This window comes from Roseomonas gilardii subsp. gilardii (assembly GCF_023078375.1).
Lineage (GTDB): Bacteria > Pseudomonadota > Alphaproteobacteria > Acetobacterales > Acetobacteraceae > Roseomonas > Roseomonas gilardii.
Window position 1 is genome coordinate 57,672 of the sequence record NZ_CP095555.1, and the last position, 115,343, is coordinate 173,014.

A 115,343-nucleotide genomic window follows, 5' to 3' on the forward strand; every position below is an offset into this window, starting at 1 on the left:
GCGCTTTTCCCGCACATGACGGTGATGGAGAATGTCTGCTACGGCCTGCGTGCCTCCGGCATGCGCCGTGCCGAAGCCGAGGCGCAGGCGGCGGACAAGCTGCTGGCCGTCGGCCTCTCGGGGTTCGAGAACCGGCTGCCTTCCGAACTGTCCGGCGGGCAGCAGCAGCGGGTGGCGGTGGCCCGCGCCATTGTCCTGAAGCCGAAGGTGCTGCTCTTCGACGAACCCCTGTCCAACCTCGACGCCAAGCTGCGCCGGCGCGTGCGGGCCGATATCCGGGACCTGCAGCAATCGCTGGGCCTGACCGTCGTCTATGTGACCCACGATCAGGAGGAGGCCCTGGCCGTCTCCGACCGGATCATCGTCATGCGCGGTGGTGTCATCGTCCAGGATGGCGATCCGCGCGACCTGTATGAGCGCCCGAACAGCCGCTTTATCGCCGACTTCATCGGCAATGCGAACCTCCTTCCGGTGACGGTTCTGCGTCGTGACGAGGCGCTGGCGGAGGTCAGCCTGGGTTCGCTGGCGCTTGCCTTGCCGCATCGGAATTTGCCGGATGGCGGCGCCTTGCTGGCCGTCCGTCCGCAGAGCGTGGCCCTGCGCCCCGGCACGGCCGGAAGCGGCGAGTTGCCGGGACATCTGCGCAAGGCGGCCTATCTGGGGGAGCATATGGAATACGAGGTGGTGCTGGATGGCTCTGGGGCGGAGCTTCTGGTCAAGACATCGGATTGCGCCGCGGTGATCCCGGAGGGTTCCAGTGTGGCGGTTCGGATCGACCCCGCCGGTGCGGTGGTGGTGCCGGCATGACGGACGGAATCGCCCGCCGCCTGGAAGCGGCCATGGAACTCGCGCGCGAGGCCGGCGCGATCGCGCAGGACATGCGGGCGAAACTGGGGCCGGTCGAGACGAAGAATCCGATCGATTTCTGCACTGCCGCAGATCATGCGGTGGAGGAGATGCTGCGCGCCCGCCTCACTGCGGCCTTCGGCGACAGCATGATCGGCGAGGAGGATGGCGGGGAGGCTTCCGACAGCGTCTGGGTGGTGGACCCGATCGACGGCACAGCCAACTACATCCATGGCGGTCCGCGCTGGTGCATCTCGCTTGCCTATCTCCGCGCGGGGCAGGTCGAACTGGGCGTGATTCACCAGCCGGGGGAGGACCGCCTTTTCACAGCGCGGCGCGGGCATGGTGCTTTCCTCAACGGGAAACGTCTGAGTGTCAGCCATCTGTCTCATGGCGCCGCGCCGCTGGTGGAGGTCGGGTGGTCGGCGCGGAGGAGCCTCGCCTCCTATGGTGGTTTCCTCGCCCAGTTGACCGAGGCGAATTATGAGTTCCGGCGTCACGGCTCGGGAGCGCTCGGCATGGCGGATGTCGCCGCTGGGCTGAACGATGCCTATGCGGAACTTCATATCAATGCCTGGGACGTGCTCGCCGGCCTTCTCCTGGTGCAGGAGGCCGGGGGCGTGACCAACGATTTCCTGGCTGGGAGCGGTTTGACCCAGGGGAATCTGGTGCTGGCCGCCACGCCGGAGATCGGCGCGTCCCTGGCCCGGATGCTGGGGACCAGTCTCCTGCCGCAGCAGGGGAGTTGAGATCAGGCAGCCTGCCATCCTGCCTGAGACGGATCGCAAGAAACGGGAGGGAAACATGTGGGGAAAACGAGGCTTCGTCGCCGCGGCCTTGTGGGCCGGACTCGCGGCCATGCCGCAAATGGCCAAGGCCGAGGAAATGGTCATGGAGAAGGCCGTGACCCTGATGCGGCATGGGGTCCGCCCGCCGACCGAATCCGAGGAACTGAAGCATTACACACAGAAGGCCTGGCCGAGTTGGCCGGTCGCCGATGGGCAGCTCACGCCACACGGGGCTGAGGCCATTGCGCGGCTCGGGCAGTGGGAACGAGGCTATTACGCGGAGGCCGGGCTGCTTCCGGCGCAGGGTTGTCCGGACAAGGCCAGCGTCTTCGCCTGGGCCAATCGCGGGTATCAGCGCACCATCGACACGGGCAAGGCCATGCTGGCCGCCATGTTCCCGGGCTGTGACCTGACGGTCGGGGTGGCGCCGGGCAAGGGCCATGATCCCCTCTTCACGGCCCGGCAGACCGAGACCGGCCGCATGAATCCGGCCACCGCACGCGCTACGATCATGGAGAAGATGGGCGGCAGTTTCGACCGGCCGCGTGCCGAACTCGCTGCGCTTCTGCCGCCGCTCCAGGCGGTTCTGGATTGCTGCTCCGCCACGCTCTGCCCGGACAAGGCCAAGCCATGCCAGTTCGGCGATCTGCCCTGGAGCATCGCGACGTCGAGCAATGACGGGAATGTCGATTTCAAGGGCCCGCTGAATGTCGGCTCCACCATCGCGCAGGTCATGCTGCTGGAATATCTCGAGGGAATGCCGGCGGACCAACTGGGCTGGGGACAGGTCGCGACACGGGAGGATGTGATCCGCCTTTCCGCCATCCGGCTGCTGAAGTACCGCTACATGGAGGGCGTGCCCTACATCGCACGACATGGCGCCTCGAACATTGCCCGCCAGATCGCCCTTGCGCTGGAACAGGGGGGCGGCATCAAGCGGGATGACAGCGATATGGGGCCGCCGCCGGCGAAGCTGGTCCTGTTCGTGGGCAGCGATACGCAGATTGCCGAACTTGGCACACTGCTCGGTGCGCATTGGAGCGTCGATGGCTATCTGGAGGATGAGACGCCGCCCGGGGGTGGTCTGAGCTTCGAGCTCCTGCGCGGGAAGGATGGCAAGCATTATGTGCGCAGCCTGTTCCTGGCGCAGACGCCGGACCAGATCCGCGGTGCCCAGGTGCTGGATGGCAAGAACCAGCCGTCGCGCCATGTTGCGGTGCCGGATTTCTGCCGGGACAGCCTGAAGGAAGACGCCTGCCCCGTCGAGGTGTTCAGCAAAGGGCTCCGCGACAGGATCGATGTCACCGCTGTTTCCGTCCCGGCCTGGCGGCAGCAGTGACGCACTCTGAAGTGGAAGGGTAGAGGGCCCGGCCCGCTGGTGCTGCTGTCCGGAATGGACAGCAGCACGGATGATCGGTGGCCGGCTTACCCGGCCACCGGCCTTGGGCGGGATGCCGCCGCGACGGCCAGGGCACCGACGGCCACGGCGAGGGGCGCGAAGGACAGCCAGAGAACCGTGTTCCAGCCATAATTCGCCAAGAGGCTGCCGGACAGGAAGGACCCGAAGGTCATGGTCCCGAACACCAGGAAATCATTGAGCGACTGCACCCGTGCCCTTTCCTCCGGGCGGTGGCACTCGAGCACCATGGCCGACGCGCCCACGAAGCCGAAATTCCAGCCGAGGCCGAGCAGGATCAGGGTGAGCCAGAAATGCGTGATGTCCACGCCCAGGAGCCCCACTATGGCGGAGGCGGCGGTCAACGCCAGCCCCGTCATCACGACGCGGGATGCCCCGAAGCGGGTGATCAGGCGCCCGGTGAAGAAGCTCGGACCGTACATCGCGATCACATGCCATTGCAGGCCGAGATTCGCCGCCTCCTGCGACAGGCCACACAGCCGCATGGCCAGGGGGGCCGCGGTCATGAGGAAGTTCATGAGCAGATAGGACACGACGCCGCAGATCACGGCAGTGATGAAGCGCGGCTGGCGCGCGATCACTCCGAGAGGGCGGCCACGGCCGGTTTCCGCCACGCTGGGCATGGGGAGCCGGATGCCGAGCAGGACGAGGGCGGACACGGCCGCCACCGCCGCCTGGGCGACGAAGCTGGCCGCGAACATGTAGGGCAGCCACAGATCCATGGTGTAGGTGACGAGTTGCGGGCCGATGACCCCGGCGAAGACCCCGCCCGCCATGACGGCTGACAAGGCGCGCGGGCGCCGTTCCGGCGGCGCGCAGTCCGCGGCCGCGAAGCGGAAGGACAGCACCACGGCGGCATAGGCACCGGCGAGAAAGGTTGCCACGCAGAACAGCCAGAAGGACGCCAGGACGACGGCCAGGGCAGCGAGCAGGCCCGCGAGCATGCCGCATCCCGTTCCCGCCAGGAAGGCGGCGCGGCGCCCGTGACGCTGGGCGACGAGGCCGGCAGGCAGGGTACAGGCGGCCATCCCCACCACGAAGACGGAAATGGGCAGGGTCGCCAGCGTCTTGTCCGGCGCGAGCATGTTGCCGACGATGGCGCCCGTTGCGTACACGACCGTCGCGTTCGCCCCGGCGAGCGCCTGGGCGATGGCCAGCCGCAGGACGTTGCCGCGCTCGTGCCTGTAGGTCGGGTCGGAAGACTGTTTCACCAGAGTGCCGGCGTTGGCGTGCGTCATGATGTCTCTCAGGCCGTGAGAAGGCTTTTCCAGCGCGTCACGCGGCGACGGGCGGCGATGCAGGCGGCGGTCGAGGAGCCGACGAGCCTTTTCGGCCTCTCCACTGCGCATCAGGGACAGGAGGAGCATGTCTTCCACGATCTCGCGCTGGGCGCCACTGCCCCCGACACGCACGACCTCGGCCGCGACAGGTTCCAGGAGGCGGGCACAGGCCGCGTAATCTTCCTCCGCGAAGGCGAGAGCGGCACGGCAGATCGCGGGCACCACCGGCCCGGCGGCCAAGGCTCCGGCCTCGATCAGCGTCATCAGTGCCGTGACGCGCTGTTCGACCGCGGTCCTGTCGCCGGTGCCTGCTGCAAGAAGTGCCATGTGGATATCGGCGAAGGCGAATCCAGCCCTGGGAAAGGCTGGAGCGGCATAGGAGGTGGCCGCCTGCCACAGCCCCGCCGGCACCTCATGGCCATAGGCCTGCAGCCGCCACAGGAAGGAGGCGGTGTCGCTGACCACGTTGATCGGCATGCCGGCCGAGACCGACGGCTGGACATGCTCGCCATAGATCGCGAGTGCCCGGTCCGTGTCCCCATGTTCCAGGGCGGCGAGGGCCGCGTGCCAGGCGATATGGCCGTGCAGGATGCCGGAGCGTTCGTAGCCCGGCAGCCAGTCGGCGATCAGCCTGTCCGCTTCCTCTCCGGCACCGCCCTCGAACATGGCGTGCGAAAGCGCGTGGACCGCGTTGGCATTGTTGCTGCGGAGGCCATAGGCGCGCTGGGTCAGGTCGCGGCCATGCTCGACCGCGCCGTTCTCGGCATGGGACCAGCCGCGATAGGTGAGGAACCACCAGTCATCGGCCGCGAAATGGGCGGCATGGTGCTCGCACAGATCCACCCGCGCCTGATCGTGGTCGGCCCTGCCGGAGAAGGCGAGGAGCCCGAAGGCACCCAGGAGCAGGGAGAAGATCAGGACGTCCCGAGGCCAGGCATCGACATGCGCGATCGCCCGCTCCAGTGCCCTGGCGGAGTGGCCGTGGATCGCCAGGGCGAGGATCTCGACATGGTTCCGCTCACGCTCGGTGCCATGCCGGTTGACGATCTCCGCCGCCTTCGCGATCCGGGCCTTGGCCTGCACAGGCTCGGCGCGTATCGCGTGCAGGCGGGCGCGAGCCGCATGGGCGAGGGCGAAGTCGGGATCGGCCGCGGCCGCCTCCTCCAGGACCTCCGCCGCGCCCGGCCAAGCCGAGAGAAGGAGGTCGACCCCCTCCCGGTAGCGCCCGGCCGCGCGGTCTGAAGTGGTCGAGAGCGGCAGGCCGCGGTGGTCGAGGCGGGCTATGGCGAGGCTCCTCCCATCTGGAAACAGGTCAAGGCATGGGCGGCGGCCCAGAGGGCACCATCCCTCGCCGGATACTAGCCCGCCTCGCCTTGTCTGTATTTCGATGTTCAGCCATTTCATGTATATTAACAGCCAAATCCGGAGGAGGATCATGATCTGGGGGACGGTCACCGCACCGCCCGGCCTGCCCGCCCCGAAGCCGATGACGGTGCGTGCTCAGTCCATTCCGGCGCGTCACTTCTTCCCGGAACACGCCCATGGCTGGAACCAACTGGTCTATGCCATCTCCGGGGTGCTGACCGTGGCCGTGGAGGGGCGATCCTTCGCGATCTCGCCTGAGCAGGCGGTCTGGCTCCCGACCGGCCTGCCGCACCGGGTGGGTTCGTTGCTCGGAGCGGAATTCCGCAGCCTCTGGATCGCCGACGAGGCCGGCGCTGGTCTGCCGGAGACTCCCACTGTCATCGCCGTCAAGCCGCTTCTGAAGGCATTGATCGTCGAGGCGGCCGAGATCGAGGGATCTGATGACCGTGACGGCTATGCGGGCCGCGTCGCGGGCCTGATCCTCGATCAGCTCCGACGCGCACCATCCCTCTTCGGCGCCCTCCCATGGCCGCGCGAGGGGCCCCTGGCGATCGTGTGCGAGGCTCTCTACGCCGATCCGTCCGATCCCCGTGGCCCGGAGGAGTGGGGGCGGGCAACCGGGATCTCGGCGCGGACCCTGGCGCGGCGTTTCGAGGCGGAGCTGGGTATGAGTCTGCGGTCGTGGCGGCGGCGCCTGCGGGTCTTCAAGGCGATCGAACTGCTGGGCGGCGGAATGGGCGTGACACAGACCGCCATGGAACTCGGCTATGGCTCGGCCGCAGCCTTCGTCTATGCTTTCCGCACCGATATGGGATGCAGCCCCCAGGCCCATATGCGCGGGCGAGTGGCGGGCCGGGGCATTCTCGCGGCCTCCGAGGGCAGGACACATCACACCCTCCGGTCTCTATGAACTGGACCTGGTCCGGTCCATGAAGGAAGGAACGTTGCCGGAGCCCCCATGCGGATCGCCAACATCCACACCGCCCAGAGCCGTCTCTCGCGACCCATCAGCGAATGACCCCATCCGGCAGGACAGAGAACATGGAACGGCGGGTCGCGCTCTTTGTCGATTTCGACAATGTCTTCAGCGCCTTGTGCCTGCAGGCACCCGAAGCCGCCGAGATCTTCGTCGCAGAACCCGGGCACTGGCTCGACTGGATCGCGCAGCGCGACGCACCGCAGCCGGGGCGTGGCGGGACGGATCGCGCCGTGCAGCGCCGAATCCTGGTGCGGCGCTGCTACCTCAACCCGGTCGGCTCCCTGGTCCTGCCCGATGGCGAGCGCGTGTTCTTCGGCAGTTTCCGCGACAAGCTCGTGCGCGCGGGTTTCCAGATCACCGACTGCCCTCCGCTGACCCGTGGCGGCAAGACCAGCGCCGATATCGTGCTGGTCATGGACGTGCTGGACGCCCTCAGCCATGCGACGCGCTTCGACGAGTTCGTGCTGGTGTCGAGCGATGCCGACTTCACACCGGTGCTGCAACGCCTGCGCGCGCATGACCGGCGGACCACCGTGGTCGCGGTCGGCAATGCCGCCGAGGCCTACCGCGCCGCCGCCGACGAGGTGGTCGGCAGCGAGGTCTTTATCGGGCAGGCCCTGGGCTGGGCGCCGGAGCGGCGCGATCCCCCTGCCCCGCAGGCCGGTCCCCCGATGCCCGGAGGGAAAGTGCCAGCGCCGATACGGGACATGCCGGATGCGGCCTCGGACCCTGCCGCGGCGCGAGAGGCCATCCTTTCGCTGGTGCTGGAGGAGCTTTCCCAGTCCCCTGCCCCGCTTCACCTGCCGGCCCTGGGCAAGCGCCTGCAGGCGCGCCTGGGATCGCTGCTACGGAGTTCGGCCTATGGCGGCGCCGGCAGTCTGGCCCGCCTCATCGCCACCGCCGGCGATCCGCGCCTCAAGCTGATTCCCGGCCCGGGCGGCGGCTGGCTGCGCGATCCCTTCCGGCATCCATCCGCGCCTGAGGGAGAATGAGGCGGGCTGCCTGTTGAAGCACGGCAGCGCAGGCGGATGGGGGCTGTGACTGCCGCGCCCCTCGACCCGTTCAGCGCATAGCGCCTGGGGTATCGGCCTCGCCATCGGGCAGGCGCTGGTAGATCTGCCGCCTGTGCCGGCCCACGGGAACCTCCAGCACTTTCCGATAGTGCCGGGCCAGTTCATCCTCCACGGCCGCCAGGCTTTCCGCATTGCTGCGGGGCTGCATCCCTTCCCAGGTCACCACCATGCCCGGATGTGTCGCGAAGATCCGATGGATCTCGGTGACCTGATCGACCCCGATGGCGCCTGCCTCCTTCCGGTCGCTGAGGTGGCTCGGGAAGGCGTAGCGGGTCGGGATGCAACTGCCCGTCAGGTGGTACAGCACCGGCTCCCCATCGAAGACGTAGAGGCAACCCTTCAGCCGGGGCTGGATGAAGGGCACGATCCTTTGGATCTCGGTACCGTCGCCGCGTTGCCGGATGTGCTTCGTGACGAGGACGAAGCTCGCGACCAGTCCGAACAGGATCACGGGCAGGGCCGCTGGCAGGCGCGGCGTCCAGGCCGCGCGGCCCAGCTTCAGGCCGGTCCTCCAGCACGTGCCGAACGCCGGAGCGGCCATGGCCGAGAGCGGGACGAGCAGTGGCAGCGCGTAGTGTGAGTAGTAGGTCCCGAAGGCCAGAAAGCCGGCGAGGGCCGCCAGCGACCACGCCGTCACGAAATCCTGTGCCGCCACGGCATCCCGGCCACTCCCGGGCCGGATCAGTCGCCTGGGATAGCGGCTCAGAGCCGCGGCCAGCAGCAGCGGCGCGAGCAGGAGGAGGATCGACCCCAGACGCAACAGGCTTGAGCCCTCGCCGAAGGTGCTGCGCTCGAAGACCGACAGGAAATTCGCGTGGAGGAAGGCCTCACCCTGGCCTCGCAGCAGGTAGAAGGCCAGGGCCGCCACGGTGGGCAGCAGGCCGCATGCGATCCAGGCGGCTCCATGGAGCATGAGCACGGTGGGGCGGATCCCGGCGCGCCAGCCCTGCCAGAGCAGGACGCAGCCGAGAAACATCCCCTCGAACACTGCCGTGTACTTCGTCTGGATGGCCACGCCCGCGAGCAGCATGGCGGTACAGCCCAGGGTGAGCCGCGCGGCTGGGGAACGGCGACCCGCGCGCAGCGTCAGCCACGCCGCCAGAACGACGAACAGGTTGTAGAAGACCGGGGACTGACCGCCCACACCCTCAAAGGCGCCGAGGAAGGCCAGGTAGACCAGTCCGGAACAGAGTGCCCCGGCGCGCGTCGCGAAACTCGCCGCCACCGCAGCGATCATGCCGGCCGTCGCCGCGGCGAAGAGCGTCGCGACCACCTGATACTGGTAGACGCCCTCTCCCCCGAGCAGGCGGATGGCAGCATAGATCAGGAAGAGCCCGACAGGCTTGCGATCCCACAAATCGACGAACGGCAACGCGCCGTGCAACAGACGGTCGCCGACCAGGAGGTAGAAGGTCTCGTCCACACCCAGGGCGGGATTGCCGAAGACCGGAGCACGGATCACGAAGGCGAACAGCAGCAGGATCGCCGCGCAGAGGGTGAGCGGCATCTCGCGGGCGACATCCTCCTGCCCGGCGGCCGTGGAAAGCGGCTGGAGGGCAGGAGGATCGGGCACTGGCTGGCGCGCGGGGTCGGGCATCGACCGTTCTCCCCTGGGAAGCACGAAGCTTCTCCCAGCCCGCCTGGGCAAGGGCAACCCCGGCGGCACCGCTATCCGTGGTGGTGAGCAGGCCTGTTCCGGGAAGGGCATCATGCCGCCCGCAACTCATTGCCTGTCTTTCAGCCGGGACAACCGGGGTCGGGTCTCTTCCCCACGCCTGCCTCCGGTGCTGCGAGCAGGGGAAAATCCTTGCTCTCGGTGACCTGATGGTGGGCTTCGCTGCCGGCCGCGTCAGCCGGCAACAGGTCGAGGGCGAACTGGATGCGCCGGTGCTTCATCTTCAGCGCATGGGCCAGTGACTTCATCATCTACATCCTGGCAAGGCCAGCAAGGCTCTCAGTGTTGCGGAGCAATGACCCTGGTCGTCTGTAGGATGCGTGCCGGGGGCGGGTAGATGTAAGGCCCAAGCACCAGGAGCAGCGCGGAGGCGATAACCAGCAGCACCTCAAGGCCGATAAAGGCCGTCTCGTAGGAGCCCAGCGCCTGGAAGGTCCAGCCCAGCGCCCCCGCCCCGGCTGCCTGCCCCAGCATGACGAAGGAGAACATCGTGCCGTGGAGCGCCCCGAAGGCGCGCGTGCCGAAGTAGCGGCCGATGAGGAAGGACATCAGGTCGATCTCGGCGCCGATACCGAGGCCCAGCAGCACCGTCCCCACCAGGGGCCAGGGATAGGCGGCCTCGCTGCCCAGAAGCAGCAACCCCGCCAGAGGGCAGATCAGGAAGAAGACGCCGATATAGGGGGCGAAGACGCGGTCCATCAGCCAGCCCGCGAAGAGCCGCCCAACGATCAGCGCCAGCCCCGCCCCGGTCATGGCGGTCACGGCGAGTGCCGGCGGGATGCCGCGATCGGTCAGCATCGGCACCACATGCACCAGTGTGCCGTTGATGACAAAGGCAGCGATGCAGAAGGCCGCGACCATGGCCCAGTAGCGCCACATCCGCGCCGCCTCGGCGAAGCTGGCGCCGGAACTGCCCGCGCCATGCATGTGCGGAGCCTCCACCGCGGTCGGTTCCCGGACCACCAGCAAGGCCGGCAGGAAAGCCAGGATCATGATTCCGAGGCCGAGGCCGACATAGCCCAGCCGCCAGCCTATGCTGCGGATCATGAATTCGGAGGCCATGGGCACCAGCGCCGTGCCCATTCCCACGCCAGCCAGTGTGACACCGAGGGCAAGGCCGCGCTGCCGGTCGAACCAACGCGTAACGACCTTGGAATAGGAGGTCGGATTCTGGCCGACGCTGCACAGTCCGGCCAGGGCATAGAGGAAGAACACCATGGCCGGCGAGGCGTTGAGGAAGCACATGGCCGCCGTGGCGGCGGCGAAGAGCACGATGGAGACCAGCAACGGCCGCCGCACGCCATAAAGATCGAGCAAGCGGCCGAAGAAGGGCGTCGCCAGTGCCGCCATGAGGTTGGAGATGCCGATGGCCGCCGCCATGGTGCCGCGCCCGAAGCCCAGCTCCTGCGAGACAGGCTTGAGGAACACGCCGGCGGCAAAGACGTTGATGGAGCCCTGGCCGACGATCAAAGCCAGCGCCGAAGCCAGCGCGATGCTCCATCCGCGCCGGTTGCTGCCTTCCTTGAACATGTCCGTTCCCTTTGGTTCTTTTTGCGGGTGACCGCGCCCGCTCCGCTCTGCGGCGGATGACGGGCGCGGCTGTCGTCGTCAGACCTCGACCTTGCCCATGCGCTCCTTGGCCGCGTCGAAGAACATCATGTCGTCCACATTGGCGATGCGCGGGCGCCCCTTGGCCAAGCCGCGATAGAAGTCGCCCTTCGATACGGGCGCGACCTCGGCGATCATGCACCAGCTCTCGCCGCCATCGCGGCTGGCGAAGACCTGGCCATCCGTATCGGCGGCATAGAGGGCATATCCATCGGACCATGCCTCCAGCGTCAGCCCGCCCCACATGGCGCGCTGACCATTCGGCAGCCCACCCAGCAATGTCGTCCAGCTCTTCCCGCCATCGATGCTGCGGGCGATGCGGCCCCGGGCACGGCCCAGCCGGTACCAGTGCGGCGGCCAGCCCACCGCGCCGCCGACGAAGATCAGGTCCGGCTGGTCAGGATGCGCGACCATCGGCTCTGGATAGTCGAGTTCCGCGGCAAAAGCGTTGCGCTGCCAACTGGCGCCGTCGTCATGGCTTTCCATCATGCCGACCAGGCCGTTGGAGACGATGATCCGGCCGGGCCGGTCGGGATGCACGGCGATGCGGTGCATATCGACCTCGGCCGGGTCTGGGTCCACCGGCAGAGCGCGGAAGCTGTTGCCGCCATCTTCCGAAACCAGCAGCGCGCCCACCTCGATGCCGACATAGAGGCGGTCGCCCTGGATGACGATCTCCTTCACATGGCCCTGGTGCGGCGGCGGCGGAAAGAACCAGCGATGTGCATCCGGCACCTCGCGCAGCGCCGTCAGCTCCGCCCAGCTTTCACCGCCGTCGCGACTGATGAAGAGCGCGGCGGGCATGGTGCCGGCGATCAGCACCTCCTCACCCCGCAGGCGCCCGCTGCGGATGGCCCAGGCGTCGAACTGCGTGATGCCGTTGTTGACGAAGCGCCAGCTCTGCCCCGCATCATCGCTCCGCGCAACGCCACAGCCATGGGTGGCGGCGAAGAGCGCGCCATTCTCCAGTTGTGTCAGCCCGCTGACGAAGATCCCCTCCAGCGCACGGCCGCGCAGGAACCAGTTCTGCGCGCTCCGGCTTTCCAGCAGGAAGACGCCATCGACCGTGCCGATGGCCATGCTGCCACCGGGGGAGGCGACGCGATGCGCGTTCTCGCCCCCATTGGAGATCAGGATCATCCTTGCGTTCCTCTCGTTCTTCCTACAGGCGGCATTCATGTCACGGCCTCTCCGGTCAGGGCGCGGCGGCGCACGAAGCCCAGCAGCGAGCGTCCCAGCGTCTCCGCGTCCAGCCAGGCCGTCATCGGCACGATGTCCACGTCCTGGTGGCGGGTCTCCAGCTCGTCCAGCTCCGCATCCGGCATGATGCCGGCGAGCAGCAGGCCCGTGGCACGAGAGTGGGTGTTGTCGTTGCCGGGTACGATGCAGGTGGGCAGATCGAGCTGCCGCAACTCCGCCTCCGTCGCGCCGAGGATGGGCGTATGCAGGCCCTGCTCCAGGCTGTCGCGCCACTGGCGCATGATGCGGATGAAGCGCTCGGGCGGAACCGCGAGCAGGGTATCGGCGCGGGTGGGTTCCGCTTCGACCAGGTCACGGAAATGATCGGTGCGGATGACCTCGGCCATGCCACCGCGCTCGGCGGCCTCGATGAAGATCGTGTAGTAGCGCCGGGCCAAGCGTCGGACGGCGAACTCTCCGCCGGTCGGGCGCATCAGGAACAGGGCGCGGGCGATGCCCGGATGGCGCAGCGCCATCAGGATCGACATGCGGCAACCGGAGGATGAGCCGGCGAGGATGGCCTGCTCCGCACCCAGCCCCCGCATCAGGGCCACGGCGTCGTCAGCCCAGACCTCGAACTCGCTGGCCGTGTCCTCGATGGAGACACCGGAGCGGCCGGTGTTGCGGCGGTCATGCAGCAGGACGCGGCAGCCGCCGTCGGCAATGACGCCGGCAATGTCCCGCATCTCGTCCAGGCTGCGCCGGCCGCCCGGGGACAGCATCACCCAGGGACCGTCTTCGCCCAGAACCTCATGGTAGAGACTGGTGCCGCGGATGGAGGCGAAGGGCATGTCAGTACTGCCCCTTCGGCTCAAGGCCCAGGGCGAACTGGCCGGCCATGCTGCCCACCGCATCCCAGTTCAGGCTGATATGGCGGCCGACCGCGTTCACGTCGCGCCAGGCCCGCTGCACCGGATTGGCGAGGTCCAGTCCCTGGCCGCCGGTGGAGGCATTCAGCGCTTCCGCCGCACGCAGGGCGAGGCCGGTGGCGAAGGATTGCCCCCGGCGGCTCGCGATGCGGTCCTCCACCGAGATCTCCTCGCCCGCCCGGGCGGTCTCGGCGCGGGCACGGAGGTCTCGCAGCAGGATTTCCCGCGCGGCATCGACGGAAGCGGCTGCCTCGGCGACGCGCAACTGGATGGTGGGGAATTCCGCCATGCGATTGCCACCGCCGGCCACCGCACCGCGCGTGATGCGATGGCTCGTCATGTCGAGATAGCTTTCCAACGCACCGGCGGCCGCCCCCACCGCCGTGGCGGCAAGGCAGGAGGGAATGTTGCAGAGCATCGGCATCGCGTAGAGCGGCACGCCATGGAAGTCGCGGCCCGGAGTCCTGCCGGTGCCGGTATCCCGCACCTGCAACACACGGTGGACGGGCACGAAGGCGTCCTCTACCACCACGGTGCGGGAGCCGGTGCCGGCGAGGCCCACCGCGTGCCAGGTATCGTCGATCGTGAAGTCGGCCTTCGGCACCAGCAGAAAGGAAAGGACGGGTGGCACTCCCTCCTCGCCGGCCGGGATGAGCACGGAGCAGATGGCCCAGTCGGCGGCATCGCAACCGCTGGCGAAGGCCCAGCGGCCATCAAGGCGGAAGCCGCCCTCCACAGGCCGCACCTTGCCGGTGGGCGCGTAGGAGGCGCAGGCGGTGGCATCGGGATTGCCCCCCCACACGTCGCGCTGTGCTGCCTCGGGGAAGCTCGCGATCAGCCACTGGTGCGCGGCCAACAAGCCACAGGCCCACCCGGTCGAAGGACAGGCGCCCGCCACATCCATGATGAGATCGGCGAGGATGGCGAAGTCCTGCTCAAGGCCACCGAAGGCACGTGGCTGCACGGTGCGGAACAGCCCGGCCTCGCGCAGGGCGACGACGTTCTCGTCTGGCACCTGGCGCCGGCGCTCGGCCTCCGCGGCACGGGAGCGGATCTCCGGCAGGAGATGGCGGATGGCGGCCTTCAGCACGGCGGAAATGTCCCCGGCCTGCTCGTGCGGGAGACGGGGTGTAAGGGAGATCTGGTTCATTGGGGGTCTTCTCCGGTCGCTAGGCGGCGGGCGCGGCGACGCAATAGCCCGCGTCGTGGTAAAGCAGAGGCGAGCTGCTTTCATGCAGTTCTGCCTTCTCCACTTCGCCGACGAGGATGAGATGGGTGCCATAAGGAATGGCGGCGGCCTTGCGACAGAACAGGTTGGCCTGCGCGCCAAGCAGGAAGGGCACGCCTTCCTCGCTGTCCTGCCACTCATCCCCATCGAAACGGCGCTCAGGCGGCACGCCGCCGCTGAAGGCCGCGGAGACATGGCCCTGGGCACTGTGCAGCACATTGACGCAGAAACGGGGGGCCCGCAGCAGGATGTCGTGCAACAGGGTTTGCCGGTGGATGCAGACCAGCAGCGATGGAGGCTCCATGGAGAGCGAGGTGACAGCGGTGGCCGTCATGCCATGCCGGCGTGCATGGTCGCAGGCCGTGACAACGGTCACCGTGGATGCGAAGCGCCGCATGGCGGCACGAAAGGCAGCGGGCACGCCGGGGGGCGTGGCAGCAGGGGACGTCATATCTTCCTCCGGAATGCTTGCTTGGCGCAGGTCTTTCCGGCACGCAGCCTAACCACCGCACCTTGATATTTGCAAATGCAAATTTTGCTTATGCATGTTTTTTAATACCGAGGGGACCGCATGTACCGGCTGACCGAATCCTTCCCCTATCTCGTCAACCGCGTGGGCGTCCGGATGGGAGAGGTCTTCTCCCGCCGGCTGGAAGCCTATGGGGTGACCCTGCCGATGTACCGGGTGATGGCCGCGCTCCGGATGCAGGGTGACCAGCGGCTGGGAGATTTGGCCGAAGTGACATCGGTGGAAATGTCCACCCTCTCGCGGCTGATCAGCACCATGGTGGCGAGGAAGCTCGTTTCCCGCCAGCGGCCGGAGGATAACGGCCGCGCGGTGGAGATCAATCTCACGGCGCAAGGCAGTAGCCTGGTGGAGGAACTGATGCCGCTGGCCGTGCAGCACGAGGCCCTGGCCCTGCGCGGCTTCACCCGGGAAGAATCAGAGCGGCTGAAGCGGGATCTCGTGCGTGTCTTCGAAAATCTCGTCGCCTTCGAGTCCGAGATCGGTGAATCCCACGATGAGCGACCGCCCCCGGGCGACGTGGGGCAGAAGGCATGAACTCGCCGCCCGGTGCTTGCGCAGGAAGTGGCAACACGACCCCGGTCCGGCGAGGCTAGCGCGCGGGAGATGGCTGTTCGCTCAACCCTTCGCGCAAGGCCTGGACCAGCAGGAGGATGAGGGAGTCACGGGGCCCCCGGGGAGCGACCAGTCCAACCGAGCGATAGTACCGGCCTTCATCGACAGGGATCTTCCGGACACCGGAAGCGGCGTGGCCTCTGACACCCCAGTCCGGCAGCAGCGTGACGCCCAGGCCCTGCCCCACCAGGATGATGATGGCCTCCAGCGCATCCATCTCGAAGATTTCCGGCAGGGAAAGGTTCCGGTCCTTGAGATAGGATGTCACGATATGGCCGGTCCAGGCGTCCCGATCCATCCTGATCAACGGGGCTGACCGAAGCGCTTCATCGACCTTCCTCAGCCGGTTGCCGGAGGGCACGAAGAGCGTAAGAGGCTCGCGGCGGATCTCGTGCCAGGTCATTCCCTTCGGTAGGCCGAACGGTGGTTGCACCATGAGAACGCAATCCAGTTCGCCATGCTCCAATCTCCGGTAGAGATGTGCCGAAGTGCCTGGAACCACCTTGATCTCGACGGAAGGATGTCGCTCCGTGATGATCTTCAGCGCCTGAGGCACGACATTGGTCAGGGCGGTCGAGATCGAGCCCACACGCAACTGGCCGCGCAGTTTCCCAAGCTGAACGATGTGCTTCAGATCATCCACCTTCGAAAGGATGTCCCGAACCTGATCGAGCACGGCCTGACCGGCTTCTGTCAGCACAAGGGCGCGGCCTCGCCGCACCAGAAGTGGTACCGCCAGATCCCTTTCCAGGGACTGGATCTGTTCCCTCACTGACGCATTTGCCAGATTGAGGTGACGCGCGGCACCCGCCAGCGACCCCGTTTCGGCGATGGCAACCAGGGTCGCGAGGAAGCGCGTGTTCATGCGTACCGCACCTGTGGTCGGCGTGTCAGGGGTCCGCCGCATAGCTATGCCCAGAACGCCGGATTTTCCATCATTTGATGGTGCCTTATTGGGGTTTTTCCGACACCATCCTTGGTCTAGCCTTCAGGCACGAGAAACCTGGACAGGCACATGGCACTGAACCACACGGCCCGGGGCGTGTTCCCGATCGCTCCCACACCGTTCCACGCGGATGGGCGTATCGATTTCACCTCCATCGACAGCATGACGGACTTCTACCGGTCTGTCGGGGCAACCGGGCTGACGGTCCTCGGCGTGATGGGAGAAGCCCCGAAGCTGGACGGAGCCGAGGCGCTGGAGGTCGCGATCCGCTTCATCCGGAAGGCCCAGGACCTCCCGGTGATCGTCGGTGTCTCGGCTCCTGGCTTCGCCGCCATGCGGAGCCTGGCGCGGGCCTCCATGGATGCCGGCGCGGCAGGGGTGATGATCGCCCCTCCGAACACCCTTCGCACCGACGACCAGATCGTCGGATACTACCGCCAGGCCATCGAGGCGATCGGGGATGATATTCCCTGGGTGATCCAGGACTATCCGCTGAACTTCTCCGTTGTGATGACACCAGGGGTCATTCGCCGCATCGTCACCGAACTGCCGTCCTGCGTCATGCTCAAGCACGAGGACTGGCCAGGGCTGGAGAAGATCAGTGCCCTGCGCGGCTGGCAGGCGGACGGATCGATGCGCCCCGTCTCCATCCTGTGCGGCAATGGCGGCCTGTTCCTCGACTTCGAGGTAGAGCGAGGGGCCGATGGGGCGATGACGGGATATGCCTTCCCGGACATGCTGGTGGATGTCGTCCGCCTGCAGAGCGAAGGGCGCCGGGACGAGGCGCACGACCTGTTCGATGCTCATCTTCCCCTGCTCCGCTACGAGCAGCAGCCTGGCGTCGGGCTCGCCATCCGAAAATACGTTATGGCGCGGCGCGGGATCATCGCCTCGGACGCGCAGCGCAAGCCTGCCCAGGCCATGACCGCCAAGGCGAAAAGCGAAGTCGAGTATCTGCTTGCCCGTCTCGCACGCCAGGACCAACGCGCCGCGAAGCTGGTGGCCTGAGAAAGGACGCGCACATGGATCTCGGGATTGAGGGCCGCTCCGCTCTGGTGCTGGGCGGCGGCCTCGGCTGGGCGATCGCGGTCGCCCTGGCCCGCGAGGGTGCGAAGGTCACGGCGGCCGATATCAGCGCCGAAGCCCTGGAAGGGACGCGGCAGGCCGTGTCCGCTGTCAGCGGCACGATCCACACGCTGGTGTGAGACCTGGCCGATCTGGCTGCCATCGACAGCCAGATCCGCTCCATCGAGGAGCAGCGTGGCCCGGTGGGTATCCTCGTCAACGACACCGGCGGTCCGCCGCCGACGCCGGTGTCAGGACAGGACCCCGCCATCTGGGCGAAGCACTTCAACGCCATGGTCCTCTCCGTCGTCGCTATTACCGACCGGGTGCTGCCGGGTATGCGGGCGGCAGGCTGGGGGCGGATCATCACCAGCACCTCGTCCGGCATGATCACTCCGATCCCGAATCTCGGCCTGTCGAATGCCCTGCGCTCGACACTGCTCGGCTGGTCAAAGACCCTCGCGCGCGAGGTGGGCCGGGACGGCATCACCGCGAACATCATCCTGCCCGGCCGCATCGCGACCGACCGTATCCGCTTCCTGGATGAGCAGAAGGCAAAGCGCGAGAACCGGACGGTGGAGGAGGTGTCCGGCGAGAGCACCGGGTCCATTCCCATCGGCCGCTACGGTAAGCCTGAGGAATACGCGGATGCTGTCGCGTTCCTGGCCAGTGCCAGGGCTTCCTACATCACCGGCTCCGTCATCCGCGTGGATGGCGGCCTCGGTGCAGCCCGAAGCGCTACGGCCGGGCATACCCGTCGCCGTGCTGGCGCGGCGCGGGCGGATCAACGGCCGCCTGAGCACCACCGAGGTGCTGGAGCGCGGTGCGTCGTAGGTGCCCGCCTCCTAATGGCGGTTGCCGTTCAGGCTTTCCACGCACGCTCCCCATCGTCCGGCACTGTCTTCACCACCTCCCCATGCCAGCCCAGGGAGCGGCTGATCTCAGCAGCGGCGGCACGCACCTCGCCAGACAGCACTTCCATCCGCTCTGGCTGCATGTAGGGCAGCAGACTGGACACGCTGACCGCTGCGACGATTTCGCCGCTCGCGTCACGGATGGGGGCGGCAACGCAGAACAGCTCCGGCTCGTTCTCCCCGAGGTCGAAGGCCACCCCCCGGGCTGCGTAGAGCCGCATGCGCTCCAACCACTCGCGCCGCGCCTTGCCGCTGACCGGCACCGGGCCGGCGCGACCGCGGCCGACGAACTCTTCCCACTGCGCTTCCGGCAGGTCGAGGATCAGCGCCTTGCCCAAGCCCGTACTCCAGACGGGATGCCGGTCGCCGGCTGCCGAGCGGATCTCAAACGGCCGGCCACCGGGCACCTTGTCGAGATAGAGCACACTGCCTTCGTCCAGGATGCCGAGTTGCACCGTGTCCAGCGTCTGTGCCGCGAGCCTGCTGAGGAACGGCTGCGCCGCCTGGTGCAGCGGCAGGGTGCGGCGGAAGCGTAGCCCGAGTTCGCCGAGCTTGGGGCCGAGGCAGTAGCCACTACCTGGTGAGAAGCCGAGGTAGCGCCGGGCCACGAGGGCGGAGGCGAGCCGGTGGGTGGTAGTCCGGGTGGTGCCCAGCGCTTCCGCAAGTGCAGGAAGATCCGTTGCCCCCGCCGCCACGGCCTCCATGACGTCGAGGCCGCGGAGCAGCGTCTGCGCCCCTTCTGTCGCAGGTGTGGTCCGTGGCCTGCCGGGATGCCGTTTCTTGCTGTCCATGATTCCTTCGCCCAACGCGTGCCTGCTTGACACCTGCGTGCACGGGCCGTCAGATATACCACATAATAGATTAATATACCATATTATGGTATAAAAGAAATGGGAGTGACTATCCGATGCGTTTCCGCGCATGTCCTCTATCCGCCATACATACGCAGTCCGCCTCTGGCCCCGATCGGGAGACAGTGTGATGGCGGATGACACCCGTTTCGCCGGCCGCGTTGCGGTCGTCACCGGCGGCGCGGCCGGCATCGGCCTCGCGGTCGCCCGGCGCATCGTCGCCGAGGGCGGCAGGGTGGCGGCCTGGGACCGTGATTCCGCCGCGATCGAGGTGGCGCGTGCGGCGCTCGGCCCGGAAGCGGTCGGGATCGCCCTGGACGTTTCCAACTGGCCGGAGGTGGAAGCAGCGGCTCATGCGACGGCCGAGCGGCTTGGGAGCATCGACGTGCTGGTGGCAAGCGCCGGCATCACCGGGCCCAATACCACCACCTGGACCTACCCGGTTGATGAGTGGCGGCGGGTGATGGCGGTCAACCTCGATGGCGTCTTCCACTGCGACAAGGCGGTGGTGCCGTTCATGCTGAAGAAGGGCTACGGCCGCATCGTCAACATCGCCTCCATCGCCGGCAAGGAGGGCAACCCCAACGCTCCTGCCTACAGCGCATCCAAGGCCGGCGTCATCGGGCTGACCAAGTCGCTGGGCAAGGAACTCGCGAAGTCGGGGGTCACGGTGAACTGCGTCACCCCGGCTGCGGTGCGCACCGCGATCTTCGAGCAGATGAGCCAGGCGCATATCGACTTCATGCTGTCCAAGATCCCGATGGGCCGGTTCGGCGCCATCGAAGAGGTGGCCGCCCTGATCTGCTGGCTGGCCTCGGAGGAATGCTCCTTCACGACAGGGGGCGTGTTCGACGTCTCGGGCGGGCGGGCGACCTACTGATCCCGCCCGGACGGGCGACCCAACAGAACAAAAAGGGGGAAACCAGATGTCGTCCTTCGCCACCGTGGCGACTGAGGGCAGCAGCGAGGACATCCGCGGCCGGGTGATGGGCAAGCTGCGCTGGCGGATCGTGTTCTACTGCTTCGTCCTGTTCATCATAAACTATCTGGACCGCGTGAATGTCGGCTTCGCCGCCATACACATGAACCGCGACCTTGGGTTGTCAGCGACGGCCTACGGCTTTGGTGCCGGCGTGTTCTTCCTCGGCTACATCGCCTTCGAGATCCCCAGCAACATGGTCATGCACCGGGTCGGTGCGCGCATCTGGATCGCACGGATCATGGTGAGCTGGGGTCTCCTGTCTTGTGGCATGGCCTTCATCGGCGGCGAGACCTCGTTCTACATCCTGCGCTTCCTGCTGGGTGCCGCCGAGGCCGGGTTTGTGCCGGGCATCCTGCTCTACATGACCTACTGGTTTCCGGCGCGAGACCGCGCCCGGGCGACCGCGGGCTTCATGACGGCGACCGTTCTGTCCACGGTGATCGGAGCGCCCATCTCCGGCTGGATCCTGGCCAGCGTGCCGAACTGGCATGGGCTCGCCAGCTGGCAGTGGCTGTTCATCCTGGAGGGACTGCCGGCCGTCATCCTCGGCGTGGTCACCTACTTCTACCTGGTGGACCGGCCACAGGACGGGCGCTGGCTCGACGCTGCCGAGCGGGGCTGGCTGGTGGCTGAGCTGGAGCGCGAGAACCGGGAGATCGCGGCCGTCGGCACGCATGAGTACCGGGCGATCTTCCGCGATTGGCGGGTCTGGCTGCTGACACTGATCTACATGTTCAACGCCATGGCGGTGTATGGCGTGGTGCTCTGGCTGCCGCAGATCGTGCGTTCCATCGGCGGGCTGTCGGACCTGCAGACTGGCTTCGTGACCGCAATCCCTTTCGTGTTCGCGACAATCGGCCTCCTGCTGGTCGCGCGCAGCTCCGACCGCACGGGGGAGCGCAAATGGCATACTGCCCTGTCCGCCCTTGGGGGTGGGTTGTTCCTTGCGGCGAGCGGGCTCGCGCCGTCCCCGATGACCGGGCTGCTGCTCCTCTGTGCCGCGGCCTTCGGGGTATGGGCCGTGCTGGGCGTGTTTTGGTCACTGCCGACACAGTTTCTGACGGGGGCGGCTGCGGCAGCCGGTCTTGCGGCGATCAACGGCTTCGCGCAGATCGGCGGCTTCGCGGGTCCGTACCTGGTTGGCTGGATCCGCGACACGACGCAGAGCTTCACCCCCGCGCTGCTTACGCTCGCCGCGGGGCCGATCCTCGCGGCGCTGCTCTGCCTGCTGATCCAGGTGCCGGCGACGCGCAGCTAGAGTCTGTCAGGTTCAAATAGAAGCATAGCCGGCATGGCGGAGGTATGCGGCGCATTCGTCGGCGGTGAAGGTCAAGAGCAAGTCGCCGATCTTGCGCCAGGTGGCATCGATGGAGCGTTCATCGGCCTTTCGCAGGAGGGTCTTGAGCTTGGCGAAGACCATCTCGATCGGGTTGAGGTCGGGGCTGTAGGGCGGCAGGAAGAGCAGCCTGGCACCGACGCTCCGGATCGCATCGCGGGCTGGTTTTCCCTTATGACTGCCAAGGTTGTCGGCGATGACGATGTCTCGCGGCCCGAGGGTCGGCAGCAGGAACTGTCGCACCCATGCTGTGAAGGACAAGCCGTTGATCGGTCCGTCGATGACGCAGGGGGCGACGATGCGATCGTGCCGCAATCCGGCCAGGAACGTCAGCGTCTTCCAGTGCCCGTGCGGCACCTTGGCCAGGAGCGGCGCCCCGCGCAGGCTCCAGCCTCGTGTGCGGGTCATGTTGGTCTTCACCCATGTCTCGTCAATGAAGACCAGGCGGGCCGGATCAAACCGATGTTGACGGGTCCGCCAACGGGCCCTCAGACGCGCCAGGCTCGGCCGTTCCGTCTCGCTTGCCAGCAAAGTTTTTTTTGAAGGTGAGGCCTTGGCGGCGCATAAAACGCCAGACCGTGTCATGCGACACGTCGATGCCGCCGGCCTTCAGGTCGGCGGCAAGTGCCCGCACGGTCCAATCCGACTTCGCCGCAAGGCGGCTGGTCAATGCTTCGGTCGCATCCAGCAGTCTCGGCCGACGATTGCCCCCCACCTTGCGGGCCGCCAGACCATGCCCGGATCGGGCAAGTTGACCAATCCGTACCGCACTGGCGACCGAGACGCCAAAGCGTTTCGCCGCTTCTCGAACCGTCGACCCACCAGCCAACGCAGCTGCCACACGGATCCGCAAATCCAGGGAAAGGGCTCGAGCCATCGCCGCTGGCCTCCCATCCAGCAGCCATCTTGAATCACGGCCGCCCCGCGTCGCAGAAGTCAATTCTCGATTCAGAAACAATCTGACAGACTCTAGGCCGGATGTCAGTCTGAGGTGGGGTGGCTCTGCCTCAGACTTGATGTGGCGGGCGGCCCTGAGCGGCATCTGTGCACCAAGCTCAGGGTTGCCGATGGAGCGGGCGGTCTGGATGATGCTGGAAGCGGTCATGCTTCGCAGTAGCAGTGATCGGCTTGATCACGCCGGACAACGCCGCATTGTCACCGTGGCACCAAGTCACCGGACGAAGTTTCGGTAAGCCTGAGATCGTCCAGTGATAGCTTGAGACGTGGGATTTTGGGCCAGAGAGCGAAAGTCCTCAGCTCTGCGGCAATCGCGGCTGACGATCGTGCATTCAGGGATCGCTGCTCGTGCCAGATCTCCACAATGCTGCCATTGTGGCTTAGACCGAGGCCGTGTTCCCAATACGAGATGTATGTGATGCCTTCATCAGCGGCGTAAGCCTGCCCTATGCCGGCAGATTGATCACGGGCGTACTCCCAGTTGTTCGGCCGCATAGCGACAGAACCGTCCAGGGAGGGCCGGATGGCCATGCCGGTCAGCAGGCTCAGGGCACGTTGGTCCAGCGGACGGTACGACGCTACTCCCAGACCGCCATCTTCCTGAGGTGTGATGGCGGCGATCAGGTGCTCGCCTCGCTGTAGCGTGACGATCTCCTGACTCAGATCCACCGTGCGTAGAGACAAACACCAGTCCTCTGTGCCAATATCCAACACCGCCTTATCCGACATGCCCCGACCCAACTCTTCTGCCAGACGTGACCAAGCTGGTTCGAAGGTTTGCCAGGTCGGCGATGAAGCTGCGTGCTCCTGGAGCAGGCGCAGCAACACTTCGGGTGGCAGATCGGCTGCCATCGGCATTGGTACAGGCAGATATGCGTCCGGGATGCCGTACTGCTCGCGGTAGTCTCTCTCGAGACGGAGCAGAACAAATTCATCGTTGTTCAAGCAACCTCCTGTTCGGCGTATTGCGGCGCGTAAAGAATAATCGCTTCTCACTAGCTAGGCTGGACATCGCGCCAGAACGCCAACAAACGTGGGTCACTGGCATGCGCGACGTTGATCCGAAAGGCGGCGGTACCTGCCTGGCGATCTGGTCGGAATACAGTGCTGGGTGCGAGAAAGATGCTGCGCTCGGCTGCCATCCGGCATAGTCGCGCCTCATCAGTGCCTGGTGGCATTTCAAGCCAAAGGTAGAAGCCGCGATCCACAGGCGCAGCCACCGGCAGACCAAGGGCGTGCAGTTCGTCCAGAGCCTGCGCCGTCGCCGCCTCCACGCGAGTTTGCAGCCGGCGTAGGTGCCGTCGATAGTGGCCGCCGGCAATCAGGCCAAAGACTTGCCGCTCGACATGGTCGGAGGTCGCAACCGCGGTCAGTAGTTTGATATCCGCCAGCGCATCCGCCAGCGCCGGTTGAGCGGCGACATATCCGACTCTCAATGAGGCAGAAAGCGTTTTGGAGAAGGTTCCGACGTAAAGCACGCGGTTCAACTGGTCGAATCCTGCCAGGCGGGGCCTGGTTGCCGGCAGGATATCGGCGAAGGGGTCGTCCTCCACGATATGGAAGCCGTGGCGCTCAGCCGTCAGTAGTAATCCGTAGGCAGTGGGCAATGACAGCGTTCCAGCCGTGGGATTATGTGCCAGCGACTGGGTGAAGAAGACCTTGGGTCGTTCGGTAGCGAGTTTTTCCTCCAGATCCATCAGGTCGGGACCGTCAGCCAAGCGCCGGATACCGACCACCCTCACCTTGCTCAGCCGAAGCTTGCCGAAAAGCGGGTAATAGCCCGGATCATCAACGAAGGCGGTGTCGCCCGGCTCCAGCAGGTGCCGCATGATCAGGTCGAGAGCGTGGTTGGCGCCGTGCGTCATCAGCACCTGCTTCGGAGCACAACGGATGCCGCGCTCGGTCAGCGACAAGGCGATGTGCTCGCGCAGTGGCCCGAATCCCCAGGAACTGCCATAGCCGTGTTCGACCGCCTTGCCACGTAACAGGTTGGCGCGTCCGAACTGCACACCGATTTCCGAACCTTCCATCCAGCAGGCCGGTGGACGGCCGTCGCCTGGCCTCAGTTCATAGTGCTGGTCGAGTTGCTCGCGTAGCAGGGAGACGAGGTCCAACGCCTCCACAACATGTTTTCGGGGCTGGGCGGCCTGGGCCGACGGCTTGCTCCGGACGTAGTAGCCAGAGCCCGGCCGTGCCTCGATCCGTCCCAAGGCCACCAGGCTATCGTAGGCCTCCGCCATGGTGTTCTTGGATACGCGATGCTCGAGGGCCGCTTTGCGGATCGAGGCCAGGCGGTCGCCAGACTGCAGGGCACCCTCGTCGATGCGAAGAGACACTGCCCGGACGATAGCCTCGACACGGGATATGGGGTGATCGTTCCCCCGAAATTGACCCAGTGATTCTACCATGACAGTCCTGACATGATGGTCGCCAACCGTCCCTTGTTCCAGAAATCGTCCTGGGACAGCTTTATAACCATACCGCCAGCAGAATGGCGGCGAAAGAACCATGGGGGAGGTCCGAGGCGCGTTGACGCACCCTTGCCCATGGCCGTGTTCAAGGCCTGCCGGCCATCACGCCGGCGACAGATGCTAGGGTGATCATGTCGAGCCAGCTTCCCAACGCACCGCGCAACGCCCGCATCAGCGGGTTCCACAAGATGTCGGCTGAAGAGCGATTGGCTCAGGTCGCGGCCTTCGCCGGGCTCGATGCCGCCATGACGGGGCAGCTTGGCAAAGCCGGCAACATCGACCCGCATCTGGCCGACCACATGATCGAGAACGTCATCTCGACAATCAGCATCCCCGTTGGCATCGCCACGAACGTGAAAGTCGATGGTCGCGACGTGCTGGTCCCGATGGCGACCGAAGAGTCCTCGGTGGTCGCGGCGGTCTGCAACTCGGCCCGCCAGTGCTATGACGCCGGCGGCTTCATCACGTCCATGTCCGGTATGGACATGATCGCGCAGATCCAGATGGTCGGCGTTCCCAACCCCGAGGACGCCCGCATCCGCATCCTGGAGCGCAAGGATGAGATCGCCGCGATCTGTAACGATTGCGACCCCATGCTGCTCAAGCTGGGTGGTGGCTTCCGCGACGTCGAGGTCCGCCTGATCGACAGCAAGAGCGGCCCAATGGTGGTCACCCATATCGTCGTCGACACACGTGATGCCATGGGCGCCAATGCGGTCAATACGATGGCCGAGCGGCTGGCTCCGAGAATCGAGGCCTGGGGTGGCGGCAAGGTCTATCTCCGGATCCTGTCCAACCTTGCCGACCGCCGCCTGGCACGAGCACGCGCCGTCTGGCCAGTTGAGGCGATCGGTGGCTCTGCCGTGCGAGACGGCATGATCTCCGCCTACCACTTCGCCGAAGCGGACCCCTACCGTGCCTCGACCCACAACAAAGGCATCATGAATGGCATCTCCGCCGTGGTGCTGGCCACGGGCAACGATACCCGGGCCGTAGAGGCCGGCGCCCACACCTATGCCGCCCGAAAGGGACGCTACACCAGCCTGACCAGCTGGGAATCCGACCAAGATGGCAATCTCGTCGGCACGATCGAGCTACCGCTGGCCGTGGGCCTCATCGGCGGCGCAACCAAGATCCATCCTACCGCCCAGGCCTGCCTCAAAATTCTGGGTGTGACGTCAGCCGAGGAGCTTGCGCGCATCATGGCCGCCATCGGCTTGGCCCAGAACTTCGGTGCGATGAAGGCGCTGGCCACCGTCGGCATCCAGCAGGGTCATATGTCGCTGCATGCCAACAACGTGGCCATTGCGGTTGGTGCGGTCGGAGAGGAAGTGGCGAGGCTGGCGAGGATCCTGATCGAGAAGAAACAAGTCCGCCAGGACGTTGCCCTGGCCGAACTGGCCAAGCTACGTGGGGAGAAATGAGACCATGGATGCACACCCCCTCCGTGCCACCGCTCCGTCCGGTGCCAGGCCGGACGGTGCCGCATGGCCCTACGCGGAGGTCTGGGGCGACACCGTTGTTCTGAAGGATCTGGGGAAGTCGGTGGTGATCGGTGCGCTCATCGCGCTGGCGTGCTACTTCGGCGCTCGTTGGATCCTGTCGGGCTTCGTTGCCACGCCGCAAATCGCCAAGACCTATGCGATGCTCTTCGGGCTGATCGGCTGCATCATTGCCGGCGCGGTGTGTGCCCGGCTGTTCGTGCCCAAGCGTGATCTCAGCGAACAGGCGCATGACGACGCCTGGCGGGAGGCGACATTGGAAAAACTGGCGATGGAAGCGCAAGGACTTGGCCGCATCGCCGATCTGCCTGCTAGCGTGCAGGCAGAGATGCATGAACTCGGTCTCTACGACAGCTTCGTGCGGTACGAGGCGAAGCTTACGACCCAGGCAGAAGGGGCCCGGGTATGACCGGCGACCTGGTTATGGAGATCGTGACCGCGGTTGCCATGGGTCTGGCTGGAGCGGTGCTGTTCAGTGCTATCGGCTTGATCTCAGGCACGGACGAGACGACAACCCTCGCGCCCATCACCCTGCTCATCGTGCTGCTGGGCGTCCCTCCGGTCGGTGTCTTCACGTTCTGGCTTGCCGCCGCCGTGTCCAAGCACATGACCCATGCGGTGCCGACGGCCTTGCTGGGCATTCCCGGTGACACGCTGGCGGTACCATTGATGCAGCAGGCCACCAGTCTGAGGAACCTTGGTGTTCCACACATAGCGCTACGCAAGATGATATCGGGTGCCATCATTGCCGCCTTCGTGGCAGTACCACTGGCTGTGCTCTTTGCCGTGCTGCTGGCACCTTTCGGTGCAGCTATTACAAGTGCTGCGCCCTGGATCTTCCTCGCTGCGGCGATTCTTGTCGCATACTTCTCGCCTGGCCGTTGGTCGGCTGTTGCCGCACTCGTTCCCTTCGTGCTGATGATCGTCGCGTTGCAGACACTGACCCGTGGCTACGGGATTAGCCTGTCGGTTAGCTACTTCCTTGGCATCGCCATCGGACCCCTGGTCGCCGACCTATTTTCGGTGCTGTCGCCCATCGATCGGCCACGCATGCTGCGGGAGAAGCCGCGGAGTTTCGTTCTGGCACCGGACGTGAAGTCCTGGGGTGGCTACTTCCCCAACCCGTTCCGCGTGCTCGATCCCTCGCAGACTGCCTGGACGGTCGCCACCGCTGCTATCTCCTCAGCCACTTTCGTCTTCTCGCCGGTGGCAATGACGGTGATGATGGGCGAGGTTGTAGGATCGCGCGTCAAACACGCCTATCACCGATTGACTTCGGTACTGGCGGCCCGCAACGGAGTGACCGAGGCAACCTATATCGCCGAAGCGCTCATCCCGTTGATTGCCTTCGGCCTGCCGTTATCGCCGGTTGCCGCAGGGCCAGCTGCACCACTGTTCAACGCTCCGCCGGTCTTTACCATCAACAGTGCCACGGGAGAGATCCATAACCTGCACACCATGATGTCACCCTGGCAGTTCCTCGGCTATGGCATCATCGCCGTCATTCTGGCGGCCCTGATCGCCTATCCCTTCGCAATGAACTACGCGCGAAGCGCGGCTGCCTTCGTGTCCTACAGGTTGAGCCACGAGGCCATCATCGCCACTTTCGTGGGCTTGGTACTGGTGATCGGCGTCTGGGAAGGCGGGCTTCTGGCACTGATGGTCATCCTCGCAGTGGGCTTGGTCGGCGGCACGCTGTATCGCGTGCTGGGACTGAACACCGGCGTACAGTTCATGTGCTACTACGCCGCGGTTCTTACCGTACCCGGTATCGTCAAGCTGATCGCAGGCTGAGAGCATGAAAGTTCCTCCGACAGTCCGCATTGTGGAGATGGGTCCGCGCGACGGCTTGCAGAACGAGGCGCGGCCGGTTTCCGTCGCCACGCGGATCGCATTGATCGAGGCGCTGGCCGATGCCGGGCTGCGCAGCATCGAGGCGGGCAGCTTCGTCTCGCCGAAATGGGTGCCGCAGATGGCCGGCACGGCGGAAGTCCTGGCCGGGATCGCGCCGCGCCCGGGCGTCGGCCACCCCGTGCTGGTGCCGAACCTGAAGGGGCTGGAAGCGGCGCTGGCCGCCGGGGCGCGGGAGATCGCGGTCTTCGGCGCGGCCTCGGAAAGCTTCTCGCGCGCCAACATCAACTGCTCCATCGCCGAGAGCCTGGAGCGCTTCGCCCCGGTGGTGGAACAGGCGCTCGCCGCCGGGCTGCGGGTGCGCGGCTATGTCTCCTGCGTGCTCGGCTGCCCCTACGAAGGCCGGGTGGCGCCGGAGGCGGTGGCGCGCGTCGCGGCGGCGCTGCACCGCATGGGCTGCTACGAGATCTCGCTCGGCGACACGATCGGCACGGGCACGCCGCTCGCCGCGCGGCGGATGCTGGAGATCGTGGCGGAGCAGGTGCCGCTGGAACAGCTGGCGCTGCACTTCCACGACACCTACGGCCAGGCACTGGCGAATATCCTGGCCTGCCTGGAACTCGGTGTCTCGGTGGTGGACAGCGCCGTGGCCGGGCTGGGCGGCTGCCCCTATGCCAAGGGCGCCTCGGGCAATGTCGCGACCGAGGATGTCGTCTACATGCTCGACGGCATGGGCATCGCGACCGGTGTGGACCTCGCCCGCCTCGCCGCGGCCGGGCGCATGATCTGCGCCGCGCTGGAACGCGAGCCAGCCTCCAGGGTGGCTCGCGCCCTCGCCGCGCGCGCTTCGGGATAAGGTTGTACCGTTTGGTTTGATCAATCTGTACATTGACGGGGAAAAACGAATTCCTCAACGTGATGTAGAAAGCATTATTAATATTATGGTCTATTAGTGTCCCGAATCTGAAGTTCACGCCGTTTCGGTAGATGGTGGAGTGTTTCGGACGCAGCATCGTTCGATGCTGGCCAGGATGTCGTCGGCGGACTTGGTCCAGCGGAAGGGCTTCGGGTCGGCATTGTGGTGGTCAATAAACCGACTGATGGCGTCCTACAGGGCGGCGACGCTGCGGTGGATGCCTCGCCTGATCTGCCGCTCCATGAGGAGTGCGAAGAAGCGCTCAACCTGGTTCAACCAGGAGGAACTGGTGGGCGTCAGGTGGACGTGCCAGCGCAGCCGCCTGGCCAGCCAACTCCGGACCAGTGGTGCCTTGTGGGTGGCGTAGTTGTCCATGACGAGGTGCACGTCGAGGCCGGACGGCACGGCGGCCTTGATCTCGTCGAGAAAGCGGCGGAACTCGCTCGCGCGATGGCGCGGGTAGCATTTGCCGTTCACATGGCCGGTGGCGATGTCGAGGGCGGCGAATAGCGATGTGGTGCCATGGCGGGTGTAGTCGTGACTGCGCCGTGCGGGCTGACCCGGACGCAGCGGCAGCATCGGCTGGCTGCGATCAAGCGCCTGGATCTGGCTCTTCTCATCCACGCAGAGCACCAAGGCATGCGCGGGTGGCGAGACGTAGAGGCCGACAACGTCGCGTACCTTGGCCACGAAGTCTGGATCGGTCGAGAGCTTGAAGGTTTCCAGCCGGTGCGGCTGCAGGCCGAAGGCGCGCCAGATGCGCTGGACGGTGGAGACGGACATGCCGGACGCGCGCGCCATGCCGCGTGAGCTCCAGTGTGTCGCATCCGGTGGCTGGCTCTCCAGCGTGCGCACGATCACCGCCTCGATCCGCTCATCTTCGACCGTCCGTGGTGCACCGGAGCGGGGCTCGTCCCGCAAACCGTCCAGGCGCTGCCCGGCAAAGCGACGCCGCCACTTGGCAACGGTCGCTGCATCCAAGCCCAGCCGGGCTGCCACCGCCTTGTTCTGCTCGCCCTCGGCGCAGGCCAGCACGATGCGGGCGCGCGCAGCCAGCGCCTGAGCGGTGCGGCGACGGCTCGCCAGTGCCGAAAGCTCAGCCCGCTCCACTTCACTTAGCTCCAGAGCAACCGCGCGACGTCCCATCCCGGCCTCCTGGACTGGCCGGAAACTCTCCCACCTTCCAATAACTGGATACAAGCGCGAACTTCTGGTTCAGCACAATAGCATCCGGTGCGATTGAGGGCCAGGATGGACCGGCCCTAGCACACAAGTCCACCTATGGCAACAAAGCCCATGTCCTCTTGAACAAGAAATCGGCCTGAATCCACAGTGAAATTGGTCTCCTCGTTGACCGGAAGCAACCATCACGGCGCAGGCCGGGCCGAGCGACGCGAGAGCCTTCGGATGGCCATCTTCTCTGTCTCAACCAGGAAAAAGAACACCATTCCCGCGAACAGGAGGCCAAGCCATGTGCCGGGGCCCATGCCTTGGGTCTCGAACAGCAATTGCAACGGCGGCGCGTAGGTGAAGAGCAGTTGCAGGATCACCACTGCCCCGATGCCCAGAGGCAGGGCACGGTTGTCGAGATGAACCTTCAGATCCAGTGAAGATTCGACCTTGAAGCGACTGTTAAGAAGGTAGAAGACCTGCCCCAGCACCAGGGCATTGACAGCCGCGGTGCGCGCGAGTGCGTCGGAGGCGTCATCTCTCCTCATCCAGGCGAAGGCCCACAGCGTTAGCACCAGCAGCGCTACGCCAACGAAGGCTACGCGCCACAGGCCGAAGGCGTCGAGGATGGGGCGGGAGACTTCACGTGGCGGGCGGCGCATCACATCCTTCTCATGCGGCTCGAAAGAGATGACGAGGCCAAGAGCGACGGAAGTCACCATGTTCACCCACAGGATCTGGGGCGCGGTAATCGGCGGTGCGAAGCCTAGCAGGATGGCAACCATGATCACGAGCCCCTGCGCGACATTCGTCGGCAGCATGAACAGGATGGCCTTCTCGATATTGTTGTAGACGGTACGCCCTTCCTTCACAGCAAGGCTGATGGAGGCGAAGTTGTCATCGGCCAACACCATCTCGGCCGCTTCCTTGGTCACCTCGGTACCTTTGATGCCCATGGCGATGCCGACATCCGCCTTCTTCAGGGCTGGCGCATCATTGACGCCGTCGCCGGTCATGGCCACGATCTGCCCATTGGCCTGAATAGCCTTGACCAAGCGTAGCTTGTGCTCGGGAGTGGCTCGCGCGAAGACGTCTACGTCGCGCACGCAGTCCTGCAGCTCAGCCTCGTTCATCCGCTCGATCTCGACCCCGGCCACAGCGGTCTTGCCATCTCCGATACCGAGCATTGCAGCAATCGCGGCGGCGGTGATCTTGTGGTCGCCCGTGATCATGGTGACCCGTATGCCGCCCCCATGACATTCTCGCACGGCAGAGACAGCTTCGGCTCGCGGCGGATCGAGCAGGCCGACAAGGCCGAGCAGCATGAGGTCATGGGGCAGGTCCGCCGCTTTCAGCTCCCCGCCCGGGAGTCCAGGCTGCAGCTTCCAGGCCAGGGCAAGAACCCGCTCGCCCTTTGCTGCCAACTTATCCGCCGCCGCCAGCCAGGTGTTAAGGAAGAGTGGCGCGGATTGCCCGGCGCCCAGCAACTCCCGGTCACAGTGGCGCAGGATGACCTCCGGTGCTCCCTTCACCAGCAGCATTTCTACCCCTTGATCATCGCGGTGTAGGGTGGCCATGAACTTGTGCTCGGACTCGAAGGGAATGATGTCAACGCGCTGGTGCGCCGCCAGCACCGCTTCCCGCCCCAGCCCTACCTTGGTCGCGAAGGGATACAGCGCCGCCTCGGTGGGGTCGCCCTCTACCTTCCAGGTGCCCTCCTTCTCGAGCAGTTCCGCGTCATTACAGAGGATGGAGACGCGCCCCATCCCCTCCAGGGCCGCGTCATCCCCCGCAGGCACGCCCTCCTTCAGGATTTGACCCTGCATGGCATAGCCCTGCCCCGTCACGGTGTAGCTGCCGCCGGCGGTGACGGCCGAGGTAACCATCATTTCCATCAGTGTCAGCGTCCCGGTCTTATCGGAGCAGATCCGGGAGACCGAGCCCAGAGTCTCGACGGCCGGCAGGCGCCGGATAATGGCATGGCGCTGTGCCATCCGCTGCACGCCGATCGCCAGCGTTACCGTGATGAGTGCGGGCAGGCCCTCCGGAATCACCGAGACGGCGATGCTGACCACGGCCTGGAAGATATCGATGAAAGGCATGCCGCGAATGAAACGGCCGAAGAGGAAGACCAGGACGCTGACGATGCCGATGGCGGTTGTGATGACATAGCCGAACTTCTTGATTTGCCGCAGCAGCGGCGTGTCCAAGGCACTGACACCGGACATCAGCTGGTTGATGCGGCCAAGTTCGGTCGCGGCGCCAGTCGCCACCACCACACCTATCCCGCGCCCGGAGGCGACCAGTGTCCCGGAGAAGGCCATGTTTGTCCGATCCCCCACGGTTGCCCGCCGTGGCAAGATCTCGGTAGTCTTGTCGATCGGCACCGACTCGCCGGTAAGAGCGGCCTCCTCCGTCCGCAGGCTCTTCACCTCGACCAGACGCAGGTCAGCTGGGATCTTGTCCCCTGATTCGAGCAACACGATGTCGCCCGGCACCAGTTCCTCGGCTGGGATGATCCGCAACTTGCCAGCGCGGCGAACGCGAGCCTCAGCCGAAAGCATGTTGCGGATGGAATCGAGAGCTTTCTCCGCCTTGCCCTCCTGAATGAAGCCCAGCAGGGCATTGAGGAGCACCACGGCCAGAATGATCCCAGCATCCAGCCAGAGACCGATCAGGAGCTTCACGAAGCCGGCCGCGAGCAGGACATAGACGAGTATGCTGTTAAGCTGCTGGAGGAACTTCCGCAGCGGCCCTGTCTTCTGGCCTTCCGGAAGGCGGTTGGGGCCATGCCGCTGCAAGCGCTTCCCCGCTTCCTCGACGGAAAGTCCGGTTTCCGCCGTGGTGTTCAGGTCCTTTATGACCGCCTCAGCGGTGGCAGCGTGCCAGTCAGCGACCGGGCCGTCGCTCGCAATCTTGTCAGCCTTTCGGGCTGCGGTGTCCATGAGCACACTCCGTCCTTCCGCCAGCTCAGCGTGACATGCACGTCGCGGCCAGCTTACCATAACAAAAGTGTTGCAATCCCTTTGCCAGCAGGCAAGTTGATGCTTGCCTTCCTCTGTTGTTGGCGGTCGACTTCGCTGTTGAATTCCTGGTACCACTGATGTGCCGACGGCCGTCACGCCGGAGGCTGTTGTGGTTGGATCACGCGGCCAAAGCTGGTGCCGCTCGTTTGGCCGCGAGCCGCTTTCGGGCGATGCCGACACGCTCGCCCTCTACGCCTGCGCCGGCCGCGGCCTCAGCCCCGCCTCGCTGCGCGTCCACCTCGCCGCCATCCAGGCCGCCCACCGCCTGGCCGGGGTGGCGCTGGACCCGCGCGAGCCGCGGCTGGCCATGGTGCTCGAAGGCATCGCCCGCAGCCATGGCACCCAGCCCCGGCGCAGAGCCGCCGCGGCCGGCCCGGACGCGCTGCGGCTGATGCTGGCCGCCCGCCCGCCCGGCACCGCAATCCCGGAGGTCGCGGCCTGGCGGCGAGGCTGGCTGCGGGCGGGAGAGGGGGTGCCGGCCCTCCTCGCCGCGGAAGCCGTGGCCCGCTGGATGCGCGAGGCCGGGGAAGGCGACCTCGCCCGACCGGAGCCGCAACAGGCGCTGTTCCTGGCCGCCGTGCTGCTGAAGCGCCGGTGGCGGCTGGGTCACGTGCCTCTGGTCTTCTGGGCAGGGGCCGGGCCGGGGGAGCGGCTGCCGCGACCCACCGGGGATCCGGCCGCGTGGCCGGGGCTGTTCCTCACCCGCTTGGCCGCCGCCGCGCGAAAGGGGCTGGAGGTGCTGGATCGCCTGGAGGCGGCACAGCAGCGACTTGCCGCGCTGGCCGAAGGCGCGCGGCGCTCCTCCTCGCTGCCGACCGCGGCGGAACTGGTGCTGCGCCGGCCACTCGTTACCGCGCCGCAACTGGCCAGGGACCTCGGCCTGACCCATCAGGGCGCGCTGCTGATCCTGGCCAGGCTGCAGAAGGCCCGGATCGCTCAGGAGGTGACGGGCAGGGGGAGCTTCAGGGCTTACGCGGTTAATGTCACTTCCCACACGGGATGGAGCAGCACGTGAAACTGGGGAAGTTCGTGGTTGGCGGGACCTTCTGGTGCGGCGACCATCCCCTTCAAAATACCCAGGTAGTCTAGATACGGTAATCGGGTCGGCGTGGTAGCGGAGGTTGCTGCGGCTGGATGTTCTTCCATGTGACCCTCGGGAATCATGAGTTGAGGGAGGCACCGAGATGACCCACTGCGCCGGGATCGACGTCTCGCTGGAGACGAGCAGCATCTGCATCGTGGACGCCCAGGGACTGATCCAGCGCGAATTCAAGATGGAGAGCGAGCCGGAGGCCATCCCAGAACCGCGAACTCGCCCTCCGCGTTCTCACCCACAACCCCGTGCTCCTCGCTGAAGCCGCATGAGCGTTTCAACAGAGCAAGCACGGTGAAGACCACCGGAGCCGATAAACGACCACTCACAGCCTCATCAAGAAGATTTTCGGTTATTCGCCTGTCTTCACAGAAGGAAACCAGCGAAGGTCGGACAACTTCGATCAGTCTATTTCATCGACAGGATCTTCCGGTCCGGCGATCTTGTCGCTCCATGGTACTGGAGTTCGGACCCATGCAGATCCTCGTCATACGAAAGGCTTTCTGTTGTTGAGCTGTGATGACGTCACCCTGCTATCGCAGATCAAGAACCAAGCCCTGGAAAACTCCGAATGTCCTGCCTGCCCCTTGTAGCCCTACAGCACACAGCATCCGTCCAGATCACGAGAGGCCCTCGGGAGCCGCTCAACCCACTTCATACCTCGCAGCCCATCAGCTTCCGTGGGCATTTCGTCGGCGTCCTGCTGCAACGGAAATCGGACTCACTTGTCCTCGCCAGGCATTCCGCCGTGAAACCGCTGGAGGGACGGGTCTTCGCCGGATCCGCGGAAGCGATCCGCGCGGTGCGCCAAGCCATGATTGCGGGCCAGCAGTCCGGGGCGAGCACCTGACACCGTCCGTCGGTGCCTGAGCATGGCGCTGCCCGCGCATGTCTCCGCCAAGGGCAGAGTCCGCCGCGCGCCCTCCGATGCGACGCCGGGGCAATCCGATTTCACCGACATCGCACTGCCAAGTCGAAGTGCCATCATCGCGAAGGATGCAGCATGGGTAGGATCTATGACAGTCTCTCCGATCTGGTCGGCGACACGCCGATGTTGGAACTGCACCGCATCCGGCAGAGGTGGAATCTCGATAGCCGCCTGATCGGCAAGATCGAGTACCTGAATCCCGCCGGCAGCATCAAGGACAGGACAGCCTGGGGCATCATCCGGGAGGCCGAAAACAGCGGCCGTCTGAAGCCGGGCGACCTGCTGGTGGATGTCACCAGCGGCAATACGGGCATCGGGCTGGCGGCGGTGGCGGCATCGCGGGGATACCGAACGAAATTCTACCTTCGGAACATCATCAGCCAGGAGAAGATCAATGTGCTGCGCCAGTATGGCGCCGAGGTCGTCCTGATCGACAATCACGAGTTCCTCGAACCGGGTGCGATCGACGCGATCCTGACGCGGATCCAGAATGAGAATCCGGACGCGTACTTCACGGACCAGCGCGGCAACCAAGCCAACTGGCGCATCCACGAGGAGACCACCGGCCCCGAGATCTGGCGGGACACGGACGGCACGGTGGATGTCCTCGTAGGGGCTGTCGGCACGGGGGGGACGATCTCCGGCACCGCCCGCTTCCTGAAGGCGCAGAAGCCTGGCGTCAGGATCGTCGTCGCGGAACCGAGTCCGGACTCCATTCCTTCGAAGGAGCATCCCTATGCGGAGACCATCGAGGGCGTGCACAAGGTCACGGATGTCGAGAAGACTCTGCTTCCTGGTAACTTCGACGCGGAAGTGGTTGACGAGACCCTTGCCGTGAGCGTGGCCGAAGCACGACGGGTGGCGCAGCTCCTGGCCCGAGAGGAAGGACTCCTCGTTGGAACGTCTGGTGGCGCGGTGCTGTCCGTCGCACTGGCCGTCGCCGCCCGACCGGAACATGCCGGCCAGACCATCGTCGTCATCTTTCCCGATAGCGGGGAGCGTTACCTCTCCACGCAAACTACGCCCGCCTGAGGCGTCCGCCGCCGGCGGCGGGGGCGTTGTGACCGCCGCTTCACCCAACCGGCGTGAACTGTGCGAGGCGTCCGAGAATGCGCGCTTCCTGCTCGGATTTGATAGCGTTGACCTCCACTGTCGCCTCTTCGAAGGAGCGGGCGGGCCGGCGCAGGGGCGAGCAACCGGGCTGGCCCGCCTTGACACCGATATGCTTTTCAAACGGCAGCGAGCGGTAGAGCGCGGGGGCGGCATCCAGGTCGAACAACGGGCGGAAGCCCAGCTTCAGGTACAGGGCGACCGCCTCCGGCTGGCGGAAGCCGGTGGTCAGATAGGCGCGGGTATAGCCGAGATCGCCGGCGCGCTTCTCCAGCGCCGCCATGATCCGGTGTGCCAAGCCCTGACGGCGCATCGCCGGATGCGTCCAGACGCGCTTGATTTCGACCGTCTCGTCGTCATGGCTCATGAAGGCCCCGCCCGCGACGACATGGCCATCCTGCAGCAGGACCAGGAAATCGCCCAGCGGCGGCACAAAGGCGGCGGGCGGATAGCGGTCCACCTCGGCACGCGCACCGCCGGGACGATCAGTGCCATAGCGATCGGCGAATTCGGCGACGAGCCCGTCCAGCACGACCTGGGCCTCAGCCGCGAGTAAAGAGGAATGGATGATGGTTTCGCTCATCTCTGATCTCTTCTCGGACAGCGCGTAGCCGCACACGTCGCCCAGCGTGGCGAAGGCTGTGTGGCAGCATGGCCAATGGCAGCGTTGCTGTCATAGCGACGGGACATGCTGGACAAGGGGAGCATCATCCGTGCTGGCCAGTATGGTTCCTTGCCGGCGACGTCCGTCTGGGTTGACTTCATGGCAATAACTTATTGTCGCCTTTGAAGTAAATCTGCTGAAGAACAAGATCAACAGAATGATTTTCCATAGTTTTGCGAACCGAGAGGGTTTTGTTGTCCAAACTTCGTCACGGATCGAATGGCCGTCCCATGGCGCGCGATCTTCTGCTTGTTCCAGGGTCAGATACCCGGGGGAACATAGCCGGGTCCGCCGCTCATCATCCATCCTCCGAACGTCTCACCGAACCACGATCACCACGGCGTCCGGAATACACGGTAGAGGACGGGATCGAGAGAGAATGACGTCCTCATAACGGCTGGCCTGATGCTACCCGCCCACCAGAACCCCGGACATGCCATGCAATGCCGGCGTGAGGGCTGTCGCAGCGTGCGTCGTTCACGCCGATGCAAACAAACTCGTTGAAGACGGCAGCGGAGAATATGTCTGTTGCCGCGCGCGGAACTACACAATCCGGTTCTCTTGTCTCCGGGGTCCGCTCCCGTCAATTTGTCCTTACCGGAAACAGAGACAAGAAGCCGCTGGCCGTCATGTCCTATCTGCTCAGCATTCTCGACAAGAGCCCTGTCGTTGCCGGCGAAACAGCCAGTTCGGCCCTGCGCCGCACGATCGATCTGGCGAAGCGCGCGGAGAAGCTTGGCTATCATCGTTTCTGGCTGGCGGAACATCATGGCGCCCCCGGCCTCGCTGGCGTGGCGCCGGAGATCCTGGCCTCGCATCTCTTGGCCCACACCGACCGCATCCGCATCGGTTCCGGCGGCGCGATGCTGCAGCACTACAGCCCCTACAAGGTCGCGGAGAGCTTCCAGCTTCTGGCGGCGCTGGCGCCGCACCGCGTGGACCTGGGCATCGGCAAGGCGCCCGGCGGCCTGCCCTTCACGACGCGCGCCCTCCAGTGGGAACGCCGGGATGATGCGGCGGGCTTCGACGAGAAGCTGCAACTGCTCGACGGCTTCCTGCGGAACAGCCTGCCGGCGGATCATGCCCTCGCCGGCGCGGTGGCCAACCCGCGCCCCGAGGTGGCGGCGGAACGCTTCCTGCTGGGGGCGAGCCCGGAAAGCGCGATCCTGGCGGCCCGGCTCGGATGGTCCTTCGTCTATGCGGGCCATTTCAACGGTGACCCCGCCCAGCTCGCGCAAACGCTTGGGACATTCACGGCGCGGGCACCGGGCCAGTCGCCCATGCTGGCCCTGGCCGTCCTGGTCACCCGCACGGAGGAGGAGGCCAGGCAGCGCCTCGCCGCGCACCGCATCTACCGCGTCACCCTGGAAACAGGGCAGTCGGTGAATGTGGGCAGCGCCGAGCAGGCCGCGGAGTTCGCCCGCCAGGCCGGTGTCACGCGCTACACCACCGAGGAACGCAGGCCGGCGGTGCTGGCGGGAACGGCGGAGCAGGTTCGGACGGAGCTGTCCCATCTGGCCTCACGCCACGGGATCAGGGAATTCGTCCTGGACCTGCCTGTGCCTGACGAAGAAGCGCGCATCGCGACGATCGAGCTGCTGGCCCAGGACCGCGTCCTGGCCGCGGCCTGATCTCAGCACAAGGATAATCCACCGCTATGAGCACTCGCCCCATCACCTTCGGAATCATGCTTCAGGGCCCCGGCGGCCACATGAATTCCTGGAAGCATCCGAGCGTCCCGCCGGATGCCAGCGTCAACCTGGGCTTCTTCGTCGATACCATCCGCAAGGCCGAATCCGCGGGGATCGCCTTCGCCTTTGTGGCCGACGGGCTCTACATCAACGAGAAGTCGATCCCGCATTTCCTGAACCGGTTCGAGCCGCTCACCATCCTGTCCGCGCTCGCCGCGGTGACCTCGCGCATCGGACTCGTCGGCACCGTCTCCACCTCCTATAGCGATCCCTTCACCGTGGCGCGGCAGTTCGCCTCGCTCGACCTGATCAGCGGGGGCCGGGCCGGGTGGAATGCCGTGACCTCGCCGCTCGAAGGGTCCGCGAAGAACTACGGCCGCCCCCATCCCGAGCATGCCCTCCGCTACGAGATCGCGGCGGAATACATCGACGTGCTGAAGGGCCTGTGGGATTCCTGGGACGATGACGCCTTCGTCCGCGACCGGGAAAGCGGCACCTTCTTCGATCCGGCGAAGCTGCACCGGCTGAATCACAAGGGGCGCTTCTTTTCCGTCGAGGGTCCGCTCAACATCGGACGTTCCGCGCAGGGACAGCCGGTCATTTTCCAGGCCGGTTCCTCCCCCGCCGGCATCGCCCTGGCCGGCCGGCATGCTGACGCGGTCTTCAGCAATGCGCGCTCGATAGAGGAAAGCCAGGCCTTCTACCGCAAGATCCGGCAAAGTGCCGAAGCGCATGGACGCCGCCCGGACGCCATCAAGTCCTTCCCCGGCATCGGTCCCATCGTCGGCGCCACGCAACAGGAAGCGGAGGAGAAGCTCCGGGTCATCCGTGACCTGGTGACCCTGCCGGAAGCGCTCAACTACCTGGGCCGCTTCTTCGACCACCACGATTTCACGCAGTACGATGTGGACGCGCCCTTCCCCGATCTGGGCGATATCGGGCGCAACAGCTTCCAGTCCACCACCGATGCCATCAAGCGCAATGCACGGGAACGGAAGCTGAGCCTGCGCGAGGCGGCGCTGGAAGCCGCCACGCCCAAGACGAATTTCGTCGGCACCCCGGAGGCGGTGGCCGAGGAAATCATCCGCTGGGTGGATGCCGAGGCCGCGGATGGCTTCATCCTCGGCTTCCCCGTCATCGGCGAGGGCTTCGACGACTTCTCGCGCCTCGTCCTGCCCATCCTCCAGGAACGCGGCCGCTACAACCCCGTGCAGGAGGGCCGCACGCTCCGCGATCATCTCGGCCTGCCCTTCCGCGAGAGCGTCCATGCGGCCGAGCCCCCGCTGCTGCGGCGGAGCGCCTGATGATGGCGTCCGGGACGGTGCTGGACATCCTCCATACGACGCCGTTGGACCCGAAGGCCCGGCCGCTGCTCGACGCGTTGCTGGCCGAGTATGACCGGCGCTACGGGACCTTTTTCGATCCGCGTGGCGCCTCGGCCGAGCTGGAACGCTACCCGGCGGCGCTCTTCGCCCCGCCGGACGGGGCCTTCCTGCTGCTGCTGCGCGACGGCGAAACGGTCGGCGGCGGCGCCTTCATGCGCCATGACGAGAGCACCGCGGAACTCAAGCGCGTCTGGGTGCGCGAGGATCTGCGTCGGCAGGGGCTCGCACGCCGCATCCTGACTGTGCTCGAGGTGCAGGCGGCGCGCCAGGGTTATTCCCGCCTCTATCTCACGACCGGCTTCCGCCAGCCGGAAGCCGCGGGCCTCTATCTCAGCAGCGGCTACCGGGCGCTGTTCGACCTGGAGGTGGACCCGGAGGTCCATCGCAAGCTGCCCTTCGAGAAGCCTATCGGTCAGCCGTATCCCCGCCGGATGGCAGAGGCCTGTTGTCCGCGACAGGCCCACTGACCCGAGGTCGGTTCCGCCCGCCGGCGAACAGGATGACGCCGCGCCGCTGAAGCTCTCCGAGAGACCCATCATGTCCGCCACGACCGCCCTGAGGGAAACGGCCACGCAGCCGCCCGCCCCTGCCCTTCCCATTTCCGGCCATTACCGGATCGTGCCGGCACGTTATCCGTGGCGTGTCGCCGGAACCGTCTTCTCCGCGCTCGTCATCGCCCTGGTGCTGCAATCGGTGTTCACCAACCCGCGCTGGGGCTGGGATGTCTTCGCGGAATGGTTCTTCTCCGCGCCTGTGCTGGAGGGGCTGGGGCGCACACTCCTGCTCACGGTGCTCGGCTCGGCGCTGGGCTTCCTCTTCGGAACGCTTCTCGCCCTGGCACGGATCTCGGGCTCGCCCCTGCTGGCGGGCCTGTCCTGGTCCTATGTCTGGCTGCTTCGTTCGATCCCGCTCATCGTGCTGCTGCTGGTGCTGAACAACCTCGGCTATCTGTACGAGACCATCTGGCTGGGCATTCCCTTCACCGACATCACCTTCGCACGCTACCAGACCACGCAGCTGATGGGCCCCTTCATGGCCGCGGTCCTGGGGCTCATGCTGAACCAGGCGGCCTTCTGCTCGGAGATCATACGGGGCGGCATCCTCTCGGTGGACCAGGGGCAGCTCGAGGCGGCGGCGGCGCTCGGCCTTCCCCGGCGGCGGCAGGCCACCCGCATCGTGCTGCCGCAGGCGATGCGCTCGATCCTTCCCACCGGCTTCAACGAGATCATCGGCCTCGCGAAGGGCACGTCGGTCGTCTACATCCTGGCCCTGCCGGAGCTGTTCTACACGATCCAGGTGATCTACCGGCGGAACCTGGAGGTCATCCCGCTCCTGATGGTCGCGACCGTCTGGTACTTGGTGATCCTGAGCGTCCTCTCCTTCGCCCAGTACCATATCGAGCGGCATTTCGCGCGCGGTGCCCTGCGCCAGCTCCCACCCGGCCTGTTCGACCGGTTCCGCGGGCGCAGGCAGGCGCCCACCGGCCTGGCGCCAGAACTGCCTGTCGCGGAGGCCGCCCCCGCCGCCGGAAGCGGATGGGCGGAGGAGGCGCGCGCCCCCGCCGGTGAGGTGGTGGTGAGCGGCGTCTCGAAGTCCTTCGGCGATGTGAAGGTGCTGGACGATGTCAGCCTGCGGGTGCCGGCCGGCAGCGTCACGGTGATCCTGGGGCCTTCCGGCTCGGGCAAGTCCACGCTGCTGCGAAGCATCAACCATCTGGAACGGGTCGATGACGGCATCATCGCCATCGACGGGCAACTCATCGGCTATCGCGTCCAGGGCGACACACTCCACGAGCTGAAGGAGCACGACATCCTGCGGCGGCGGGTCGATGTCGGCATGGTGTTCCAGAATTTCAACCTGTTCCCGCATCTCACGGTTCTGGAGAACATCATCGAGGCGCCGGTGACGGTGCGTGGCGAGAGCCGCGCGAAGGCTACCGCGCGAGCGCGCGAGCTGCTGGCCAGGGTGGGGCTGGCGGACAAGGCTGCGGCCTATCCGCGCCAGCTTTCGGGCGGGCAGCAGCAGCGCGTGGCGATCGCCCGCGCGCTGGCGCTGCGGCCCAAGGTGCTGCTCTTCGACGAGCCCACCTCCGCGCTCGACCCGGAGCTGGTGGGGGAGGTCCTCGATGTCATCAAGGAACTCTCGCATCTCGGCACCACCCTCGTGATCGTCACCCACGAGATCGGCTTCGCGCGGGAGGTGGCGGACCAGATCGTCTTCATGGATGGCGGCCGGATCATCGAGACCGGCCCACCCGGTCGCGTCCTGTCCGCACCCGAACACCCACGCACCTGGGAATTCCTGAGCAAGGTCCTCTGAAACGGCCCTCCCTCGCCGCGGCACGGAAACATCCCGCGCGGAACCGGGGGGGACGCCCGCACGAGCATCGTAGGAGAACAAGGCAGTGCCACAGATCCGGCGTCGACTCATCCTGACAGGCCTGTCACTGGCCGGCCTGTGCTCCCTCGCGCGGGCCCAGGTCGTCGATCTCGCGGCCGAGACGGCGCCGCCCATCCGCGGCGAGCGCGACGAGGCGGCGATCGCCCTGCTGAAGGATGTGCGCCTCCTCCGGGACGACACCCTGACCGTCGCTATCAATGTCGGACGCCTGCCGCTCGCGGGCTTCGCGGCGGACGGCAAGACGCCGGTGGGTTCCGAGCCGGGGATCGCCCAGCTTCTCGCCGACGGGCTCGGCAGGAAGCTCGAGATCGTGCCGGTGGCCTGGGCGGACTGGCCGCTCGGGCTGGCCTCCGGCAAGTACGATGCGGTCATCTCCAACGTGACCGTCACCGAGGCACGGAAGGAGAAGTTCGATTTCTCCACCTACCGCAAGGACCAGCTCGGCGCCTATGTGAAGACCACCGGGCCGATCACCGCCATCAAGGGTCCGGAGGATATCGCGGGGCTGCGGATCATCGTCGGCGCCGGCACGAACCAGGAGCAGATCCTCCTGCGCTGGAACCAGCAGAATGCCGCGAAGGGGCTGAAGCCCGCGGAGCTGCAATACTACTACGACGACGCGGTGCGCGCGCTCGCCATCCAGTCGGGGCGCGCGGATGTCTATTTCGGCCCCAATGCCATCGCTGCCTACGAAGCCCGGCGCGACGGCAAGACCCGGCTGGTCGGCAGCTTCAGCGGCGGCTGGCCGGTGACGGCGGAGATCGCCGTCGCCACGCGCAAGGGCAGCGGCCTGGCGGAGGCGGCGACGAAAGCCCTCAACACCCAGATCGCCCATGGCGCCTATGCCAAGGTGCTGGCGCGCTGGAGCCTTTCGGAGGAGGCGATCGAGCAGTCCCGCACCAATCCGCCGGGCTTGCCGAAGAGCTGACGGACCAACCGCGCCAGCATGCGTCCCCCGGGTCTGCCGGCTCCCAGCCTCGCCGGAGCGGGGCAGCGCCATTCGAGACAGGATATCAAGGAATGACCGACCACCCCGAGGAGACCGGTCCACGCCGCAGCCGGCGGCATCTCGGCTCCCTCGCAGCCAGCTTCGCCCTGCTGCTCGCCTCGCCCGCGCTGATGTCGCCGGCGCGGGCCATCGACCTGAGCCCGGGGCAGCCGGACCGGCCGCGCGGGCGGCGCAACGAGCAGGCGTTGGCGGCGATCCCCGCCAGCTTCCGCTTCGTGCGGGAGGAGGTCTTCACCGTGGCCATCGCGCCCGGTGGTCCGCCGATCGCCACCTATGCCACGGATGCCAGCACAGTGGTCGGCGCCGATCCCGACATCGCCTCCCTGATCGCGGATGCGCTGGGGCGCCGGCTTGAACTCGTGCCGGTGGCCTGGGCCGACTGGCCGCTGGGCCTGGTATCGGGGCGCTTCGACGCGGCCATCTCCAACATCGGCGTCACCGAGCAGCGCAAGGAGAAGTTCGACTTCTCCACTTACCGCCAGGGCCTGCACGGTTTCTTCGTCCGCAGCGACAGCCCGATCACCGCGATCCGCGAGCCGAAGGACGTGGCCGGTCTCCGGCTCGCCCTGGGCGCGGGAACGAACCAGGAGCGCATCCTGCTGCAATGGAGCAGGCAGAATGTCGCGAACGGCCTGAAGCCGACCGAGTTCCTGTATTTCGACGACGACACCGCCCGCAACCTGGCGCTGCTGTCCGGACGCATCGACGTGAATATCGGCCCGAATCCCAACCTGACCTATCAGGCCGTGAAGGATGGCCGCTCGCGCTCGGTCGGCACAGTCAGCGCCGGCTGGCCGGAGCGTTCAGACGTCGCCATCACGACGCGCAAGGGCAGCGGGCTGGCCGAGGCGCTGACCATAGCGGTCAACGGGCTGATGGAGGATGGCTCCTACGCGAAGGTCCTGGCGCGTTGGGGGCTGGAAGCGGAGGCGCTCGACCGCTCGCAGACCAATCCTCCCGGCCTGCCGAGGTTCTGAGGTGCAGCGATGACGGTTCCGGCCATCCGCCATATCGGCTTCCTGACCCCCGGCAACTACCGGGACGAGGACCCCCTCGCCGGGCTGGAGGATACGCTGCGCCTCTTCGCCCTCGGCGAGGAACTGGGTTTCGATAGCGCCTGGGTCAGGCAGCGACATCTCGAACCCGGCATCTCCTCCGGCGCCGTCTTCCTGGCCGCGGCGGCGCAGCGGACCTCGCGAATCGCGCTGGGCACCGCAGTCATCCAGATGGGCTACGAGAACCCGTTCCGACTGGCCGAGGATCTCTCGATGGCCGATGTGCTGTCCCGCGGCCGGCTCAACATCGGCGTGAGCGCCAGCACGCCCCTGTACCTGGATCTCCTCGGGCCGCGCATCCTCGGCACCGGCTGGGAAAGCCGCGCCTTCACCCACGCGCCGGTCGCGCAGCTCGTCGAGCATCTGCGCGGCGCCTTCCTGGGCGAGGCCGGGCGTCGGATCGCCTCGGCGGCGGGCAGCCACCGGCCGAGGCTCCGCCCGCATGCGGCGGGCCTGGCCGATCGCGTCTGGTACGGCGCCGGGTCGCTCGGCTCGGCCCGCTGGGCCGGGGAAAACGGCCTGAACCTGCTTCTGGGCAGCCTGACCTCCGGCGAGGGCACGGACTCTCTGTTCGAGGCGCAGCTCGCCCAGGTCAGGGTCTTCCGCGATGCGGCCGGACCGGCGTTGCGGCCCGGGATCGCGCTATCCAGGATCGCCCTGGGACGCGTGATCCTTCCCCTCGACAGCGCCTCGGCCGGGACCAGGCGGAAGTACCAGGACTACGCGGCATCCCGCCATGCCCGCACCCTGGTGCCACAGGGGGAACGGCACACCCTTTTTGGGCGCGACATCGTGGGAACGGGGGTGGAGATCCTGGAGGCCCTGCGGGACGATCCCGTCATGCGGGAGGTCGGCGAGTTCCGCCTGGAACTGCCCTATGGCTTCGAGTGGCACGAATACGCGCAGATCCTGGGCGATTTCGTCACGCATATCGCACCTGGCCTGGGATGGGGGGCGCCCACGGCAGGACCGTCGTCTCGCATGGCGGAGGCCAGCCCCTGACGCCATCGCTAGCCGTCCAGCCTGTTTCCCTGTCCGGTCCGACCCGGCCATGGTACTGGCCTTTCGCCACCGCGCCCGCGATCCCGCGAAGCGCGGCCCCCGGGGCAGGACAAGGCAGGAAGACAACTCTCCCGCACGCTTCAGCCTGCATCGATGGAACTTGATATTACATCATAAACGAGAATGGTGCTGAAACCGGCGTTGCCATTGCGGACATCGCTGATCAGACGCTGTAGCTCACTACGCCCGGCGATGCTGAGACCGCTCTTGCCATGATGGGCATAAGTCTGCACGATCTCGATACCGCGTGCACCGGATGGCCTTCGATTGGTTCTCCGTGGAATAGCGCTGATCATCCGTGGACATGCGGACGTACTCGGCAGCCTGCACCGGGCCAGCCTGCCGTTTTCCTGTTCTACTTGCCGGGCGCGGTCCCACATGCTCGTCCTTTCTCCGCAAGGCCAAGCTCCGAGCCCCTGAGTCCTTGGGATGCGGCCGTCGTGCCAGCCGTACCCTCCAGCGCCTCGGCGATGCTCAGGCGGCCGCTGATCCGCCCGCGCCGCGCCAGCACGGCGACGGCCGTGCCCGGCCGCAGCGCTTCGTAGCGTCCAGGCCGCACCAGGGCACACGGGGCCTGATCCCCGATGCGCAGGCACACGGTATAGCGGCTCGGGTTCCTGTTGCGGCACGGAGGCGGCGCTGACCCGGCCGGTGGCCGAGATCACCGGCGCCACCGCTATGCCGGTGGAGGCCGGCTGCCAGTTCCGCCCCAGCACCACCGCCTCCAGCCGCTCCACCGGCCGCCAGGCGAAGTCCGCCAGCCGGCGATGCAGCGCCTCGGTGGCGGCCATCCGGGCGGCGTCGCCCTGGGCATCCACCACCGCTGCCCGCAGCCGTTCCGCCTCCGCATCGCAGGGCCAGCCGACCCAGCCGCGGGCACAGCCCATGTTGGTGCCGATGTTGGTCATCGGGCTCTGCATCGTCGGGCCGGAGGCGAAGGTGATGAACATGTCCCATCCGCCCTTGTCGTTGGTTTCGCGGTTCTGCAGGCGCGCTGACACGGCGCCCCAATCGGTGAACTGCAGATCCACGTTGATGCCGCCCCGGGCCAGGGCCTGCGCCGCCACCTCCGCCATGCGGCCCATATACGGGATCTCATGGGTGGAGATCAGGACCACCTTCTCCCCGCGATACCCTGCTTCCGCCAGCAGCCGCTTCGCCGCCTCCACATCCGTCCGGCCGAAACGTTCGGCGCCGGCTTCCGTGCCGTTGGGACTGCCGCACACGAAATAGGAGTTGCAGCGCTTCCAGAAGCGCTCGTCGCCCGTGCATGCGGGTGATGACGATCGACGCCGAGACCGGATCGAGGTTGCGCAGATCGGCATGCGGCGCGACGCGCAGCACGCGATCGGCCGCCGGCTGCGCCGCTGCCGGCACGGCAAGGGCCAGGGGCGCGCACAAGGCGAGCCAGGGGACGATCTTCTGCCGCATGGATGTCGCGCTTTCCTGGTTTGCCGAAATTGCAGCATCCGCGCAGGATACAGAGGGCGGCGGCGTGGCATGAGCCGGCGTGGTTGTAGCTCTTCTCCGCCACGGCCGGCGTGTTGCCCACCAGGGCCGCCGCCAGGACCGGCGGCGCGCCCAGCCGCAGTGCCACGGTGGTGACGATGCTGTGCCGGATGCGGTGTGGCCCGAAGGATATTCCGAAACGCTCGCGCGACAGCCGCTGGATGCGGCTGCTGATGCCATGCGTGGTCAGCGGCCCGCCCTGCGCGCTGATCCACAGCGCCTCCTGCCGCCGCCCCGCCAGCAGCGCCGGGCGGATCACGTCGAGGTAGTGCCGCATCCACGGCGTGAAGCCCACGTGCAACCCAAAGCGGTCCCGCCGCTTCGTCTTGGTCTGCGCCGGCGAGAACTCCACCCGGAAGCCCCCGACCTGCAGCAGGCTCACCGAGCGCAACCGCCGGCCGCACAGCGCAAAGAAGACGATCAGCAGCCCGTCGCGATAGGCGACCAGCGCGTTAGGATCGCTCCCCCGCTCCAGCCGCGCCATGGCTTGCCGCATCAGGCCGATGCCCTAGTCGGCGATCACCTGCCCGTCCGGCACCACCAGGGGCCGCGCGGTCCTGGGCAGCAGCGCGTGTACCGACACGCCGTCGGGCCGGCGGATCCAGCCGGTGTCCGCCCCCGGCACGATCACCGCCAGCGCCATGGCCAAGTGGCTGAAGCGTCCGATCACCGTGTGGTCGGCATTGCCCGTCCGCCGCAGCTCATGAAAGAGCGCCCACAGCCGCGCGCGCGTGACGCGCTCCAGTGGCGGCTCATCCGGGTCAAGCCAGTCGCGGCTGGCCAGGAAGGCAGGCCGCCTCCGCTTCAGTGGCGGTCTGTGATACGGGCATGCGTAGCCATAGCCGGCTGATCCCTTCAGCAGCTGTGGTCGGGCTGACCAGGGTACTGGGACACCCTGGCTGGCCGATCTGACTTCTGTTCGTTTTTCCGAACACTGCTAGGATTATAACCAAGGCCTCACTGGCGCAAGAAAAATCGTTTCATGGTAACGAAATGCTAGCAGTGCAATGCAGAATGGCTAGAGCTGCCCTGGGCTTGGGAGTTCGAGAGGTCGCTGAGGCAGCCAAGGTTTCGCCGGACACAGTTGTGCGTCTCGAAAGAGGCGAAACTCTCAAAGAGAGAACCATCGATGCCATTCGCGGCGCTCTCGAAGTGGCAGGCGTGGAGTTCATTCCAGAGAATGGTGGAGGTGCCGGAGTGCGGCTGCGCAAGAGACCGTCGTGAAGATCCTGCCTTTCATGTCTGCCCTCGTCAGCAACTCCATCCTCCATCACATTGCGAGGCTCGGATGGCAGTAGCCGATGAAACGGGCGTTCTGGCCGGCGCCGTCTATGACGGCGATGGCAGGCTGGTCCTGGGCAGTGGTCCCACCTTCTCGCTCGGCCTGGTCACGGATTGCGCCTTCCAGGCGGTGCTGCACAACCTGGACGAGCCGGGGAACACGATCGAGCCGGGGGATCGCCTCTGGCTCCTGCCCGAAGGTCTGGTACCGGGCGCTGACCTTCCAGAGCACGTCCTGGCCAGCCTCGCCGCGGTGGTGCGGGCCGGTGGCAAGATCGTCGTGATGGCGGACGACGCGGAGGTTGGGAACTGGGCCTGCGAGGCCATCGAGCGGGCGCTCGTCGCGCGCCAGGGCAGCGCCTGAGCGCGGCCCCCTGGCAGCGGCCCTCCCTTCAGCGCCCGGGATAGGCCTCCCGGCAGACCGTCACCACCGTCTCGCGCAGCCAGCGATGCGTCGGATCGGCGTCCAGGCGGGGATGCCACATCGCTGAGATCAGGAACTCCGGCACCGGCACCGGAAGACCGAACTTCTCCAGGCCGGACGTCACGGCTGGATCGCCCAGCAACCCGTTGCCGAGGCAGGAGCACGGCACCATCGCCACCAGATCCGACTGGCGCGCAATGCGCATGGCATCCGGATAGCCCGGCACGGCGACACTGATCCTCCGCTCGAGGCCAAGCCGCCGCAGGGCGGCATGGACTGCTTCGCCTGTCTCCCCTTCCCGCGATGCTGCAACGTGGCGACAGGCGGCGTAGCGTTCCGGCGTCACCTCCCCGGCCGCCAGGAGCGAATGCCCCGTCCGGACCACGCCGACGAAGCGGTCGCGGAACAGGAGGCGGGTGCGGATCTCCGGCGCAGAGGTGCCGCGCAGGCCGATCTCTAGGTCGATCAGCCCCTCGCGGAGCGGGCCCGCCTCTTTGTCCGGCTTCGGAACGAAGCGGAGTTGGACCTGCGGCGCCGCCCGTGCGACGGCCGCGACGACCGGGGCGGAGAGGACCTCCAGGAAGCCCTCGCTCGCCCGGATGGTGAAGCTCCGCTCCAGCGAGGCGATGTCCACCTGGGCAGGCTGCGGCCGCAGGACCGCCCGTGCTTCCCGGGCCAGCTCGTGGACACGGTCCCGCAGCTCGGCCGCGCGCGGCGTCGGCACCAAGCCGCGCCCGGCGCGCACCAGCAGCGGATCGCCCGTTGCCGTGCGCAGCCGTGTCAGCGTGCGGCTCATGGCCGATGGGCTCAGTCCGAGGCGGCGGGCTGCCCCCGTCACACTGGCTTCCGCGAGCAGCACGTCCAGCGCGGCGAGGAGGTTCAGGTCCACATCGTCCATCGGGGCAGCCTACCCGCCCTGCGCGGCCATCCCTAGCGTCCTATGCAACAACAGTTTGCATGGGATGCGCGTGGCGCCCGGACCGGACGCTGCCCAACATCCTGGCCCGATCCGTCAGCCAAGGATGATCCATCCATGACAACCTCCGACCAACCCACGTCCTCGATCCTCCTCGTCGGCGCCTCGCGCGGCCTCGGCCACGCCATGGCCGCCGAGTTCCTGCGGAAAGGCTGGAACGTCACCGGTACCGTCCGGGACGGGAGCACTCGGACCCTGCTGCACGACCTGGCGGAGGAGGCCGAGGGCCGCGTCGGCATCGAGACCCTCGACATCCGCATGCCGGAGCAGATCGAGGCACTGCGGGAACGCCTGGCGGGCCGGGTGTTCGACATGCTGTTCGTCAATGCCGGGACCACCAACCGCGATCCGGCGCAGACGATCGGCGAGGTATCGACCGAGGAGTTCGTGGAGGTCATGTTCACCAACGCGCTCGGCCCGATGCGGGTCATCGAGCGCCTGGAGGCCTGTGTCGCCCCGGCTGGCCTGATCGGTGCGATGTCCTCCGGCCAGGGCAGCGTCGCCAACAACGAGCGCGGCCAGCGGGAACTCTACCGCGGCAGCAAGGCCGCGCTGAACATGTTCATGCGCAGCTACGCGGCCCGCCAGGGCGCGACGCCGCGTCCGATGGCGTTGATGGCACCCGGCTGGATCCGCACCGCCCTGGGCGGTGCGGAGGCCCCTTTGAGCATCGGGGACAGCATCCCGAGCCTCGTGGAGGTGCTTCTGGCCAAACGGGAGCGGCCAGGGCTGGAATACCTCGACTACCGCGGTCGCACCGTGCCGTGGTGAGGATCGGACCTCCGGTTCAGCCTGGATTCATGGCGGCGAAGACCGTTTCGTACTACCGGTCCCGCCCCGGCATCAGCCGCGCCGGCTGACCCGTAGCCACGCCGCGAAGATCACTTCGTCCAGCCTGCCTTCGAGCAGCCGCAGCATCTGCTCCACGGCCTGTGGCGCGGCGATGTCGAGTTCGATACCGTTGGCCTTGAGGAAGAGCACGCAACAGCCCCAGGCGGTCCGCTTGTTGCCATCGTTGAAAGGATGGTTGGCCGCGAGACCGTAAGCATAAGCCGCGGCCAGATCGAACAGGTCCGGGATGCCGGTAGCGGCAAGCTTGTTGCCGGGACGGCCTAGCTGTCTGGTTGTGAGACGTCCTTGGCATGTTCGGCGATGAGGCGTGCGCGAGCGATGTCCTCTGGTCCGGCACGTCCTTCAGGTGTCTCGGGTTTGGGGCGGGCGAGCTTTCGTCGCGCCCGGAGGCGTTCCTTGACGACCTGGTCGGGTGTCTTGCCGTCGAGAACGCGCTGGCGGCGGGCATTGTAGGCGGCGTTGAAGCCCTGGAGCAGCTGCTCGAGTTGGGCGTGGGACCAGATGGTGATACCCAGCACCTCGCTGCCGACCCGTCCGTTGAACCGCTCCACCATGCCATTCGTCTGCGGCGAGTAGGGCCGCGTGTGACGATACTCGGCGCCGAGTTCGGCGCAGACGCGGGCGAAGGCTGGTGTAAAGCAGCTGCCGTTGTCGGTCAGCACGTGGGTGAGGCGGAACGGGAAGGCCTTGGCTGCCTCGCGCAAGAAGGCGATGGCGCTGCGCTCGGTCTCGTCATCCTTGACGGCCAGGTGGACGGAGCGGGACCGGCGGTCGATGGCGACGTAGAGGTAGCGCTTGCGGCGCTCGCCGTTGGCGGTCTGCAGCTTGGGCAGGTGCTTGATATCGATGTGGACAAAGCCGAGGTCGTAATCCCCGAAGGTGCCCTTGCCCCGGACAGGCCGCCCCGACGCGGGAGGGCGTCTGCGGCTGAGCCCATCGGCCTTCAGGATGCGCCAGACGCTGTCGCGGTTGAGATGCGGCAGGAAGTGGGTCACCACGAAGGTGAGGTCATCGAGGGAAAAGTTGGTGGCCCGACGCACGGCGCACACCACGGCGCGCTCCTCATCAGTCGCTTTCCAGGGCAGCTTGTGAGGTCGGGCCGAGTGGTCCAGGCAATCTTCAGGACCTCGCTTGCGCCACTTGCGGACGGTCTCGCTGCTCACCCCGAAGCGGCGGGCCAGCACGCCCGAGGGCTCGGTGGAGCGGGCGATCTCAGCCCGGACGGCGGGGGTAGTGCGGGCATTGGGGTGGATCTGGAGCATGGCTCATCTCCTTCCCGGCACGGCGCCCTTCAGGCGCTCGAAGCAGTAGGCATAGTCTACGATGGCTAAGCACACCGGGTCCCAACAATGTTCTGCGACCAGACACCTAGCACTACCTGGGTACTTTAGGTTTGATGGGCGGCAAGAATCGTCGTCTGCAATGTGGACATCGCATGGGTGATGCGAGGTGAGCAAACAGCCGTGCGGTGATGGCCTGTCGCACGGCAGGCAGGCTCGGGTGCGGCGGCGGTCCCGGAACGGTGGGCAGCATTTTCCCCCCGGCTCACCTGGCGGTGCTGGGCGAGGCGCAGGTGCTGCAGGTAGGCGAAAGCGATGCAGGTCATCAGCGCGTGTCGGTGCAGGCCCGTCCACGAGCGGCCCTCAAAGTGGCCCAATCCCAGTTCCTGCTTGAGCTGCTGGTGTGCCTGCTCGCACACCCAGCGCGCCTTGATGGCCGCCGCCAACCCGCGCAGCGGCGTGCGTGGTCCAAGATTGCTCAGGTAGTACTTGCGTTCGCCCGAGGAGCGCCACTCGCCCACCAGCCAGGCCTCGTCGCCGGGCAGATGGCGGTTGTTGCCCCAGGCTGGTCCGTCGCCGACGCGAACACGGATGGCGGCAAACCGGGCAGCGAGCGCTCCCCTGGTACCCTGGCGCCAGGTGACCCGCCGCCAGGGCTGCGCAGCCAGTACTGCCTCGGCCTCGCGGGGCTCCTCGCTGGGCACAGCGCGCCGCCTGCGCCCGGCAGGAACGGTGAGTTGCACGACCGCGCCGTAGACCTTTTGGTTACGCGCGATGCCCACGGCCCAGAGCAGGCCGCGTTCCGACAGCCCCTGGCGGAACACAGCACTGGCGCCGTAGCCTGCGTCGGCCAGCACGGTGCCGAACCGCACGCCGGCGGATCCAAGCCGGTCCAGCTCAGCCAAGGCGATCTCGCCTTTGGTTCGGGGCACCACCTCCGCCTCCGGCACGCCGGCCCGGGCACAGCGATCCGCATCGCCGGTCCAGGTGTCGGGCAGAAACAGGCGCAGGGCCACTGGCACCGGCACCTCACGCCTGGCCAGGGCCAGCGAGACCAGCGACTGGCAGTTCGCCTTCTTGCCCAACTGGCCGCAGTACTGTCGCGCCACGCCCACCGACAGCGTGCCCTGCTTGGGCAGCGCCGTGTCGTCGACCACGAGATACGCGTCAGGCCCGCCCACCAGTCGGTCCGCCTCGCGCGCCAGCACCGCCCACAACGGCGCATCATCCCAGGCCGGACTGGCAATGAAGTGCTGCAGCTGGTCATGGCCTGAAAGCCCCAGCCTTGCTGCCATCGGCTGCAGGCTCTTGCGCTCGCCGGGACCGAGTAGCCCGCGCAGGTAGAGCGGAGCCCAGATCCGGCGCGTCTTGCGCCCCATTACCTCAAGAAAGGGCGTGAGCCAGTTGTCCAGGTCACTGCCACCACCGCGGATACCCATCGCCCCGCCTCCTGCCGCATCACCCAACAGATAGGCAACAGCACTACCGTCAAAGTAGCCCAGGTAGTGCTAGAGCGGTTTCCGATCAGTCTGGGTCATACCCGGCGGCGGCGAAGTAGTTGGCGCACTCGGCGGGCATGAAGGTGCCGATGATGCGGCCGATGGTGTTCCAGAGGCCCTCGACGGTGCGGGCCGCGGCCGTGCGCAGCATGGCTTTCAGCTTGGCGAAGGCGTTCTCGATCGGGTTGAACTCGGGGCTGTAGGGCGGGAGGTAGAGCAGGCTCGCGCCCGCAGCCTCGATTGCGGCACGGACGCCCGCACCCTTGTGGCTGCCGAGGTCGTCCATCACGACAATGTCGCCCAGGCAGAGCTCGGGCACCAGCACCTGCTCGACATAATCCTGGAAGAGGGAGCCGTTGATCGATTCGTCGAACATCATGGGCGTGAGCATGGCCGGGGAGCGCGCCGCCTTGCCACAGCGAAGGTACCGGAGGGGCCGCAATACGCGCAGCCGGTCGTGCTGGGCGGGGCCGAGACCGGGATGCTGCTGGCACAGGAGGAAACCTTCGGCCCTGTGGCCCCGCTGTTCCGCTTCGGCGCGGAGGAGGAGGCGATCCGGATCGCCAACGACACGCCCTTCGGCCTCGCCGCCTATTTCTTTACGCAGAGCCTCCGCCGTGCCTGGCATGTCGGTGAGGCACTGGAATTCGGCATCGTCGGCCTCAACACCGGCGCCATTTCCACCGAGGTCGCGCCCTTCGGTGGGGTGAAGCTATCCGGCCTGGGACGCGAAGGGGCCGAACTGGGAATCGAGGAGTATCTGGAAACCAAGGCCTTCCACGTCGGCGGCCTGGGGTAGCCCGGCAGTTCGGGCGGCGCTGCCTTCGGGGAGGAGGGGCCATTCTTCCTTCTCCTGCTCTTCCTCTCTTCGGAGGCCGCCGCAGAAACGTGGCAGGGGCTGGGCGCAGCCCCGGCGCGACCGGCTTTCGCCGGCGCGCGGCAGTATCACCGGCAAAAGGCGATGGAGTTACCGGACGCGATCGAGCGCCTTGTAGTAGAGACCCACGAGCGGCAGGAACCAGGGCTTGCCGAAATGCCCCGGCACCGCTGGCCAGGCGAGGCCCTTGACCGGGTTGCGATCCGCCCGGCCGAGAATGGCGTCAGCCATCACCGTGCCCATATGTGTGGACATCTGCGCGCCGTGGCCGGAGTAGCCCATGGCATACCAGACCCCGTCCTCTCGTCCGGCGCGGGGATAGCGGTCCTTGGTCATGTCCACCAGCCCGCCCCAGCAGTAGTCGATCTCCACGCCGCCCAACTGCGGGAACATCCCCGCGAGCGATGCACGCAGGATCGCGCCGCTCTTCGCATCGGATCGCTGGTCGGAGGTCGCGGAGAAGCGGGCGCGGCCGCCGAAGATCAGCCGGTTGTCGGGCGCCAGGCGGAAGTAGTTGCCGATGTTGAGCGAGGTCACGTAGGTCCGGTTGCCCGGCACCGAGGCCGAGATCTCGCCCGCGGTGAGCGGCCGCGTCGCGACGAGGAAGCTCCCGACCGCCACGATCCGGCGGCGGAACCATGGGAAGGAGGGTCCGGTATAGGCCCCGGTCGCAAGCAGCACCTCGTCCGCCGTCACTTCGCCCTTGTCCGTCCGCAGGACGTGGCGGCCGTCCGCCTTGCTAAGCGCCGTCACCGCCGCGTTCTCATGGATGACAGCGCCGTGCCGAACCGCAGCCTCTGCAAGGCCGGTGACGAAGCGGCCCATATGCATCATGGCGCTCTTGCGCGAGAGCATTCCGCCGTAGGCCCGCTCCGTCACGATCTCCCCTGGGAGGTCCGCGCGGCTCAGCATGGCGGTGTCCGGATCGACCTCGCGGTGCAACGCCTCGAAGTTACGCGCCATCGCCGGCAGATGCTCGGGCTTCGACGCGAGCTTCAGCTTACCGGAGCGCCTGAAGGCGCAATCGATGCCCTCTTCGGCTACGATGCGCTCTACCGTGTCCACCGCATCGTCGAAGGCATGGTAGAGGGCGATCGCGCGCTCGGTGCCCAGCGATGCCTTGGCGGCCAGGAAGCTGTGCGCCAGCCCATTGTTCAGATGCCCGCCGTTCCGGCCCGATACACCGGACCCCACCGTGCCGCCTTCCAGCACCAGCACGCTGGCACCCCCTTGGGCGAGGGTACGCGCGGCCGAGAGGCCGGTGAAGCCGCCGCCCACCACCGCGACATCGTAGTGCCCCGACACCGGTCCAGTCGCGGCACCGGTGAAGCGAGGTGCCGTATCATGCCAGTAGGAGGTGAACTTCACGGCGGCCGGTCCTACAGGCCGACCACGCCGGGCAGGCCAGAGATGTCCTTGATCTCGGTGTAGCCGTAATACGGGTTCGCCGGCTCGTGCCCCCGGTTCACCCAGACTTTGTGCTTGATGCCGAGATCATGCGCCGACATCAGGTCGTAGCGGAAGGAGGAGGAACAGTGCAGGATGTCCTCCGGCCCGCAGCCCAGCATGTCCAGCATGTACTCGAAGGCGCGGAAGCGCGGCTTGTAGGCATTGGCCTGCTCGGCCGTGTAGACGGCGTGGAAGGGCGCGCCCAGCTTCGCGACGTTCTCGTGGATCTGCGAGTTCATGGCGTTGGAGATGATCACCAGCGGGATCTCCCTAGCCACACGGGCCAGGCCCTCCGGCACGTCGGGGTGCGGGCCCCAGGTCGGAACCTGCTCATAGACCCACTGCGCGCTTTCGGGCCGGAAAGCGACGCCATTGGCGCGGCAGGTCCGTTCGATCGCGTTGTGCACCACCTCGGCATAGGGCTTCCAGTCCCCCATGATCTCGTCCAGGCGATAGGCGGAGAAGTTCCGGATGAACTTCTGCATCCGGGGTTCGTCCAACTGCTCGCCATAGAGCGCGCGGGCCGCTTCCGCCATCTGGTAGTTGATCAGCGTGCCGTGGCAATCGAAGGTGACGTATTTGGGCCTGAAAGCGGTCATGCGTGCGGGTCCTCGTGGGATGGCGGCTGATCCGAACGGCAGGCATCATAGCCGCGGGGCGTCGCACCGCACATCGCATTGCCGGCACCGGAAAGCAGATTGTTCCGTATCGCCGGAGGGCTTCGGCAGAGAGTTGTGCTGGGCCGGCGAAGCCCCTTTCCCGGCATGAGATGCGGTCGCCGCCCGGTCATACGGCGGAAGATACCACGGCGCCACGATCCTTGAGGCCCAACTGCGGCCCCACTGTGCCTATTCATGCTGTTGTCGCAACACGCGCGGCGGAGGGTTCCATGACACCGGACGCGATCGAACTCACCGATTTCGGCGAGGCCCATCTCGACGGCGCGCTGGCGCTGTCGCGCGAAGCCCGGTGGCCACACCGGCGGGAGGACTGGGCGATGGTGCTGTCGCTCAGCCAGGGGATCGTGGCGCTGCGCGACGGCGCGGTGGTCGGCACGGCCATGATGACGCCCTTTGGCACTTCCGCGACGATCAACCTGGTGATCGTGGCCACCGCGCTGCGCGGGCACGGATTGGGCCGGCGCCTGATGGATACGGCGATCGGCGCCTGCGGAGCGCGCGTGGCACGGTTGATCGCCACCCCGGACGGACTGCCGCTTTACCGGAAGCTCGGATTCCGTGAAACGCATGAGATCCGCCAGCACCAGGGCATCGTGCTTGCCGCGGCAGAGGCGTCCGCCACCGGTGCGGACAGGCATGGGCCGCTCTGGGCCGAGGAGGCCGATCTCGCGGAGATCCGCACCATGGACGCGACGGCACTGGGCATGGACCGGAGTGCCCTGCTGTCCCGGATCGCCCGGGATGGGCGCTTCGCGATCCTGCGCCGCGACGGAAAGGCGGCCGGCTACGGCGCGATCCGCCCCTTCGGCCGGGGCGAGGTGGCCGGGCCGGTTGTCGCGGATTCCGAAGCCTCGGCGCGGGCGATCCTGCGCTTCCTTCTCGACGCACGACCGGGGGCCTTCCTGCGGGTGGACACCCCGGCCTATCCCAGCCTCGGCCCCTGGCTGGCGGATCGCGGCCTCGTCGAGGTCGATGGCGGCATCGCCATGCGGCGCGGGCCGGAGCAGCCGCCGCCCCCCGCCCTCCCCTTCCAGACCTTCGCCCTGGCCAGCCAGGCTCTGGGCTAGCTCAGGAGATCATCATGTTGAGCAATTCACTGGTCGAACTCGACCGGGCCCATCTGGTTCACCCCGTCGCCTCCTATCGCGGCCATGAGAAAGCCGGGGTGCGCGTCCTGCGCTCTGCCAAGGGTGCCACGGTGACGGACAGCACCGGTCACACGATGATCGACGGCTTTGCCGGCCTGTGGTGCGTCAATGCCGGCTACGGGCACGAGAGCATCGTGGAGGCGGCCGCCGAGCAAATGCGTATCCTCCCCTATGCCACCGGCTATTTCGGCCTCGGCTCGGAGCCCGCGATCCGCCTGGCCGCCGCGCTGGCGGAGCATGCGCCGGGGGACCTTAATCACGTCTTCTTCACGCTGGGCGGCTCTGACGCGGTGGACAGTACGGTGCGCTTCATCCGCTACTATCAGCACGCGCGCGGCAAGCCGGAAAAGGACCAGTTCATCTCGGTCGAGCAGGGCTACCACGGCTCCTCCACCGTGGGAGCCGGCCTGACCGCCCTGCCCGCATTCCATGCCGGCTTCGGCGTGCCCTTCGACTGGCAGCACAAGATTCCGTCACACTATTCCTACCGCAATCCGGCCGGCAGCGATCCGGCGGCGATCATCGCGGCCTCCACCGCCAGCCTGCGCGGCAAGGTCGCGGAGCTGGGCGGGCCGGATCGCGTGGCCGCGTTCTATTGTGAGCCGATCCAGGGCTCCGGTGGCGTGCTGGTGCCACCGCCAGGATGGATGAAGGCGATGCGGGAACTGTGCCACGAGCTTGATATCCTCTTCGTGGCCGATGAGGTCATCACCGGCTTCGGCCGCACCGGCCCCCTCTTCGCCTGCGAGGAGGAGGGGATCGTTCCGGATCTGATGACCACCGCCAAGGGGCTGACCTCCGGCTACGTGCCGATGGGTGCGGTGTTTCTGTCGGAACACGTCTACAACACCATCGCCGACGGCGCGGGCGCGGCCGCGATCGGCCATGGATACACGTATTCCGCGCATCCGGTGAGCGCGGCTGTCGGACTGGCGGTGCTACGCCTCTATGAGAGCGGGCTGCTGGAGAACGGCCGGCGTGCCGGCGCCCGGTTGATGGAAGGGCTCGGGAGGCTGCGCGACCACCCGCTGGTGGGCGAAGTGCGCGGCCGGGGCCTGCTCGCGGCGGTGGAACTCGTCACTGACAAGGCGCGCAAGACGCCCTTGCCGGCCGAAGCCGATCCGGCACGCCGCATCTTCGATCGCGCCTGGGACAACGGGCTGGTGATCCGCGCCTTCGGTAACGGCATCCTGGGCTATGCCCCGCCGCTCTGCTGCACCGACAGGGAGATCGACGCCATCGTGGATCGCACCCGCCGGACATTGGACCAGACCCTGGCCGATCCCGCCATCCGCGCGGCGATGCGCTGAAGCAGCGCCTGCCAGGGCGGCACCCCGCCCGGCCCGCACCAGGTCTCGGGTGGGCAGTTGCAGCGCCTGTCCGCCGCCATGGCGCTGATCGGCGATCCGAAACTCGTGGTGTTCGACGAGCCCACCACCGCCCTCGATGTCACAACGCAGATCGAGGTGCTGCGCGCCTTCAAGTCGGTGATGCGGGGGGGCGGGATTGCCGGCGTCTACGTCTCCCATGACCTTGCCGTGGTGGCGCAGGTCGCTGACCGCATCGTCGTTCTGCGCGGCGGCGAGGTGCAGGAGGTCGGCACCACGGCGCAGATCCTCTCATCTCCGCAGCACCCCTATGCGCAAGAGCTTCTGGCCGCTTTCCGCCCCACGCTGCATGCGGCCGCTGCCCCCGCCGCGGCGGAGGAGCGAAAGCCCGCTCTGGAGGTCCGCGGCGTCAGCGCCGGCTATGGCCGGGCGCGGCGGGCGAGATCCTGCTGGACGGCAAGCCGCTCGCCCCACTCGCGCAGAAGCGCAGCCGCGAGGAGCTTCGCCGGTTGCAAATCGTCTTCCAGTCGGCGGATACGGCTCTCAATCCCGCAAAACCGGTGGGCGAGATCCTCGGCCGCCCTCTCACCTTCTACCACGGCCTGCGCGGGGCGGCCCGTGAAGCCCGCGTTGACCGGTTGCTCGACATGGTGCACCTGCCCCTCGCCCTCAGGCACCGCCATCCGCCCGAGTTGTCAGGCGGGCAGAAGCAGCGCGTCAACCTGGCCCACGCCCTGGCGGCGGAGCCGGAGGTTGTGCTTTGCGACGAGATCACCTCGGCGCTGGATACTGTGGTCGCCGCCGCGATCATCGACCTGCTGAAGGAGCTGCAGCGCGAGCTCGGTCTGTCCTATCTCTTCATCAGCCATGACATCCCGACCGTACAGGCGATCTGCGACGAGGTCGCCGTGATGTACAAGGGTCAGAAGGTCGAGCAGCGCCCCGCCCCCGAGATCGGGGCCGCGGAGAGCCATGCCTATTCCCGCTTGCTGACGGCCTCGGTTCCCCGACTCGATCCCGGCTGGCTGGACGGGCTCGAACGCGATCCGGAGCTGGTGGCCGCGTTCTCCCAGCGCTGAGGCGGGCGGCGCGCCTACTGTCCGGCGGCGAAGAGCCTCGACAGCGGCATGTTCGGCTTGCTGATCGGCGACTTCAGCACCACGAAGCTGAAGTACTTGTCGATCCCAATGTCGAGTTCGATCAGGCGTTCCATCAGCGCCTGGTACTCGCTGATGCCGCTGGTCACGAACTTCACGAGGTAGTCATAGCCGCCGGACACCAGATGGCATTCGACCACCTGTTCGAGCTTCTCGATGGCGGCCAGGAAGCGCGCGAAGTCGGAGGGGCGATGATTCTTCAGAGTCACCTCGGTGAAGACCGTGAGCGCCTGTCCGAGCTTGGCGGTGTTGATCCGCGCCGAGTAGCCGATGATATAGCCTTCCTGTTGCAGCTTCTTGACGCGATCAGGCAGGGGCTCGGTGACAGGTTCACGAGCTCGGCCAGTTCGACATTCGTGATCCGCCCGTTCTTCTGGAGCTCGTGGAGGATCTTGATATCGATCTGGTCAAGCTTCATGGCAGCCATCGTTCCGGGTGCTTCCTCGTCCCGCGCGTCGCTCCGGCGGTCCACCCGGTCATCATGGCGAAAGCCCGCAGGTCCGACAATCAGGGGCCAGGGGCAGCCGGGCAGCGCAGAATGACCTGTACCACCCTCATCCCACGCAACAATCTGCCGCCAATGGCGGGACACCAGCCTTCGTCCCACGGCAGGAGTGGCTAGAATGGCACTGGATGGGAGGACTGCATGCCGGCGCCGCTGTTGCACATCGAGACCACGCCCAACCTCCCGCGGCAGGCGGAGGTCGTCGTCATCGGCGGCGGCATCGTGGGTGTTTCCACAGCCTACTACCTGGCGCGTCGCGGCGTCTCGGTCGCATTGGTCGAGAAAGGCCGGATCGGTGCCGAGCAGTCGAGTCGCAACTGGGGCTGGTGCCGGCAGCAGAATCGCGATGCGCGGGAGCTTCCGCTGGCCACGGCCAGCCTCGCGCTGTGGGATCGCCTCGCGGAGGAGATCGGGGTGGACCTTGGATTCCGCCGCTGCGGCCTCCTCTATCTGAGCGACGACGAGGCTCAGATTGCCGGATGGGCGAAGTGGCATGACTTCGCCCGTGGCGCCGGCGTCCACACGCAGATGCTTTCGGCCGCCGAGGCAACGGCGCGGGGTGCCGCCACGGGCAAGAGCTGGAAGGGCGGCGTTTTCTCGCCGACCGACGGCGTCGCCGATCCGGAGCGAGCAGCGCCAGTCATGGCGCTGGGTGTGATGCGCGCGGGCGGAACGGTTCATCAGTTCTGCGCGGCCCGTGGACTGGAGCGCGCGGGCGGCCGGGTCAGCGGCGTTGTGACCGAGGCCGGGGTGACCCGCACCGGCACCGTGGTGCTCGCGGGCGGGGCCTGGGCCTCCTCCTTCCTGAACCAGTACGCGATCCGCTTTCCGCAGGCCTCGGTGCGGGCCTCGATCCTGGCGGTGGCGTCGCGTGCCGGCCTGCCGGAGGCACTGCACACCACGGGCGTCTCGGTCACGCGACGCAGCGAGGGGAGCTATGCCCTGGCCATCAGCGGCGGTGCCCGCGTCGATCCGACGCCGCAACAACTCCGCTTTGCGCGGCAGTTCGTCCCCATGTTCCTCAGCCGGCGTGGCAGCCTCTCGCTCGGCGGCCGGCAGGCCTGGGCGGCGGGGCATGAGACTCTGCGGCGCTGGCGCCTCGATGCACCGACCGCGATGGAAGCCTGCCGTATCCTCGACCCCAGCCCGGATCCCCGGCAGATCGAGGAGACCCTGGCGCGCGCCCGGCGCCTCCTGCCCGCGCTGGCGGATGCGCCCGTGACTGCGCGCTGGGCGGGCTATATCGACAGCACCCCTGATGGCGTGCCAGCGATCGGCGAGGTTGCCGGGCTGCCAGGGCTGATCCTGGCAGCCGGCTTCAGCGGTCACGGCTTCGGGATCGGCACCGGCGCCGGTCACATGGTCGCCGATCTGCTGACCGGGGCGCCGCCGATCGTGGACCCCGCCCCATACGCCCCGGAGCGTCTGGCTGACTCGGCCCGGGGGAAGGTCGCGGCATTCTGATGGGTTTTGCTGGGGTTCCTGGGAGGATGGCGCAGAGTGGAGAGCCGTGCCCATCCGATCGCCCTCGCCGAGACACGTCATACAGACATCGTAATCATAAGGCTTGCGGGAACGTTAATGCCGTTGATGCACAGTATGGCCCACCAAGTGTTCAGTCCCGGCATTTGATGGAGCGAATTGAACCTGAACCGCTCTGGCTCAGCTGTCCACTGCTTGCAGATGAACTCATAGGGCGTCAGGGCCTTCAAACGATGGCCAAAGTTGTAGACATCAAGGAAGTCGGCGAGTTGGCGCCGCAACCAAGAGTGATCATCGTAGTGGAAGCGCTTGACGGCCGCGTCCTTGATGGTCCGGTTCATGCGCTCGACCTGACCATTGGTCCAAAGGTGCTTCACCTTGGTCAGCCGAATTCACCGAATTCGTCAGGCGCGAGACCGCCCGCTGGAGCAGGCTCAGCGAGGAGCGGAAGATCCAGCACGCCTGACGTTTCCGGGCGGGCGCGCGGTTCCCGCCTGCCGCACTGCCAAGCGGAACTCCCTGATCCCGCAGCGAAGAGCCGCCCCAAGATCCTCGCAGTTGGACAGGTTCTTTGCTGCGCCGGGGCGTAGCGTCGCTCGCCACGCGCCGGAGCCGCCCTGCCAGGATCCCGAACAGGCTGCCGCGGGACGATCAGGCCATGACGGCCTGCTGTCGGCGCGGGGCGAGGTCCGCAGCCTGCCGAAGCGCTTCGACGAGGCTGCCGTCATCGGCGATGCCCCGGCCCGCGATGTCGAAGGCGGTGCCATGATCGACCGAGGTGCGGATCACCGGCAGGCCGATGGTGATGTTCACCCCTGCTTCCAGCCCCATCACCTTCACCGGCCCGTGGCCCTGATCATGGTACATCGCCACGACCAGGTCGAAGTCGCCACGCGCGGCACGGAAGAAGAGTGTGTCGGCGGGCAGCGGGCCCTCGACCTGCCATCCCTTGGCGCGGCACGCCTGCACGGCGGGGATGATCTTCTCCTCCTCCTCGCCCTGGCCGAAGAGTCCGTTCTCCCCGGCATGCGGGTTGATGCCGCAGACGCCGATGCGGGGCTCCGCGATGCCGGCCTTGACCAGCGTGGCACGGCCGCGGGCGATGACGCGTTCGACCAGGCCAGGCTCGATCCGCCGGATCGCGTCCATCAACCCGATATGCGTGGTGACGTGGATCACGCGCAGCTTCGGTGCGACCAGCATCATCGAAACCTCCGGCGTGCCGGTCAGATGCGCGAGCAGCTCGGTATGGCCGGGGTACTTGTGGCCGGCCGCGTGCAGCGCCTCCTTGCTCAGCGGCGCGGTGCAGATGGCGTCCGCTTCGCCCGCCTCGACCAGCCGTGTGGCGCGTTCGATGTAGCGGTAGGCGCCCTCCCCCGAGAGTGGCAGGACCTGCCCGAAGGGATGGCCAGCCGGGATGATCCCGAGATCGATCACATCCACCGTGCCGGGTTCGTAGCGCGCTCCGGAGGGTTCGGCGAGCGGCCGCACGGTGAGGCTGGACCCGATGATGGCGCCGGCCTCACGCAGCCGCACCGCCTCGCCCACCACCAGCGGGCGACACAGGGCGTGGACCTCCGGCCGGGCCAGGGCCTTCATGATGATCTCCGGCCCGATGCCCGAGGCGTCGCCCATGGTGATGGCGATGATGGGGCGGTCCTGGGCAAGGTTGTCCTGGTTCTGGGTCATGTCCGTTTTCCGAGAAGGTCGTGCAGGCGGGCAAGGCTGTTCAGCAGGCTACGCTCATGGCCGAAGGCACCGGCCTTGGTCATCACCGGCACGCGCAGCGCACCCTGGGTGATGCCGAGCGGCACGCCGGGTTCCACCTCCTCCAGCAGGCGGATGCCGTGTACGCCGAGGGTGGTGAGCAGGGCACAGGCGGTCTCGCCGCCGGTGGCGAAAAGGCCGGCCATGCGGGTGCCCGCCTGGGCGAGGAGCAAGGCCAGGGCCTCGGCCAGGGCTGCCCCCTGGCGCAGGTTGGCGCTGGGATCGGGCGCAATCTGCACCAGCGTGTCGTGCCCCTGGTCCAGGGAGGCGGCGATCTCCGCCGACAAAGGCGCCCAGCCTGAGCCGGCTGGGCCGGCCAGCAGCAGCGACGGCGCGACAGTGAAGGGGATGGCGCCGCCTTCCGTGACCAGTCGAGCGGCGGCGTTGCGGGAGGCCTCGGCCACGCTGCCGACCACCAGCAGTATGCCGGCATCGTTGCGCGGCAAGGCAGGCATGGGGGTGTCCGTCCTGTCGCCGGCAGGGCCTCGGCCAAGGCGGCGGCGATGCCGCCCGACCCGACCCAGAACAGCCGTCCGGCCAGGGGCAGGCTGGCACGGGCCAGGAGACCGAGATCGTCAGCTGTCTCGGCATCACAGACCACCGCGTCCAGCCTCCCGGCCAGGGCCTCATCCAGAGCATGGCGCAGCGCTGCGGCCAGGGCGGCCTCATCCCGCAGCACGGTCAGTGGCAGGACGGCGTTGCGCAGCCCCTCGGTCCGGAGCGCCTCCGGCAGATGCGCGCTGGCATAGGTGTGATCGCGTGCCCAGAGCGGGGTCTGCTCCAGCGGTATGCCGTCGAGATGGATGCGCCCCTCCATGGTCGTGCGGCCCGTTCCAGGGAAGGCCGGGGCGACGAGGGCCAGGGAAGGGCCGGAGGCGGCACGCAGGGTTCTGAGCGTGGCCGCAAGCTCCGCCATCGGCTCGCCACGCAGGGTGGAGTCGATCTTCTTGATCAACCCCTGCCCGGACCGGTGCAAACGGGCCAGCAGGGCCGCGTGCCGGGCGGCGGCGGCCCCGGGCGAAAGGCGGCGGCTGTCGGCATCCACCGCCAGGACCGTGCCGTCCGCCCGCTCCGCCACACCGCCCTGCCCCAGGCCCGCATGCCAGCCGACCCCGGCCTCCAGCCCGCGCCGCGCGAAGGCGATCGCGCAGTCCGCGGCACCCGTCAGGTCGTCCGCCAGGATCAGCCAGCGCTCCATGGGGCCTCAGTGCTCTGGCAAGGCAGGCGTGGCGGAGCGTACCGGGAAGAGACCGCTCAGCACGCGTTCGGCCACCAGAACCGCCGCAGGCACCACCGCCGCGATATAGATGTTGTCGATGCCATAGGGGTTATCCAGTACGTACCAGATCGTCGTGGCCACGGCAGCAGCAAGCAGCCCCAGCGTGGCGCCGCGATTGCTCCTGAAGAAGGGGAGATAGAAGCCCATCACGGCGACGATGGAAATGGAGAGGCGCAGGGCACGCGTGAAGAAGGAGAGCTTCAGGATCTCCGGCACGAAGAACACGAAGATCAGCGGTGCGAAACCGATGGCCAGGGAAATCCACCGGGTCATCCGGAACTCGTGCTCAGGCGTCGGCTTCGCATAAGGCACATAGAAGTCCTTCACGATCAGCGATGCCATGGCAAGGGCAACGGTGCTGACGCTGACGAAGACCGAGGCCACGAGCGAGGTGGTCACGAGGCCTGCCAGCCAGGGGTTCATCGCCTGGAGGAACATCGGCAGAGCATAGAGGCTGTTGCCGGTCGGCTGCAGGAACTTCGCCGCGACGCCGATCAGCCCCAGCGCGATGCCCAGCGGCAAGCACCATGCCGCGGCATAGAAAGCCGAACGCTGGGCCGACGCCTCATCCTTGTTGGCTGAAATGGCCTGCATGATGAACTGGGTCGAGAAGATCGCGCCCACCGTGCCGATGATCCAGGCAATGATCGTGGGCACGCCGATCTTACCGGTCATGCTGAAGTATTCCGGCGGCAACCCCTCCACCATCGGGCGGATACCTCCGGTCATGGACAGGGCGAAGCCAAGGATCAGCGCGATGCCGATGACCTTTACCCCACTGTGGAGGATCGTCACATAGGCGACACCTTTCAGGCCGCCGAAGACATAGTAGAAGGTGCTGACGATCGCGATGATGAACATGCCAAGTGTCAGATTGACCTTGAGCACCGTGGAGAGCGCGGCCGCACCCGAGACATAGTTCCCCACATTCACCAGCAACAGCGCATAGATCATGATCAGGGAGACGGTGAGCTTGGTGGAACGGCCGAATTTCTGATTGATGGCGCCGGAGATCGTGAACTCGCCGGAGGCATAAAGCCGCCGGACGAAGAAGAGGCCATAGAGCAGAAAGCCGATGGCCGCTCCGACCACGGACCAGGCGGCGGCGATCCCATAGTTGAAGGCCTCCTGCGACGTGCCGACGGTGGACTTGGCACCAATGAACTCGCTCATCAGCAGAACGCCGATCACGGCCGCCGGCATGGCTCTGGAGCCCACCATGAACTGCGAGCTGTTCCGGCTGCGCAGTTTTATCGTCAGCCAGGATGTGACAGCGATGTAGGCGACGATGATCGCGATGATGATCGCGCTCTCGCCGGCATTGAACTGGTGCATTCCTGCGTCCCCTACTGCACACGAAGGCTCTCAGAGCCCGGTCGATGGCCCGGCAGGAGCTCGGTGGAACGATGGGACCCCGGATCAGCGAATATCGTCATGTCCGTGGCGTTTCCCCCCAGCGCCCCTGAAGCCCTGTTTGCGTTTATTCTTATGTTCGGATTGCGAACTTTAGTTCTCTAATTTACAAGCCTCATATCGGTGCGTGGGCCACGCCGTCAACAGCCTTTTGCGCCTGGGCATCAGTGGAAAGGCCGTTCTCGAAGCAGCCCGCATTTCCAGCAGGAGGAGCACAAGCAGCATGACGACAGTTCAGGCCACGGCACCCCATGCCCTCGTCACCGGCGCAAGTTCCGGGATCGGCGAGGCCATTTCGAGGTTGCTGCTCAGCAGAGGCTGGCGCGTCACAGGGCTGAGCCGGCGTCGTCCCCGGATCGATGATCCGGGTTTCGAGCACCGTGCGGCGGACCTGTCCTCTCCGCGGAGCCTCCTGGATGCGACCGAGAACCTGTCGGTCCAGGCTTTCGTTCATGCCGCCGGACTGATGAGCACCAACCCCCTGGGCCATCTGGAGGCCGAAGCGGGAATGGCGATGTGGCAGCTGCATGTGCAGGCTGCCAGCATCCTCGCTGACAGGCTTCTCGATGGCATGGGCCCGGGTGGCCGGATCATCCTGATCGGCAGCCGGACCGCGACCGGGGCGGCGGGGCGCAGCCAGTACGCGGCCACCAAGGCGGCGCTCAACGGGCTCGCGCGCTCCTGGGCTGCGGAGCTGGCGCCCCGGGGAATCACGGTGAACCTCGTGTCACCAGCGGCAACCGATACGCCCATGCTGAACGACCCGTCACGCGTTTCATCGGCCCCGCGCATTCCTCCCATCGGGCGCCTGATCCGGCCGGAGGAAGTCGCTGGGACGGTCGCCTTCCTGTTATCGGGCGATGCAGCCGCCATCACAGGGCAGAACATCGTGATATGCGGGGGGAGCTCACTCTGAGCCGGTAGAAGGGGCCGATACCGGGGCTGCTTCCGGAACCGGCAGCAAAGATGAGTTGACAGACATCGGGCAGAGGGCGACTGTATGGCCAAACGAACACAAGTTCGCAATCCGAACATAAAGGGAGAGGCGGTGAACACCGCTGTGGCCAGACAGCCCGCACCGGCGGACATCGCCTCCGTCCCTAAGGGCGGGGGAAAAACCGCTGCCGACAACCCGAAGAACATGGTGCAGTCCGCGGCAAAGACCTTTGCCGTCCTGAAGGCTTTCGCCCCCGAATACCCGGAACTGACCCTGGCCGAGGTGGCCACCCGCGCCGGTTTGGACAGAGGCACGGCATTTCGTCTGATCCATACCCTGGAAGCCCTGGGCTATCTTCGCGCGGTGCCAGGCACCCGGCGTTTCCGCCTGACACTGCAATGCCTTGAGCTCGGCTTCGCGGCCCTCTCGGCGAACGGCCTTTCCGACCATGCCGTGCCCTTGTTGCGTGAGCTCGTGCCCGAAGCCGGAGATGCCGCTTCCCTCGGCACCATCGATGCGGGGGACGTCGTATATCTGGCGCGCGTCCAGATTGGGCTCGACCGCCACAACATCCTGCGCCATCCAGGCACCCGGGTTGGCGCTTATGCGACAGCACTGGGCCACGCCATGCTGGCTTACCTGCCTCGCGCGCAGCAGATTGACCACCTGGAGCGCCGTGAACGGGTCAAGCTCTCCGATCGGACCATCACCGATCTGGGCGCGTTGCTGGATCGGCTCTCCCAGGTGAAGGAACGCGGGTTCGCGATCTCGGATGGCGAGAACGCCTACGGGCTGCGCACCGTCGCCGTGCCTATCCTGGACGAAGAGGGGCATCCTGTCTCCGGCGTCAGCCTCACCATCGATGCCAACCGAGACCAACTGGAAGACTTCGTGGCAGCCGGCCTGCCGCGCCTGCGCGGCGTGGCAGACGAGTTGACCAAGGCCATGCTGCTGACACGAAGGGCCGTCCAGCCGCGACCGGCGAAGACCCAGAGCGGAATCTGACTTCAGACCGAGTTCCATGCGTGAGAGCCGAACATGAATGACCTGCTGACACCCATCGAGATCGTCCGTCCGCCCATCGTCGAGTTCGGCGGTGGTCTGGTCTCGGCCGCCGGCCGCTGGGCGCGCGCGCGTGGCTACAGGCGGCCGCTGGTGATCTCTGACGCCTTCAATGCCAATCGCGTGGAACTGCTCGATCTGCCTGGCCATGTCACGGTTTTCGGCGAGGTGAAGCCGGAACCCGATCTGCCGAACCTGGAGAAAGCCCTGGCCCTCGCGGAGCAGGTGCAGCCGGACCTCGTTGTTGGATTTGGCGGCGGCAGTGCCATGGACCTCGCCAAGCTCGTGGCCGTGCTACCGGGCAGCGGGCAGAGCTTCGGGCAGGTGGTAGGGCCGGAGAAGGTTGCGGGACGCAAGCTTGGGCTCTTCCAGGTGCCAACGACATCCGGCACAGGCAGCGAGGGCGGTACGCGCGCCCTCGTCACCGACCCGGCGACGCAGAACAAGGCCGCGGTGCAAAGCCGCCATATGCTGGCGGATATCGCGATCATCGATCCGGACCTGACGCTGACGGTTCCGCCCGCTGTCACCGCGGCCACCGGCGTGGACGCCATGGCGCATTGCGTGGAAGCCTTCACCAGCCGCAAGGCGCACCCGCTGATCGACCTCTATGCGCTGGAGGGCATCCGCCTGGTCGGGCGCTTCCTGAAGCGCGCCGTGGCCGATGGCTCGGACCGGGAGGCGCGTGCCGGCCTGGCGGTGGCGTCCATGTATGGCGGCTTCTGCCTCGGCCCCGTGAACACGACGGCCGGACACGCCGTCGCCTATCCGCTTGGCACGCGCCATCACATCCCGCACGGCCTCGCCTGCGCTCTTATTTTCCCCCACACCCTCGCTTTCAATGCTTCGGTGACGGCGGAGAAGACCGCGCTGGTGCTGGAGGCCCTGGGCCTGCCGAAGAGCGTGGACGAAGCCGTGGTGCGGGGCGCCACGCATCGCTTCTGTGCCGATCTCGGGATCGAGATGCGCCTCTCCGCCCTGGGCGTGCCGCGCGACGACCTGGAGACGATGGCCAGGGAAGCACATGCCATCCGCCGCCTGCTGGACAACAATCCGCGCGACCTGACCCAGGACCAGATCCTGGCCATCTACGACTCCGCCTACTGAGAGGCCCGGACCATGATCCGAACGAATGAGAACGGGAAGCTGGAGCTGGGCGAGGTAGGCCGTGTACGTCCGGCCGAGGACGATCCGGCACGGCTGGAGGCCTTCCTGCCCCCGGCCACGGTGCAGAGCCATGCCGCGAACCTGATGCCTCTGCCCGATGGCTCGCTGGGCTGCGTCTGGTTCGGTGGCACGCAGGAGGGCGTGCCCGATATCTCCGCCTATTTCTCCCGCCTGGAGAAAGGATCGGACCGATGGTCGGCGCCGGTGCGGCTGTCGGACGACCCAACGAAGTCAGAGCAGAACCCCCTGCTCTTCCCTGCGCCGAATGGCGAGCTCTGGCTGATCTGGACGGCGCAGATTTCCGGCAACCAGGACACCGCCGTCGTCCGCAAGCGCGTTTCCACCGATAACGGCCGCTCCTGGGGACCCATCGAGACGCTGTTCGGCCCGCGGCAGGGCGGTGGCACCTTCATGCGCCAGCCGGTGGTGGTGCTGGACAATGGCGACTGGCTCCTGCCGATCTGGATCTGCACCAGCACGCCGGGCAAGAAGTGGGTCGGCGATGACGACACCAGTGCCGTGATGATCTCCTCCGATCAGGGGCGGAGCTGGACCGAAGTGGCCGTACCGGACAGCCTGGGCTGCGTGCATATGAGCATCGTCGATCTGCGTGATGGAACGCTCGCCGCCTTCTACCGCAGCCGCTGGGCCGACAATGTCTATGTCTCCCACTCCCAGGACCGGGGGCGGAGCTGGAGCGCGCCTCAGCCGACGGAACTGCCCAACAACAACTCCTCGATCCAGGTGACGCGGCTGAAGAACGGCCATCTCGCCATGGTGTTCAATGAGAGCAGTGCGGTGGATGCCACCGAGCGCCGCCTGTCACTCTACGATGATATCGAGGATGAGAGCGATGACGGCAAGGTCGTCGCGCCGATCGACCACAGCCGCCGCAGCACCTTCTGGGGTGTGCCGCGCGCACCGATGACGGTGGCGATCTCCGAGGATGGAGGCCGAACCTGGCCGATCCGGCGCAATCTGGAGACGGGCGACGGCTATTGCATGACCAACAACTCGCGCGAAGGGCTGAATCGCGAGTTCTCCTACCCCAGCATCGTGCAGGGTCCGGATGGACGTCTGCACATCGCCTACACCGTGTACCGTCAGGCCATCAAATACGTGACCGTCACCGAGGACTGGATCCGGAGCAACAACGCATGAGCGCGACTCTCGACAAGCCCATCCATGCCTCGGCCGCGGCCTTCAAAGGTCCGAGCGGCGTGTTCTGCGCGGCGCTGACCCCGCTGACTGCCGAACTGGCACCCGATCATGCCACTTTCGCTGAGCATGCGCGTTGGCTGCTGGAGGAGGGATGCGACGGCATCGCCATGCTCGGCACGACGGGCGAGGCGAATTCCTTCTCTGTCGGCGAGCGTAAGGCCTTGCTGGAGGCCACCATCGGCGCCGGTATCGCGCCGGATCGCCTCCTGCCCGGGACAGGCGTCGCCGCCTTGACCGAGACAGTGGAACTGACCCGTCATGCCCTGTCCCTGGGCGTCACGACGGTCGTGATGCTGCCGCCCTTCTACTACAAGAACGTCTCGGATGACGGGGTCTTCGCTGCCTATGCCGAGGTGATCGAACGTCTGGGCGACGCCAGGCTCAGGGTGGTGCTCTACCATATCCCGCAGATGTCGGCGGTGCCTCTCTCCCTCGCGGTGATCGCGCGGCTGATCGAGCGTTTCCCCGGGACGGTGGTCGGAATCAAGGACTCCGCCGGCGACATCGGGAACATGCTGGCCATGGTGGAGCGCTTTCCGGGCTTCTCCGTGCTCGCGGGCGCCGATCCGCTGCTCCTGCCGCTGCGGCGGCAGGGTGGGGCTGGCTGCATCACGGCCACGTCCAATCTCGTCGCGCGAGACCTGGCCTTCATCTACCGCCACGCCCTGGACGACAGCCGCTCGGCCGAAGTGGAGGCGGCGCAGGAGCGCGTGGTCACGATGCGGAACCGGGCCTCGCGCTTCGCGCAGATGGCATCGCTGAAGGCCCTGACCGCCGAACGGAGCGGTCACACGGGCTGGATGCGGATGCGGCCGCCTTTGATGGCCCTCAGCGCGGAGGAGAAGACAAGCCTTCTCGGCGGCTGAGATGGTGGCCGGCGTGCCCACGCTCGCCGGCCTCCCGTGAGATGCGGGACAAGCGACGACCGGCCAGGAAGGCCGGCGGGATAAAAACAGAACATCCGGAGGATCTGCCAATGAAGAGACGTGGCCTGCTTCTGGCCGCCGGTGCCGTGGGTGCCGGCACGCTGTCCATCCCTGCTATCCACGCCCAGGGCTCCTGGCCGCACGGCAAGCCCATCCGTGTCATCATCCCATGGCCACCCGGCGCCGCCAACGACACGCTGGGGCGTTTGCTGGCGCAACGTTTGCAGGAAAAGCTCGGCGCGACGGCCGTGGCCGAGAACCGCACCGGCGGCGCGGGGCTGGTGGGCACCAATGCCGTGCTACAGGCACCGAACGACGGCTACACGCTGCTCGCCTCCGCCTTCAACACCGCGGTCATGCCGCTGGTGCTGAAGGGGGCGAATTTCGATCCGCAGCGGGATCTGGAAGTCGTGGCGCGCACCGCGAAGGCACCGCTCGTCATGGTTTCTTCCGGCCTCCGTCCGCAGAAGAGCCTGAAGGACATCATCGCGGCCGCGAAGGAAAAGCCCAGGGAGTGGAACTTCGCCATCTCCTCGCTTGGCTCCGCAGGGCACCTGGCCACCATCGAGTTCCTCCGCCGCACCGGTCTCGACCTCGACATGGTGACCTATCGCGGGACGCAGCCCGCCCTGACGGATCTGATGGGTGGCAGCGTGCAATTGTTGATCGATCCGTGCTTCGCGCTGCTGCCGGCACGCGGCGACGGCAAGGTCAACGCGGTCGGCATTGCCACTGCGGAGCGCTCGGTTCTCGCGACCGACGTGCCGACAATGGCGGAAAGCGGTTTGCCGGGTTACGAGTTCCAGTCGTGGTATGGCGTCTGGGCGCCACGGGGAACACCCGCCGAGATCTGCCAGCGTATCAATACCCTGATGCAGGAAACCATGCGGGACCCCGAAATCGTCCAGCGGATGACAAAGCAGGTGCTGGAACCGGTGACGGAAAGCACCGAGGACAGCAAGGCTTTCATTGCCAGCGAGATCAAGCGTGCCGGAGAACTGCTCCGGAGCGTGAATTACCAACCGGAATAAAGGCTCCGCGACGCAGCGCAACTACCTGATGGATGAACCACGGATCGGGCGCTGGGTTTGCCATCGCGGGCGGGCCGCGTGAACGGGCCGGCGGGTCCCCGGCGGGCGAGGGAACAGTCCGTCTCCGCCTCCCGCCGGGTCCCCGAGGTGGTCAGGCCGCCAGTTCGCGCATCACCTTGATGAGGTCGGACTTGCCCTCGAAGCCAATGCCAGGAAGCTCCGGCATGGTCACGCGACCGCCCTCGACGCGCACGCCGTCAGGGAAGCCACCATAGGGCTGGAAGAGGTCCGGGTAGCTTTCATTGCCACCCAGCCCGAGCCCGGCTGCAATCATCAGCGACATCTGGTGCCCGCCATGCGGGATGCAGCGTGACGGCGACCATCCGAACTGCTTCAGCACCTCCAGGGTGCGCAGGTACTCCACCAGCCCGTAGGAAAGGGCACAGTCGAACTGCAACCAGTCACGGTCGGGGCGCATGCCGCCATAGCGCAGCAGGTTGCGTGCATCCTGATGCGAGAACAGGTTCTCGCCGGTGGCCATGGCGCCCGGGTAGAATTCGGACAGTGCGGCCTGAAGGGCGTAGTCCAGTGGATCACCCGCTTCCTCGTACCAGAAGAGCGGGTAGCCGCGCAGCATCTTCGCGTAGGCGATGCCGGTTTCCAGGTCGAAGCGCCCATTCGCATCCACGGCCAGTTGCGCCTGGCTGCCGACCTCCTTCAGCACCGCCTCGATCCGGCGCTGGTCCTCTTCGATGGAGGCGCCGCCGATCTTCATCTTGACCACGTTGTAACCACGGTCGAGGTAGCCACGCATCTCGGCCCGTAGCTGCTCGTCCCCCTTGCCAGGGTAGTAGTAGCCGCCGGCCGCATAGACGAAGACGCTCGGGTCCGCCTCACGCCCATGGCGCTCGGCCAGCAGGCGGAACAGCGGCTTGTCCTCGATCTTGGCCACCGCATCCCAGATCGCCATGTCGAGGGTCCCGACCGCCACGGACCGCTCGCCATGCCCGCCCGGCTTCTCGTTCCGCATCATGGCCGCCCAGACTTTGGCCGGGTCGATGTTATCGCGTGCCTCGTCCAGCAGGCTCGCAGGATCGGCCTCCAGGATCCGGTCGCGGAAGCGTTCACGGATCAGCCCACCCTGGCCGTAGCGGCCATTGGAATTGAAGCCGTAGCCGATCACGGGCCGTCCGTTGCGCACGACATCCGTGACCACCGCGACGAGGCTCGCGGTCATCTTGCTGAAGTCGATGTAGGCGTTGCGGATCGGGGACGCGATGGGTTTGGTGACTTCACGAACTTCGACGATACGCATCTGGCATGCCTCCACGGTCCTTGGGGGTCAGGGCCCTGCCCCCGGCTTCCCGGGGTTTCTTCCCCGTGACATCAGGTTGAGATACGGTCCCGTGTGGGGTGATCTCCAATGCCAAGAGTGACAATTGCTATGCGTGTTCGGCATCGGCCATGGAGCTGAACTGGCTCGAGGATTTCCTGGCGCTTGCCGAGCACCGCAACTTCTCCCGGGCAGCCGAAGCACGGAACGTCACCCAGCCGGCATTCAGCCGCCGCATCCGAGCGCTGGAGCATTGGGTCGGGACGCCACTGGTTGTGCGCTCACCGCAAGGGGTGATGCTGAACGCCGCCGGGGAGGCTCTGCGCGAAGGCGCTGCGGACCTGACCTGGAACCTCCACCAACTGCGCCGGAGTGCCTTGAGGGCAGCCGGGCGGGAGGGCGTCGCGCTGACGATCGCCGCGACCCACGCATTGTCCTTCACCTTCTTTCCTGGCTGGCTCCGCTCGTTTGCCCGTCTGGAGGATCTTGGTACACTGAACCTGGTGTCCGACACCATGGCTGCCTGCGAGCGTATCCTGCTGGCCGGTGATGCGGATTTCCTGCTCTGCCATACCTGCGCCGGCGTGCCGACCGACCTCGCGCCTGATGGCTTCACCAGTGTCGGCGTCGGCACCGACCTGCTCGTTCCGGTCTCGGCACCTGACGCCTCAGGTGCGGCCCGCTGGTCACTGCCGGGCACGCCGGCCATGCCAGTGCGCCTGCTGGCCTATAGCGGAGCCTCCGGCCTCGGCCGAATCCTGGAGGCGATGTGGAGGTCGAACCGCGATGCGCTGTCGCTCGATCCGGTGTTCACCTCGCCGCTCGCCGCCACCTTGCAGACCATGGCACGCCAAGGCCAGGGAATGGCATGGCTGCCACAGACCATGGTCGCCGAAGATCTCGCGTCCGGGCATCTGGTCCATGCTGGCGACGAAGGTTCCGCGATCGGGTTGGAAATCCGGCTTTTCCGCCCCTTGCGGCGACAATCACGAACCGCAGCGGCTTTCTGGGCAGCGGTATCGGAAGGGGTAGCGCCCTGATCGGTTGACTCGGGGCAGGTGGTACCAGCCGCGGAAAACGGAGCCACGATCCCGATCGGCCGATCATCGGGTCAACCGGAATTCGAGGCGGCCGCCGTGATGATAAGGCGGAGGATCGGACACCGGAGTGCACGCACCGGGTTTTCCTCCACCTCATGGCGGCGGGCCGATCGCTCGCCGCTCTCTTGCCAAGCGATAGCTGGACGATACAAGTCCGGCCCGGAATCAGCCTTTGGACTCGGATTTTGCCTTCTCGTAGCGTGCCTTGTTCTCCGCATTGGGCGGGTAGAGGCCAGGCAAGGATGCGCCGGCCTCCACCTCCTTCATGATCCAGCTTTCGAGCCGTTCCTGCTCAGGCGCCAGTTCGAGCACGGCATCGATCAGGGCAGCCGGGATGAGGACCGCGCCATCATCGTCCACGACGATGATGTCATCCGGAAAGACAGCCACCCCGCCGCAGGCGATCGGCTGCTGCCAGGCAACAAAGGTCAGACCTGCCACCGAGGGCGGTGCCGCCGCGCCGTTGCACCAGACCGGGAGGCCTGTCGAAAGCACGCCCGCAAGGTCACGCACCACCCCATCCGTGATCAGGGCGGCAATGCCCTTCTTGGCCATGCGGGCACAGAGGATGTCACCAAAGATCCCCGCATCCTGCACGCCCATCGCATCCACGACGGCAATGCAGCCTTCCGGCATCGCCTCGATGGCGGCACGGGTGGAAATCGGGGAGGACCAGGATTCCGGCGTGGCCAGATCCTCCCGTGCAGGCACGAAGCGCAGCGTGAAGGCTCTTCCGACGAGGCGCGGCTGACCAGGCCGGAGTGGTTTCGTGCCGCGCAGCCAGACGTTCCGCAGCCCCTTCTTGAGCAGGATCGTAGTAAGCGTCGCCGTCGTGACCCGGGACAGGGTTTCGATGATCTGGCTGTCAGTGGCCATGTGGAGCCTTGTACTGTCGCAGGTCATGCCGGTTGGACCTGACGGCCCGCTCGCCATGCCAGCCGCGTATGGTTGAAGCCGGCACGGTCCCGGCAAGCCCGCCATCGAGTGCGGTCCGCCGGAACACGCGTCACCGAGGTTGCGGGTTTTCCAGCATGAGAAAATACGCTTTCTTTCGCTTTCAAAGCTCAGGAAATCTGCTTTCTGCTGCTACAGGGAGAACCGGCTGCGGTCCGGGCGTGGTGAAGGAGTCGAATCTTGGAGACACGCTTCCTGCGGACCTTCCTGGCGGTGGTGGAGACTTCCTCCCTGGCACAAGCCAGCCGTAGGCTCGGGATCACACCTTCAGCGGTCGTACAGCGGATCAGAGCACTGGAGGCCGAGATCGGCCAACCGCTGATCAGGCGTTCCGGGCAAGCCATGCGGCCCACGCCGGCCGCCGCAGCCATTCTGGCCGATGTTGGCCGGTTGCTTGCTGCGGAGGAAGCGGTCAAGGCAGCTGCCTCCGCGGACCTTGAAACCGGCTTGCTGCGCGTGGGCGTCATTCACACCGCACTGACCGGCTTCCTGCCGGACCTCCTGGTGGAACTGAAGCGGAGCCGCCCTGGCATGGAACTCTATATTCAGCCCGGCACCTCCGACAATCTCTATGCCGATGTCGTCGAAGGCAGGCTGGATGTGGCTATCGTCGTGCAGCCTCACTTCCCGCAACCCAAGACACTGGAATGGTTCCTGTTGCGGCAGGAGCCACTGCTGCTCATTACGCCAGCCCATGTCGAGGACGCCGATCCCTTCAGCGTTCTGCAACAGGAACCGCTCATTCGCTATGACCGCAACAACTGGGGCGGGAGGATCGTGGATCTTTACCTGCGCAGCCTTGGGGTCCGGCCCCGCGAACACTATGAGCTCGACTCCCTTGAGGCGATCACCATCATGGTCAGCCGTGGTCTTGGCGTCGCGCTGATCCCGGATTGGCTTCCGCCATGGCCCGAAGGCGTGAGGGTCCATCGCCTGACGCTGCCCCAGGCGCCCCTGCGCAACATCGGCGCGCTATGGCTCAAGGCTTCGCATCGGCTTCCCTTGATCAAGGCTTTCGTCCAGGAGGCAGGACGGCCCGGCCACGCTCCACACGAAACAGGGAATGACGGCCTGAACCACAGCCATCCCTCGCCGGGACAAAGAGAGGGTTCAACACCGGTTGGCCTGCGGCCCGGTGGAGGGTACTGAGGTTGTCTCGGCGTCCAATGCTCACCGTTGTCCCGTCACATGGGCGCCGGCCTCCGGCCGCAATCCCAGGAAGCCGGCCGCCGCCAATCCGGACAGCGCACCGATCGCGGCGAAGACAGGAGGGAAATCCGCCGTCGTGATATGCCCGCCCGCGCCCACCACCAAACTCAGTAGCGTTGCCGCGATTGCGACGCCCAGGCTCATCGAAAGTTGCTGCGCCACGCTGGCGATGCTGGTCCCCTTGCTCATGATCTCGGGCGTCAGGTCGGCATATCCCAGGGCGTTCACGCTGGTCACCTGCACCGACCGGATGAAACCCAGCAGCACGCCATTGACTATCAGCAGGCGGCGGAAGCCGGTGCGGCTCAGGATACGGCGCGCCATCGTCTTGTTTACCATCGCACCGATACTGGTCACGAAGGTCAGCATCCCCGATTGCAGCGCTCCCAGACCGAAACCAAGCTGGAACAGCAGTGGCAGCAGAAAGGGCACCGCACCGATCGAGAAACGGTTGACACCCCCTGCGAGGGTCGCGATCCGGAAACTGCCCACCCGGAACAACGACAGGTCGATCACCGGATTGGCTACCCGCCGCGCATGCCAAGTATAGGCGCCGCAGAGCAGCGCGAAGATGACGAAGAGCGTGACCTCGGTCTTCATGCCCGCGACGTGGTGGCCCAGACCCGGATGCCAGGCAGGCAGAAGCATCATACCAGCGGACCCGGGGGCACAGCAGGAACTGCGGAGTGCTCGTTCAGGAAAAACCAGAGGCGAGGCGTTGATGAGGGATGGCACTCCTCGTTCCTGACGCCCTTTGCGAGGTGGAGTCACCGCTGCTGGCGTGGGACCGGCCGAAACCAAAAGGGCAGTTGCATGCGTCAGGATGGCGGTGCCAAGACCTTTTGCCGCTCGGCATTCTTCATCGGGTCAGGAAATCCAGGTCTTGGCTTTTTCGCGCAAGGTCTGAACCCCGACATAAAGAGCAGGGATCATCAGCAAACCGAGCAAGGTTCCTATCAGAAGGCCGCCGAACAGCGTCATGCCGATGGAACGGCGGCTTTCCGCCCCGGCGCCGCTTGCGATGACCAGCGGTACAACACCCAGGATCGAACTGAAGGCTGTCATGACCAGCGGCCGGAAGCGCTGCCTCGTCCCGTCCAGGGCGGCCTCCAGGATGCCCATCCCCTCCTCCCGGCGTTTCTTGGCAAACTCCACGATGAGGATAGCGTTCTTCGCTGCCAAGCCGACCAGCAGCAGCAGGCCGATCTGGGAGTAGAGATCGATCGGCCTGCCGGTCACGGCCAGGCTGCCGAGGGCACCCAGCACGGCGATGGCAACCGATAGCATAACGGCGATCGGGACACTCCAGCTCTCATACTGGGCCACGAGGAAGAGGTAGGTGAAAACCGTGCCGATCACGATGATCAGGATCGTCTCCGCCCCCGCCTGCCGCTCCTGCAAAGCCAGGCCGGTCCACTCGAAGCCAAAGCCTTCCGGCAGGGTTTCCCGTGCCAGGGCCTCCATGCGATCCAGTGCCGCGCCGCTGCTGGTGCCGGCGGATGCCTGACCGTTGATAGAGACAGCCGGGAAGAGATTGTAGCGGTTGATGGTGCTCGGCCCGAGTATATCCGAGGTGACGACCAGGGCACGCAGCGGCACCATCTCGCCCGCGCTGCTTCGGACATGCAGGCGCCCGATATCGGCCACGCGCCTGCGAAAGCGCGGCTCGTCCTGGATGCGAACCTGGAACACCCGGGACAGGATATTGAAGTCGTCCACATAGGCTGAGCCGAGATGAGCCTGCAACGTCTCGAAGATGGCACCTGGCGTCACGCCGAGCAGTTCCGCACGGCGCCGGTCGATCTGCAGGTAGATCTGGGGAGTATCCGACCGGAAGGTGCTGAACACGCCGGTCAGTCCCGACGTCTGGTTCGCCCGGAAAATCAGACCGCGCATCGCCTCGGCGAGATCCTCCGGGCTCTGTCCGGCGCGGGCCTGCAGGCGCATGTCGAAGCCCCCCGTGTTGCCAAGTCCCGGGATGGCAGGTGGCACAAAGGCCACGGCCGTCCCGGCCGTCATCTCCGCGAAATGGCTCCGGAGATGCGCCAGGATGCCTTCGAGGCTCTCGGCAGGTCCCCTGCGCTCCCGCCATGACCGGAGCGAAGCGATGACCATGCCCGCATCGGAACCGCCACCGCCGATCATGCTGCTGCCGGCGATGCTGATGACGCTGCCAACGCCCGGCGTGTCGCGCACGGTGCGGACCACGTCGTTCAGGGCGGCTTCGGTCCTGTCCAGCGAGGCAGCGCCGGGAAGCTGGAGATTCACAAAGATGTAGCCCAGATCTTCCGAGGGGATGAAGGCCGTCGGCAGCGCACGGAACAGGCCGAAGACGCCGCCCAGGACCGCCACCATGATCACCCCGGTCATGGCCAGTCGCTTTCCGAGACGTGTCAGGATGACCAGGCAGCCCTGCCGCGAACGGTCGAGGGCCGTATCGAGCACCGAGAAGAACCGGCCCTGCCGCCCACCCGGCCGTTTCAGGAGCATCACGCAAAGGGCCGGGCTCAGGGTCAGGGCGTTGATGGTCGAGAGCACGATCGTCGACATGATCGTCACCGCGAACTGCCCGTAAAGCTGGCCCGTGATACCCGACAGGAAGCCGATGGGAAGGAACAACGCGGCGAGCACGAGCGTCGTGACGACGATTGGTGCAGTGACCTGCCCCATCGTGTCCAACGTGGCCTCGGCGACGGGCAGGCCCTTCTCCTGCATCGCCCGCTGGACGCCCTCCACCACGATGATGGCATCGTCGACCACCAGGCTGATGGCCAGCACGACGGCGAAGAGAGTGATGGTATTGGCCGAGTAACCCAATGCATAGAGGATGACGAAGCCGCCCAGCAGCGAAACCGGGATCGTCAGCATCGGGATCAGCGTGGCGCGCCAGTCCTGGAGGAAGATATAGGTGACCAGGACGACAAGCAGGAAGGTGATGCCGAGCGTTATAGCGATTTCCCGGATTGTCTCGTTCACGAAGGCCGTGGTGTCGAACACGACCGTCTCCGACAGATCGTCCGGAAACTGCGCGGCGACGCGCGACAGCTCTGCTCGCACGGCCCCGGCGACGTTCAGGGCATTGGCGTCGGGCGATGCATAGACAACGACGGTGGCACTCGGCTGTCCGTTGAAGCGTGAGCGGATATCGTAGGATTCGGCACCGAGCTCGACACGCGCCACGTCACGGAGGCTGACGATCGCGCCATCGGCATTGGTGCGGATCACGATGTCCCCGAACTCCTCCGGCGTTGACAACCGTCCCCGCGCCATGATGGTCATCTGCAGTTCCTGCCCGGCCGGCATCGGGGGAGACCCGATCGACCCTGCGGAGGCCTGCGCATTGTGGGAGCGGATGGCCGCCGTGATGTCCGCCGCGGTGATGCCCAGGGCCTGCATGCGATCGGGATTCATCCAGACCCGCATGCTGTAGGCCGGGCCGAAAACGCCGACCTCTCCCACGCCGGGAATGCGGGCCAGCGTGTCCCGCAGGTTGACCGAGGCGTAGTTGCTGATGAAGATTCCATCCCGCGTGCCACGTGGCGAATAGACCGCGACCCCCAGCAGCATGCTGGTGGACCGGCTGCGGACGGAAACACCCGTCTGCGTAACCGCAGGCGGCAGCCTGGCCGTGGCCTGGGCAACCCGGTTCTGCACGTTCACCTGGGCGATGGCCGGGTCCGTGCCCACGCGGAAGGTGACCGTCAGCGAATAGCTGCCGTTGTTGCCGCTGGAGGATGACATGTACATCATGTCATCGACGCCGTTGACCCGCTCCTCGATCGGAGCACCGACACTCTCCGTGAGAACATCGGCGCTGGCGCCGGGATAGCTGGCGCTCACCTGGATCTCGGGTGGCGTAATCGGCGGAAACTGCGCGACCGGGATCATGGTGAGGGCGATCAGACCGGCAATCGCCGTCACGATGGCGATGACCATTCGCGAAACGTGGCCGTCGGATGAAGAGACCAGATATCATGTCACGGCTGCGCCGGAAGGGCGGGTGCCGAGGTTTCGCCCGGTATGGCCGCGGAATCCGGAGCCTGCATCACCCGCACCGTCACACCGGGCCGTGCGTTCTGGAAGCCCTGAACGATGATGCGCTCCCCGCCTTTCAAGCCGTCCTCGACGATCCAGTTCTGCCCGACCTGGGAGCCGACGCGGATACGCCGGAGTTCGACCTTGTTATCGTCATCTACCAGAAGGACGAAGCGCCCTTCCCGGTCGAGTTGCACCGCGCCGAGTGGGACCATGGGGTGCTTAACCGGAGCTTCGGGGTGCATCGCCAGTGTGACAAACTGGCCCGGAACCAGAAGGCCATCCGGATTCGGGAAGCGCGCGCGCACCGGGATGGTACCGGTCCGAGGGTCGAATTCATTCCCGATGAACTCTATTTCGCCTCGATAAGGGTAGGCCTGGCCGGAAGCCAGGACAAGGGTGGGCACGGATGCTTTGCTTTCCTGGCCGGCTACCAGGCCGGTGCGATACTCCAGGAGGCTCTGGTCACTCACCGAGAAGACGACACGGACCGGATCAACTTGAACGACCCGGACCAGCGGTCCCGACGAGGGTGCAACGAGACTTCCCACCGCGAAGGCCGTATGACCGATCCGACCCGCGAACGGTGCCCTGATGGTGGTATAGCTGAGATCGAGTTCAGCCCTCCGGACACCAGCCTCCGCCGAAAGCACATTGGCGCGGCCACGATCGCGCGCGGCCTGAGCTTCCTCAAGGGCAGCCTGGGAAGCTGCCTGAGTCCGGCGAAGCTGTTGGTTGCGTTGGAATCTCCCCTCCGCATCGCGGAGATCAGCCTGTGCGCTCGCAAGGGCAGCTCTGGCGGCGGCCAGTGATGCTTCGTATCCGGCACTTTCAATCTGGAAGAGTATCTGCCCGGCCTGCACGACCTGGCCTTCATCGAATGGGCGCGCTTCCAGGAACCCCTCGACCCGTGACCGGATATCGACCGTATTGATGGCCTCCACGCGCCCCATGAAGTCGGCACCTGGCGCAACGTTCTCGACAGGCACAGGCGTGACGCTCACAGCGGGTGTCTGTGCGCCTGCCTGGCCACTCAATAAGACAAGGGCGATGAAGGCGATCGAAAGAAAACCACGGGGCCAGAAGACAAGAAGGCGCACAATCACAGGCCGTTTTCCCGATCTTCGTGGCATTTCATGATTTTGCAATCCCGAAACATTAGCGCGCAGAAACTGCCCCCGATGTTGTATGCTCCTCAGAATCGAGGGCAACAATGTTTGATATCCGGTCTCAGGACGCACTGATTGAGCCAGAAGGTGACGGCGAGAGTGATAGTGATAGTGCTGAAGAAGGTATGCGCGCAGCGGTCGTAGCACATGGCGATGCGGTGCCAGTCCTTGGACCTGCTGAACATGACCTCGATGCGATGCCGCTGGCGATAGAGCAACGCATCGTGGGGGATTGGCTGCTTGCGACTGCGCGTTGATGGGAATGCAGGGCGTGATGCCGAGAGTTGTCGGGGCGTCGCGGAAGCGGGTACCGTCATAGCCACGGTCGGCGATCAGTTCCTGCGCGCTGATTGGAAGCCGCGGCAGCATGAGGCCCGCACTGCGATGGTCACTGGCTTGGCCTTCGGTGAGTAGGAGCACGACGGGTCGGCCCTGTCCGCCGCAGGCGGCGTGGAGCTTGGAGTTCAGGTCGCCCTTGGCGCGACCGATGTAGCGGGGAAAAGCCCCTTTTGGAGCAGGCTGGCGGCGGTGCGATGCACCTTGAGGTGGGTGCTGTCGATCATCAGCCACCCCAGTAGGCCGCCCTTTCCAGCAAAGACGGCAAAGATCCGATCGAACACACCCATGCGGCCCCAACGGATGAAACGGTTGTAGAGCGTCTTGTGCGAGCCATAGGAGGTGAGGGCGTCACGCCACTGAAGGGGCCGTGGCGGATGACGTAGATGATGCCACCGAGGACCCGTCGGCGTCCACCCACGGGATACCATGCAGAGTGGAAAGTGCGGCGACAAGCGCCGCATCTGGGCGACTGAAAGCAGGAATGGCAGCGTGGGCATGGTGACACCTCCACGACACCAGAATCACGCCTTCCGCGTCGCTTCAAGCGATTGAAGCGATCAATAGGTCCTGAGCCTATATGCCTGCTCCCCTATCCTGAGTCGCTGGGGTTTCGGAGGGATGCCGGCTGTGATTCGCTGTGTCTCGACGTAAGCAGAGGGCGAGATAGCAGCGGCGATCGGGATCACCCGGATGGAGTTGGACGCGGCAGGGCGGCTGGCGGGACCCAGGGCGTGCCGGAGCGCTCGGCCTGCCTTTCCGGCCAGTTGGGCCCTCAGCAGGCTGTCGCGGTACCGCGGTGGATCACGGGGCAGACATTCCGCCAGTGGAGCAGCAGGAGGCGCCGGACTTCGGCAATCGTCTGCGGGTTGTTCTGGGTGGAATGGCCCGAGCGTACGATGAACTCGGACTCCATACCCGGCAGATGCGCGCTTTCGAACCGCACCACGCCATCGCTGCCACTCTCCGGGGGTCCGTTGCCCTGGACCGCGATGATCGAGTTTCCCGTGACGCCGGGCGCCAGCGGCAAGGGTCTCATGGAGGCGATGAAGGGGCTGCCGGGCGTCATCCCGTTCAGGCTGCCCAGCCGGGCGCCATGCAGATTAAGCGCGACGGCATCGGCGTTGCCGGAAAGGACCTCCGCGCTGGCCTCGGCCACGGACAGCGGCAGGGTGATCAGCCGCGACAGCAGGCGCGTCACGGCGAATTCCGTCAGGAAGCTGCCGCCATGCGGCGTGGCGATGAAGATCACGCGCCGGACCTCGGGCACCGGCCGGAAGAAATAGGACCGGCGGATGAGATCCAGGCTGGCCGGGCTGAGCTGGAGGTCCTCCGGCCGCCGCCGGCTGATCTGTGCCCAGAGCCGGTCACCCGGATCGACCGCCATCATCTTTGCCAGGAGGCCACCCTGGCTATGCCCGATCAGGACCATCTGTCCCAGGGCCGGGTCCGCGCCAGGTCCTCCGAGGCGCTGGATGGAGGCATTCAGAGCCTCTCGGAGCTGCATGGCCGAATAGGGGATGGGATTGCCGGTGGCGTAGGAAAAGAACCAGAATTCATAGTGCTGCGAGATCCTCTGGTCGGCCATCAGGTCGTTCACCATGTCCGCCCAGCGTGCCTCGCTGGAAGCCGTCCCGTGGATCAGCACGACGGGGATGCGGCCTTGCCGGTGTTCCGTCAGCGCAGCGAGGCGCGCCGGCAAGCCGTTGAGCAGATCACCGAACAAGAAAGCCCGGAATTCCTGCCGCCAGAGATTGGCTTCCTGCAGGCCCTGCGCCAGAGCGGCGCTCTGCCGGTATTCCAGCGGCACCGTCCGGCCATGCACTTCCGCGCTCTGCTCGTCGAAGATCAGGTGCAGGCTGAGGCGCCCCTGGAGGTGCTTCTTCCTGATCTGCTCCGCGGGTGCATCCACGTCGAGCAGCACCGTTCCCGGAATGCGGAAGCGCCCGCGGATGATGCCGCGCGCCACCTGCCCCGGGCGCAGCGCCGCCGTATCGCCCTGCCCGCCAGGCAGGACCCGGGGATCATCGCCACCGGCGACATCGGTCAGGGGGGCCGGGGTGGCCACGGCCAGGGGTGCCCCCAGCCCCGCATGGCGATAGATGTTGTTCAGCCCCCGCACTCCCATGCGGGTGCTTGGCAGGAAGTCCGTCAAGCGTCCCTGCCCCCATTCGAGGCTGGCATCGTCGAGACTGATGTCGATGGTGCCGAAGGGCAGGTCGTAGCGGCCGCCGCGCAGCACGACATGCACCCCGTCCTCCCCCATCAGGGCCTCGGAAAGAGCGAGGTTGTAGAGATCACAGGCCTGCCGGAAGCGCGGGTCGAAGGCGTCGGGTGCCCTGGTGTGGTCCTTCGGGAAGAGGAAGGCCTGGGCATAGAGGGCCGAGGCCAGGAGATAGGGCCGCCCGCCCCCACGCCGGCCGAAGAGATAGGAAGCCTCCGCCAGGGCGAAGAGTTCCTGCGGTTCGGCGGTTCCGGATGCGACGCGCTGGTGCAACACCGCCAGGGTCGCCGCGGGGGCACGGTCGAAGGAGGCCAGCACTGAGAGCTGCCGGAAGATGTTGCGGCTGTCCTCGCTGAGCTCGTTGGAGGACATGGTGTTGCGGGTGAAAGTCCGGTAATCGGTCTGCTGGTCGATCCGATCGACTGTCACTGGCGAGGCGCAGGCGGCCAGCAGGCTGAGCATCAGGCAGCAGCCGAGAGTGGCCCACCGGCCGCCCCCCGAGCTGGCACCGAGCAATCTCCAACTCCCCCGAATCACCGATCCATCCCAATCTCGTCAGGCACAGCATGGCTTACCGCCGTCACGCTCCGGCGGACAGATTGGATCGGACATCCCTGGCCATCGTTACGTGACAGTTCGGTAAAGGGCCCGAAGCGGCCGGAACCGCCAGAAGCAGGCCGCTGGGACGACAGAGGCGGCCTCAGCCCCCGATCAAAGGGACCGCGAGACCATCTGCTCTCCATCCGGGCGGAAGAGGTGCGCCATGGAGACGTCGAGATGCAAAGGCACGCTTTCGCCGGGCCTCGGCTTCTGCTGCCCTTCGAGCTGGGCGGTGATGGGCTGCCCGTCGGGAAGGGTTCCATAGATGAGCGAGGAGCCGCCCAGTTGCTCGACGAGTTGGACCCTGGCCTCGCCGAGACGCACGCCGGCACCGCCGAGCCGCAGATGCTCGGGCCTGATCCCGAAGCTGCAATCCGTTTCGCCCTGCCAGCGGAGATGCTGCAGAGGCAACACCGTGTCCCCGAGCGAGACCTGTACCGTGCCGTCCTGGCCGGGCCGCAGCGTCGCCTGCAGGAAGTTCATCTTCGGGCTGCCGATGAAGCCCGCCACGAAGCGGTTGACGGGGTTGTTGTAGAGTTCCAGCGGCGATCCGACCTGTTCCACCCGCCCGCCCCGGAGGACCACGATCTTGTCGGCCATGGTCATGGCCTCGACCTGATCATGGGTCACGTAGATCATCGTGTTACCGAGCTGCTGGTGCAGCTTCGCGATCTCCACACGCATCTGCACGCGCAGTTCGGCATCGAGGTTGGAGAGCGGCTCGTCGAAGAGGAAGATCTTGGGTTCGCGGACAATGGCCCGGCCGATGGCTACGCGCTGCCGCTGGCCACCGGAAAGCTGCTTCGGCTTGCGGTCAAGCAGGTGCTCAAGCTGCAGGATTGCGGCGGCGCGGCGGACGCGGGCGTCGATCTCCGGCTTGGGCATCCGCGCCGTTTCCAGCGCGAAGGCCATGTTCTTGTAGACGTTCATATGCGGATAGAGCGCATAGGACTGAAAGACCATGGCGATGCCGCGCTGTGCCGCCGGCACGTCGTTCATCACCTCTCCGTCGATCCGCAGGTCGCCGTCGCTGATGCTCTCCAGGCCCGCGATCATCCGCAGCAGCGTGGACTTGCCGCAGCCCGATGGGCCGACGAAGACCACGAACTCCCCGTTGGTCACGGACAGATTCACGTCCTGGATCACCGCGTGTTCGGCGAAACGCTTATGGACGTGCTCCAGGGCCAGCCAGCTCATCCGTTCCTCCCGTTCCTGCTTCTTGTTCTGGCCGGGGCGGGCCGTTCCGGCCCGCCCTGGTGCTCCATCAGGCTGCCATGGCTTCCGGGCGGACCCCCACCGGCATGGCCGGGCCATGCGCCGCGATCAGATCGTCCACCATGCTGCGGATCTCGCGCAGCGACAGCACGCTCGCCGCATGGCGATCGAGCACCGCGGCGCGGTAGACCGCATCCCGGTCGCCTTCCAGTGCCGCGCGGACCGTGAGCTCCTGCACGAAGACATGCGGCGCGCAATGGGCGGCCAGTTCCGGCGGCAGGGTTCCGACATGACAGGCGCGCAGGCCGTTGCGATCCACGATCACCGGCACCTCGACACAGCAGTCGCGCGGCAGATTCTCGATCAGGCCGGTATTGCGGACATTGCCGTAGATGAGCTGCGGCTCGCCCGTGACCATGCCGTTGATGATCGCGGCACCGTATTCGTCGCTGCGCTCCAGCGGGAAGCTGTCGCCGGCCAGAAGCTTCTGCCGCGTCTCGGCATAGCGCCGCAGGTTGCGCTCGCTACGGCGGACATATTCGTCCACCGGCACGTCATACTCGGCGATCTGGTCCTCGCGGCGGAGGAAGTAGGGTGTGTACTCCGCGGTATGCTCGCTCGATTCGCTGACGAAGCGCCCCAGATGCTCCATCAGCTCGAAGCGGATCTTGTCCTTGGCGAAGATCTCTGGATTCCGTGCCGCGCGGCGGAGCTGCGGGTAGGCGTCCTTGCCGTCGATCTCCAGGCGCAGGAACCAGGTCATGTGATTGATGCCGCCGCAGTCATAGCTGAGGCGCGAACGGTCCACGCCGAGATAGGTGGCGAGGTCCCGCGCCGTGTGCTGCACGTTGTGGCAGAGCCCGACCACCTGCTGCTCCGGGAAGGCCTTGTAGACCGCCCAGGTCAGGATGCTCATCGGGTTGGTGTAGTTCATCAGCAGGGCGTCCGGGCAGACCGCGCGCATGTCCCGCACGAGGTCCACCATGAAGGGGATGGTCCGCAGCCCCCGGAAGATGCCACCGATACCCACCGTGTCGGCGATGGTCTGCTTGAGGCCGTAGCGGCGCGGGATGTCGAAATCCAGCAGGGTCGCCTGGTGCATGCCGATCTGCACCATGTTGATCACGAAGTCCGCACCCTCCAGGCAGCGGCGGCGGTCGGCATGCTCGGTGACGGTAGCCCCGGCATCGAACTGCCCGGAGGTCCAGCGCGCCATCATTCCGGCCGTCTCCAGACGCTCCGGGTCGATGTCGTGCAACGCGATTTCGCATTCCTTCATCGAAGGAAGGCTGAGGATGTCGGTGAGCAGGTTCTTGACGAAGACGACGCTGCCGGCGCCGACCATGGCGATCTTGGTCATGTTCACTTCTCGGGGTCCAAGGGTTCGGGAAAAGGTCACTTGAGGCCGGTGCTGGCGATCCCCTGCACCAGATAGCGCTGGAAGATCAGGAAGATGAGCAGCATCGGCAGAAGGGAGATCAGGGCCAGCGCCATGACGCCGCCCCAGTCCGGGTTGGCCTCGCCACGCAGCAGGTTCAGGCCGAGCGGCAGGGTGAAGAGATCCTGGTCGGTCAGCACCACGAGCGGCCAGGCGAAGTCGTTCCAGCGCCACATGAAGGTGAAGATCACCAGCACGGCGATGATGGGCTTGGAGAGGGGCAGCACGATGCGCAGGAAGATCCGCATCTCGCCCGCGCCGTCCAGGCGTGCGGCTTCCAGCAGCTCGTCCGGGATGCTCACCATGAACTGGCGCACCATGAAGACGCCGAAAGCCTCCGCCGCCCGGGGGAGGATGACACCCCAGGGGGAGTTCAGCAGGCCGAGCCAGGAGACCACGAGGAATTCGGGCACCAGGATCACCTGGATCGGGATCATCAGCGCGCCGAGGATCGCGAAGAACAGGATATCGCGGCCGGGAAAGCGGAACTTGGCGAAGACATAGCCGCATAGCAGATTGGCGGAGACCGTGATCACCACCGCCACCACGGCGATGAAGGTGGAGTTGAGCGTCCAGGTCAGGAAGGGATGCCGTTCCCAGATGTTGTGGAAGTTCTCCAGCGTCAGGACCTGCGGGATGAGGCTGACCACGGGCTGGAAGACTTCCGAGCGCGGCCGGATGGCCGTGGCGAGCATCCAGTAGAGCGGGAAGATCATGGCCACCGCCCCGAGCGCCAGGGCGATCCAGATCAGCACGGTGCCGGTCCGGCGATGGCCGGGGCGCGGAGCGGCCGTTTCCAGGGCGGCGCTCATAGCACGTTCTCCGACTGGCGGCTCACTCGCCACTGGATGATGGTGAAGCCGAGCACGATGGCATAGAGCACCACGCCGATGGCGCTGGCATAGCCCATCTCGGAGGTCGTGAAGGCCGACTGGTAGATGTACTGCACTAGCATGGTGGTGGAGAAGCCCGGACCGCCACCGGTCATGACATAGATGAGGTCGAAGACCTGGAAGGAGTGGATCACGCTCAGCACCAGGAGGAGGAAGGTGGCGGGCCGCAGCAGGGGAAGGGTGATCTTCCAGAACTGGCGGAAGGGCGAGGCCCCGTCCATCGTCGCGGCCTCGTAGTAGAGGGCCGGGATGGATTGCAGGGCGGCGAGATAGACCACCATGCAGAAACCCACTCTGACCCACAGGGTCGCCAGCACGAGCGAGGGCAGAGCCCAGCTCGGCGAGGACAGCCAGGGGATGCGGTCGCCGCCCAGGCGCACGATCAGGGAATTGATGACCCCGTAATGCTCGTTGAACAGCCAGGCGGCGATGATGCCGGTGGCGACGGCCGACACCACGACGGGGAGGAAGTAGATGCTGCGCAGGAAGACCCGCCCGGGCATGTGCCGGTTCAGCGCCACCGCCAGGAGCAGGCCGCCCGCCATGGTGGTCGGGACGGAGGCCAGGGCATAGGCCGCGGTATTGAGCAGCGCGTGCCAGAACTGGGTGTCGCCCAGCAGCCGGCGATAGTTGGCCAGCCCCGCATACTCGGCATCGCCGATCAGGCTCCAGTCATGGAAGCTGATGTAGAAGGCGTAGAGCAGCGGAAAGAAGCTGAAGGCGCTGAACAGCACCAGATTGGGGCTGATGAAGGCATAGGCCGTCATCCAGGGGTGCCGGAAGGACCGGCGCGCCCGTGCCGCGGGGGTGGGCTGCGCGGCGCTTGTCAGGGCCAGGCTGCTGGGCATGGTTCACCTCTCGGCAGAAGGATGCTGATCGCGGGCGTCAGCCCTTGAGAACGCTGCTGATGGTGCTGTCCACGTTCTCGGCGGTCTCCTTCGGCGTCTGGCCGGAGGTGAAGGCGAGATCCAGCTGCTCGGCGAGCTTCGCGTTGATACGGCTGAAATCCGGCAATGTCACCGTGGCTGCCAGATGGTCCGGGATGGTGCGCGACTGCTCCACGAAGACCTTCATCGCATCGGGCCGCAGCGGATAGTCCAGCGTGCCTTCCATCAGGCTCTTCCGCACCGGCAGGAAGCCGCCGGCCAGGCAGAAGTCGCGCATATTGGCCTCGTTGGTGGCGAAGCGGAGGAAGTCGATGGCCACATCGCGGTTCTTGCTGTCGCGCGTAACGGCCAGGCAGTTCCCGCCGAGGTCGGATGCCATGCCCTGGTCGCGCGGCATGTAGGTGACCTGCCATTCCGCCCGCTTCATCGCGTCCTGGAGGAAGGGGATCTGCCAATCGCCATGCACCATCATGCCGATCGTGCCATTGGCGAAGAGGTTCTGCGTCTGCTCGTTGCTCTTGATCGAGGTGGTGGGCGGCACGAGCTTCTCGGTGAACCAGGACTGGGTCCAGGCCAGGGTCTCGATGCCCTCACGGGAGGAAAGCTGCGGCTGGCTCAGCCCCGCATCCAGTAGCTGGCCGCCACGCTGGTAGAGGAAGGGAAGGAAGCGATAGGCGGCGGTGTTCTGCCAGGCGCAAGCGAAGCCGAAGGGCGCGTCGGCCTTCTCCTTCAGCAGCCGCGCGATGCGGATGAACTCCTCCCAGCGCCAGCTCTCGTCGAGTTTGGAAGGAAGCCCGACGCCGATGCGCCGGAACATCTCCATGTTGCAGTACACGGCCAGCGTGTCCGTGTGGTGCGGTATGGCGAAGGGCTTGCCCCGATAGGCCACGGCCTTCCACAGGGCGGGCGTGAACTGGTCGCCCATGCCGGCCTCCAACTGTCCGCCCAGGTCCAGGATGGCCCCGGCCTTCGCGTAGCGGCCCACCTGCTGGTACTGGATGCGGATGAGGTCCGGGGCCTGCCGGCCGGCGAGGCGCGTATCCACCTGCTGATAGAGCTGCGCTGAGGAGCCGTTCAGCTCCAGGCGGATGGAGACATTCGGGTGCTGTGCCGTATAGCCCGCGATCAGGCGCCGGAAGGCTTCCTCTTCCGCCCGGTTGCCCCAGACGGCGAAGTTGAGGCTGACCGCACCCTGGGCGCGTACCGTCCGCGCAGCTGCGCCGGCCAGTGCGATGCCGGCGCCCAGCAAACCCCGGCGTCCCGGCCGCCACCCCGTCGCATCTGTCTGCTTCATGGTCCGTTCCTCTCTTTCCGGCCGCTTTCCGCGGCTCGTCGCTCGCTGCCCCGCAAATGGCCGCTAGGCGGCCGCGCCCTCCAGGAGCCCGGCCCGCTTCAGGCCACCGCAGGATTCGCGTATCAGAAGCCGCCCCGGCAGAAGGCTGTGCGGCTCCGGCCGCTCGACCCCTTCCAGGCGTTCGATGAGGCTGATGGCGGCCTGACGGCCGAGTTCCTGCCGCGGGTGTTCCACCGTGGTCAGCGTCGGGCTGCTGAAAGCCGTCAGCGCGATGCCATCGAAGCCAACCACGGCCATGTCCTCCGGCACCCGGAGCCCATGCCGGCGCAGCGCGTGCAGCACGCCAATCGCCATCTGGTCATTGAAGACGAAAAGCGCCTCCGGCCTCGGCGGGGCCAACGCCAGCAGGCGCTCCACGGCCTCGACCCCGCCTTCGGGGCTGTTCGGGACCTCGATCTCCCAGCCGGGACGATGCTCCAGCCCGGCTTCAAGCAGGGCGCGCCGATACCCGTGCACGCGTTCCCGGCTCCGCAGGGGGTGGCTCTGATGGGCGGAGACATGGCCGATCCGCCGATAGCCGCAGTCCAGGAGGTGCCGGGTCGCCATGTGTCCGCCGGCCTCGAGATCCACCCCGACGCAGGGAATGGCGGCGTCCTGGCCCTGGTCCTGCAAGGTCACGCAGGCAATCCCCTGTCGCGACAGGGATTTCAGTTCGTCCCAGATCGCCTGCGTGGGCGCCGATGTGATGACGCCGTCCGAGACGCCGCCACGCATGCGCAGGACGGCCCGCAGCTTGGCAGCCTCGTCCTGCGCGGCCAGGATGTCCAGGAGATAGCCCTTTTCCTGCGCGGCCTGCTGCGCCGCACCGATCACCTCGGCGAAGTAGGGGTTGCTGAGGTCGGGGCAGATGAAGGTCAGGGTGTTGGTGCGCCGCCGCCGCAAATTCCGGGCGACGGAGTTCGGCGTATAGCCGAGTTGCAGCGCCGCTTCCCGCACGCGCTGCTGCGTCGCCTCGGACAGGCCAACCTTCCGGCTGGCATCGTTGAGCACCAGGGAAACGGTCGTCTGCGACACGCCGGCGAGACGCGCCACATCCAGGCTGGTCGCGGCGCCGGCGCGCCGAGGCTGTTCCTGCACCCTCCTCCGGGCCACGGTTTCCATCCCTAATACGTATTAGCTAAAAGCCTATGTCTTACATAAGATCAATGTCAACAGGCTTTTCGAGTTCTCCGCCCACCCGGCGCGATGGGACAGGATGCAAGGTGCCGGCGCCGGGGATGCCTCCCCGGCGCCGCACCGGTCGTCCCGGGAGGGATCAGAAGGAGCCGATCAGGCTCCCCAGCAGGATCACGACCACCAGCGCCACCAGGGCGCTGACAACGCTGGACATGAAGATATCCAGATAGCTGCTCCGGTGACTGGTGCCGCAAACCGCGAGGAGCGTCACCACCGCCCCGTTATGGGGCAAGGCATCCAGTGTGCCGGCACCGATCACCGCGACGCGATGCAGCAGGCCGGGATCGATCCCCTGCTCCGCCGCGATGCGGAGATAGGTCGGGCCCAGCGTGTCGAGAGCGATGGTCAATCCGCCCGAGGCCGATCCGGTCAGTGCCGCCAGAACGTTCGTCGCCACGGCCAGGGAAACCAGTGGCCCGCCACCGATGCCGAGAACCTGATCGCGCACCATCTCGAAGGCCGGCATGGAGGCCACCACGGCACCGAAGCCGACCAGGCTGCCGACGCCGAGAACCGGCAAGACGGCGGAGTTGGCACCCGCATCCAGCGTCGCGCGCAAGGAAGGCAGGTTGGCCCGGTTCAGCAGCACCACCGCCACGCAGGCCGCGAACAGTGCCACGACCACCGACCAGACGCCCGCGACCGCCTCGATCGCGGTGCCGCCCCAGCGCGGGTCCGACAGGAAGTCCGTATCCATGCGGGGCAGGACGATCGCCGTCATCAGCAGGTTGACCACCAGCACCACACCGATCGGTGCCAGAGCGGTCCAGAAGCCAGGCTCGCTCCGGCCGTGCTCGCCATGGCGCATTTCGGCCGGATCGAACTCTCCGGAGATCGCGCCATGCTCGCGGAGCACGGAATCGTCGAGGACGCGCTCCGTGGCCTCCGGACCGCCCGGGCCGGACAGGCTGTAGCCTTCCCCGGCCTTGCGCGCCTGCTTCTCGCGATAATCCAGCCACCAGAGGCCAAGGGCCGCCATGACGAGCGCGGCGATGACGCCGAGCCCGGGCGCCGCCCAGGGCGAGGTGCCGAAGAAGGGCATCGGAATGGCGTTCTGGATGGCGGGCGTGCCCGGAAGCGCCGACATGGTGAAGGTCGAGGCGCCGAGCATGATCGTCCCGGGCATGAGACGGTGCGGGATATCCGCGGCCCGGAACATCGCATGCGCCATCGGGGCGAGCACGAAGAAGGCCACGAAGAGGCTGACGCCGCCATAGGTGACGAGGGCGCCTGCCAGCATCACGGACAGGATGGCCCGCTTCTTGCCGAGACGGGCCGTCATACCATGGGCGATAGCGGTGACCGATCCGCTGTCGTCCATCAGCTTGCCGAAGACGCCACCCAGCAGGAAGAGCGGGAAGAACTGAGCGATGAAGCCAGCCGCGCCGCCCATGAAGGTCTGGGTCCAGTTGGCGAGCAGCGGTTCGCCCGCGAAGCCCGCCGCCACGAGCGCCGCGGCGGGCGCGAGGAGCAGCACGCTCCAGCCCCGGAAGGCCAGCCCCATGAGAAGGGCCAGTCCCAGAAGGATTCCGAGCAGACCCATGCGATCAGACGCCTTCCAGCAGCTTGTTCAGGTCGGCGGAGGAGCGGCGGCCGATATTGTCGCCGCTCTCGGCGAGGAAACGGTCCGCCGTCCGCCTTCCTTCGTCGCGCAGGAAGGTGATGAACTCCCACTCCGCGTTCAGCTTGGAGGAATAGCCGAGGTCGATCATCACGGGGCTGGAGAGGAGATGGACGCGCAGGCTGGCCCAGCGAGCCCCTTCCACCTTGCTGCTGTCCAGTTTCTCCGGGCTCTCCGCGACGACCTGCCGCAGCAGGGCGATCATGCGGAGCTCCTTGATGATCGTGGCGTTGAAGGAGATCTCGTTCAGCCGGTTCTGGATGTCGATCGCGGAGCGGGGCACGCCGGGCCGTTCCACCGGGTTGATGGCCACGAGCAGGAGATCGTCGGCCGAACCACCATCGCGCACGAGTGGCGTGATGGTCGGATTGCCGGCATAGCCGCCATCCCAATAGGCTTCGCCGTCGATCTCCACGGCCCGGAAGAGCGTGGGCAGGCAGGCCGAGGCCATCAGGGCCTCCGGCGTGACCTCGGCATTGCGGAAGACGCGGCCCCGGCCCGTGCGCACATTGGTCGCGGTGACGTAGAGACGCTGCTTCGCATGGGCCAGGCGGTCGAAGTCGATGGTATCGGCCAGGACCGCGCTCAGAGGATTGCTGCCGGTCAGGTGGATGTCATAGGGCGAGACCAGGCGGGCCATCATGTCCATCGCCAGGAAGGCCGGCGAGCTGTCCAGCGTCCAGCGGCCCAGCAGGATGTCGAGCGGGCCGCGCTTGAGGGGGCTCAGCAGGGCCGCGCGTGCCACGGCGCCCCAGAAACGCTCCAGCGCGGCCTTCGCGCCGTCGCGCCCGCCCTGATGATAGCCCGCCACCAGGGCGGTGGCGTTCATGGCCCCGGCGGAGGTGCCACTGATCGCGTCGATCTCCAGCCAGGATTCCTCCAGCAGCCGGTCCAGCACGCCCCAGGTGAAGGCCCCGTGCGACCCGCCGCCCTGCAGGCCGAGATCGATGGCGACAGGATCGCGCGGGCCGGCCTTCGGGGCGGTATTCCTGGGCTGCGAGGCCGGCTCTTCCTTCGAAGGGTCCGGCTTGTTGGATGTCTCGCTCATGCTGGTCTCCGTGCTTTCCGGTTTGGAGGGAGGCAGGACGGCGGGGCCGGATCAGCCCGCCCGCGCGGTGGGCCGTCTTTCGAGGCAGGTCACGTAAAGCACCGGCAGGAAGATCAGTGTGAGGATCGTGGCACCGAGGAGGCCGCCCATGATGGCGAAGGCCATCGGCCCCCAGAAGACCGTGGGCGTGATCGGGATCATGCCGAGCACCGTCGAGATGGCGGTCAGCATGATCGGCCGGAAGCGTGAGGTGCTGGCCTCCAGCGCCGCCTCGGTGACGCTGCGTCCCGCGGTGCGCTCGGCCTCGATCTGCGTGACCAGGATCACCGCGTTCTTGGCGATCATGCCCATCAGCGACAGCACGCCCAGGATGGCCACGAAGCCGAGCGGGCTGTTGGACAGCAGCAGGGCCGCGACCACACCGATCAGGCCCAGGGGGACCACGCTCAGGACGATGAAGAGCCGCGAGAAACTCCTCAGATGGAAGATCAGCACGGTGAGCATGATGAACAGCATCATGGGCACGACCGCCTTCACCGATGCCAGGGAGTCGGCACTCTCCTCGACGATGCCGCCTGTCTCGATCCGGTAGCCGGCGGGCAGCTTCGCCGCCACCGCGGCGATGCCCGGCGCCAGGTCGTCCACCACGTCGTTGGGCAGCACGCCGCGCGGCAGATAGGCCTGGACCGTCAGCGTCGGGATGCGGTTCCGGCGCGTGATGATCGGATATTCCTGATCGTAGTCGAAAGTGGCGAACTGGCTCAGCGAAACAGTCCGGCCGCCGGGGATCGGGATCTGCAACGTCCGCAGGGCCTCGACCGACATGCGCTCGGCCTCCACCGCCCGCACCACCACGTTGATCAGGTAGATGTCGTCACGCATCTGCGTCACGGTGGTGCCGGAGATCGCCGCGTTCAGGGCGCTGGCCACCGCCGCCGAACTCAGCCCTAGGCGCCGGGCCTCGTCCTGGTCCACCCGGATACGGAGCTGCCGGGCGGGCTCCATCCAGTCGAAGCTGGTGCCGCGCGTGGAGGGATGCGCGGCCACCACCTTGGCCAGGTCCATCGCCAGATCGCGCACCTTGTCCAGGTCGGGGCCGGAGATGCGGTACTGGATGGGCCAGCCGACCGGAGGGCCCAGTTCCAGCGGATAGACACGGCCGACCACGTCGGGGAACTGCTCCGCCAGCACCTTCTCCAGCCGGCTCTCCAGCCGGTCGCGGGATTGCAGCCCCTTGGTGATCACCACGAGCTGGGCGAAGAAGCTGTTGGGCGGCTGCACATCCAGGGGCAGGTAGAAGCGGATGGCGCCCCGGCCCACATTGGTGCTCCAGCGCTCGACGTCCGGGTCCTGGGCCAGGATCGCCTCCAGGCGCGCCGCCGTCGCATCGGTCGCATGGATCGAGGCGTTCTGCGGCAGGGTCAGGTCCACCATCAGCTCGTAGCGGTCCGAGGACGGGAAGAACTGCTGGCTGACGAGCCGCATGCCGAGGACAGACAGGGCGAAGAGCCCCACCGTCGCGGCGATGGTCACCCATCGCCAGCGGATCGCCGTGCCGAGGAAGGAGCGGTAGATCCGCACCAGACGCCCTGGTTCGTTGGACGTGCCGGGCTTGGGCGGCCGCAGGATCAGCACGCCGAGCAGGGGCGCGAAGATCACCGCCACCAGCCAGGACACCAGCAGGGCGATGGTCACGACCGCGAAGATGGAGAAGGTGTATTCGCCCGCCGAGCTGCGGGCGAAGCCGACCGGCACGAAGCCTGCAATGGTCACCAGCGTGCCCGTCAGCATCGAGAATGCCAGGGCGCGGAAGGCATAGGTGCCGGCGGCCTCCTTGCTGTCGCCGGCCGCCAGCCGGTTCATCATGGCGTCCACGGTGGTCATGGCGTCGTCCACCATGAGCGCGAGGGCGATGATCAGCGCACCCAGCGAGATGCGCTGCAGGTCGATGCCGACGACCTGCATGATGGGAAAGACGATGGCCAGTGTCAGAGGGATGGCCAGGGCGACGATGGCACCGGGCCGCACCCCGAGGCTGACGAAGCTCGCCACCAGGATGATGGCGATCGCCTGCCAGAGGGAGCCCATGAAATCGGCGATGGCCAGTTCGACCGTGCGCGGCTGCTCGGCCACCGAATGGACCTCGATCCCCACCGGCATGTCCGCCATGACACGGCGGACCGCCGCATCGATGTTATGTCCGAGCCGCAGCACATCGCCGCCGTCGCGCATGGAGATGCCAAGGCCGATCGCCTTCTGCCCGTTCACGCGGAACATCGGCTGGGGCGGGTCGGCATAGCCGCGATAGACGTCCGCGACATCGCTCAGGCGCAGGATCCGGTTGCCCAGGGCGAAGTTCATCGCCCGGATGTCGTCCTCGGATTCGAAGGAGCCGGAGACGCGCAGAAGCAGCCGCTCCTGCCCGCCCTCGATCGTGCCGGCCGGCGAGATCAGGTTCTGGGCCTGCAACGCGGCGATCAGCGCGTTCCGGTCGATGCCCAGCCCCGCCAACTTCTCCATCGAGAATTCGATGAAGACCCGCTCATCCTGCGCACCGATGAGGTCGATCTTGGAGACATCGGGGACTTTCAGCAGTTCCGAGCGCATGTGTTCCACCCGGTCGCGCAGTTCGCGATGGGTGAAGCCGTCCGCCGTGAAGCCATAGACGATCCCGAAGGTATCGCCGAAATCGTCGTTGAAGAACGGGCCCTGGGTACCAGGCGGCAGGGTGTGGCGGATATCCCCGATATTCTTGCGGACCTGATACCATGTGTCCGCGACCTTGGCGTCCGGCGTGCTTCCCAACAGGTCCACATAGATCAGGCTCTGGCCGGGCTGGGTGAAGCTGCGCAACCGGTTCAGGTTGGGCGTCTCCTGCAGCTGGCGCTCCAGCCGCTCGGTGACCTGATTCAGCGTGTCTTCCATGGAGGCACCGGGCCAGTTGGCCTGCACGATCATGGTGCGGATCGTGAAGACGGGGTCTTCGGCCCGGCCCAGGCGCAGGAAGGACAGGGTGCCGGCCAGCACCGCCACGATCATCAGGTAGACGACGATGGAGCGGTTGTTCAGCGCCCATTCGGAGAGGTTGAACGGCTTCACCGCGCGCTGTCCCCGCCCGTGCCCTGGGAGGCGGGTTGCCCGGCATCGAGGACCCGGACCTTCTGGCCCGGCCGGAGGGTCTGCACCCCCGCCGTCACCACCATGTCGCCCTCCTGCAAGCCGCTGGAAATGATGACGCGCGCGGCGTCGTAGCGCGCCACCTCGACCGGCCGCAACGACACGGTGGAATCCGCCTTGTTCACCACCCAGACCGCCGGCCCCTGATCGGCGCGGGCCAGGGCGGAGGCCGGAACCTCGATGCCGCTCACGCCGCCGATCTGTATGCTGCCGTTGACGGTCGAGCCCAGCCGCATGGCCTCCGGCGGGTCGATCAGCCCGACCCGCACCCGGAAGGTCCGCGTGACCGGATCGGCCTGCGGCGAGATCTCCCGCACCCTTCCACTCGCCCTGACCGACGGGTTGCTGCTCAGCGACACCGTGACCAGGGGGTCGGGTTCCGCCTGTTCCATCAGCCTGGCAGGCACGTCGAACACCGCGTCGCGCCCGCCGTCACGGGCCAGGGTCACGATGCGCTGCCCCGCCGCCACCACCTCGCCCGGCTCGGCTCCCCGGGCCGTGACGACGCCGTTGGAGTCCGCCACCAGATCGGTATAGGCGAGTGTCGTCTCGGCAATATTCTCCTGCGCCAGGCTGGCATCCAGATGGGACTGAGCGGCCTGCAAACGCCGGACCGCATCGTCGTAATTCGCGCGGGTGGTGAAGCCGCTGCGCAAGAGCTGGTTCTGCCGGTCGTAGTGGTTGCGTGCCTGAACCAGTTGCGCCCGTGCCGCCGCGGTGGCCGCCCGGGCCGCCCGCAGATTGTCCCGCGGCGTGCTGTCCTCCAGCCGTGCGATGACCTGGCCGGCGTGGACCCGATCGCCGATATTCACGTTGCGCTCGATCATCCGTCCGCCGATACGGAAGGCAAGACCGACTTCCTCGGCTGCCTCCACCTGCCCGGTCAGCGTCACGGTCTCGCCACCCGGCTGCAACATCGCGTTGGTGGCGCGGACCGGGCGAGGCGGCTCCGGCGCCGGCGGCTCCGCCGGGCCGCAGGCAAAGAGGGTCAGGAGGCCGGCCAGCGCCATGCCCTGCCGCAGCAGCCTTGCCATGGTGGCGGGTCCGGGTGCTTGCGGCATCCTGGGGCGTCTCCGATACAAATGCCACCGCGGCATGGCAATTCCATTCACCAGCCTTGGCGGGGTCGGCCATTCTACGGCGGATAAGGACCGTCATGCCGGTGCAATCCGAGGACAGACACGACGCGCAGCGAATCCGACGATTACGCAGACTTATCGACGGAACATTGAAACGTAAATATGCTGCGAGTGCGTTCTGCCATTCCCGAATGTGATGTCCCAGTGACGCCACATGGAAGTACTCTTTATGTTCTTTTTGTCTTCCAGCCCTATTTCTTTGGCGGCGGTCTCTTTGACGGTGGATGATGCCCGATCTTCTGCCCCCGGATCGGACCATCACCGGTCATCTCTTTTCCAGGGCATGCCCGCTTGGCCAAGCCGGAGGAAGTGGCGGGAGTTCCCTCCCCCTCCCGGCCTCATTGGTACGGCGAGAACACTGCGTCGGGACGAAGCTTTGCGCTTGGCCGCAAGGCGAGCCCGAGCAGCAGCCGCGCCTTCAGCCCGGTCAGGAACCCCGCGGGCATGAGCCCTTTTCCGATCAGGTCTATCTCAGCCCCGGCGTAGCCATAGGTGTTGGTGAAGACGGGCCCCGAGGCGACGCGCGTTGCCAGCACCACGGGCATTTCCCGCGCGATCTGCTCCAGCAAGGGTGCCATGCCGGCCGGTACATGACCTGCCCCCATCCCTTCCAGTACGAGGCCGGCATAGCCGAGGCCGGGCAGCGCCCGCAGGAGCCTGCCATCGTCACCCATCGCGACGCGGAGCAGCGCCACCGGCAGGGGCGCCCCAGCCGCCGTGGCCAGGCAGGGGAGGCGTGGCGGACGCGCATAGAAGCGCGGCTTTGCTTCCGCCACCAGCCCCAGCGGCCCTCCGGACAGGGACGAGAAGGCCGAGGTCAGGGCGGTGTGCGTTTTCTGCACGAAGCGCGCCGCGTGGATCTCATCGTTCAGCACGACCAGGGTGCCCAGGCCGCGCGCCTGCGGCGAAGCGGCCACCTGGACAGCCGCCAGCAGATCGCCGGGCCATCGGCACCAGGCGCGCCGGCGCCACGCATGGCGCCGGTGACCACCACCGGCCGGTCGCCCGTCAGCAGCAGGTCGAGGAGGAAAGCCGACTCCTCGATCGTATCCGTGCCCTGGATGACAACGGCACCGTCGAAGCCCTCCCGGAAGCCGGCTTCGATATCCCGCGCCACCGCCAGCAGGTCCGCCGGCGCCAGCGACGGGCTGGGCAGGCGGAGAGGCGAGCGGGCCTCGATCTGCGCGATCTCCGCAAGGGCCGGGACGGCGGCCACGAGATCGGCCGCCCCCAGTTTTGGTGCTATGCCCCTGCCCTCTCCCGGCACCATGGTGATGGTGCCGCCCAGGGACAGGATCAGCAGCCGGGGCTGGCTCATAGGTTGGCGTCCTCATCCTCCCGGATCGCCGCCGCAGCGGCACCGGGGGCGGGAACAGGAGGATGCGCCGGGATCTCACCGGGGCGATAGGCCGGGAGCCGGCCTGCCGGGAAGATGGCGAGAAGCGAGACGCAGGCCATCACCAGCAGGCCGATCTTCAGGGCCCTGAGGCGTGATTCCGCGTTGATCTGCACGGCCTCCTGCACGACCTCGGGGGCCGCGCCGGTGCGCTGCATGATCTCCAGCAGGCGGTCGTTGCTGACGAAGTTGATGCTATCGAGGTCGATCTGTGACAGCACGACCGGCGGCAGGCGCGGGTTCTCCGATACGCGATAGAGGATGGCGCTGCTCAGCAACCCGACCAACAGGGCACCCGCCAGCGCGGTGCCGACGCCGGCGGCCAGGTTCTGCGTCGTGCCACGCAGGGAGCCGACATCGCCCGCCAGTTCCTTGGGGGCCGCGGTGACCAGCACGTTGAAGACCAGCGTCACCAGGGCGCCCTGGCCGATGCCGAAGGCAATCAACCCGAACATGACCGCCACGGCCGACCAGTCGTTGCGAACCACCCAGGCGAGCCAGAGAAGCGCCAGGGTGCAGAGCGCGAAGCCCAGGCGGCCGATCTGGCGCGGCGCCAGGATGGGATACAGGCGGACCACCAGCATGGCGGTGAAGAAGACGGTCAGGTTGAAAGGCAGCATCGCGATCGCCGTCTCGATCGGCGTGCGGCCCTGGATGATCTGGATGTAGAGCGGCACGGCGAAGTTCAGCATCGCCTCCAGCGCCACCACGGCGAACATGGCATAGACCGCCGCCCGTTCCTGCCCCGAGGTGATCACGCGCAGATCCAGCAGGGGCGTCAGCCCGGCCGCCTGACGGCGCCGCGTCCAGACGATGAACCCCTGCAGAAGCACGATGCCGACGACGATCATCACCGGCGCGGGAGAAAGGCCCAGGAGGTCGAAGGGCGCGCCGGGCCGGGCTATGCCGAGGCCCCATCGGTTGAGGTTGTTGAAGCCGAAGACGATCATGACGATCGAGGCCGCGGCCAGGAGCACACCGACCAGATCGATCTTCACATCGCGCCGCGGCTCTTCCGGTTTCAGGCGGAAGCTGAGGAAGAGCACCAGCGCCGAGACCACGACCAGGATGCCGAAGACGGGGCGCCAGCCGATGAAGGTTCCGAGCAGCCCCCCGATCAGGAAGGCCGCGACCCCGGCCCCGGCCCGTGCCGACCCCAGCGCACCGACAGCCGTCGCCTGCTGTTGCCCGTGATAGTGGTTGGCGATGAGCGCCACGAGGGCTGGCACGATCACCGCCGCCGATAGACCGGCGAGCAGCTGGGCCAGCAGCATCACCGTCGCCACCGGGCTCACCACCATCAGCACCTGCGACACGCCGAACAGGGCGACGACGATGCGGAAGACCTGGGTGGAACCGAAGCGCTGCACGAGCTTCGCGCCCAGCATCACGAAGCCCGCCACCGCCAGGGAATACATCACGATCCCGGTGGCGACCGTGGTCGGTGGCACGCCGAAGCTGTTGACCATGCCCGCCAGGGAAACGGGCAGCGAAGCCACGTTGAAGGACATGATGGCCTGGCCGAGGGCGATGGCGATCATCGGCACCCAGGACTCCCGGGCCTCGGGAAGCGTGTCGCTCAACTGTGTCGACGGGTTATTCATGGACATATCTTTCTTGCACCCCCCAGGTCACTGACGGCGAGCCACGCTCGGCCGCGAGGCGAAGAGATTGAGGCCGAGGCGTTCCGACAGGAACTTGGTGGCGAGCTGCCCACGGACACTGTTGCCCGCACCGTCGAGTGGCGGAGAGAATGTGCCGAGCCCTCCCTTGCCGGGTGCGATGGTGACGATGCCACCGCTGACCCCGCTCTTGCCCGGCAGCCCGACCTCGTAGAGCCAGTCGCCGGATTCCTCGTAGAGCCCGGCGGTCGCCAGCACGGCCAGGATACGCTTGCAGTGCTCCTCGTCGAGCACCCGTTCGCCCGTCAGCGGGTTCACCCCGCCATCGGCCAGGGTCGCGCCCATCACAGCCAGATCGCGCGCCGTGACCAGCAGCGAGCACTGCCGTGTGTAGATGTCCGTCGCCTCCAGCGCATCAAAATACATGCGCCCATAGCCTTCCAGCAGCTTGGCGATTCCGCGGTTGCGAAGGTTGGTCGCGGCTTCGGACTCGTAGATCTCTGCATCCATCTTCAGCTCATGCCCGGCAAAGCGGGAGAGACCTTCCTGGATGAAGCGCCACTTCGCCTCGGCCGTATCGCCGGGGGCGAGGCTCGTGGTCGCGATGGCGCCGGCATTGACCATCGGATTCATGGTGCGGTCGGCATTCAGCTCCACCGCCATCACCGAGTTGAAAGGCAGCCCGGTCGCGTTCACGCCCACCCGCTCCCGCGCCGGCTCGGCACCGATGGCCTGGCAGATCAGGGCAAAGACGAAGGGTTTGGAAACGCTCTGGATCGAGAAAGCGTGATCCACGTCGCCGACAGCATGGACCGTTCCGTCCGCTTCGACCACGCATAAACCGAAAAGATCCCTCGGGACCTTGGCAAGCGCAGGAATGTAGTCCGCGACCACGCCATCGTCATTGCTCCGAAAGCGATGATGCGCCTCCTCCAGGAGCTCATCGACCCGCTCGGTCGGTGGCAGGTGTCCGGTAGAAACCGGACTCTGGTCCCTGGACTCCTCCCCGAACATGTCCTTGTACATTCCCGTCACCTCCCAAGCGATACCGCGATGCCGAAGCTCCTGTATGACGGTGGTGGATCCGGCTGCTTCGCGAGATCAAGCCAAGACTTCCTGTAACGCTCTCTGCGGCTCTCCTCGAAGGAAGATCGATGGATCCCGTCACCGACTCCATGACGCCTGAGCATAGCCTTCTTCGTAGCCGTTTTGCAGATAAGCCGGAGAAGCGTGGCCTACCCTGAACCCAGTGTTGCGGCTCGTTCCTTCGGCAATCCTTGGCGTGGAAGCAGGAAATGACAGATGCGCACCTCGCAGAAGCGCGCATCCGTCACATCGGGCAGGCAAGCCAGCAAACACCCGTGCAGCTAATTCTGAATGGCGAGGGTCGTCTTGTTGAAATGCACGAGCCTCATGCCGCCATTGTTCGGCAGTTCCACCACGGCGACTCCGCGCCCGAAATCGAGCGCAACGATCCTGTTGGCCGGATAGCGGGCCTTGATGTTGTTCAGAAGGTCCACTTCCAGAACCTCCTGCACCGAATTACCCTGCGTCGCGCGGGCCTGTACATCGGCCCGCTTCTCCGGGCTCAGCTCGGCCAGGAGGGCCTGGTTATAAGCGGGCGAGCCTTGGGCTCTTGCATATTGCGGAAGTGCCGAAGCTGCGAGCAGGGAGGCAAGAACCAGTGTATGGCGCAATTTCATGAGCGGGCTTCCTTCGTTCGAATTCCACGCATTCGGCGAAACAGGAGAGCGGCCTCCTGGTGCGGAAGCACCATAGTGTCCGGGTCCATCCGATACTCCGCATGGCCCTGGCGTCGTCGCGAGGCGAATGAAGCGGGGCGCCATGTCGAACCGGTATCCCGGATGACAGCCCAGCAGACCGCCCCATGATCCAATGGCTTCTCACTCCAGACCAGCACACCCGTACCGCAGTGCCAGGATAGAGCCACGCCAGGTCAGAAGAATGTGTGGGCCATCCCGATACTGTGCGCAGCATCCCAGAACGGGCTGCGGCCGGGGAGGCCCCCTTCCCATCGGATTCCGCAGGGCGCCGCTAGGGGAATCGGGTCAGTGGAAGGGGAGCAGCCAGGGCACCAGCATCAGGCTCACCATCATGACGACGACCGCGAATGGGACCCCGATCCGCACGAAGTCGCCGAAGGTATAATGGCCCGGACCAACCACGAGCGTGTTCGCTGGCGACGAGATCGGCGTCATGAAGGCCGCAGAGGCCGCGAGGGCGACGGTCATGGCGAAAGGATAAGGCGATGCACCGAGATCCTTCGCCACGGCCAGTGCGACCGGTGCCATGAGCACGGCAGTGGCCGTGTTGGAGATGAAGAGGCCCAGCACGGCGGTGATGACGAACAGGATGGCCAGCACGGTGCGGGGAGCGGCATTTCCGGTCAGCGCCAGCACGGCATCGGCGGCCAGATCGATGCCACCGGTCCGCTGCAAGGCCAGCGAGAAGGGCAGCATGCCCACGATGAGGATCAGGCTCTTCCAGCCTATGGCCCGATAGGCGCTTTTCATGTCGACGCAACGGAACAGCCCCATCAGCAGGCAGCCGATCAGTGCGGCGTGGACATTGGGTACAATCCCGCTCACCATCAGGCTCACCGTCAGGGCCAGGATCATGACGGCCTGTGGCGCCCGGTTCGCAGCCGGCAGCACCTCGTGCATCTCGGCCGGCAGGTTCAGGACGATCAGGTCGGAAGGATCGAGCTGAAGCTTGCGGATGTCGCTCCAGAAGCCTGTGAGGAGGAGCGTGTCACCGACCCTCAGCTTCTCTTCCAGCAGGCCATGGCCGTAGATCTTCTGGCCACGGCGCAGGCCGATGACGGTCAGGCCATAGGCCGCGCGGACACGGGCCTTGATGATGCTCTGGCCGATCAATGCGGAATCGGGCGGCAACATGGCCTCGGCCATGCCGATCTCCTGCGACTTGTCCAGGAAGTAGGCACCATCGGAAAGCGGCATCCGCCGGAGCCGAAAGCGTTCCCTCAGCTTGTCGATCGCGACATGGGACGCCATGACATCGACCAGGAGGACGTCATAGGCCCGCAACTCGGTCTGGGCCGAAGGCCGGAGCACGTCCGTGAAGAAGCGCTGGCCGCGCTCGATCGCCAGGATGTTGATGCCGGCATCGCGAAGCGAGAGCTCCGCCAGCGTCTTGCCGATCAAGGGAGATTCCGGGGAGACCCGCACGCGATACTCCCGGTCCGCCAGCCCATACTGCTCGATCCAGTGCCGCAGGCTGATCTGCGGCCGGGCTGCGGTTGTCCCCGGCCCGCCGGCCAGCAGGCGGCGCGCGAAGAGCATATAGGCGATGGCCAGGAACAGGAGGGGCAGGCCGAAGGGCGTGAAGCTGAAGAAGTGGAAACCTTCGGCGCCTTGCCTCACCAGTTCCGCATTCACCAGGAGGTTTGGCGTCGTGGCGACCAGTGTCATCATGCCGCTGATCAATGCCGCGACGCTGAGTGGCATCATGAGCTGGCGTGGCGGCGTCCCCGTGTTCTGGCAGATCCGCAGCACGACCGGGATGAAGATCGCCACCACGGCCGTGGAACTCATGAAGGAACCCAGACCGGCGACCACCAGCATGAGCATCACGAGCATGCGCGCGGGGCTGCTTCCAGCCTTGGCGTTGAGCCAGTCACCCAGCCGTCGCGCCACCCCGGTCCGGACCAGCCCCTCCCCTATCACGAACAGGGCGGCGATCAGGACAATATTCGGGTCCGCGAAGCCGGCCAGCGTCTCGTTCACTGTCACCACACCGGTGAAAGGCATGGCCGCCATCATGATCAGGGCCACCGCATCCATACGGGGGCGGTTCAGCACGAACATCACGATGGCCGCAGCGAGGAGGAGAAGGATGATGACAAGCGAAGACGACATGGAGGGTCTCTGCGGAAGGGAGTCGCGATAAGGGAACAGCCGGCGCCATGGCCCATCCCGGCTGGCCGATTAGCCTAGCCCCCAGGGCATGCCCAGCATGGGCCGGGCTGCATCGCCGTCCTATGCTCCGGCTCGGTCCACTTCAGGGGGCGCTCTCCCCAGAATGGCATGGCGTCCGGATAGCCCGGTTCGGCACTTGGAGCATAGGATTATCCTGGCCCTGGAGTACGCCCTGGTGGAAGCTTTCGAGGCCGTACTTCTCGTTGGGACTATGGAGGCGATCGCCTTCCAGCGCGAAGCCGGCGGCCATAGACCTTGGAGGCCGATGCTGTGCGGCATCGCCATTGGAGACGTCCCCGGCGGTCAAGCCGGCGGCATGGTCTCACCTCTGTCTCCGGCGCCAAGCCGACGGAGCAGGCCGCCGAAATCGAGGCCGGAGGATGTCGGAGGCGGGGTCTCCGTCCCGATGGCCCGGAGGCCCTGCCGGCCGGCCGAACGCGCCTCGCCCGGCGCGTAACCGAACTCCCTCCGAAAGGCGCGGCTGAAGGAGGAGGCGTCGAAAAAGCCCAGTTGCTCCCCGATCTCGGCCACCGAGAAGCGGCACCAGGGGTCTGAGAGCATCGCGTGTGCCATGCGCAGGCGCTGGCCCTGTATGTAATGGGCCACGCCGCCGTGCTGTTCGAAAAGCCGGTAGAGGTGGGAGCGGGAAACCCCTGCCAGGCGGCAGATCTTCTGGGGGTCGAGCGTGGCGCGGCCGATATTCCGCCGGATCACCTGTCTGATCCGTTCCATCTGGGCGACCGCCCTGTCCGTCGGTGCGACGGCCTTCGGCGTGATGCCCGCGAGGAGGCAGGCGGCGATCATGGATTGTGTCGCCGTGGCCAGGACCGGCACCTGTTCCGGTGTCATCGTGGACAGGCGCCGTTCCAGCAGCAGCAGGTAGTCCGCCAGGAAGGCCGCGCCAGGTGTTTCGAGCACACCGGGCCCGAGCGCGGCCAAGCCGGCCGAGAGTTCCGGAAAAGCGTCACGGGGGATGTAGAGTGAGAGCCAGTCCGCATTGGTCCGGTCGCTTTCGGAGGGCTCGCCGAGCGAGAACAGTGCCGGCACCCCGGGGCGCGTGACGAAGCAGGCCGAGGCGGAGCGGTAGCGGGACTCGCCGGAACGGGCCACGCGCACCACCCAGTGATCGATCCCATCGCGACGGACCTGACGGGCACTGCGTTCGAGCGATACGGGTGGTGCGTTGTTGAGGCTCAAGGCCAGGGCGCCGAAGGACCAGATCACGTTGCGACCGGAGAAGCTCGGGCCCGGCTCTCCAAGCGGCACGATGGTGTTGAAGGACTCGTACTTGCTCTGCCATAGATCAAGCTGGTGGCCCGGTTCGACGAGATCGGTCGAGAAGACCACCGGTTTCAGCAGGGTCGGGCCTGCTTCGCAGGGCTGGGGCGACGGCGAGGCGTGCGGCTCTCCTTCCACCAGTGCGGCGATGGGGGAACCGACCCGGTGTGACAGAGAGTTCGCGCTCACGCGGACCATGTTCCCTGACCTCCAGACCGACATCACCTGGAACAGGCATAGCCGGACCTGGCTGAGTCGACACGAGTCCTCTCCATCACCATGAAGCGTTTTTGTTCAAATTGATAGGAGCCGTTCGGAGACCATGGTGAGCCAAGCGGACTCACGATCGGAGTGGACGTCCTTACTGTCAATTCCAGGATGGAACGGCTTTCGGTTCTGACGTCAGAACGGTCTTTGGAAGCATCTTTCGTTCTTCCGGGCCGACCATGCGTCATGCGACGGCGCAGGCGCGAGGCGCCGGGGACCTCTCAGAAGAAGCCTGGAATTCCGCAGAAAGTATATATCCGATACTGTTTGCCTTGTCCGCCGGTTTGCCGGACCGGCACTTCGCTATCCCCAGATCGATGTCGAACAGATCCATGACCCGGCCCAGCGTATGGTCCACCATCTCCTCGATCGAGGTGGGCTAGGCATAGAAGGCCGGGACGGGCGGATAGACGATGGCACCGGCCTCCGTCACCGCGGCCATGGAACGGATATGCCCGAGATGCCCCGCGGAGGCTGGAAACGCCTGGGATGCAATGGTCATCCAGTGTCTGCGTGACATCCGCCGGAGCGTGAAGGCGGGCAGGAGCGGCGTACTGTCCGGAGGGCTGAGGCTGTCACCAGCCGGTGAAGCTCAGATCACGCTTTTCTAGGAAGGCGGCAACACCCTCCGAAAATCCTCCGAGGTGCGGAACCGGCTGTAGCAATGGCCTTCCAGCTCGATGGCGATGGAAAGAGTCGAATCCCCGGTGTCGTTGAGCAGCTTCTTGGCGATTCGCTGCGCCAGGGCCGGGAAGCCGACCAGTTCGCGCACCAGGGCATCCGTCGCAGCCTCCAGTTCCGTATCGGGCGCGACCTCGGTGGCGATGCCCCAGTCCAGCGCCTGCTTCGCGGCGATGCGGCGGGAGCGCATCACGATGTCCGCCCACCATCCGCTTCCCTTCGCGGACCATGCACGAGGCCCGTCCGTCGCCTCCTGGGCGATCCGGACCTCCGAAGGTGACTTGGGGCGGGTGTCCTTTCACTTTCTGACCTTCAGCCGCGACATCCTGGCTACCCTGCCGAAGGGTGGGAAAGGGGGGCGAGCCTGTCGCGGTCGGACTCGTCCTTCCGCCAGCGTTCCGCCACGCATCTCTTCTGTGGCTGAGGCGGTTGCTCTGCCGCCCCGCCACCGGGCCCAGGGTAGTAGCCCGCCCGCGGCGATGAGCCCACAACCGGCCAGCGTCCAGTGATCCACAGGATCACCGAAGGCAATCCAGCCCAGCAGCACCGCCCAGCCCATATAGGTGTAGGAGCAGGCGGCGAGCCTGGCCACCGGCGCGCCGGGCCGGCCATAGGCCAGAACGATACATCCATGCCCCGCGACCCAAAGCCCGGCCATCACCGCTGCCGGCAGCAGTTCCACCCAGCGCGGCGCAATGGCCACGAAGGGCAGCGCGGCGGAGGTGACGGCGAAGCCGGTCAAGGCCGTCCAGGCCCAGGTGGTGTAGGGCCCATCGGCCGCCATATGGCGCGTGCAAATAATGCTTGTCGCCCAGCAGGCGGCGGACATCAGAGGCAACAATGCCGCGGCGCCCAGCAGGCTTGGTCCCGGCCGCAGCACCAGCAGAATTCCGGCGAGGCCCACGGCGAGGCCCAGCCAGCGCCCGCGCTCAACCTTCTCCCCAAGAACCAGGATGGACAGGAGAACGACGAAAACCGGCGAGATGAAGTACAGCACCGTCGCATCCGTCATCGGCATGGCCCGCAATGCCGCGATCATCAGCACCGTCGAGGCGAGCAGGCCCAGGCCGCGCAGGATCTGCAACCCAGGCCGGGCCGGCCGGGGCGGAGGCCCCCGCAGCATGGCCAGCGTCCTGACCGCAACCAGTGCCACGGCCAGGCGGCACCAGGCGACCTGCAAAGGGTCCCAGTTCCGGGCGATATCCTTCGCGAGCGCATCCGAAATGGCGAAGAGCAGCATGGCGGTCAGGCAAAGCACCACGCCGCCTCGCCCGTTTCCTTTGGTCGGTGCCATACCCGTTGCCTGAGGCGTCAATCCGCGGATCGGCGTATTTCCAGCACCGTGCCTGCCCGGGCGCGGGTGTCGAAGTAGCAGAAGCCGCTGCGGTCCGCGCGCAGGCCGCGCGCGATCACCTCCAGCCCAAGGGCACGGCCGCGCGCCTCTGCCTCCACGATATCCGGCACCTCGAAGCCGAGGTGATAGATGCCCTCCCCATGCTCGTCGAGGAAGCGGCGCTGCGGGGAATCCAGGAGCCCCGGATCGCAGAGCTGGATCTGCACGTTGCCAAGATTGACACAGCGATAGCGCATCGTGGCCGAAGCCTCGGCGTTCGGCACGTCCAGTTCCACATAGGGGGACGACTTGGGATAGTCGAACCAGGGACCGATTCCGAGGCTGGTATAGTAGGCTTCCGTCCGCTCCAGGTCATGTACGACGATGCAGATGTGGTGCAGGGTGTGGAACAGGTCGCTCATCCGTGGGAATCCTCGTGCGGACGCAGGGCACAGGCTGCTGCGGGAAGTGGTCTTCAGCCGTGGAGGCCGGGCTCGACGATCGCCATCGTCGCTTCCACATGCTGCCGCGCCACGCGGTCAGCCGTGTCCTCGTCGCGTTCGCGCAGCGCGGCCAAAATCCGGCGATGATCCTCGTTGCTGCGCACAATCTCCTGATGCGCGAAGAGCACAGGTACCCGCAGCATCCAGTAGTAGAACTGCGTCCGCTCGTGGAACTGTGACAACAGGGTGTTGCCGGCGCATTCCACGATCCGGGCATGAAAGGCGTTGTTGATCCGGTTCAGCTCCGAACGCGTCAGGGTATCGGCCGGCTCCATGGCATCCACCATCCGGGCGAGCTCGTCGCAAACCTGTGCGTCGATGCGCCGTGCGGCCAGGCGCGCCGTGGCACCCTCGATGGCGGCACGGCTTTCGAAGATGGCGTGGACCTGGGATGCGTCGATGTCCTGCACGATCCAGCCACGCTCCCGCGCCAGATAGCCTTCACCTTGCAGCAGCAGCAGGCCCTCCCGCACCGGCGTGCGCCCGACGCCCAGGCGCTCGCACAGGTCTTCCTCCACCAGCCGCTGGCCCGGCTTCAGCTCCGCGGCGAGGATCATGCTGCGCAGCCTCGCCCGGACATCCGTGGCAAGGAGGTCAGCCGCCCCGCTCCGGCGCCCCCCGCTCATGCCGGCACCTGCGCGCCGGGCGGCGTGTCGATGATCAGGGCGGCTGGCCCATCCATGGATGGAAGGTGATGGTTCAGCTGGCCCAGGAAGCTGCGCGCGCGCGCGGTGCGGGGAACCGCGAAGAACTCCGCCGATGGCGCATCCTCCACCACCGATCCTGCCTCCATGAACAGCACACGATCGGCCACGCCGCGGGCGATGGCCATGTCATGCGTGGCAATGAGCATGGTTTGCCCTTCCTCAGCCAGCTTGCGGATAATCGCGACCACTTCCTGCGCCAGCTCAGGGTCCAGGGCGCTGGTCGGCTCGTCGAGCAGCAGCACGCGCGGCGACATGGCCAATGCCCGGGCAATGGCCACGCGCTGCTGCTGCCCGCCCGAGAGCTGCGCGGGGAAGGAGCCCGCCTTGGCCTCCAGCCCGACCTTGCGCAGCAGTTCCATGGCCAGGGGGCGCACCACGGAGCGACTTTGGCCCAGGACATGGACAGGCCCGCTCATGACATTGTCCAGCGCGGTCATGTGCCGGAACAGGTTGAAGGACTGGAAGACCATGCCAACCTTCTGCCGCTGGCGGCTCACGGCAATGTCGGAGCGTTCGTACAGGGCATCCGGCCGCTCCTCATAGCCCATCAGCTCACCATGAACGTAGATCCGGCCGGAGCTGATGGTCTCCAGGTGATTGACGCAACGGAGCATGGTGGACTTCCCTGCCCCCGACGGCCCGAGCAGCGCAACGACTTCTCCAGCGGAGACATCGAACGAGACATCCGACAGGGCTGTGTAGTTTCCCCAGCTCTTGCAGACGCGGACGGCAGATACGGCGGGCGGTGTCATGGCGTGAGCCTCAGCGGATGGGATAGCGCTTCTCGAGCGCCGTCTGCAGCAGGGTCGCGAAGGCCGTCATCACCAGATACCAGAAGGCCGCAACGGTGAGCAGTTCCACCACCCGGAAGTTGGAGGAGTAGATGTCGGTCACGATGCGCAGAAGCTCCAGATAGCCGATGGCCGAGGCGAGCGAGGTGGATTTCAGCAGCATGATGTACTGGTTGCCCACGGCGGGCAGGATGATCCGGCCTGCCTGCGGAACCACCACCTGCGCCATCACCGTGCGTCCGGTCATGCCGAGGGCACGGGCGGCGGCCCGCTGGCCCTGGTCCACCGCCTGGATGCCGCCGCGGATGATCTCGCTCATATAGGCGCCCTCGGCCAGGCTCAGCGCGGCGAGGGCCGCGACGAAGGGCGTGACCACCGAGGTGGTCGGGGCCGCGATGAGCGGCGTTTCCATGAAAGGCAGCGTGATGTGGATCTCGGCAAGCATGGTGGGCACCGCGTTGAACCAGAAGATGAGCTGGATCAGCATCGGCGTGCCACGGAACAGATAGACATAGACCGCAGCCAGCCCGACCAGGATCGGGTTTCCGCTGAGCCGCATCAATGCCGAGATGAATCCGATCGCCGTGGCGAAGACGAGCGCCGTGGTGCCGAGCACCACGGCGTTGAGCGCACCTTGCAGCACGAGTGGGCTGAAGATGTACTCCAGCAGGATGGAAGGCTCGATCAGCCGTGCCCTGGCGCCGCCGGTGACGACCGCCAGCACCAGCAGCAACGCGATGGCACCCAGGATCCAGCCACCCCATTGGCGGCGGTGCACGATGGGGAGAGCATCCGGCAACTCGGCCGGATACCGCATGGTGGACGAGGCGGTCATGACCATACCCTACGCATGGATCCTGTCGTGTCGCGTCGCATGGCTTCCCTCATCCCCTCCGGCTGGCGGGAAGGTTGACACTGATTTCCGGCAGGGCCGAGCCCTCGACACCCCATTTCGTCAGGATGCGGTGATAGGTGCCGTCCGCCAGCATGGCCTGAGCGGCGGCACGGACGGCGTCGCGCAAGCCGGAACGGCCCTTCGCGAAGCCCCAGGAGGTGATGTAGGGCGTCAGCATATAGTTGCCGCCCACGATGGCATAACGGCCTTTGAACTGGCTGGACATGTAGACCAGCGCGGGGAAATCGCCGAGGTAGCCGTCCACCCGGTTCAGGTCGAGCTGCATCCGCGCGTCGGGTGCGTTGGGCAGTTGCTCCGCCCGGATCGGGGGGCGGCCGGCGGCGACGCAGCGCGCGGAGGCGGCCTCCACGGCGGCCATGATGACGCGGCCCCCAAGCAGCGTAGCGACGGAGCGGCCACAGAAATCATCGATGGTGCGGTAGCGTTCGGCATCCGCGGCACGGACCAGGATACTGCCGCCCGAACGCATGTAGTTGACGAAGTCGAGCTTCTCCTCCCGCTCCTCGGTGTCGGAGATGCCACCCGAGGCAACATCGAAGCGGTTGGCCTCGATGCCTGGGATGAGGGCCGCGTACTCGGCCTGGACGTATTCCAGGCGCAGATTCAGGCGGCGCGCGATCTCGACAAGCAGGTCCGCGCTCGCGCCCGTGACGTCCTGCTTGCCAGGCTCACGGAACTCGACAGGCGGGAAGGTTTGCTGCGAGCCGACACGCAGCGTGCCCCGGGCGCGGATGTCGGCGGGAACCAGCGAGGCCGGATCTGCGGCCTGGGCTTGTGCCGGCGGGGCGGCTGGAATGGCGAGAAGCAGCGCCGTACCTATCGCCAGCAGGGATCGTCTGACGAACATGCGTGTCGTTCTCCAGGACATCGGGGATGGGCGGCGGGCTGACCCCGCCGCCGGTCGGCGGTCAGCGGGTGTCGGCGCCGCGGCCCGGGATCTTCGATGGGTTCGGGCGATCCGCCCGCGGGCAAGGCGCCGCGGCATCGAACACGGCCTGTACCTGCTCGATATACTCGGCCGGGAACTCCCACTGCTTCAGGCCGGCAGGGATGTGTTCCCAGTAGAAGTTGGGGGGGCGCATCGGCTGGCCGGGCGAGGTCATCCGATAGGTCCAGCAGTCGTAGGTCTTGCCGTCGTCGCCATGGACGGTCAGCGCGAAACGCTCGAAGTCGTCGTAATCCTCCTCGAAATGCTTCGGGTCGTGCTCGAAGACCACACCCAGGGCCTTCTGGCCCCAGGCGACAGGGGCAACGCTCGACAGGTGGCACCAGCCCCGGTCCGTCCGCTCCCCGGCCGCGTGGAACCGCAGCGCATGATTGGCAGCGTGGCCCTTCGTGATCGCCTTGGCCTCCGGCATGTACCGGCCCACCTCGATGTCGTGCAGCCAGGTACAATAGGCGAAGTAATACATGAGGATAGCTCCGTTGTGACTTCGGCGGGCGCGCCGGGCGCCGCGCGGATGGACGACCCCGACCATCCGTATGCGTCTTCGTATACGAAACCATATACTGAGTCCATGCGTTTGTTCGGCGATTTTGGACCGGGGTGCCGCTGCCAGCCCCTGCCTGCGCTGGACGAAGGGAAAAAAGGGTTCATTTCATGCGCTTTGCTTTCGCAGACACCCATGCCTATCCCGGCTGCCGGGTGGCTCTACTCGAACCGGACGTGGCGAATGAGGTGGTCGCCGAGTTCTCGGACGGCACGATCGTGCCGGCACGGCAAAGGGAGGAGGCGGGCGGCAGGCACGTCTCCATCGGAGCCTACGAGACCCGGAGCGGGAGCCGGATCGAAGCGAAGTCGTGGCTTCTGCTGCCCCGCGAAGACACGAAGGAATGGCGC

Annotated in this window: 90 protein-coding genes and 17 pseudogenes (2 of these 107 cut by a window edge); 41 read left to right on the forward strand and 66 right to left on the reverse strand. The window is 66.4% G+C overall.

The window, feature by feature from the left end:
* From MVG78_RS19770 to MVG78_RS19780, 3 genes are all read left to right on the forward strand, one after another.
* On the forward strand, positions 1 to 807 hold the 3' portion of the coding sequence (locus MVG78_RS19770) for an ABC transporter ATP-binding protein (RefSeq protein WP_247561103.1). It extends 261 nt beyond the left edge of the window; the window shows 807 of its 1,068 coding nt (coding positions 262-1,068); its start codon lies off the left edge, out of view; its stop codon occupies positions 805 to 807.
* A complete protein-coding gene (locus MVG78_RS19775) occupies positions 804 to 1,595 on the forward strand; it encodes an inositol monophosphatase family protein (protein ID WP_247560917.1) in 792 nt (263 codons plus the stop codon). The genes MVG78_RS19770 and MVG78_RS19775 overlap by 4 nt, the downstream gene beginning before the upstream one ends.
* Before the next feature lie 142 nt (positions 1,596 to 1,737).
* On the forward strand, positions 1,738 to 2,973 hold the full coding sequence (locus MVG78_RS19780) for a histidine-type phosphatase (RefSeq protein ID WP_247560919.1): 1,236 nt from the start codon (positions 1,738 to 1,740) through the stop codon (positions 2,971 to 2,973).
* Between the two features lie 86 nt (positions 2,974 to 3,059).
* Here the strand turns inward: MVG78_RS19780 and MVG78_RS21840 are convergent, their stop codons facing one another.
* Entirely contained in the window at positions 3,060 to 5,768 is a 2,709-nt protein-coding gene (locus tag MVG78_RS21840) for an MFS transporter (RefSeq protein ID WP_345892905.1), read from the reverse strand.
* Here MVG78_RS21840 and MVG78_RS19790 point away from each other — a divergent pair.
* Together MVG78_RS19790 and MVG78_RS19795 are read left to right on the forward strand one after the other, a co-directional pair.
* Positions 5,767 to 6,606 carry an AraC family transcriptional regulator gene (locus tag MVG78_RS19790; protein ID WP_247560921.1) on the forward strand — a complete coding sequence of 280 codons (840 nt, stop codon included), beginning with the start codon at positions 5,767 to 5,769 and terminating at the stop codon, positions 6,604 to 6,606. The two genes, MVG78_RS21840 and MVG78_RS19790, sit on opposite strands and share 2 nt — an antisense overlap.
* Before the next feature lie 131 nt (positions 6,607 to 6,737).
* Positions 6,738 to 7,667 carry an NYN domain-containing protein gene (locus MVG78_RS19795; RefSeq protein ID WP_247560923.1) on the forward strand — a complete coding sequence of 310 codons (930 nt, stop codon included), beginning with the start codon at positions 6,738 to 6,740 and terminating at the stop codon, positions 7,665 to 7,667.
* 70 nt (positions 7,668 to 7,737) lie between these two features.
* Here the strand turns inward: MVG78_RS19795 and MVG78_RS19800 are convergent, their stop codons facing one another.
* The 7 genes from MVG78_RS19800 to MVG78_RS19830 form a co-directional block, all read right to left on the reverse strand.
* On the reverse strand, positions 7,738 to 9,345 hold the full coding sequence (locus MVG78_RS19800) for an ArnT family glycosyltransferase (protein ID WP_247560925.1): 1,608 nt from the start codon (positions 9,343 to 9,345) through the stop codon (positions 7,738 to 7,740).
* 140 nt (positions 9,346 to 9,485) lie between these two features.
* Positions 9,486 to 9,671 carry an AAA family ATPase gene (locus MVG78_RS19805; protein ID WP_247560927.1) on the reverse strand — a complete coding sequence of 62 codons (186 nt, stop codon included), beginning with the start codon at positions 9,669 to 9,671 and terminating at the stop codon, positions 9,486 to 9,488.
* 31 nt (positions 9,672 to 9,702) lie between these two features.
* Positions 9,703 to 10,953, reverse strand: a complete 1,251-nt coding sequence (locus MVG78_RS19810) for an MFS transporter (protein WP_247560929.1) — start codon at positions 10,951 to 10,953, stop codon at positions 9,703 to 9,705.
* Between the two features lie 78 nt (positions 10,954 to 11,031).
* Positions 11,032 to 12,171, reverse strand: coding sequence for a WD40/YVTN/BNR-like repeat-containing protein (locus MVG78_RS19815; protein WP_247560931.1), 1,140 nt, complete (start codon positions 12,169 to 12,171; stop codon positions 11,032 to 11,034).
* 35 nt (positions 12,172 to 12,206) lie between these two features.
* On the reverse strand, positions 12,207 to 13,061 hold the full coding sequence (locus MVG78_RS19820; protein ID WP_247560933.1) for an alpha/beta fold hydrolase: 855 nt from the start codon (positions 13,059 to 13,061) through the stop codon (positions 12,207 to 12,209).
* 1 nt (position 13,062) lies between these two features.
* Complete coding sequence (locus MVG78_RS19825) at positions 13,063 to 14,289, reverse strand: acyl-CoA dehydrogenase family protein (protein ID WP_247560934.1); 1,227 nt, start codon at positions 14,287 to 14,289, stop codon at positions 13,063 to 13,065.
* A gap of 19 nt (positions 14,290 to 14,308) precedes the next feature.
* Positions 14,309 to 14,818, reverse strand: a complete 510-nt coding sequence (locus MVG78_RS19830) for a flavin reductase family protein (protein WP_247560935.1) — start codon at positions 14,816 to 14,818, stop codon at positions 14,309 to 14,311.
* A 120-nt stretch (positions 14,819 to 14,938) separates the two neighbouring features.
* On the opposite strand from MVG78_RS19830, the gene MVG78_RS19835 reads away from it, so the two are divergent.
* The gene (locus MVG78_RS19835) at positions 14,939 to 15,430 is read left to right on the forward strand and encodes a MarR family winged helix-turn-helix transcriptional regulator (protein WP_247560936.1); all 492 of its coding nucleotides are present in this window, start codon (positions 14,939 to 14,941) and stop codon (positions 15,428 to 15,430) included.
* 55 nt (positions 15,431 to 15,485) lie between these two features.
* Here MVG78_RS19835 and MVG78_RS19840 read toward each other — a convergent pair whose 3' ends face one another.
* Positions 15,486 to 16,373 (reverse strand): LysR family transcriptional regulator, encoded by an 888-nt coding sequence (locus MVG78_RS19840; protein ID WP_247560937.1) that lies wholly within the window; start codon positions 16,371 to 16,373, stop codon positions 15,486 to 15,488.
* Positions 16,374 to 16,523: 150 nt separating this feature from the next.
* Between MVG78_RS19840 and MVG78_RS19845 the strand changes: the two genes are divergently transcribed.
* Positions 16,524 to 17,462 carry a dihydrodipicolinate synthase family protein gene (locus MVG78_RS19845; RefSeq protein ID WP_247560938.1) on the forward strand — a complete coding sequence of 313 codons (939 nt, stop codon included), beginning with the start codon at positions 16,524 to 16,526 and terminating at the stop codon, positions 17,460 to 17,462.
* A 14-nt stretch (positions 17,463 to 17,476) separates the two neighbouring features.
* Positions 17,477 to 18,241 (forward strand): annotated as a pseudogene (locus tag MVG78_RS19850) (SDR family oxidoreductase); the annotation flags it as partial.
* A 140-nt stretch (positions 18,242 to 18,381) separates the two neighbouring features.
* Here the strand turns inward: MVG78_RS19850 and MVG78_RS19855 are convergent.
* Positions 18,382 to 19,224, reverse strand: coding sequence for an IclR family transcriptional regulator (locus tag MVG78_RS19855; protein WP_247560939.1), 843 nt, complete (start codon positions 19,222 to 19,224; stop codon positions 18,382 to 18,384).
* A 190-nt stretch (positions 19,225 to 19,414) separates the two neighbouring features.
* Here MVG78_RS19855 and MVG78_RS19860 point away from each other — a divergent pair, with 190 nt between their 5' ends.
* Positions 19,415 to 20,164, forward strand: a complete 750-nt coding sequence (locus MVG78_RS19860) for an SDR family NAD(P)-dependent oxidoreductase (RefSeq protein ID WP_247560940.1) — start codon at positions 19,415 to 19,417, stop codon at positions 20,162 to 20,164.
* A 46-nt stretch (positions 20,165 to 20,210) separates the two neighbouring features.
* Entirely contained in the window at positions 20,211 to 21,524 is a 1,314-nt protein-coding gene (locus MVG78_RS19865) for an MFS transporter (RefSeq protein ID WP_247560941.1), read from the forward strand.
* Positions 21,525 to 21,536: 12 nt separating this feature from the next.
* Here MVG78_RS19865 and MVG78_RS19870 read toward each other — a convergent pair.
* From MVG78_RS19870 to MVG78_RS19880, 3 genes are all read right to left on the reverse strand, one after another.
* Positions 21,537 to 22,479, reverse strand: a protein-coding gene (locus MVG78_RS19870; protein ID WP_247558396.1) for an IS630 family transposase whose coding sequence is annotated in 2 segments (ribosomal slippage) — positions 21,537 to 22,142 and positions 22,144 to 22,479 — 942 coding nt in all. Because the reading frame shifts where the segments join, the coding sequence is not laid out codon by codon here.
* Between the two features lie 278 nt (positions 22,480 to 22,757).
* The gene (locus MVG78_RS19875) at positions 22,758 to 23,504 is read right to left on the reverse strand and encodes a hypothetical protein (RefSeq protein ID WP_247560942.1); all 747 of its coding nucleotides are present in this window, start codon (positions 23,502 to 23,504) and stop codon (positions 22,758 to 22,760) included.
* A gap of 50 nt (positions 23,505 to 23,554) precedes the next feature.
* Positions 23,555 to 24,895 carry an aminotransferase-like domain-containing protein gene (locus MVG78_RS19880; RefSeq protein ID WP_345892901.1) on the reverse strand — a complete coding sequence of 447 codons (1,341 nt, stop codon included), beginning with the start codon at positions 24,893 to 24,895 and terminating at the stop codon, positions 23,555 to 23,557.
* A 266-nt stretch (positions 24,896 to 25,161) separates the two neighbouring features.
* Between MVG78_RS19880 and MVG78_RS19885 the strand changes: the two genes are divergently transcribed.
* The 4 genes from MVG78_RS19885 to MVG78_RS19900 are packed head-to-tail and all read left to right on the forward strand — an operon-like array spanning position 25,162 to position 29,239.
* The gene (locus MVG78_RS19885; protein ID WP_247560945.1) at positions 25,162 to 26,454 is read left to right on the forward strand and encodes a hydroxymethylglutaryl-CoA reductase, degradative; all 1,293 of its coding nucleotides are present in this window, start codon (positions 25,162 to 25,164) and stop codon (positions 26,452 to 26,454) included.
* 4 nt (positions 26,455 to 26,458) lie between these two features.
* Positions 26,459 to 26,941 carry a hypothetical protein gene (locus tag MVG78_RS19890; protein WP_247560947.1) on the forward strand — a complete coding sequence of 161 codons (483 nt, stop codon included), beginning with the start codon at positions 26,459 to 26,461 and terminating at the stop codon, positions 26,939 to 26,941.
* A complete protein-coding gene (locus tag MVG78_RS19895; RefSeq protein WP_247560948.1) occupies positions 26,938 to 28,326 on the forward strand; it encodes a tripartite tricarboxylate transporter permease in 1,389 nt (462 codons plus the stop codon). The genes MVG78_RS19890 and MVG78_RS19895 overlap by 4 nt, the downstream gene beginning before the upstream one ends.
* Positions 28,327 to 28,330: 4 nt before the next feature.
* Positions 28,331 to 29,239, forward strand: a complete 909-nt coding sequence (locus MVG78_RS19900; protein ID WP_247560949.1) for a hydroxymethylglutaryl-CoA lyase — start codon at positions 28,331 to 28,333, stop codon at positions 29,237 to 29,239.
* A 114-nt stretch (positions 29,240 to 29,353) separates the two neighbouring features.
* Here the strand turns inward: MVG78_RS19900 and MVG78_RS19905 are convergent.
* Positions 29,354 to 30,445, reverse strand: a pseudogene (locus MVG78_RS19905) (IS630 family transposase).
* A gap of 221 nt (positions 30,446 to 30,666) precedes the next feature.
* Complete coding sequence (locus tag MVG78_RS19910; RefSeq protein WP_247560950.1) at positions 30,667 to 33,414, reverse strand: HAD-IC family P-type ATPase; 2,748 nt, start codon at positions 33,412 to 33,414, stop codon at positions 30,667 to 30,669.
* 160 nt (positions 33,415 to 33,574) lie between these two features.
* Here MVG78_RS19910 and MVG78_RS19915 point away from each other — a divergent pair, with 160 nt between their 5' ends.
* From MVG78_RS19915 to MVG78_RS19925, 3 genes and pseudogenes are all read left to right on the forward strand, one after another.
* Positions 33,575 to 34,510 carry a helix-turn-helix domain-containing protein gene (locus MVG78_RS19915; protein WP_247560951.1) on the forward strand — a complete coding sequence of 312 codons (936 nt, stop codon included), beginning with the start codon at positions 33,575 to 33,577 and terminating at the stop codon, positions 34,508 to 34,510.
* A gap of 169 nt (positions 34,511 to 34,679) precedes the next feature.
* A pseudogene (locus MVG78_RS19920) lies at positions 34,680 to 34,793 on the forward strand (IS110 family transposase); the annotation flags it as partial.
* Between the two features lie 798 nt (positions 34,794 to 35,591).
* Complete coding sequence (locus MVG78_RS19925) at positions 35,592 to 36,548, forward strand: PLP-dependent cysteine synthase family protein (protein ID WP_247560952.1); 957 nt, start codon at positions 35,592 to 35,594, stop codon at positions 36,546 to 36,548.
* Positions 36,549 to 36,588: 40 nt separating this feature from the next.
* On the opposite strand, the gene MVG78_RS19930 is transcribed toward MVG78_RS19925, so the two are convergent.
* The gene (locus tag MVG78_RS19930; RefSeq protein ID WP_247560953.1) at positions 36,589 to 37,209 is read right to left on the reverse strand and encodes a GNAT family N-acetyltransferase; all 621 of its coding nucleotides are present in this window, start codon (positions 37,207 to 37,209) and stop codon (positions 36,589 to 36,591) included.
* Between the two features lie 710 nt (positions 37,210 to 37,919).
* Between MVG78_RS19930 and MVG78_RS19935 the strand changes: the two genes are divergently transcribed.
* From MVG78_RS19935 to MVG78_RS19970, 7 genes are all read left to right on the forward strand, one after another.
* Positions 37,920 to 38,921, forward strand: a complete 1,002-nt coding sequence (locus tag MVG78_RS19935) for an LLM class flavin-dependent oxidoreductase (RefSeq protein WP_247560954.1) — start codon at positions 37,920 to 37,922, stop codon at positions 38,919 to 38,921.
* A 26-nt stretch (positions 38,922 to 38,947) separates the two neighbouring features.
* Positions 38,948 to 40,285, forward strand: coding sequence for an LLM class flavin-dependent oxidoreductase (locus MVG78_RS19940; protein ID WP_247560955.1), 1,338 nt, complete (start codon positions 38,948 to 38,950; stop codon positions 40,283 to 40,285).
* Complete coding sequence (locus MVG78_RS19945) at positions 40,285 to 40,833, forward strand: GNAT family N-acetyltransferase (protein ID WP_428480850.1); 549 nt, start codon at positions 40,285 to 40,287, stop codon at positions 40,831 to 40,833. Before MVG78_RS19940 ends, MVG78_RS19945 begins: the two co-directional genes overlap by 1 nt.
* Positions 40,834 to 40,903: 70 nt before the next feature.
* Positions 40,904 to 42,685: an amino acid ABC transporter permease/ATP-binding protein gene (locus MVG78_RS21655; RefSeq protein WP_282615082.1), complete on the forward strand. Its 1,782-nt coding sequence runs from the start codon at positions 40,904 to 40,906 to the stop codon at positions 42,683 to 42,685.
* A gap of 85 nt (positions 42,686 to 42,770) precedes the next feature.
* Complete coding sequence (locus MVG78_RS19960) at positions 42,771 to 43,694, forward strand: ABC transporter substrate-binding protein (protein ID WP_428480851.1); 924 nt, start codon at positions 42,771 to 42,773, stop codon at positions 43,692 to 43,694.
* Positions 43,695 to 43,786: 92 nt separating this feature from the next.
* A complete protein-coding gene (locus tag MVG78_RS19965) occupies positions 43,787 to 44,752 on the forward strand; it encodes an ABC transporter substrate-binding protein (RefSeq protein ID WP_428480852.1) in 966 nt (321 codons plus the stop codon).
* Between the two features lie 9 nt (positions 44,753 to 44,761).
* The gene (locus tag MVG78_RS19970) at positions 44,762 to 45,832 is read left to right on the forward strand and encodes an LLM class flavin-dependent oxidoreductase (RefSeq protein ID WP_247560956.1); all 1,071 of its coding nucleotides are present in this window, start codon (positions 44,762 to 44,764) and stop codon (positions 45,830 to 45,832) included.
* A 167-nt stretch (positions 45,833 to 45,999) separates the two neighbouring features.
* Here MVG78_RS19970 and MVG78_RS19975 read toward each other — a convergent pair.
* From MVG78_RS19975 to MVG78_RS19990, 4 genes and pseudogenes are all read right to left on the reverse strand, one after another.
* A pseudogene (locus MVG78_RS19975) lies at positions 46,000 to 46,198 on the reverse strand (recombinase family protein); the annotation flags it as partial.
* A gap of 638 nt (positions 46,199 to 46,836) precedes the next feature.
* Positions 46,837 to 47,118, reverse strand: a pseudogene (locus MVG78_RS19980) (ABC transporter substrate-binding protein); the annotation flags it as partial.
* Positions 47,001 to 47,885: a site-specific integrase gene (locus MVG78_RS19985; protein WP_247560958.1), complete on the reverse strand. Its 885-nt coding sequence runs from the start codon at positions 47,883 to 47,885 to the stop codon at positions 47,001 to 47,003. The pseudogene MVG78_RS19980 and the gene MVG78_RS19985, both read right to left, overlap by 118 nt.
* Before the next feature lie 24 nt (positions 47,886 to 47,909).
* Positions 47,910 to 48,071: a hypothetical protein gene (locus MVG78_RS19990; protein WP_247560959.1), complete on the reverse strand. Its 162-nt coding sequence runs from the start codon at positions 48,069 to 48,071 to the stop codon at positions 47,910 to 47,912.
* Positions 48,072 to 48,415: 344 nt separating this feature from the next.
* Here MVG78_RS19990 and MVG78_RS19995 point away from each other — a divergent pair, with 344 nt between their 5' ends.
* Together MVG78_RS19995 and MVG78_RS20000 are read left to right on the forward strand one after the other, a co-directional pair.
* Entirely contained in the window at positions 48,416 to 48,625 is a 210-nt protein-coding gene (locus MVG78_RS19995) for a helix-turn-helix domain-containing protein (protein ID WP_247560961.1), read from the forward strand.
* Between the two features lie 64 nt (positions 48,626 to 48,689).
* Entirely contained in the window at positions 48,690 to 49,046 is a 357-nt protein-coding gene (locus MVG78_RS20000) for a hypothetical protein (protein WP_247560963.1), read from the forward strand.
* Positions 49,047 to 49,074: 28 nt separating this feature from the next.
* Here the strand turns inward: MVG78_RS20000 and MVG78_RS20005 are convergent, their stop codons facing one another.
* Complete coding sequence (locus MVG78_RS20005) at positions 49,075 to 50,004, reverse strand: LysR family transcriptional regulator (protein ID WP_247560964.1); 930 nt, start codon at positions 50,002 to 50,004, stop codon at positions 49,075 to 49,077.
* Between the two features lie 135 nt (positions 50,005 to 50,139).
* Between MVG78_RS20005 and MVG78_RS20010 the strand changes: the two genes are divergently transcribed.
* Positions 50,140 to 50,853 (forward strand): SDR family oxidoreductase, encoded by a 714-nt coding sequence (locus MVG78_RS20010; RefSeq protein ID WP_247560966.1) that lies wholly within the window; start codon positions 50,140 to 50,142, stop codon positions 50,851 to 50,853.
* A gap of 72 nt (positions 50,854 to 50,925) precedes the next feature.
* Here MVG78_RS20010 and MVG78_RS21845 read toward each other — a convergent pair whose 3' ends face one another.
* From MVG78_RS21845 to MVG78_RS20030, 5 genes and pseudogenes are all read right to left on the reverse strand, one after another.
* Positions 50,926 to 51,063, reverse strand: coding sequence for a hypothetical protein (locus MVG78_RS21845; protein WP_345892902.1), 138 nt, complete (start codon positions 51,061 to 51,063; stop codon positions 50,926 to 50,928).
* 24 nt (positions 51,064 to 51,087) lie between these two features.
* Positions 51,088 to 51,162: pseudogene (locus tag MVG78_RS21850) on the reverse strand (Fic family protein); the annotation flags it as partial.
* A gap of 32 nt (positions 51,163 to 51,194) precedes the next feature.
* Positions 51,195 to 52,196, reverse strand: a complete 1,002-nt coding sequence (locus MVG78_RS20020; RefSeq protein WP_345892903.1) for a DDE-type integrase/transposase/recombinase — start codon at positions 52,194 to 52,196, stop codon at positions 51,195 to 51,197.
* Between the two features lie 125 nt (positions 52,197 to 52,321).
* Positions 52,322 to 53,653, reverse strand: a complete 1,332-nt coding sequence (locus MVG78_RS20025) for an IS701 family transposase (RefSeq protein WP_247560968.1) — start codon at positions 53,651 to 53,653, stop codon at positions 52,322 to 52,324.
* An 85-nt stretch (positions 53,654 to 53,738) separates the two neighbouring features.
* A pseudogene (locus tag MVG78_RS20030) lies at positions 53,739 to 54,089 on the reverse strand (transposase); the annotation flags it as partial.
* A gap of 21 nt (positions 54,090 to 54,110) precedes the next feature.
* Between MVG78_RS20030 and MVG78_RS20035 the strand changes: the two are divergent.
* Positions 54,111 to 54,512, forward strand: a pseudogene (locus tag MVG78_RS20035) (aldehyde dehydrogenase family protein); the annotation flags it as partial.
* 168 nt (positions 54,513 to 54,680) lie between these two features.
* Here MVG78_RS20035 and MVG78_RS20040 read toward each other — a convergent pair.
* Both MVG78_RS20040 and MVG78_RS20045 read right to left on the reverse strand, forming a co-directional pair.
* On the reverse strand, positions 54,681 to 55,958 hold the full coding sequence (locus tag MVG78_RS20040) for an NAD(P)/FAD-dependent oxidoreductase (RefSeq protein ID WP_247560969.1): 1,278 nt from the start codon (positions 55,956 to 55,958) through the stop codon (positions 54,681 to 54,683).
* A gap of 11 nt (positions 55,959 to 55,969) precedes the next feature.
* Complete coding sequence (locus MVG78_RS20045; RefSeq protein ID WP_247560971.1) at positions 55,970 to 56,638, reverse strand: haloacid dehalogenase type II; 669 nt, start codon at positions 56,636 to 56,638, stop codon at positions 55,970 to 55,972.
* Between the two features lie 290 nt (positions 56,639 to 56,928).
* Between MVG78_RS20045 and MVG78_RS20050 the strand changes: the two genes are divergently transcribed.
* The 3 genes and pseudogenes from MVG78_RS20050 to MVG78_RS20060 form a co-directional block, all read left to right on the forward strand.
* Positions 56,929 to 57,786: a GNAT family N-acetyltransferase gene (locus MVG78_RS20050; protein WP_247560973.1), complete on the forward strand. Its 858-nt coding sequence runs from the start codon at positions 56,929 to 56,931 to the stop codon at positions 57,784 to 57,786.
* Between the two features lie 14 nt (positions 57,787 to 57,800).
* A complete protein-coding gene (locus MVG78_RS20055) occupies positions 57,801 to 59,177 on the forward strand; it encodes an aspartate aminotransferase family protein (protein ID WP_247560975.1) in 1,377 nt (458 codons plus the stop codon).
* A gap of 33 nt (positions 59,178 to 59,210) precedes the next feature.
* Positions 59,211 to 60,274 (forward strand): annotated as a pseudogene (locus tag MVG78_RS20060) (ABC transporter ATP-binding protein); the annotation flags it as partial.
* A gap of 14 nt (positions 60,275 to 60,288) precedes the next feature.
* On the opposite strand, the pseudogene MVG78_RS20065 reads toward MVG78_RS20060, so the two are convergent.
* Positions 60,289 to 60,770 (reverse strand): annotated as a pseudogene (locus tag MVG78_RS20065) (Lrp/AsnC family transcriptional regulator).
* Positions 60,771 to 60,998: 228 nt separating this feature from the next.
* On the opposite strand from MVG78_RS20065, the gene MVG78_RS20070 reads away from it, so the two are divergent.
* Positions 60,999 to 62,321, forward strand: a complete 1,323-nt coding sequence (locus MVG78_RS20070; RefSeq protein WP_247560977.1) for an NAD(P)/FAD-dependent oxidoreductase — start codon at positions 60,999 to 61,001, stop codon at positions 62,319 to 62,321.
* Between the two features lie 77 nt (positions 62,322 to 62,398).
* Here the strand turns inward: MVG78_RS20070 and MVG78_RS20075 are convergent.
* The 5 genes and pseudogenes from MVG78_RS20075 to MVG78_RS20095 form a co-directional block, all read right to left on the reverse strand.
* A pseudogene (locus MVG78_RS20075) lies at positions 62,399 to 62,728 on the reverse strand (integrase core domain-containing protein); the annotation flags it as partial.
* Between the two features lie 262 nt (positions 62,729 to 62,990).
* On the reverse strand, positions 62,991 to 64,028 hold the full coding sequence (gene pdxA, locus MVG78_RS20080) for a 4-hydroxythreonine-4-phosphate dehydrogenase PdxA (protein ID WP_247560979.1): 1,038 nt from the start codon (positions 64,026 to 64,028) through the stop codon (positions 62,991 to 62,993).
* Entirely contained in the window at positions 64,025 to 64,561 is a 537-nt protein-coding gene (locus MVG78_RS20085) for a nucleotide-binding domain containing protein (RefSeq protein ID WP_247560981.1), read from the reverse strand. Before MVG78_RS20085 ends, pdxA begins: the two co-directional genes overlap by 4 nt.
* Positions 64,562 to 64,656: 95 nt before the next feature.
* Positions 64,657 to 65,304, reverse strand: a pseudogene (locus MVG78_RS20090) (four-carbon acid sugar kinase family protein); the annotation flags it as partial.
* 6 nt (positions 65,305 to 65,310) lie between these two features.
* Complete coding sequence (locus MVG78_RS20095) at positions 65,311 to 66,720, reverse strand: sodium:solute symporter family protein (protein WP_247560983.1); 1,410 nt, start codon at positions 66,718 to 66,720, stop codon at positions 65,311 to 65,313.
* Between the two features lie 301 nt (positions 66,721 to 67,021).
* On the opposite strand from MVG78_RS20095, the gene MVG78_RS20100 reads away from it, so the two are divergent.
* From MVG78_RS20100 to MVG78_RS20125, 6 genes are all read left to right on the forward strand, one after another.
* Positions 67,022 to 67,714 carry an SDR family NAD(P)-dependent oxidoreductase gene (locus MVG78_RS20100; RefSeq protein ID WP_247561120.1) on the forward strand — a complete coding sequence of 231 codons (693 nt, stop codon included), beginning with the start codon at positions 67,022 to 67,024 and terminating at the stop codon, positions 67,712 to 67,714.
* A gap of 132 nt (positions 67,715 to 67,846) precedes the next feature.
* The gene (locus MVG78_RS20105) at positions 67,847 to 68,740 is read left to right on the forward strand and encodes an IclR family transcriptional regulator (protein ID WP_345892904.1); all 894 of its coding nucleotides are present in this window, start codon (positions 67,847 to 67,849) and stop codon (positions 68,738 to 68,740) included.
* 33 nt (positions 68,741 to 68,773) lie between these two features.
* Positions 68,774 to 69,904 (forward strand): iron-containing alcohol dehydrogenase, encoded by a 1,131-nt coding sequence (locus MVG78_RS20110; protein WP_247560985.1) that lies wholly within the window; start codon positions 68,774 to 68,776, stop codon positions 69,902 to 69,904.
* Between the two features lie 12 nt (positions 69,905 to 69,916).
* Entirely contained in the window at positions 69,917 to 71,125 is a 1,209-nt protein-coding gene (locus MVG78_RS20115) for a sialidase family protein (RefSeq protein WP_247560987.1), read from the forward strand.
* Positions 71,122 to 72,051, forward strand: a complete 930-nt coding sequence (locus MVG78_RS20120; RefSeq protein ID WP_247560989.1) for a dihydrodipicolinate synthase family protein — start codon at positions 71,122 to 71,124, stop codon at positions 72,049 to 72,051. The genes MVG78_RS20115 and MVG78_RS20120 overlap by 4 nt, the downstream gene beginning before the upstream one ends.
* A 110-nt stretch (positions 72,052 to 72,161) precedes the next feature.
* Positions 72,162 to 73,142, forward strand: coding sequence for a Bug family tripartite tricarboxylate transporter substrate binding protein (locus MVG78_RS20125; protein ID WP_247560991.1), 981 nt, complete (start codon positions 72,162 to 72,164; stop codon positions 73,140 to 73,142).
* Positions 73,143 to 73,293: 151 nt separating this feature from the next.
* Here MVG78_RS20125 and MVG78_RS20130 read toward each other — a convergent pair whose 3' ends face one another.
* Entirely contained in the window at positions 73,294 to 74,457 is a 1,164-nt protein-coding gene (locus MVG78_RS20130) for a mandelate racemase/muconate lactonizing enzyme family protein (RefSeq protein WP_247560993.1), read from the reverse strand.
* Positions 74,458 to 74,606: 149 nt separating this feature from the next.
* Between MVG78_RS20130 and MVG78_RS20135 the strand changes: the two genes are divergently transcribed.
* Positions 74,607 to 75,515 (forward strand): LysR family transcriptional regulator, encoded by a 909-nt coding sequence (locus tag MVG78_RS20135; RefSeq protein ID WP_247560995.1) that lies wholly within the window; start codon positions 74,607 to 74,609, stop codon positions 75,513 to 75,515.
* A gap of 225 nt (positions 75,516 to 75,740) precedes the next feature.
* On the opposite strand, the gene MVG78_RS20140 is transcribed toward MVG78_RS20135, so the two are convergent.
* Positions 75,741 to 76,451: a ribonuclease activity regulator RraA gene (locus tag MVG78_RS20140; protein WP_247560998.1), complete on the reverse strand. Its 711-nt coding sequence runs from the start codon at positions 76,449 to 76,451 to the stop codon at positions 75,741 to 75,743.
* Between the two features lie 258 nt (positions 76,452 to 76,709).
* Here MVG78_RS20140 and MVG78_RS20145 point away from each other — a divergent pair, with 258 nt between their 5' ends.
* The gene (locus MVG78_RS20145; protein ID WP_247561000.1) at positions 76,710 to 77,678 is read left to right on the forward strand and encodes a LysR family transcriptional regulator; all 969 of its coding nucleotides are present in this window, start codon (positions 76,710 to 76,712) and stop codon (positions 77,676 to 77,678) included.
* A gap of 21 nt (positions 77,679 to 77,699) precedes the next feature.
* On the opposite strand, the gene MVG78_RS20150 is transcribed toward MVG78_RS20145, so the two are convergent.
* The 30 genes and pseudogenes from MVG78_RS20150 to MVG78_RS20295 all read right to left on the reverse strand — a co-directional run bounded on the left by MVG78_RS20150 (position 77,700) and on the right by MVG78_RS20295 (position 114,915).
* Entirely contained in the window at positions 77,700 to 78,389 is a 690-nt protein-coding gene (locus MVG78_RS20150; protein WP_247561002.1) for an MFS transporter, read from the reverse strand.
* A 216-nt stretch (positions 78,390 to 78,605) separates the two neighbouring features.
* Positions 78,606 to 81,714: pseudogene (locus tag MVG78_RS20155) on the reverse strand (efflux RND transporter permease subunit).
* Position 81,715: 1 nt separating this feature from the next.
* Positions 81,716 to 82,906 (reverse strand): efflux RND transporter periplasmic adaptor subunit, encoded by a 1,191-nt coding sequence (locus MVG78_RS20160; protein ID WP_345892906.1) that lies wholly within the window; start codon positions 82,904 to 82,906, stop codon positions 81,716 to 81,718.
* Positions 82,907 to 82,968: 62 nt separating this feature from the next.
* A pseudogene (locus MVG78_RS20165) lies at positions 82,969 to 83,778 on the reverse strand (IS5 family transposase).
* A 275-nt stretch (positions 83,779 to 84,053) separates the two neighbouring features.
* The gene (locus tag MVG78_RS20170) at positions 84,054 to 85,964 is read right to left on the reverse strand and encodes an esterase/lipase family protein (RefSeq protein ID WP_247561004.1); all 1,911 of its coding nucleotides are present in this window, start codon (positions 85,962 to 85,964) and stop codon (positions 84,054 to 84,056) included.
* 249 nt (positions 85,965 to 86,213) lie between these two features.
* Complete coding sequence (locus MVG78_RS20175) at positions 86,214 to 87,299, reverse strand: ABC transporter ATP-binding protein (RefSeq protein ID WP_247561006.1); 1,086 nt, start codon at positions 87,297 to 87,299, stop codon at positions 86,214 to 86,216.
* A gap of 67 nt (positions 87,300 to 87,366) precedes the next feature.
* Positions 87,367 to 88,677 carry an alpha-glucosidase/alpha-galactosidase gene (gene melA / locus MVG78_RS20180; protein WP_247561007.1) on the reverse strand — a complete coding sequence of 437 codons (1,311 nt, stop codon included), beginning with the start codon at positions 88,675 to 88,677 and terminating at the stop codon, positions 87,367 to 87,369.
* Positions 88,678 to 88,712: 35 nt separating this feature from the next.
* Positions 88,713 to 89,567, reverse strand: a complete 855-nt coding sequence (locus tag MVG78_RS20185; protein WP_247561008.1) for a carbohydrate ABC transporter permease — start codon at positions 89,565 to 89,567, stop codon at positions 88,713 to 88,715.
* Complete coding sequence (locus MVG78_RS20190; protein WP_247561009.1) at positions 89,564 to 90,496, reverse strand: carbohydrate ABC transporter permease; 933 nt, start codon at positions 90,494 to 90,496, stop codon at positions 89,564 to 89,566. The genes MVG78_RS20185 and MVG78_RS20190 overlap by 4 nt, the downstream gene beginning before the upstream one ends.
* A gap of 37 nt (positions 90,497 to 90,533) precedes the next feature.
* Positions 90,534 to 91,829 carry an ABC transporter substrate-binding protein gene (locus tag MVG78_RS20195; protein ID WP_247561010.1) on the reverse strand — a complete coding sequence of 432 codons (1,296 nt, stop codon included), beginning with the start codon at positions 91,827 to 91,829 and terminating at the stop codon, positions 90,534 to 90,536.
* A 63-nt stretch (positions 91,830 to 91,892) separates the two neighbouring features.
* Positions 91,893 to 92,981, reverse strand: a complete 1,089-nt coding sequence (locus MVG78_RS20200) for a LacI family DNA-binding transcriptional regulator (protein ID WP_247561011.1) — start codon at positions 92,979 to 92,981, stop codon at positions 91,893 to 91,895.
* A gap of 163 nt (positions 92,982 to 93,144) precedes the next feature.
* Complete coding sequence (locus MVG78_RS20205) at positions 93,145 to 94,608, reverse strand: GntP family permease (RefSeq protein WP_247561012.1); 1,464 nt, start codon at positions 94,606 to 94,608, stop codon at positions 93,145 to 93,147.
* Between the two features lie 4 nt (positions 94,609 to 94,612).
* Positions 94,613 to 95,734, reverse strand: coding sequence for a patatin-like phospholipase family protein (locus tag MVG78_RS20210; RefSeq protein WP_247561013.1), 1,122 nt, complete (start codon positions 95,732 to 95,734; stop codon positions 94,613 to 94,615).
* Between the two features lie 51 nt (positions 95,735 to 95,785).
* The gene (locus tag MVG78_RS20215) at positions 95,786 to 98,833 is read right to left on the reverse strand and encodes an efflux RND transporter permease subunit (protein ID WP_282615083.1); all 3,048 of its coding nucleotides are present in this window, start codon (positions 98,831 to 98,833) and stop codon (positions 95,786 to 95,788) included.
* Positions 98,830 to 99,972, reverse strand: a complete 1,143-nt coding sequence (locus MVG78_RS20220; protein WP_247561014.1) for an efflux RND transporter periplasmic adaptor subunit — start codon at positions 99,970 to 99,972, stop codon at positions 98,830 to 98,832. The genes MVG78_RS20215 and MVG78_RS20220 overlap by 4 nt, the downstream gene beginning before the upstream one ends.
* A gap of 416 nt (positions 99,973 to 100,388) precedes the next feature.
* Positions 100,389 to 101,368: pseudogene (locus MVG78_RS20225) on the reverse strand (asparaginase).
* Entirely contained in the window at positions 101,365 to 103,050 is a 1,686-nt protein-coding gene (locus MVG78_RS20230) for an MFS transporter (RefSeq protein ID WP_247561015.1), read from the reverse strand. Before MVG78_RS20230 ends, MVG78_RS20225 begins: the two are co-directional and overlap by 4 nt.
* A 27-nt stretch (positions 103,051 to 103,077) precedes the next feature.
* Complete coding sequence (glsA, locus tag MVG78_RS20235; protein WP_247561016.1) at positions 103,078 to 104,094, reverse strand: glutaminase A; 1,017 nt, start codon at positions 104,092 to 104,094, stop codon at positions 103,078 to 103,080.
* 341 nt (positions 104,095 to 104,435) lie between these two features.
* Positions 104,436 to 104,771, reverse strand: coding sequence for a hypothetical protein (locus MVG78_RS20240; RefSeq protein ID WP_247561018.1), 336 nt, complete (start codon positions 104,769 to 104,771; stop codon positions 104,436 to 104,438).
* A 366-nt stretch (positions 104,772 to 105,137) separates the two neighbouring features.
* Positions 105,138 to 106,967 (reverse strand): SLC13 family permease, encoded by a 1,830-nt coding sequence (locus tag MVG78_RS20245; protein ID WP_247561020.1) that lies wholly within the window; start codon positions 106,965 to 106,967, stop codon positions 105,138 to 105,140.
* Between the two features lie 363 nt (positions 106,968 to 107,330).
* Positions 107,331 to 108,494: a helix-turn-helix domain-containing protein gene (locus tag MVG78_RS20250; RefSeq protein ID WP_247561022.1), complete on the reverse strand. Its 1,164-nt coding sequence runs from the start codon at positions 108,492 to 108,494 to the stop codon at positions 107,331 to 107,333.
* A 262-nt stretch (positions 108,495 to 108,756) separates the two neighbouring features.
* A pseudogene (locus MVG78_RS20255) lies at positions 108,757 to 109,035 on the reverse strand (hypothetical protein); the annotation flags it as partial.
* A gap of 112 nt (positions 109,036 to 109,147) precedes the next feature.
* Positions 109,148 to 109,452 (reverse strand): annotated as a pseudogene (locus MVG78_RS20260) (enoyl-CoA hydratase/isomerase family protein); the annotation flags it as partial.
* Between the two features lie 99 nt (positions 109,453 to 109,551).
* Positions 109,552 to 110,514: a DMT family transporter gene (locus MVG78_RS20265; RefSeq protein WP_247561024.1), complete on the reverse strand. Its 963-nt coding sequence runs from the start codon at positions 110,512 to 110,514 to the stop codon at positions 109,552 to 109,554.
* 50 nt (positions 110,515 to 110,564) lie between these two features.
* Entirely contained in the window at positions 110,565 to 111,008 is a 444-nt protein-coding gene (locus tag MVG78_RS20270; RefSeq protein WP_247561026.1) for a VOC family protein, read from the reverse strand.
* A gap of 53 nt (positions 111,009 to 111,061) precedes the next feature.
* Complete coding sequence (locus MVG78_RS20275) at positions 111,062 to 111,646, reverse strand: GntR family transcriptional regulator (RefSeq protein ID WP_247561028.1); 585 nt, start codon at positions 111,644 to 111,646, stop codon at positions 111,062 to 111,064.
* Positions 111,647 to 111,711: 65 nt separating this feature from the next.
* Positions 111,712 to 112,548, reverse strand: coding sequence for an amino acid ABC transporter ATP-binding protein (locus MVG78_RS20280; RefSeq protein ID WP_282615084.1), 837 nt, complete (start codon positions 112,546 to 112,548; stop codon positions 111,712 to 111,714).
* 10 nt (positions 112,549 to 112,558) lie between these two features.
* Positions 112,559 to 113,422 (reverse strand): amino acid ABC transporter permease, encoded by an 864-nt coding sequence (locus tag MVG78_RS20285; RefSeq protein WP_247561030.1) that lies wholly within the window; start codon positions 113,420 to 113,422, stop codon positions 112,559 to 112,561.
* A gap of 49 nt (positions 113,423 to 113,471) precedes the next feature.
* On the reverse strand, positions 113,472 to 114,350 hold the full coding sequence (locus MVG78_RS20290; RefSeq protein WP_247561032.1) for an ABC transporter substrate-binding protein: 879 nt from the start codon (positions 114,348 to 114,350) through the stop codon (positions 113,472 to 113,474).
* Positions 114,351 to 114,411: 61 nt separating this feature from the next.
* Positions 114,412 to 114,915, reverse strand: a complete 504-nt coding sequence (locus tag MVG78_RS20295) for a gamma-glutamylcyclotransferase family protein (protein WP_247561034.1) — start codon at positions 114,913 to 114,915, stop codon at positions 114,412 to 114,414.
* Between the two features lie 188 nt (positions 114,916 to 115,103).
* Between MVG78_RS20295 and MVG78_RS20300 the strand changes: the two genes are divergently transcribed.
* Positions 115,104 to 115,343, forward strand: partial view of a hypothetical protein gene (locus MVG78_RS20300; protein ID WP_247561036.1) — the 5' portion only. 30 nt of this gene lie beyond the right edge of the window; the window shows 240 of its 270 coding nt (coding positions 1-240); its start codon is at positions 115,104 to 115,106; the stop codon falls past the right edge of the window.

Bases quoted from the DNA above. Each gene is read 5' to 3' on its own strand.
- MVG78_RS19775 (WP_247560917.1), top strand. From the start codon at position 804: ATGACGGACGGAATCGCCCGCCGCCTGGAAGCGGCCATGGAACTCGCG.
- MVG78_RS19780 (WP_247560919.1), top strand. From the start codon at position 1,738: ATGGAGAAGGCCGTGACCCTGATGCGGCATGGGGTCCGCCCGCCGACC.
- MVG78_RS19790 (WP_247560921.1), top strand. From the start codon at position 5,767: ATGATCTGGGGGACGGTCACCGCACCGCCCGGCCTGCCCGCCCCGAAG.
- MVG78_RS21840 (WP_345892905.1), bottom strand. From the start codon at position 5,768: ATGATCCTCCTCCGGATTTGGCTGTTAATATACATGAAATGGCTGAAC.
- MVG78_RS19795 (WP_247560923.1), top strand. From the start codon at position 6,738: ATGGAACGGCGGGTCGCGCTCTTTGTCGATTTCGACAATGTCTTCAGC.
- MVG78_RS19800 (WP_247560925.1), bottom strand. From the start codon at position 9,345: ATGCCCGACCCCGCGCGCCAGCCAGTGCCCGATCCTCCTGCCCTCCAG.
- MVG78_RS19805 (WP_247560927.1), bottom strand. From the start codon at position 9,671: ATGAAGTCACTGGCCCATGCGCTGAAGATGAAGCACCGGCGCATCCAG.
- MVG78_RS19810 (WP_247560929.1), bottom strand. From the start codon at position 10,953: ATGTTCAAGGAAGGCAGCAACCGGCGCGGATGGAGCATCGCGCTGGCT.
- MVG78_RS19815 (WP_247560931.1), bottom strand. From the start codon at position 12,171: ATGATCCTGATCTCCAATGGGGGCGAGAACGCGCATCGCGTCGCCTCC.
- MVG78_RS19820 (WP_247560933.1), bottom strand. From the start codon at position 13,061: ATGCCCTTCGCCTCCATCCGCGGCACCAGTCTCTACCATGAGGTTCTG.
- MVG78_RS19825 (WP_247560934.1), bottom strand. From the start codon at position 14,289: ATGAACCAGATCTCCCTTACACCCCGTCTCCCGCACGAGCAGGCCGGG.
- MVG78_RS19830 (WP_247560935.1), bottom strand. From the start codon at position 14,818: ATGACGTCCCCTGCTGCCACGCCCCCCGGCGTGCCCGCTGCCTTTCGT.
- MVG78_RS19835 (WP_247560936.1), top strand. From the start codon at position 14,939: ATGTACCGGCTGACCGAATCCTTCCCCTATCTCGTCAACCGCGTGGGC.
- MVG78_RS19840 (WP_247560937.1), bottom strand. From the start codon at position 16,373: ATGAACACGCGCTTCCTCGCGACCCTGGTTGCCATCGCCGAAACGGGG.
- MVG78_RS19845 (WP_247560938.1), top strand. From the start codon at position 16,524: ATGGCACTGAACCACACGGCCCGGGGCGTGTTCCCGATCGCTCCCACA.
- MVG78_RS19855 (WP_247560939.1), bottom strand. From the start codon at position 19,224: ATGGACAGCAAGAAACGGCATCCCGGCAGGCCACGGACCACACCTGCG.
- MVG78_RS19860 (WP_247560940.1), top strand. From the start codon at position 19,415: ATGGCGGATGACACCCGTTTCGCCGGCCGCGTTGCGGTCGTCACCGGC.
- MVG78_RS19865 (WP_247560941.1), top strand. From the start codon at position 20,211: ATGTCGTCCTTCGCCACCGTGGCGACTGAGGGCAGCAGCGAGGACATC.
- MVG78_RS19885 (WP_247560945.1), top strand. From the start codon at position 25,162: ATGTCGAGCCAGCTTCCCAACGCACCGCGCAACGCCCGCATCAGCGGG.
- MVG78_RS19890 (WP_247560947.1), top strand. From the start codon at position 26,459: ATGGATGCACACCCCCTCCGTGCCACCGCTCCGTCCGGTGCCAGGCCG.
- MVG78_RS19895 (WP_247560948.1), top strand. From the start codon at position 26,938: ATGACCGGCGACCTGGTTATGGAGATCGTGACCGCGGTTGCCATGGGT.
- MVG78_RS19900 (WP_247560949.1), top strand. From the start codon at position 28,331: ATGAAAGTTCCTCCGACAGTCCGCATTGTGGAGATGGGTCCGCGCGAC.
- MVG78_RS19910 (WP_247560950.1), bottom strand. From the start codon at position 33,414: ATGGACACCGCAGCCCGAAAGGCTGACAAGATTGCGAGCGACGGCCCG.
- MVG78_RS19925 (WP_247560952.1), top strand. From the start codon at position 35,592: ATGGGTAGGATCTATGACAGTCTCTCCGATCTGGTCGGCGACACGCCG.
- MVG78_RS19930 (WP_247560953.1), bottom strand. From the start codon at position 37,209: ATGAGCGAAACCATCATCCATTCCTCTTTACTCGCGGCTGAGGCCCAG.
- MVG78_RS19935 (WP_247560954.1), top strand. From the start codon at position 37,920: ATGTCCTATCTGCTCAGCATTCTCGACAAGAGCCCTGTCGTTGCCGGC.
- MVG78_RS19940 (WP_247560955.1), top strand. From the start codon at position 38,948: ATGAGCACTCGCCCCATCACCTTCGGAATCATGCTTCAGGGCCCCGGC.
- MVG78_RS19945 (WP_428480850.1), top strand. From the start codon at position 40,285: ATGATGGCGTCCGGGACGGTGCTGGACATCCTCCATACGACGCCGTTG.
- MVG78_RS21655 (WP_282615082.1), top strand. From the start codon at position 40,904: ATGTCCGCCACGACCGCCCTGAGGGAAACGGCCACGCAGCCGCCCGCC.
- MVG78_RS19965 (WP_428480852.1), top strand. From the start codon at position 43,787: ATGACCGACCACCCCGAGGAGACCGGTCCACGCCGCAGCCGGCGGCAT.
- MVG78_RS19970 (WP_247560956.1), top strand. From the start codon at position 44,762: ATGACGGTTCCGGCCATCCGCCATATCGGCTTCCTGACCCCCGGCAAC.
- MVG78_RS19985 (WP_247560958.1), bottom strand. From the start codon at position 47,885: ATGGCGCGGCTGGAGCGGGGGAGCGATCCTAACGCGCTGGTCGCCTAT.
- MVG78_RS19995 (WP_247560961.1), top strand. From the start codon at position 48,416: ATGGCTAGAGCTGCCCTGGGCTTGGGAGTTCGAGAGGTCGCTGAGGCA.
- MVG78_RS20000 (WP_247560963.1), top strand. From the start codon at position 48,690: ATGGCAGTAGCCGATGAAACGGGCGTTCTGGCCGGCGCCGTCTATGAC.
- MVG78_RS20005 (WP_247560964.1), bottom strand. From the start codon at position 50,004: ATGGACGATGTGGACCTGAACCTCCTCGCCGCGCTGGACGTGCTGCTC.
- MVG78_RS20010 (WP_247560966.1), top strand. From the start codon at position 50,140: ATGACAACCTCCGACCAACCCACGTCCTCGATCCTCCTCGTCGGCGCC.
- MVG78_RS20020 (WP_345892903.1), bottom strand. From the start codon at position 52,196: ATGCTCCAGATCCACCCCAATGCCCGCACTACCCCCGCCGTCCGGGCT.
- MVG78_RS20025 (WP_247560968.1), bottom strand. From the start codon at position 53,653: ATGGGTATCCGCGGTGGTGGCAGTGACCTGGACAACTGGCTCACGCCC.
- MVG78_RS20045 (WP_247560971.1), bottom strand. From the start codon at position 56,638: ATGACCGCTTTCAGGCCCAAATACGTCACCTTCGATTGCCACGGCACG.
- MVG78_RS20050 (WP_247560973.1), top strand. From the start codon at position 56,929: ATGACACCGGACGCGATCGAACTCACCGATTTCGGCGAGGCCCATCTC.
- MVG78_RS20055 (WP_247560975.1), top strand. From the start codon at position 57,801: ATGTTGAGCAATTCACTGGTCGAACTCGACCGGGCCCATCTGGTTCAC.
- MVG78_RS20070 (WP_247560977.1), top strand. From the start codon at position 60,999: ATGCCGGCGCCGCTGTTGCACATCGAGACCACGCCCAACCTCCCGCGG.
- pdxA (WP_247560979.1), bottom strand. From the start codon at position 64,028: ATGACCCAGAACCAGGACAACCTTGCCCAGGACCGCCCCATCATCGCC.
- MVG78_RS20085 (WP_247560981.1), bottom strand. From the start codon at position 64,561: ATGCCTGCCTTGCCGCGCAACGATGCCGGCATACTGCTGGTGGTCGGC.
- MVG78_RS20095 (WP_247560983.1), bottom strand. From the start codon at position 66,720: ATGCACCAGTTCAATGCCGGCGAGAGCGCGATCATCATCGCGATCATC.
- MVG78_RS20100 (WP_247561120.1), top strand. From the start codon at position 67,022: ATGACGACAGTTCAGGCCACGGCACCCCATGCCCTCGTCACCGGCGCA.
- MVG78_RS20110 (WP_247560985.1), top strand. From the start codon at position 68,774: ATGAATGACCTGCTGACACCCATCGAGATCGTCCGTCCGCCCATCGTC.
- MVG78_RS20115 (WP_247560987.1), top strand. From the start codon at position 69,917: ATGATCCGAACGAATGAGAACGGGAAGCTGGAGCTGGGCGAGGTAGGC.
- MVG78_RS20120 (WP_247560989.1), top strand. From the start codon at position 71,122: ATGAGCGCGACTCTCGACAAGCCCATCCATGCCTCGGCCGCGGCCTTC.
- MVG78_RS20125 (WP_247560991.1), top strand. From the start codon at position 72,162: ATGAAGAGACGTGGCCTGCTTCTGGCCGCCGGTGCCGTGGGTGCCGGC.
- MVG78_RS20130 (WP_247560993.1), bottom strand. From the start codon at position 74,457: ATGCGTATCGTCGAAGTTCGTGAAGTCACCAAACCCATCGCGTCCCCG.
- MVG78_RS20135 (WP_247560995.1), top strand. From the start codon at position 74,607: ATGGAGCTGAACTGGCTCGAGGATTTCCTGGCGCTTGCCGAGCACCGC.
- MVG78_RS20140 (WP_247560998.1), bottom strand. From the start codon at position 76,451: ATGGCCACTGACAGCCAGATCATCGAAACCCTGTCCCGGGTCACGACG.
- MVG78_RS20150 (WP_247561002.1), bottom strand. From the start codon at position 78,389: ATGATGCTTCTGCCTGCCTGGCATCCGGGTCTGGGCCACCACGTCGCG.
- MVG78_RS20160 (WP_345892906.1), bottom strand. From the start codon at position 82,906: ATGCCACGAAGATCGGGAAAACGGCCTGTGATTGTGCGCCTTCTTGTC.
- MVG78_RS20170 (WP_247561004.1), bottom strand. From the start codon at position 85,964: ATGCTCAGCCTGCTGGCCGCCTGCGCCTCGCCAGTGACAGTCGATCGG.
- MVG78_RS20175 (WP_247561006.1), bottom strand. From the start codon at position 87,299: ATGAGCTGGCTGGCCCTGGAGCACGTCCATAAGCGTTTCGCCGAACAC.
- melA (WP_247561007.1), bottom strand. From the start codon at position 88,677: ATGACCAAGATCGCCATGGTCGGCGCCGGCAGCGTCGTCTTCGTCAAG.
- MVG78_RS20185 (WP_247561008.1), bottom strand. From the start codon at position 89,567: ATGAGCGCCGCCCTGGAAACGGCCGCTCCGCGCCCCGGCCATCGCCGG.
- MVG78_RS20190 (WP_247561009.1), bottom strand. From the start codon at position 90,496: ATGCCCAGCAGCCTGGCCCTGACAAGCGCCGCGCAGCCCACCCCCGCG.
- MVG78_RS20195 (WP_247561010.1), bottom strand. From the start codon at position 91,829: ATGAAGCAGACAGATGCGACGGGGTGGCGGCCGGGACGCCGGGGTTTG.
- MVG78_RS20205 (WP_247561012.1), bottom strand. From the start codon at position 94,608: ATGGGTCTGCTCGGAATCCTTCTGGGACTGGCCCTTCTCATGGGGCTG.
- MVG78_RS20210 (WP_247561013.1), bottom strand. From the start codon at position 95,734: ATGAGCGAGACATCCAACAAGCCGGACCCTTCGAAGGAAGAGCCGGCC.
- MVG78_RS20220 (WP_247561014.1), bottom strand. From the start codon at position 99,972: ATGCCGCAAGCACCCGGACCCGCCACCATGGCAAGGCTGCTGCGGCAG.
- MVG78_RS20230 (WP_247561015.1), bottom strand. From the start codon at position 103,050: ATGAATAACCCGTCGACACAGTTGAGCGACACGCTTCCCGAGGCCCGG.
- glsA (WP_247561016.1), bottom strand. From the start codon at position 104,094: ATGTACAAGGACATGTTCGGGGAGGAGTCCAGGGACCAGAGTCCGGTT.
- MVG78_RS20240 (WP_247561018.1), bottom strand. From the start codon at position 104,771: ATGAAATTGCGCCATACACTGGTTCTTGCCTCCCTGCTCGCAGCTTCG.
- MVG78_RS20245 (WP_247561020.1), bottom strand. From the start codon at position 106,967: ATGTCGTCTTCGCTTGTCATCATCCTTCTCCTCCTCGCTGCGGCCATC.
- MVG78_RS20270 (WP_247561026.1), bottom strand. From the start codon at position 111,008: ATGAGCGACCTGTTCCACACCCTGCACCACATCTGCATCGTCGTACAT.
- MVG78_RS20275 (WP_247561028.1), bottom strand. From the start codon at position 111,646: ATGATCCTCGCCGCGGAGCTGAAGCCGGGCCAGCGGCTGGTGGAGGAA.
- MVG78_RS20280 (WP_282615084.1), bottom strand. From the start codon at position 112,548: ATGACACCGCCCGCCGTATCTGCCGTCCGCGTCTGCAAGAGCTGGGGA.
- MVG78_RS20285 (WP_247561030.1), bottom strand. From the start codon at position 113,422: ATGACCGCCTCGTCCACCATGCGGTATCCGGCCGAGTTGCCGGATGCT.
- MVG78_RS20290 (WP_247561032.1), bottom strand. From the start codon at position 114,350: ATGTTCGTCAGACGATCCCTGCTGGCGATAGGTACGGCGCTGCTTCTC.
- MVG78_RS20295 (WP_247561034.1), bottom strand. From the start codon at position 114,915: ATGTATTACTTCGCCTATTGTACCTGGCTGCACGACATCGAGGTGGGC.